This is a genomic window from Acidovorax sp. 22279 (assembly GCF_052045435.1).
Classification (GTDB): domain Bacteria; phylum Pseudomonadota; class Gammaproteobacteria; order Burkholderiales; family Burkholderiaceae_C; genus Acidovorax; species Acidovorax delafieldii.
This window is the reverse complement of the sequence record NZ_JBQEOV010000001.1, coordinates 238,926-351,674: the sequence shown is the minus strand read 5'-3', so window position 1 is coordinate 351,674 and position 112,749 is coordinate 238,926. Positions and strand designations below refer to the sequence as shown.

Below are 112,749 nucleotides of genomic sequence, written 5' to 3'. Positions count from 1 at the left end.
TGGATGCGCCGAGGAGCGCAGGGTTTGGCGGATCAGGGCTCGCGTGTGTTTGAGCGACGCGCAGCGGCGCGAGTTGAGCGAGACCCCGCCAAACCCGAGCACCGCAGGTTGCCCCGTAGCGAAGCGCAGGGGACGCAGACAGTGGGGTCGCCCTTTCTTTGGTTCCTTTCTTTCGGCGACGCGAAAGAAAGGGACTCGCATGCCGGGCGACTCCCGGCCTCCGCCCTCAACACCAGCATGCGGCCCAATCAGCACACCCCACCAAAACACTACAAAATCAATAGCTACCAGCGCATATCCCACTAGCGCCTGCGGCCATAAAGGCTCAAAAACCTCAAATCACCCCTTCAACCACCCCCGCAACCTCCCCACCCCTTCCTCCAATCTCCCCAGATCCTGACTCGCAAAACACCACCGCAACCACCCCGACGCCTCTCCCCCAAACGCGCTGCCGGGAGCCAACCCCAGCCCCGCCTCCCGTACCAACCGCTTGGCCAGCGGCAAACACTCGTCATGCCCGTCGATGTGGAAGAACGCATACATGCCCCCACGTGGCGTGGCCACCGACACCCCCGGCACCTCGGCCAGCAGCGGCACCAGCGTGTCGCGGCAGTTGCGTAGATGGTTCACCAGCGCGGGCGTTACCTCCTCCGTGCGCTGCAGCGCCACCGTGGCCCCGCGCTGCACAAACACCGGCGCGCACGAGGTGTTGAACTCGATCAGCTTGCCCACCGCCTGGGTGAGTGACGGCGGCAACACCAGCCACCCCAGGCGCCAGCCGGTCATCAAAAAGCTCTTGGAAAAGCTGTGCGTCACGATCAGCCGGTCCTCCGGTTCGGCCACGTCCAGAAAGCTGGGGGCCGCGCCATTGGCCGTGTCGCCCGCGTAGTACAGCCGCTCGTACACCTCGTCCGCCAGAATCCACGTGCCCGTGCGGCGGCAGTGCGCCAGGATGGTGGCTTGCTCCTCGCGCGTCAGCGTCCAGCCCGTGGGGTTGTTGGGGGCGTTGACGACCAGCAGGCGCGTGCCGGGTGTGATGGCGGCCAGCAGCGCATCCATGTCCAGGCGCCATGCGCCGTGCACGTCGGCCACCAGTGGCACAGTGCGCACCTGCGCCCCCAGAATGCGCGGCTGCGCCACCAGGTTGGGCCACACGGGCGTCACCAGCACCACTTCGTCGCCCGCGTCCACCAGGGTCTGCACGGCCACCATCAGGCCGTTCACACCGCCGGACGTCACTGCGATGCGGTCGAACCACGCATCGGTGTGCTGCTGCGGGTGCAGGCCGTGCATGTAGCCCGCAATCGCGTGGCGCAGTTCGGGCAGGCCCAGGTTGTGGGCATAAAAGGTCTCGCCCTTTTGCAGCGACGCAATGGCCGCGTCGCGGATGAAATCGGGCGTTACTTCGTCGCTCTCGCCGAACCAGAACTTCAGCACATCGCTGCGCCCCAGGCCTTCGTTGGCCACTTCGCGGATGCGCGACTCTTCGAGGCTTTGGACTACTTCTCGCATGCAATCTCCTTGAAATACACAGCCATCATCGCAGGCGTATAGTCGTTTTTTTGATTTTTTCACCACCTTGGCTGACCAACCAACGCTCATGACCTATCCCAACACCCAGCTCTTCATCGCAGGCCAGTGGCAAGACGCCGCTGAAGGCAAGACCCTTGCCGTGTTCAACCCCGCCACGGGCAAGGAAATCGGCCGCGTGGCCCATGCCACCAAGGTCGATCTGGACCGCGCGCTGGACGCCGCACAAAAGGGCTTTGAAGCCTGGCGTGACATGCCTGCCGCCGAGCGCGCCAAGACCATGCGCCGCGCAGCGGCCCTGATGCGGGAACGCGCCGAATCAATAGCCGCCATCATGGTCCAAGAGCAGGGCAAGCCCCTGGCTGAGGCCAAGGTTGAAACCATGGCGTCGGCCGACATCATCGAATGGTTTGCCGACGAATCGCTGCGTGTGTACGGCCGCATCGTGCCCTCGCGCAACCTCAAGGCCACGCAGATGGTGCTGAAGGACCCTGTGGGCCCCGTGGCGGCCTTCACGCCCTGGAACTTCCCCATCAACCAGGTGGTGCGCAAGCTGGCCGCCGCGCTGGGTGCCGGTTGCTCCATCTTGGTCAAGGCGCCTGAAGAAACCCCCGCCAGCCCGGCCGAGCTGATCCGCGCGTTTGCCGATGCCGGTGTGCCCGCAGGCACCGTGGGCCTGGTCTATGGCGACCCGGCTGAAATCTCCAGCTACCTGATCCCGCACCCCATCATCCGCAAGGTCACGTTCACCGGCTCCACGCCCGTGGGCAAGCAGCTGGCCGCGCTGGCGGGCAAGCACATGAAGCGCGTGACGATGGAGCTGGGCGGCCACGCCCCGGTCATCGTGGCCGAAGACGCCGACCTCGAACTCGCCATCAAGATCGGCAGCGGTGCCAAGTTCCGCAACGCAGGGCAGGTCTGCATCTCGCCCACGCGCTATCTGGTGCACGAAAGCATCCGTGCGGACTTTGTGGCCGCTTTCGCCAAATACGCCCAGGGCCTGAAGGTGGGCGATGGCCTCACGGCCGGCACGCAGATGGGCCCGTTGGCCAACCCGCGCCGCATTACCGCCATGGCCGACTTGTTGGCCGATGCGGTGCAGCAGGGCGCCAAGGTGCTGGCCGGTGGCGAGCGCATCGGCACCGAAGGCAACTTCTTCCAGCCCACCGTGCTGAACGACGTGCCCCTGTCGGCCCGTATCGTGAACGAAGAGCCCTTTGGCCCCGTGGCTGCCGTGCGTGGCTTCACCCAAATCGAAGACGCCATTGCCGAAGCCAACCGGCTGCCGTTTGGTCTGGCCGGTTATGCCTTCACTTCGTCGCTGAAGAACGCTCATTTGCTGGCGCAGCGCCTGGAAGTGGGCATGCTCTGGATCAACCAGGCCGCCGCACCTGCAGCCGAGCTGCCGTTTGGTGGCCTGAAGGATTCGGGCTACGGCTCCGAGGGTGGCCCCGAGGCCATCGAGGCGCACCTGAACACGCGCCTGGTGTCGATCATGAACGTGTAACCATCGCGCTCTTTGCTCCTTGGTCACAGGCCCCCGGTGCCATGGGCATCGGGGGCCTTTTTTTTTGCATTTGGAAGGCTGAACGTGGCGGCACAATGGTGGGCCGCTACAGAGCTACGGCCACCTCAGGTGGCTGTTACCCAGCATCCGCCATTTCAGGAGTGCACCGCCCATGCTGTCCCGACAATGCCTTGCCCTCATCGCTGCGCTGGCCTCCTGCGTGCCGCCTGCCTGGGCGGGCATGGACAAAGAAGGCTCCATCCAGCGGCCCGGACTGTTCTTTGCCTGGCTGTCGCCCGACGATGGTCCGGTGTGGGCTCATTTTGAGAACCCCGCGCACCTGCAGCAGCTGGCACGGCACTGCAATGCCGGCGCGCCGGTGTTTGCGCTGCAAGCAGGCACCCGCTACCAGTGCAAGGCCGAACTGCCGCCGAAGTCTGCCGGGCAGGAAGAATCCTACGCTGCAGGCATGACCGTGCAAGGTCCGGTGCCGCAGGCAGATACCCGGCAGTACCGGCTCTTCGCCCTCACGCCGCCGCGCACGCCGCAGTGGGTGGTAGGGAGCCCCGATGCCGAGCAGCTGGGCGCACTGCAGTCGTTCGTGCAGTCAGACGACCGCCGGTTTGGCGCGCTGCGCCGCCAGCTCCAATGGGGTGCGGCACGCACGGTTCAGCAGCCCCAGGGTGCACGCACTACCGTGGTGGTGCCTGGCAGGGTGGTGCGCGATCCGAATGCTTTTTACGAAGCCCAGCGGCACCATGTTTTTGTGCGTGGCAGTGGCGGCTATGCCTACATGGGCGAGGTGCCCGGAAAGCCTGACAGCTACGTGGACATCGACGGCAACGACCTGCCGGGGCTGGTGGTGTCGGAGGGGTGTGACGGCTGGTGCGTGTCGCTGTGGGGCGTGACGGGCGGGCTGCGGCAGGTGGGGCGGTTTGGCGGGCATTGAGAGGATGCCCTTTCAGACGGTGCTGTGGACCCTTCAGCGCTGTTGTGCCGGGTCGTACACGCAGCGAAAGCCGATGTACACCGCGTAGAAGTCCGCAGGCTTCCAGGCCTCGACCTCCGCGCGCATTTGCGACGCGGGATACCACCAGGACCCGCCCATCGTGCGCCGCTCGTCGCCGCGCGCATCGGCCGCCCATTCCCACACATTGGCGCCCATGTCGTGCAGGCCGTTCACTCCGGCCGCAGTGGCATTGACGGGCGCGGCGCGGGGCCAGGGGTCGGGGTCGCTGGTGTTGGCGCCCTGCGGGCTCTGGCCCGTCGTCCAGGGGTAGGTGGTGCCACGCACCCAGGGCGCGGGCGGTTGGCTGCGCAGCTCGGTAAAGCCGGCGGTGCGCCACTCGGCGGCGGTGGGCAGGCGGCCGCCCGCCCATTGGCAGTAGGCCTGGGCCTCGGCGTGGGTGAGGTGCACGGCGGGCAACTGGTCGGTGTCGGGCGGTGAGCCGTCGGGGCGCTGCCAGGTCCAGCCCGCGCGGCGCTGCCAGCCGCCCACGTATTCAAAACCGCCGCCTTCGCGCTCGGCACGGGTGGTGGTGCCGGTGGCCCGCACGTAGCGCGCAAACTGGGCGATGGTGACTTCGGTCTTGTCAATGCGCAGGCCGCCCAGGTCGTCCAGCACCACGGGCGCTGTGGTCTGGGCAGATGCGGCCAAGGCCCAGAACACCAGGATGGCGCTGGCTGCGTGGCGTGGTGTTGGCATGGTGCTGTGCTCCGCATTTCACAGCCAGGTAGTCATTGCCCGGCCGGTGTGGCGCAGAGTATCTGCCGCTGCAAAAGCCTGCGGGCGGGACCGGATTTGGACCGACCGAATGGCCTTGGGTGCGCCGGGTTGGGTGGTTGGCTCTGCGTCCGCAATAGGGCTATGCGCTGTATCCGGCAGGTCGCAGGCATAAAAAAACCCCGCACTCCAAAGAAGTGCGGGGTAATTGGCTGTGTGTCTGCCCTCCCACCAGTCAGGGCAGCAGCGTGTGGGGGGCCATCAGAAGTTGTGGCGCACGCCCACGGCGAAGGAGCTGAAGTCGTTACCCGGAGCCGACACGCCGTAGGTGGCGGCCTGGCTGTTGTTGATGCGGGTGTAGTACGTGTAGACCTTGGTGCGCTTGCTCAGGTTGTAGTTGTAGCCCAGCGTGTACTGGGTGGCGGCGCTGTTGGACACGTTGGAGTAGTTGCCGGCACGGCCCACGTTCACGTGGAACTCGGACACGCCCATGATGTAGGCGGCCGACAGGCGCAGGTTGGTGCGGTTGCCGCCGTTGGCGATGAACACGTTCTTGTCGCGTTGCACGTAGGCGCCCATCACGAAGGGACCGGTGGAGTACGAAGCGCGCACTGCGAACTGGTTCTGGTCGCCCAGCTTGGAGTAACCGGCGCCCAGGCCCAGCTTGCCGATTTCGTAGTTGGCAGCCAGGTCCATGCTGTTCTTGCCGCCGGTGCCGCTGGGCTGCTCGTGCTGGGCCCAGCCGGCTTCGAACGTTGCGCCGCCCAGGCTGGGGGTGCGGTAAGCGATCTTGTTGATGTCACGGGCGGGGTAGGCGTACAGGGCGTCAGCCGACGAGCCAGTGTCGTGGTTGTGGTTGCTGATGAAGTCGGCCGTGGCGTAGTACGACTCGGACGTGAAGTTGCCCAGGCGCACCATGCCGAAGCCGCCGGACAGGTTCACTTCGCTCTGGCGGGCAAAAATGCCGCGCGAGTCGGTAGCGCCGGAGCTGGAGTCAAAGCCGCTTTCCAGCTGGAAGCCAGCCATCAGGCCGCCGCCGAGGTCTTCCTGGCCCTTGAAGCCGAAGCGGGAGGAGTTGTTGAACAGGCCGGTCTTGGAGACATCGCCGTCTTTTTGGTGTTCAAAGCTGGTGTTGACCCGGCCGTACAGGGTGACGCTGCTCTGTGCAAAGGCAGCAGACGTACCCACCAGGGCCAGCGCGGCGAGGGCGCAGCGGTTCAATGTTTTCATTCGCGAGGTTCCTTAAATCAAATTTTGTTTGATGACAAATAATCACCGGCCAAAAACGCACAGGGGTGATGCCTTCGGGCCGCCGCTACAAGCAAGTTTGGTGCCTGTGGTGATGTGATCGTTGCACTTTGCAACGGAGGGGGATGCTAATGGCCGCCGGGATTGGCCGCCAGCGGGGTAAACACCTTTTTGTCATCCAGATGTCGTTGCGGCGCAACATGGTTCTGGTAAGGCATGCCAGAACCGACCCGGGGCGTAGCCCGGCACCCCCTCGAAGGTCGCGAATGCAGCGCAAGCCCTACGCGGGCTGCCGTCGGCGTGCCGCAGCGCCCGGGCTGCTGCCGCCGTGCAGGCGCTGCGGGGGCCGCGAGGATTGCAAGCGCTGCAGGGCGGCTGGTGGGGTTTGTGGAGTGGGCGACGACCCCTTGAGGGATCGTCAACGGGCCCCTAGAACCGGTAGGTCGAGGTCAGCGTGTAGGTGCGCGCCTGTCCGTAGAAACAATCCCCGCGTGCCAGGCACTGGGTGATGTGCACCTTGTCGGTCAGGTTGACCACGTTGAAGGCCACGCGCCAGTCGCCAGCGTCGTAGGCCAGCATGGCATCGGCCAGGGTGGCGGCAGGGGTGCTGATGGCGCTGGTGCCGCTCCATTGCGAGCCGGTGTAGCGCACGCCCGCGCCCACCACCCAGCCGCCACGTCCCTGCGCTGCAAAGCGGTGGCTCAGCCAGGCCGATGCGGTGTGCCGGGGCACGCTGGCCACGGGCTGGCCCTGGTCGCCTGCGTTGCTGCGGCTGATTTGGGCGTCGGTGAAGGCGTAGCCCACCGTGAAGTCCCACTGGCGCGCCAGGCTGGCCTGCACCTCTGCCTCGAAACCGTTGACCTTTACTTCGCCGATCTGCAGGCTGTTGAGCGGGTTGCCGGGGTCGGTGGTCTTGCGGTTCTTCTCGCGCAGGGTGTACACAGCGGCAAACGCACTGATGCCTTGGCCCGGTGGCTGCCACTTCACGCCGGCCTCCCACTGTTCACCGCGCTGGGGTTTGTAGGGGGTGCCGTACGCGTCGAGCCCACCCAGGGGCTGGAACGATTCGGAGTAGCCCACATACGGTGCCCAGCCACCGTCCATCTGGTACGTGACGCCAGCGCGTTTGGTCCAGGCCTTGTCGTCCACTGCAGCGGCAGGGCGGCCTTCGGTATCGGTCTGCGCACTGTCGTGGCGCAGGCCCAGCGTGGCCGTCCAGCGGCCCCATTGGATCTGGTCTTGCGCGTAGAACCCCAGCTGCTTTTGCACCACGCTGGGCTGGCGCACCAGCTGCGCCGCAGTGGGCGGTGTGAAGTTGTCGTACACCGGGTTGTACACGTCGATGGACGACGCCACCGCGCGCCAGGCCTGCTGGCCGGTGTGGTTGCGCTGCACGTCCAGGCCTGCGAGCACTGTGTGCGCGGTATTGCCCGCCTGCAGCTTGCCTTCGAGCTGCGTGTCGATGAGCAGCATGCGGCCGGTGTTGAGGTTCCACACCGCATCGCGCACCAGCGTGCGGTTGTCGCTGTTGAACACGGGGCGCGCAGGGCGGCCGGTCCCAGCGTTCGCGGTGAAGCTGGTGTAGATGGTGCGATAGTCCACCTCGCTCACGGTGCGGCGCAGGTTCTGGCGCACTGTCCAGTCGCTGTTCAGACGGTGGCTGAACAGGTAGCCCCAGGAGTTGTTGCTGGTGTCGTACGCGTCCCAGCCCGGCTCGCCGATGAAGGTGTTGCGCGGAATCTGTCCGTACTGGCTGGGCAGCTGCGTGCCTTGCCACGGGAAGAAGCCAATGAGCGAGCCGCTTTGGTCCTTCTGGTGCAGCGCCTGCAGCGTCAGCGACGTGTCGGCATTGGGCTTCCAGGTGAGCGATGGCGCAAACACCGCGCGGTTGTCGTCCACATGGTCCACCTGCGTACCGCTGTCGCGGCCCACGGCCACCAGGCGGTAGAGCCACTGGCCGTCCTGGTCGAGTGCGCCCGTCAGGTCGGCGGCGATCTGCTTGCGTGCGTTGTTGCCCAGCTGCACCTGCACCTCGCGCAGGGTGTCCGCCTGCGGGCGTTTGCTCGTCAGGTTGAGCACGCCGCCCACGCTGCCCTGGCCGTACAGCACGGAGGTGGGGCCGCGCAGAAACTCCACGCGTTCCAGCGTGTACGGGTCCGGCCGACTGGTGTTGTAGGTGCCGTAGGTGCGCAGCAGGCCGTCCTGGTACTGGCTCACCGTGCCGCCGCGTGCGGCAAAGCTGTCCACGCGGCTGTCGAAATAGTTGGACACCGCGCCCGCTGTGTATGCCGTCACCTGCCGCAGCGTCTGAACGCCCTGGGCTTCCATCTGGTCGCGGGTGATCACGCTGATGGCCTGCGGCGTTTCGATGAGTGGGGTGTCGGTCTTGGTGGCGCTCATGGCGCGCTTGGCCACAAAGCCGGTGACGGGTGCGGTGGGGTTCTCCTGCTCGGCGCCCGCACTCACGGTGACGGGGGCCAGGGCTTTCTCTGCAGCGGGCGCCGTGGGAGCGGTGGGGGCTGTGGGTGTGGCCTGCTGCGCATGGGCGGCGCCGCACAGGGCGAGCAGGGCCGCGTGCGCGATGGCGGTGCGGCAAACGGTGATGCCAGATTGCATGGTGCTGTTTCTCCGATGGTTGAAAAAAGGGGGCGGGCCCGAAGGCCAGGCACGGCGCGTGGCGCGCCTGGAGTGCCAGGAGCGCTTGGCTTTCGGGGCTGGCGATGGGACAGGCGCAGCCTTGGCGCTGGTCTTCAGAACGTGTAGTCCAGCGACACCTGAAGGCTGCGTGGCGTGCCGGGCACCACGGCGCCAAAACCGGCGGCGGTGGTGGTGCCGTCGATGTAGTAGCGGCGGTTGCCCGCGTTCTTCAGGTTGGCCTGCAGCCGCACGCCGCCTGCAAACTGGTAGCCCACGGCCAGGTCGGCCACGGTGAAGCCGGGCAGGCGCCACCTGTTGTCGTTGGCCGTGAACTTGTCGCCCTGGTGCACCAGGCCACCGCCCACCCACAGGCCGGGCAGCTGGGGCAGGCGGTACTGCGTCCACAGCGATGCGGTGCGGCGCGTGGCCCGCTCGACGCGGTTGCCCACGTTGGCACCGGCCGTGGTGTCGGCCAGCACCTTGGGGTCGTGGAAGCTGGCGTGGGCCGTCACCGTCCAGCCGGGCGTGATGCGGCCCTGCAGCTCCAGCTCGATGCCCTTGATCCGCTGGCGCGCGGTGAGCACCGAGTAGCCGGGGTGCGCCGGGTCGGTGGCGGGGGCGTTGGTCAGCTCCAGGTCAAACGCCGACACGGTGGTCATCAGGCGCTGGTCCAGCCATTCCTGCTTCCAGCCCACCTCCAGCTGCTTGCCCTCCGAGGGCGGGGCCGACTGCGCGCCCCACACCAGCGTGCCCGAGTTGGCCTGGAACGAGCGCGCATGGCTCGCGTAGAGCATGCTGCCCGGGCGGGGCTCCCAGCTGATCGCCGCGCTCGGCTGTGTCTTGCTCACGTCGGTGACGGGCGTGGTGTAGGCGTCTTTGAAGCGGTCGTGGCGCAGGCCCAGCAACAGGCCGAACTCGCCCAGCACCATCCGGTCTTGCACAAACACACCGGTGTTGCGGGCGTCGGAGGAGAGCTTGCCCACGCCGGTGGAGGCCACGGGTGGCAACAGGCCTGTAACGGGGTTGTAGAGGTCGATAGCGCCTAGGTTGCCCGTGGTGCGCGCGCCGTAGAAGCCCGCAATGGCGCGCCAGTCCAGGCCCGCCAGCACCGTGTGCTTGACCGCGCCGGTTTGCAGCTGCGCGCGCAGTTCAGCCAGTGCGGTGTCCGACGTGTAATTTTGTCCCGGCGCCATCCAGTAGGTGCGCGGCACGCGGCCGTTGGTCACCGGGCCCATGGGCGACACGATGTTCACGTTGCGAAAGGTTTCGTTGCGCGACAGGTGCACGCGGCCTTCCAGCTGGTCCGAAAAGCGGTGCTGCAGCTCGGTGGAATAAAAGCGCAGATGGCCGTCGGTTTTCAACCAGGGCTCGCCGTAGAACGCGCCCACCGGTAGCACGTCCGCGCTGCGTGGATTCTTGGGGTCGGGCACGGCCAAACCGGAGGTCGAAGTGCCGTCGATGCTTTGGGTCTCGGCCTGCGCGCGCCAGACGGTGTCGGGCGTGACCTGCCACTCCAGGCTGCCCGCAATGCCCTGTTTGCGCGGGGTGTTGCCATCCACAAAACTGCCGCCCCGGCTGGCGCCGCCGTCCAGGCGGTAGCGCAGCGTGCCGTCGGTGTTGAGCGGGCCGGTCAGGTCAAACTCGGCACTGCGCCAGCCGTGGCTGCCGGCGCCCATCTTCACGGTGCGCAGCGGATCGGCTTGGGGCCGCTTGCTCACGTAGTTGACGAGGCCGCCGGGCGCGACCTGGCCAAACTCCAGCGCGGCCGGGCCCTTGATGACTTCCACCCGCTCGATGTTGAACAGCGGTGGGTCCAGCAGGTGGATGAACTTGGCGCCGTCGCGCAGGAAGTTGTAGGTGTTGTTGGCCCACAGCCCCCGGATGGAGAACTGCGAGTACGAGCCGTAGTACTCGCTGCGCGACGACACGCCCGAGGCATGGCGCAGCACATCGCGCTCGGTGGTGGCCATCTGCTGCTCCAGCAACGCGTTGTCGATCACGCTGACCGAGCGCGGCGTCTCCAGCACCGACAGGCCCAGGCGCGAGCTGCTTTGCGCGCGCCGTGCGGGCGTGGCGGCTTCGCCTGCCGTGGAGTCGATGACATCGACCTGGCGCAAGGAGGGGGCGGCTGCTGGAGCGTCGGAGGGTATAGGTGCGGGTGCTGTGCTGTTCTGCGCGAACGCGGTGCCGCACACAGCCAGCAGTGCGGCGTGCGCCACCGCGGTGCGCAAGAGATTGGGGTGAATCATGGCGCTATCGAATTAATAGCTGTCGGCGCTTTTACGTAAAGCGCTACAGCCCATTTTTAGTGATATGAATGCCAGCCGCCCGAGCGTGCCAAGGCTGTACCACGCGCCGCGAGAGGGCGGTGGTTTGTGCGGCTAGCAAATCGGCGGTGGCGGCAGCCGGGGCTCAGTGGGCCTTGGGCGGCTCGGGCAGGGCGGGCGACGCCATGCCGTCGGCCAGCACAAAGGTGAGCGTGGTCACGTAGCTGGCTTCGCCGTACTTCTCGCCTTGCACTTCGCCGGGGGTCTTGTCGCTGTGCTTCACCTCGGCCACGTACTGGCCCTTCCAGGGGGTGACGAAGGTCACCGTGCCGTCTTCACCGGCCTCGGCCTCGCGCGTCCAGCCCGACGGGGCGGCCAGCTGCACCTTGGCCTTGGGCAGCGGCGCGCCTTTGTAGACCACCTTCAGCTCTCCGGGCTTGCCGGTGGGCACCAGGTCCAGCGGCGCGGTGGGTGCCACGGGCTTGGCCAGGCTGGCCACCCAGCGGGCCGAGGGGTGCCAGATCATGGCAGGCAGGTTGCGCTTGCTGCGGTCGATCAGCGGGTAGCTGGCGGCGGCGAACAGGGTGTCGGGCGTGCCCGTGGTGGTGTAGACAAAAGCGTCTTTGGCGAGCTGGCCTCCCACGCGCTGGGGGGCGGCACCCGCGCGTTGTTGTTCCAGTGCGGGCACACCCTTGAACTGGTCCAGCCGGCCGGGCGAGGTCTCGCGCAGGTTCTCGTTGAACTCGCCAAAGTGCAGGCGCGCCTGGCCGCCAGCGTTTTCGAGCCAGACCTGGTGGGCATGGACGGAGGGCACCGCTGTGAGGGCGGCGCAGGCCAGCAGGGCGGACAGCAGCGGGGCTTGGAGGCGTTGGTTCGAGGACATGGACGTTTTCCTTTCGGTGGTTTAGTGACAGCAAAAACAGCGGAGCGCAGTGCTCCACACCCCCGGCGCTACAGGGGAAAAATACTCATTTTTTGATAGCTGCCTGCGCTTGTTGGATAAGCGCTGGGTGGCTTTTCCGACCCTGAAATGGGTCTTGGCAGTGCCTGTGTGGCGCGGGTTGCCGCTTTAGAAGTCCACGCTCACGCTCAGCGACAAGGTGCGCGGCGCACCCACCACCAGGTAGCCCGAGCCGGGGTAGCCGCCGACTGAGGCCCAGTAGTTGCGGTTGGTCAGGTTGTCGATGCGGGCGCGCAGTGTGACGAGCTTGCCTTGCACTTCCGTCATATAGCGGGCACCCACGTCGAGCCGGTTCCAGCCGGGCACGCGCAGGGTGTTGGTGGCGTTGGCATAACTGGCGCCGGTGTGCACCCAGCGGCCGTCCACTGCCAGGCCCGGCACGCCGGGCACGTCCCATTCCGCCCCCAGGTTGGCTTGCAGCTTGGGCACACCGATGACGCGCTGGCCGTCGGTGGCGGCAGCGCCGGTGGTCTGCTGCTTGGCATCCAGCCAGGTCAGGCCGCCCAGCAGGCGCAGGCCCTTGGTGGCCTCGCCTTGCACGGCCAGCTCGATGCCCTGGTGGCGGTCCTTGCCGCTGGTGCTGAAGAGGTTGGCCGCGTTCAAAAACGCACGCGGCTTGGTGGTGGAGAACAGGGCCACGCTGCCGCCCACGCGGCCGACGTCAAACTTGATGCCCACTTCCTTTTGTTTGGAGACATACGGCGCCAGCATCTCGCCCCGGTTGGTCGCCGTGCTGGGCGCGGTCTGGCCCTGGCTCAGGCCTTCCACATAGTTGGCATACACCGACAGGCCCTTGTTGACCTTGTAGACAGCGGCCAGCAGCGGGCTGGTGCGGCTCTGGTCGTAGCGGTCGGTCTGCAGCGCGGTGCCGTAGTCGTAATTGGCGATCTCCATCTTCTGGTGGCGCAAGCCCACAGTGAACAGCAGGCGGTTGTCCATGAAAGCCATCGTGTCGCCGAGCGCAACGCTGGACAGGCGCGTGCTGCCGGTGCGCAGGGGATTGGCCAGGTCGCCGCCAAACAGGGTGTTGGCGCTGAAGCCCGGTAGGCTGGTGGCTATGGGGTTGTAAAGATTGGTGGCGTGCGTGTTGCGCCAATCCATGGCATAGGCGTTCTTCTTTTCGAAGTCGTAGTGCGACGCCACCGCCACCCATTCATGCCCCACGCTGCCGGTCTGCAGCTTGCCGCGCAGGCCCAGCTCGCCGGTGTTCACGCTGTCCTTGCGGGTGTTGTCAAAGCGGTAGGTGGTGGCGGCGCCGCTGGCGGCGTTGGTCACCGTGAGGTTGGCCAGTGAATTGGCTTCTTCGCCACGGCGCGCGCCCGCCGCAGCCCAGGCCGTGGTGCTGGGCGTCAGGTCCCACTCGCCACGCAGCGTGCCGAACACATCGCGTTCGTTGGAGTAGCTCCAGGGCTGGGCAAAGTTGGTCTGGTTGTCGGGCACGCTCGGCACCGTGGTCACAGCGCTGCCCAGCGTGACGTTGGTGCGGGTGTTCTTGAGCTTGTGGTCCTGCCAGCCGATGTCGCCCGACAGGCGCACATCGCGGCTGCGCCAGTCCAGGCCCACGGCCAGCAGGCCGAGCTGCAAGTCTTCGTGGTCCACCGCCGTACCGCCATTGCGGGCAGCAGCAGTCACGCGGATGCCAGTATTGCCATCCGGGCCGAAGCGGCGGGCAATGTCGGCCGCCACCTGCGTCTGGCCGCCGCTGGCCACGCCAAAGGTCACGCGGTTCAAGGGTTCGTTGGGCGCGCGCTTGGGCAGCAGGTTGATGCTGCCGCCCAGGCCGCCGCCGTTGGGGCTGGCGCCGTTCAAAAAGGCCGATGCACCGCGCAGCACCTCCACACGCTCGAACAGTTCGGTGGCGATGTATTGGCGCGGCAGCAGGCTGTACAGGCCGTTGTAGGCCGTGTCGTCCGAATCGAGGATGAACCCCCGGATGAAGAACGCCTCCTGAAAATTGCCAAAGCCACGTGCAACGCGCACCGTGGGGTCGTTCTGCAGCACATCGCCCACGCTGCGGGCATGGCGGTCCTGGATCAGTTCGTTGGTGTAGCTGGTGATGGAAAACGGCGTGTCCATCGCGTCCTTGGTGCCCAGGATGCCCGCACGGCCCCCACGGGCCACCTGGCCGCCGGGGTAGGCGGGCGACAGGCCTTGCGCCGATGCGTCGGCGCTGGCGTTGACCGTGACGGTGGACAGGGTTTTGCCGTCGGGCTCGGTGCCGCTGGCCGTCGCTTGCGCCCAAGCGGCAGGCGCGCCCAGTGTGAAGAGCAGGGCGGCGGCCAGTGCGGCTGAGGTCAGGGCAGGGCGGCGAGAGGAGTGGGGATTGCGCATGGCGTGCTGAAGGTGCGGGGAATGTTCAGAGTGGCGTGGCGTTGGTGCCCGTTTCGTCGGCATCGGTGTGGGGTTTGTCATGGGCGCGTTGTGCAGTGGCCTTTGGCGTGGTGCGCGGCCAGCAGGTCCAGCCCATCACCGCCACCGGAATGCCCAGACCCACCCACGACCACCAGTCGCCCCAGGTGTCGGACACCAGTGCTGTGATGAGGCCGGTGGTGGTCAGCACACCCATCACGAAGGGCCAGCCCCACAGCGACCAGAAAGGGCTCGCCTTCATGCGCGGCCCTCCGTGCTTGGCAGCGCGCCGCCAGTGCGTGCGGCAGCCGTTGGCGGCAGGCCGGTGTGGCCGTGCACGGTGGCGGCCGCCGTGGTGGTGCTGGTACTGGCGTTGCTGGCGCTGCCCGCCTGCGCACCTTTGCGCAGCCACAGGTACAACCCGCTGCCCAGCACCACGATGGTGGCAATGTCGAGCAGCGCCCAGAGGATCTTCATCGGCATGCCACCGTAGTCGCCAAAGTGCAGCGGCTGCGAAACCAGCAGCGCCGTCAGGTACCACGGCAGCTGGGGCGCTGCAGTGACCTGCGCCGTGCGCGCATCCACCAGCACGGGCTTGAGCAGGCGCGAGGTGAGCGGCTCGTTGCCGCGCAGGAAAAACGTGTTGTGGTGCGGGCTGGAAAACGCCGTGCCCGGGAACGCAATGAACGACAGCTTGGTGCCTGGCGCCTGGGCCTGCGCGGCCTCCAGCGCCTGCTGCAGCGGCCCGCGCTCGGCAGCGGGCACGATGGGCTGGCCTTCGTAGGGCTTGAGCAGCACCGACAACTGGTCGTACTGCCAGTACTTGATGAGCAGGTCGGCCCACGTGTTGATCATGCCCGTGCCACCCACCACGAAGGCCCACACCAGCGTGACGATGCCCAGCAGGTTGTGCAGGTCGAGCCACTTCACCCGCGTGGACCGATCCCGCCGCACCTCACCAAACGCCAGCTTGCGCATGAACGGCGCATACAACACCACGCCGGTGACGATGGCCACCAGCAGCAGCAAGCCCATGAAGCCCAGAAACAGCTTGCCCGGCAGCCCCGCGAACAGGTCCACATGCAGCTTGAACATCACGTACATGAAGCCTTCGTCAAACCGTGGCTGCGCCAGCACCTGGGCCGTGCGGGCATCCACCGCCACAGAGCGGAAGTCATCGGTGGGCGCCGGGGTGGGCGTGAGCGTGACGAACCAGACGTTGTCATCGTCCTCCGCATGCGACGCGAACTGCACCACACGATCCGGGTGCAGCGCTTTTGCCGTGGCCAACACCTGGTCCAGGCTGGCGCGCGGCGTGTTGGCGGGCATCGCAGGCGCCTCCACCTCGGTGCCCAGCAGGTGGCCAATTTCGTGGTGAAAGATCAGCGGCAGGCCGGTGATGCACAGCAGCAGCATGAAGACGGTGCACACCAGGCTGGACCACTTGTGGGTCCAGCTCCAGCGGCGCAGGGCGGTGGGGCTCAGCATGGGATGAGAACTTTGTTGAGCGATTTGCTACCGCAAGGGCTTTGAGTTTCAAAGCGCTGCGCACGCACGCACTGAAGAGCCAGACGCAAAGCGCCGGCCATGCCGGAAGGATCAGAGAGAAAGGAGTGTTTCAAGCCAGGCAACCCGAATGCATCTGATGACGGAGGGAGCTGGCTGCAGCCGAGAGAAAGGGCTTTGGCTTGCGGTAGCCAAATTTTATCCCGTAAATGCGAATGATTCCCGATCAGATGCTGTGATTTTGCGAATTTGACTTTCGCATGGCTACGGCATCCTTAAATTGATAAAAATAAATTGACGAAAATGATAAATTCATCAAAAATTGCGCCACGTCAATCAACAAGGTGATATGCATGAACCGCAACCGCATGACCGTCCGTAGAAAACTGAGTCTGGCCTTCGGCCTGATGGTGACCCTGATCCTGCTGGTGGCTGGGATTGCCATCTATGACATGACAAAGCAGAAGGACCTGTTCCACGACTACGTCACCGGCATCAATGCCCGCGCCCATCTGGCGAAAGACGTGCAGTCGGCTGTCAACCGCCGTGCCATTGCGGCGCGTAACCTGGTGATAGTCACCGCGGAATCAGAACGCGCGGCTGAGAAGCTCGCGGTGAGCAAAGCCCATGCTGATGTTCAGGACCGGTTGGCTCGACTGAAAGAAATGGCGGCGGCAGGCCATGTGCCAGCGCCCATCAAGACGCTTGTGGACGACATCGACAAGATCGAACACGCCTACAGCCCTGTGGCTTTGAAGATCGTGGATCTGGCGCTGAATGGCCAGCGGGATGAGGCCATCACCATGATCAACGAGAAATGCCGCCCTCTGCTGGCCGCGCTGGTCTCCAAGACCAACGAATACCAGGCTGTCACCGACGAGCGATCAGGCCAGCTCGTGCAGCAATCTGAGTCGGACATGGCCACGCAGCGCACCTACTTGGTTGCCCTAGCTTTGGTGGCAGCATTGGTGGCGTTGATCTCCGGCTACCTGATCACACGCAGCCTGTCCCGCGCACTGGGGGCCGAGCCCGATGTGCTCAGCGATGCAGCACGCCGCGTGGCGAACGGTGACTTGTCGAAAATGGATGGGGCCGACAGTGCCATCCAGGGAAGCGTGCTGGCTTCTCTGAGCGCGATGCAGCAGAACCTGGCGGACATCGTTGCCAAGGTGCGCGGTGCTTCGGATTCGATCGCCATGGGCACTTCGGAAATTGCACGTGGAAATATCGACCTGAGCCACCGTACCGAAGAGCAGGCCAGCGCCCTGCAGCAGACGGCCGCCACCATGGAGCAGTTCAGCACCACGGTCCTTAACAACGCAGAGAACGCCAAGGTGGCAGACCAGTTGGCCATGAACGCAACCACCGTGGCCACCCAGGGCGGCAAAGTGGTATCGCAGGTAGTGGACACCATGCGGGGTATCAACGACAGCTCACGCAGGATTTCCGACATCATCGGCGTGATTGACGGCATTGCCTTTCAAACGAACATCCTGGCGCTGAACGCTGCTGTTGAGGCCGCGCGAGCGGGTGAACAAGGGCGCGGGTTTGCCGTGGTGGCCACTGAGGTGCGCAACCTTGCGCAGCGCAGTGCCACGGCCGCCAAGGAGATCAAGGCATTGATCAGCGAAAGCGTGGAAAAGGTGGTTGCCGGTACCCAGCTGGTGGATCAGGCGGGCCAGACCATGGACGAGGTGGTGGGCGCCATCCAGCGTGTGACGGAGGTTGTGGGGCAGATCAGCGCTGCCATCTCTGAGCAGAGCTCCGGCGTGTCTCAGATCGGCCAAGCTGTGAATCAGATGGATCAGGTCACACAGCAGAACGCAGCGCTCGTTGAAGAAAGCGCGGCGGCCGCCCAGAGTCTGGACATGCAGGCCCAGCAGCTGACGCGGGCGGTGCAAATCTTCAAGCTCGAAGAGCGGTCGGGCACTGCCTCGGTCAGCCACGAGCGGCGGCCCAGTCTTGGCTATGCAGCCTGACCCGCTGCGCCCGTACTGGCCCAATCCGCCTCCAAGGCCCGAAAGTCGGCAATGACTGAAGAGTCCCCACGCCTCATCCAAGAGCTCTTCGCGCGGCAGTTTGACTATTTGCCGAAGGTGGAAAGCCCTGAGCAGCGCAAAGGCCCGCTGGGCATCGTGAACCTGTTTGCATTGGCATCCCACATGCTGACGGCCATGTCCGGCACACTGGCCATCGTTTCTGTAGACAGGTTCGGCGCGAACCGAGCGGGGTGCGATGCCGGTCTTAACGATCAGGTCCATCGACTGGTGGATCTCTCGGTGCAGACGTCCGCGTCATTGACACGGTTTATCGGCGTTGTGATGGTGGCGTTGCAAAGCGAACAAATCACAAGCCCAAGCGCTGCCGAAAGGGAGAGCATCCAGGAGGTGATGACCACCGGATACATCTACATCGAGTCTTTGAATGCAGTGTCGCTGGAAACAACCAACATGGCGCGCTGGCGCGGTGTGTGGGGACGCAACGTCGGTCGCCCCCTCCGGGCTGCGCAGTCGACGCAAACCAATGACCCGGAAGGCGACAAGGCCGGGCAATCGGTACGCACCCTGACTGCGCAGATCATGGAGCTGGGTCTGAGGGCCGAGCTCTATGACGGAACCTGGAGCATGAACTGAACGCCATCGACCCAATTGCACGCTTCGCTCAGTGCGTCCGTGCGATGCTGTTAACGCGACTTTAGATAGCGGTTAAAGACCTTTGGTTGGGCGTCAGCAGCGTCTTTGGTCCGGCTGTGGCAAGTTGCGGCGACCGGTCGATTGACTGAGACGCGTGCGCTTTTTTCCCTTGTCAGAAGTGCGAGCGCAGTGTGACCTGCACCGCACGCGGCGAGCCGGGCAGGATCAGGTTGTCGTTGCTGCCGTGGGCCGACACGTAGTACTTGCGGTTGGCCAGGTTCTTGATGTTCACGTCCACATCCCACTGGCCCAGCGTGTATTGCAGGGCGGCGTCCAGCGTGGTGTAACCGGGCAGGGTGACCAGGTTGGTCAGCGAGGTGAAGCGGGCGCCCACGTAGTTCACGCCGCCACCCACGCGCAGGCCGTGGCCCAGGTCCTTCATGGCCCACAGGAAGGCGGAATTGCGGGGCGTGAGCGCAGGCACCTTGCCCTGGGCGGCAATGGCGGTGGTGGGCAACTGGGTGGAGGTGGTGGTGGCCAGTGATTTCGTCATGCGGCCATCCAGCCAGGCGTAGCCGGCGCTTACATCCCAGCGGCCAGGCAGGCGGCCGTTGGCGGTCAGCTCCAGGCCGTTGGTGCGTTGCGTGCCCACGTTGATCTGGCGCGAGGGGTTGGTGGGGTCGGTGTTCTTGATGTTGGTGCGCTCCAGGTTGAAGAGCGCGCCGGTCACGTTCATGCGGCCATCGAGCAGGTCGAGCTTCATGCCGATTTCCTTGTTCTGCGTGATCTCGGGTTCGTTGGCGGTGTTGTTGGCGGCCAGCGCAAAAGTCTCTGCCGAAGGCTGGAACGACTTGCTGTACGACACGTAGTACGACACCGCGTCGCTGGGTTGCCAGACCAGGCCTGCGCGGGGGCTGAACTTCTTGTCGGTGCGCGACAACGCGGAGAGCTTGCGATCAAACTCGGTCTGCTGCTTGAACACGTCGTAGCGCGCACCCACCAGCGCCTTCCACTCCGGGGCCAGTGTGATCTGGTTTTGCCAGTACAGCGCCGCTGTGTCTTGGGTGGTGTGGCTGGGGATGGCGCTGTCGGCGGTGTAGCTGGCGGCAGGTATCACCGGCGCGGCTACGCCGGCGGGGTTGAAGATGGAGACACGGTCTGCTCCCCCCGACACGGACTCCGCGCGCTTATTCTGCTGGCCCAGTTCCATGCCCATCAGCCACTCCTGCTTCAGGCCCCCGAACTGGTTGCGCCAGGTCACGTCGGTCTGGTTGAACATGCCGCTTTCGTCGCGCAGGATGAACGAGCGTGTGCGGCCCACGGTCAGGTTCACCGGGTTGGTGGTGCCGCCGGGCAGGGTGTTGTAGCGGTCCAGCGTGTAGTCGTATGCGCGTGTCACATTGCGCACCGACCAGTCGTCGTTGAAGCGGTGGCTGAGAGTGGCCGCCAGCGATTGCATGGTGCTGGTGGTGGTGTCGTCTTGCGCGGCGTTGCTGGAGCCGTAGTAGGTGCTGGCGGGCACATTCACTGGACGGCCGTTGAGTGCGGGAATGCCGAAGTCCGTCAGGCGCTTGTCGCGGGCGTTGGTGTACTGCAGCAGCAGGTCGGTCTGCGCGGCGAGCTTGAGCGCGAGCGACGGCGCGAAGTTGTGGCGCTTGACGAACTGCTGGTCGCGGTAGCTGCCCGAGTCTTCGACGGCGGCGTTGATGCGGAAGGCCGCGGTGTCGCTGATGCCTACATTCACATCGGCCGTGGCGCGGCGAAAGGCGTAGCTGCCCAGGCCCAGAGAAGCCTCCCCCGAGGTCTCGCCAAACTTGGGTTTCTTGGTCACGCGGTTGATCAGGCCGCCCGAGGAGCCGCGCCCGTACAGCACGGCGGCGGGGCCCTTGAGCACCTCCACGCGCTCGATGTCGGCCAGGTCGCGGAAGTACAGCGCATCGTCGCGCACCCCATCCACAAACTGGTCGGCGATGGCGGTGAAGCCACGGATCACCACCTGGTCACGCTGGCCGTCGCCGTGGCTCATTGCCACGCCGGGTACGTTGCGCAGCACGTCTTCCATCGACCGCGCACCCTGGTCGCGCATGAGCTGCTCGGGCACCACGTTCACGGCTTGGGGCACATCGCGCAGCGGCGCGCTGCCCTTGGTGGCCGAGGAGCTGACGGCGGGCGAATAGCCGTCATCGCCACTGGTGGATTGGACGGTGACTTCGCCCAGCGTCTGGGTGGGCGCAGCGGGTGGTGTGGCCTGCGCCAGCGCAGTGCCGCAGAACGCGGCCAGGACGGCGGCGGCCAGCGGGTGCAGGGCCTGGGGGTGGCGAAAGGGGCGGCGGAAAGGTGCGTGCATGGTTTGTCCTTGGTGTGTGCGCAACGCGGTTGAAAACGGCTCCGCAGGCACCAGGCCTGGCGCGGGCCCATGGGGCCGGTGGCTGGGAGGGGCGCAGAGAGCGGGATGAAAAAATGCAAGGGTGAGAGGCGGATCAGAAAGTGCGACGAGCCAGCGGGGCCGTCGCATCCTTTCCGCTCACCGCCCCCCGGCCCAGGCGGCGAGGCCTGCCAGCAGGGCCAACCTCGCCAGCAGCGGTGTGCGCCGGGGCTGCCAGGTCACAGTGGCTGTCACGGCCACGGCAGCTGCTGACAGGGCCACGGCCCATGCGGTCACGCCGAGCGAGACAGGCACGCCATCGGCCGGGTGTGCGGCCAGCCACAGCGACAGCAGCAGCAACAGCCAACCCGCGCGGCGCAGTTGTTGCAGGCGGTGGGCTGCACCTTCGCGGCCTGTGGCGTCTTCATGGTGGCGGTCCATGCCCAGCGCCATCGCCGACCAAGCCGCAAAACACAGCAGAAATGCGGACATGGTGTTCAAGCCCCCGACGTTGAAACAGACACATCGGTGGCCGCAGGCAATGCGGCCGCCGGGGCAGTGCGCGGTGTTTTGGCCTCAGCGGCTTTGCCCTTGGGGGCACGGCCCGGGCGCAGCCGCCACGACAGCCAGCCCAGCACCAGCCCGGTGGTCAGGAACGCCAGGTCCATGCTGGCCCACACCCATTCGCCCGCCGGCAGCGTGACGCCCAGGTGGGTGTGGGTGGTCAGGGCGTTGATGACAGGCAGCAGCCCCCACACCAGCCCCGCGGCGCCCAGCGGCACCGACCAGCCCATGCGGCTGGGCCGCACCACGGCGCAGGCCAGCGCCCACAGCAGGGCCAGGCCCCAGGCGCTGAAGAACCAGGCCAGTTCCACATCGGCCCGGCCCTCAGCGTTCAGCGGGATCAGGCGGTTGGAGGCGATGTACACGCCGCAGGCCAGCGGCAGGCCTGCCAGCGTGGCAATGTTGATGGCTGCCACCAGGCGCTCGCCAAACGGCGCCTTGGTGGGTGCGACGCCCGCCCTGTTGTCTTTACTGGCGGCGATCCCTGTGCGGCTGGCCTGCGTCTGCGACTTGGCGCTGCGCTTGACCGACCACAGCACCATGCCGGTGGCGATCATCAGGCTGCCCAACACGCCAAAGCCAAACAGCGCGCAGCGCAGGCCGATGTCGGCAAACCGCGCCATGTGCAGGCCATACAGCACGCCATAGGTCTTGACGGCGGGGCCGGTGGCATCGGCCTGGTCCAGCCACTGGCCGGTGGTGGCGTCAAACAGCAGGCGCGGTGGTCGGTATTGCAGGCGGTCGCCTTCGTGGCGCGTCACCTCGACCACGGCGCGGCCCTTGGCGTCGCGGCGCGCCTGCAGGCTGCCGATGCGCCCGCCGTCCCAGCGGGTGCGCGCTTCGGTCAGGATCGACGGCAGTGCAATAGCGGGCAGGGGCTCTACCTTGTCGCCCGGTCTGCGCCGGGGGCGGCTTTCGGCTTTCTCGCCCTGCAGGTCGGCAAAGTACGTGTTGGAGTCCACGCCGTTCTCGCCCTTGTAAGCGGTGGCAATGCCTGCAGGCATGTAGAGCGTGTGGAAGATCATCAGTCCGCTGAAGGTGATCATCAGGTAGAACGGCAGCACCAGTACACCGCTGACGTTGTGTGCGTCCAGCCAGGCGCGCTGGCCGCCCTTGGTGGGGCGGAAGGTGAAGAAGTCCTTGAAAATGCGGCGGTGCGTGATCACCCCCGAGATCAGCGCAACAAACATCAGCATGGTGGCTACGCCCACCACCCAGCGGCCTTCGAGGGTCCAGCGCCCCTTCTGCGCGGTGCGCAGCTCGAAGTGGAAGCGGTAGAAGAAGTCGCCGCCCATGGTCTGGCGCGCGTCGATGGCCTCGCCGGTCTGCGGGTTCATGCGCAGCGTTTCGAAGCGGCCATTGCCCGTGTCGCGCCACAGGATGTTGACGGCAGGGTCGCGGTCGTCGGGCAGGTGCATGATCCACTGCGTGACGTTGGGCACCCGGCGCACCAGCGCGTCCAGGGCTTTTTGCGCTACCTGCGGATCGGTGGCATCCACCGGCTGCAGTCCATGCATCTCGGGGCGCATCCACAAGTTGAACTCGTTCTTGAAGAACGACAGCGTGCCGGTAAGGAAGATTGCAAATAGCAGCCAGCCCAGGATCAATCCGGCCCAGGTGTGCAGCCAAGCCATGGCCTGGCGGAATCCTTCGCGGTCGCTGGGCGCCTTGGGCTTCTTGGTTGAGCGTGCTGCTTCAGACGCAGTGCTGGCCACGGTGGCTGCAGGGGCACGTTCTGCCGGGGGACGGGAGGGGAGTGTGCTGCTGGTCATGCCGCTGCCTTCATCCAATGCGGTGCCGTGGCGCAGGCGCCCAGCACCAGTGCGGGCAGCAGCGTGCCACCCCAGGCGCCCCAGGCGGTGCGTGTGTAAAAAGCCCAGCCAGCGGCGGTGGCATACACCACCCACGAGAGCATGGTGGCCGTGAGCACAGCCTCCACGCGGGGCATGCATTGCGCTAGCAGGAGCGACAGCGCCGCCGAGAAGCCTGCCGCCAGTGCGTAGCCGCCCCCTATCGCCGCCACGGCGCGGGAGGTGATGGCCAGCCGGTAGCGTCCATTGACGCGGGTGGCCTTCATGGCAGGGCCCGGGGAGACCCGGGGGTGTATGTGGGCAAGGGCCCCGCAAGGCAGGGGCGGGTCGTACGGTGCGGCATCAGCAGAGAGCTCCAGACAGGTGTGTGGGTACAAAACGCACAAACGCTGGCTGCAACGGGCGGCTGGAGCCGGGCTGACTGGCTTGCTGGCGGGCTCGGGAATCAGGGTGTCACTGAACCCGGCCGCCGGTGGTAGGCTGACATTCTACTTTTGTTGAGAAGCATTCGCATTTGTGTTGCGGGAATTTTCTTCCGTTGATGTGCACTTGCAACAACCCGTGATCGCAGGGGGCATTGCTATCCGGGAGAAATATTTCCCAAGCTGCAGCGCGCAGGCACAAAAAAACGGGCCGAAGCCCGTTTTGATTTTTCTGCCCGCTTTCGTGGACCGATCTGGCGATCCGTGGCCTTACTCCACATCGCCCATCTGCGACTGCAGGTAGTTCTGCAGGCCCACCTTGCCCATCAGATCGATCTGGGTCTCGAGGAAGTCGATGTGCTCCTCGGTGTCGTCCAGGATCTTTTGCAGCAGGTCGCGCGATACATAGTCACGCACGCTTTCGCAGTGGGCAATCCCATCCTTGATGGTGGCTTGGGCACCTTGTTCGGCGCGCAGGTCGCAGGCCAGGATCTCTGGCACGTCTTCGCCGACCTGGATCTTGGCCAGGTCCTGCAGGTTGGGCAGGCCGTCCAGCGTGAAGATGCGGTCCATGAGCCAGTCGGCATGCTTCATCTCGCCGATGGATTCCGAATACTCCTTCTTCGCCAGCTTGTCGAAGCCCCAGTGCTTGAGCATGCGGTAGTGCAGGAAGTACTGGTTGATGGCGGTGAGTTCGTTCTTGAGCTGGGCCTGCAGATGGCCAATGACCTGTGCGTCACCTTTCATGGGGACTCCTTGTAATGTGTGGATTCGGCGCTGATTGTCGTGACCCGCATCCAGCAGCGCAAGGCAAGCCCCTGCTGTGGCGCGCGGGCTGCGTGTGATGCTGAGAGGCGTTCGCGTTCACATCCTGTGTGCCCCGTGGCGCCCCAGGGCTGTTACCGAGAGGTCGTACAGTGCGTTGTATAGTAATTGGCAATTGATTCGATGTAATCAATTAATTGGATTGATGGCTTGGAAATGCCTAAACTTCAGTCCTGTTCAGTCAACCAACCACAAAGGAAACAGCAATGTCCCTGATCAATACGCAAGTTCAGCCCTTCAAGACCACCGCTTTTGTCAACCGTGCCGGCAAGGGTGAATTCATCGAAGTGACCGAGCAGTCCCTCAAGGGCAAGTGGTCCGTGCTGATCTTCATGCCTGCAGCCTTCACCTTCAACTGCCCCACCGAAATCGAAGACGCTGCCGACAACTACGCTGAATTCCAAAAGGCCGGTGCCGAGGTTTACATCGTGACCACCGACACCCACTTCTCGCACAAGGTGTGGCACGAAACCTCCGACGCCGTGGGCAAGGCCAAGTTCCCCCTGGTCGGCGACCCAACGCACCAGCTGACCAACGCTTTCGGCGTGCACATTCCTGAAGAAGGTCTGGCACTGCGTGGCACGTTCGTGATCAACCCCGATGGCGTGATCAAGACCATGGAGATTCACTCCAACGAAATCGCCCGTGACGTGTCGGAAACCCTGCGCAAGCTCAAGGCTGCCCAGTTCACCGCCGCCAACCCTGGCCAAGTCTGCCCCGCCAAGTGGAAGGAAGGCGCCAAGACGCTGACGCCTTCGCTGGACCTGGTTGGCAAGATCTAATCCACGGCTCCTCCAAAGCCGGACAGCGTCATGGCGCCATCGCGCCATGCCGTCCGGCTTTTTTACGCCCGGACGTTGACAAGCAGGCTTGAACTGCAGCCTTTTTGGCGTCACCCTCCCAGACACCACAACTCGAATTTCAAAGGACACCACCATGCTCGACGAACAACTCAAGACCCAACTCGCCGCCTATCTCGAGCGCGTGCAGCAGCCGTTTGAGCTGGTGGCTTCCCTGGACGACAGCGAGACGGCGCGCGACATGCGTGAGCTGCTGACGACCATCCAATCCCTGCGCAGCGACAAGATCACCCTGCGCACCGACGGAAACGATGCACGCAAGCCATCCTTCAGCCTGCAGCGCGTGGGCGCCACCAACAGCCTGCGCTTTGCCGGCCTGCCCTTGGGCCATGAATTCACCTCGCTGGTGCTGGCACTGTTGTGGACGGGCGGCCACCCACCCAAGGTCGAGCAGGATGTGATCGACTCCATCAAGGCGCTGGATGGAGACTTCAACTTCGAGGTCTACATGAGCCTGACCTGCCACAACTGCCCGGACGTGGTGCAGGCGTTGTCGCTCATGGCCATCGTCAACCCCAAGGTCAAGACCACCGTGATCGAAGGCGGCGCCTTCCAGCAGGAAGTGAACGACCGCGAAATCATGGCCGTGCCCATGGTGTTCCTGAACGGCCAGGTGTTCGGCTCGGGCCGCATGACCATCGAAGAGATCGTCGCCAAGCTCGACACCGGCTCTGCCGCCCGCGAAGCCGCCAAGCTCAGCGCCAAGGATCCGTATGACGTGCTGATCGTCGGCGGTGGCCCCGCTGGCGCGGCAGCCGCCGTGTATGCCGCCCGCAAGGGCATCCGCACCGGTGTGGCGGCCGAGCGTTTTGGCGGCCAGGTCAATGACACGCTGGCGATTGAAAACTACATCTCGGTGCTCGAAACCGACGGCCCCAAGTTTGCCGCCGCACTCGAAGCCCACACCCGCGCCTATGGTGTGGACATCATGAACCTGCAGCGCGCCGACAAGCTCATCCCCGCCGCGCAGTCCGGTGGTTTGATCGAAGTGCAGCTGGCCAACGGCGGCTCGCTCAAGGCCAAGACGGTGATCCTGTCCACCGGCGCCCGCTGGCGCAACGTGAACGTGCCCGGCGAAGCCGAGTACAAGAACAAGGGCGTGGCCTACTGCCCGCACTGCGATGGCCCGCTGTTCAAGGGCAAGCGCGTGTCGGTGATCGGCGGCGGCAACAGTGGTGTCGAAGCCGCGATTGACCTTGCTGGCGTGGTGGCCCACGTCACGCTCATCGAGTTTGCCGACCAGCTCAAGGCCGACGCCGTACTGGTCAACAAGCTCAAGAGCCTGCCCAACGTGACCATCCACACCAATGCGCAGACGACCGAAATCACCGGTGCCGATGGCAAGGTCAATGGCCTTAAGTACAAGGACCGCGCGACCAACGTGGAGCACACCGTGGCGCTGGAGGGCGTGTTCGTGCAAATCGGCCTGGTGCCCAATACCGAATGGCTCAAGGGTACGGTGGAGCTGTCGCGCTTTGGCGAAATCATTGTCGATTCGCACGGTCGCACCAACATCCCCGGCGTGTTTGCGGCGGGCGATTGCACCACCGTGCCTTTCAAGCAGATCGTGATTGCAGCGGGCGATGGCTCCAAGGCAGCGCTGAGCGCCTTTGACCACCTGATCCGCATGCCCGTGGTGGCCGAAGGGGCCAAGGCGCAGGCAGCGCAGCCCGAGGCCGTTGCTGCTTGATGTCGTGCAGGGGATGGGGGCGGATGCTGCCCTCGTCCCTGCAGGCAGGGCGGCCCGCAGCGTGAATCCAGCTGCGGATTCAGGCCTGGGCCTTTTGCCACTCAACCACGCAAAGTCCTTCAACCCGGTCTGGGCGATCCGTTGTTTTTGTAGGGGTTCTACAAACCTCCCTAGAATCCGGCTGCCCATGCGCCGCTTGCTGTTGCTCTTCCTGTTGGTGTTCATGCCGTTCCAGGCCATCTGGGCGGCTGCTTCGCCTTATTGCGGGCATGAAACGGCGCCGCAAGCCTCGCACTTTGGCCACCATGCGCACGATCATGTGGCCGATGAATCCCCTGTCCATCCAGCCAAGACATCCAGTGCCACCCCGGCGGACATGGACTGTCACGCCTGCCATGGCGCGGGCAGCGGTCTCGCGCACAGTCCCGGTGACCATGCCATCGTGGTGACTGCAGCACGCCCGCTGGCCCAGGCGGCACCAGCTTGGCCTCCAGCCCCCCTTTCACGCCCCGAACGCCCCAACTGGCCCGTCCTCGCCTGAGCGGCGAGGCGGGGGCTCTGGGCTGTCCCGTTTCCATTTTGTTGATGGTGTTGAAGAGCTGCCTTTTGAGGCAGCGGCGACGCGCGCGCTGACGCCTGCGTGTGCTGCTGATCGGCTCTTCCTCCCATCGCGTCTCGCCGATTTCAACCTGTGGCCCCGGCCACTGCAGAGGAATCGGATGCAACCAACGAAACAACGACAACACACGTCCATTGCCGCGCTGGCGGTGATGGCACTGGGCTGGGCACTGCTGGGCAGTGCCGCACAGGCCCAGACCGCACACCCCGGCACAGCGCCGCTCACGCTCCAGGCCCTGTTCGACCAGGCCTGGCAGCGCCAGCCCGAAGCGCAGTCTGCAGCTTTGCGGCGCGAGGCTGCGCATGCCACACGCAGCGCCGCAGCGGCCTGGACGGCCGAGCCCATCGCGCTGGAGCTGTCCACCAAAACCGACCGCCCTGGCAGCAACCAGGGCAGCCGCGAAGCCGAAGTGGGTCTGGCCCTGCCGCTGTGGTTGCCGGGCGAGCGCGCCCGCAAGGCCGCGCTGGCCGACGCCGAAACGCAGGCTTTGGACAGCCGCCAGCGCGCCGCGCAGCTGCAACTGGCCGCCACCGTGCGCGAAGCGTGGTGGGCCGCGCAGCGTGCGCAGGCCGATCAGGCACTGGCGCAAGACCGGCTGCTGAACGCCCAGCGCCTGGCCGCCGACGTGGCGCGCCGCGTGCGTGCAGGCGACCTGTCGCGTGCCGACCAGGCCCAGGCCGACGGCGCCGTGGCCCAGGCCGAAGCCGCCATGGCCGAGGCCCAGGGCGCGCGGGACTCAGCGCAGGTCGCACTGGCCGCCTGGGGCGTGCAGGCCGCGCCCACCCTGGCGCTGGCGGACGGGGCAGAGTCCGAGCCCCCCGTGCCAGACCCCACGGCCGCCGCTGCCCAGCACCCAGCGGCGGCCGACTGGCAGGACCAGGCCGAGGTGGCCCGCCGCGCTGCCGACCTGGCTGCCGTGCAAACCCGCGCCAACCCCGAGCTGACCGTGGCCGCCACGCGCGGCCGCGAGCAGGCGGGCGATCGCTACCAGCAGACATTCACCGTGGGCCTGCGCATACCCCTGGGCGGGGGCGACCGTGCGCAGGCAAAGCAGGCTACAGCACGCGCCGATGCCATCGATGCCGAGGCGCGTGCTGCCGTGGAGCAGAGGCGCCTGGCCGCCGACATTGCCACTGCCGTGGCCCGCGTGAAGGCCACGCAGGCCCAGCGCGATGCGCTGGCACGGCACGCGGCGCTGGCGCAGGGCACACGCGGCTTTATCGACAAGGCCTTCCGCCTGGGCGAAGCCGACGGCCCCACACGCCTGCGTGTGGAGCTGGAGGCCGCCCAGGCCGAACGTCAGCTGGCCCGCGCCCGCATCGACGCGGCGGCCGCCATCTCCCACCTGCGCCAAGCCCTGGGCCTGCTGCCGCAATGAACTCCCTGTGAATCCCGACCAATTTTTAAGACAACCATGACACTCTCTTCCGCTTTTTCCACACTGGGCCTGGCCCTGCTGCTGGGCTTGCTACCGCCGACAGCGCTGGCCGGTGCTGGTCACGACCATGGCGAAGCCCCCGCCGCCGCAGCGGGCACAGCCCTGCCGCGCTTTGCTGCTACCTCCGACCTGTTTGAACTCGTGGGCGTGCTCGACGGGCAAAAAATCGCGCTCTATCTGGACCATGCGGGTGACAACAGCCCCGTGAAAGACGCCCGGCTGGAGCTGGACATTGCAGGCACCAGCGTGCCCGTCACCCGCGTGGCCGAGGGCGAGTTCCAGGCCACCCTGGCCGCGCCGCTGGCCGAGGGTGTGAGCCCCATCACCGCCACCGTGGCCGCAGGCACTGACACCGACCTGCTCGCAGGCGAGATCGACCTGCACCCCGCCGCCCACACCGATGCCGCACCGGCAGGGCTGGCCCGCCGCACTGTGCTGATTGCAGGCGCCGTGGCCGCCGTGCTGCTGTCGCTGGTCGCCGTGTGGGGACTGCGCCGGGGCCGTGCTGCCCGCATGGGCAACAACCAGCGCGTGGGAGGTGCCGCATGAAGCGCTTCCACCCCATGCCCTCTTTGCTAGCCCTGCTCATGGCTGCCGCGCTCAGCGCTCCCCTGCCTGCCCTGGCAGGCCCCGGCCACGACCATGGCGACGCGCCACCCACGCCCACCGGCAACGGCCCCAGCCGCCAGCCCGATGGCAGCGTGTTTCTGCCCAAGCCCGCGCAGCGCCAACTGGGCGTACGCACTGTGGTGGCAGCCACCGGGCAGCACGCCAAGGCTTTTGAACTGGCGGGCACTGTGGTGATGGACCCCAACGCAGGCGGCAAGGTGCAGGCCGTGCTGGCCGGGCGGCTGGAGGCCGGGCCCAAGGGCCTGCCGGGCGTGGGCCAGGTGGTGCGCAAGGGCGAGGTGCTGGCCTATGTGGTGCCCACGGCGGGCGCCATCGAGCGCTCCAACCAGCTGGCCCAGCAGGCCGAGCTGCGCGCTGCCCGCGACCTCGCCGCGCGGCGCGTGGCGCGCCTGACGGAGCTGGCAGACACCGTGCCGCGCAAGGACATCGAGGCCGCTGAGAGCGAGCTGCACAGCCTCACCCAGCGCCTTGGCGCCGTGGGCGCGGGCCTGGCCACACGCGATGCGCTGGTGGCCCCCGTTTCGGGCGTGATCGCTTCGGCCAATGCCGTGGCGGGCCAGGTGGTGGATGCGCGCGAACTGGTGTTCGAGGTGGTAGACCCATCGCGCCTGCGCATCGAGGCCCTGGCCTACGACCCGGCACAGGCCCAGAGCGTGGCCGGTGCCACGCTGGCCGTGGCCGGGCAGCGCGTGCCGCTGCGCTTTGTGGGCGCGGCGCGCAGCCTGCGTGATCAGGCGCAGCCGCTGCAGTTTGTGGGCGACTCGTCTGCGCTTGGCACCTTGGCCCTGGGCCAGCCGGTGCGCGTGTTCGTGCAGTCCACCGACAAGGTCGATGGCGTGCAAGTGCCCGCTGCCGCGCTGCTGCGCAGCCCGGCCAACCAGACCATCGTTTGGGTCAAGGAGTCGCCCGAGCGCTTTGTGCCCCGGGTGGTCACGGCGGTGCCGCTGGATGGCACCTCGGTGGCCGTGACCTCGGGCCTGCAGCCCGGCGACCGCGTGGCCACGCAGGGCGCCACGCTCATCAACCAGGTCCGCTAAGGAGTCACGATGTTCAAGTGGCTTCTCGAAAACAGCCTGGTCAACCGGCTGCTGGTGCTCATCGCCGCCGCCGTACTCATGGCCTACGGCGCCTTCACGCTCTCGCGCACGCCGGTGGACGTGTTCCCTGATCTCAACAAACCCACCGTCACCCTCATGACCGAGGCGGGCGGCATGGCCGCTGAAGAGGTGGAGCAGCTCATCACCTTCCCGCTGGAGACCACGATGAACGGCCTGCCCGGTGTGGAGAGCGTGCGCTCCACCTCCAGCGCGGGGCTGTCGTTCATCTACGTCACCTTTGACTGGAGTACCGACATCTACCGCGCGCGGCAGATGGTGTCCGAACGCCTGTCGTCCATGGAAGAAGGCCTGCCCAGCGGCATCACTCCGCGCATGGGGCCCATCAGCTCCATCATGGGCGAGATCATGCAGGTTGCCATCCCCATCGACGCGGCCAAGACCACGCCCATGGCCGTGCGCGAGTACGCCGACTGGGTGCTGCGCCCGCGCCTCATGGCCATCCCTGGCGTGGCGCAGGTGATCCCCATCGGTGGCGAGGTGCGCCAGTTCCAGGTGCTGCCCGACACGGCGCGCATGGCAGCGCTGGGCATCACGCACGACCAGCTCACGGGCGCGCTCAAGGGCTTTGCGGCCAATACCTCGGGCGGGTTTCTGGAGCTGGGCGGGCGCGAATACCTCATCCGCCACCTGGGCCGCACCTCGCGGCTCGAAGACCTGCAGAACCTGGCCCTCACCGCCAAAAACGGCCAGAGCGTGCTGCTGGGCCAGGTGGCAGATGCCACCTTTGCCGCCGCCACCAAGCGCGGCGACGCAGGCTTCGAAGGGCAGGGCGCCGTCATCCTCGGCATCCAGAAGCAGCCCACGGCCGACACCATCGGGCTCACGCGCAGCATTGAAGCCGCGCTGATGGACCTGAAAAATTCGCTGCCCGCAGGCATGGAGGCGCCGCGCGTCACCTTCCGTCAGGCAAGCTTCATCGAGGCATCGGTCACCACGCTGCAGGGCAAGCTCATGGGCGCCTCGGTGTTTGTGGCGGTGATTTTGTTCGTGTTCCTCGGCACGCTCAGGCCCACGGTGATTGCGCTCACGGCCATCCCGGTGTCCATCTTCATCACGGCGCTGGTGTTCAAGTATTTCGGCCTGTCGATCAACACCATGACGCTGGGCGGCCTGGCCATTGCCATTGGCGGCCTGGTGGACGACGCGGTGGTCGATGTGGAAAACGTGCTGCGCCGCCTGAAGATGGACCGCGCCAAACACCCCCACCACCGCCTGCACCCCATCGAGGTGGTCAAGCTCGCGTCCATGGAAGTGCGCTCGGGCATCCTGTATGCCACGGCCATCATCGTGCTGGTGTTCTTGCCGCTGTTTGCGCTGCCGGGCATCGAGGGGCGGCTGTTTGTGCCGCTGGGCATTGCGTTCATCGTGTCCACGCTGGCATCGCTGCTGGTGTCGGTCACGGTCACGCCGGTGTTAGCTTTCTACCTGCTGCCGCGCATGAAGAACCTGGACCATGGCGACACGCGCGTGGTGGCTTGGCTCAAGGCGCGCTACCGCAACGGGCTCTCGGCCGTGCTGGCACGCCCGCGCACGGCCCTGGCCGTGAGTGCGGTGGCGGTGGCGCTGTCGGCAGCGGCGGTGCCGTTCTTCCCCACCACCTTCCTGCCGCCGTTCAACGAAGGCACGCTGCTCGTCGGCATGCGGCTCAACCCCGGCGTCACCCTGGCCGAATCAAGCGCGCTGGCCCGCCAGGCCGAGGTGCTGGTGCGCCAGGTGCCCGAGGTCACGCACGTGGGCCGGCGCAGTGGCCGCGCCGAGCTCGATGAACATGCCGAAGGCGTGCACGTGAGCGAGCTGGATGTGGGCCTGCTGCCTGCGGCCGAGCTCAAGCGCAGCATGGCCGAGGTGCAGGCCGACATCCGCAGCCGCCTGGCGCACCTGCCCGCCGCCATCGCCATCGGCCAGCCCATCTCGCACCGCATCGACCACATGCTCTCGGGCGTGCGCTCGCAGATCGCCATCAAGCTCTTTGGCGACGACCTGGACACGCTGCGCGGCCAGGCCGAGGCCCTGCGCGCGCGGCTGGCGGGCATCCCCGGCCTGGCCGATCTTGAGGTGGAAAAACAGGTGCTGGCGCCGCAGATCACCGTGCGCGTGGACTACGCCGCCGCTGCACAAATGGGCGTGCCCGCACCCCAGGTGCTGGCCGCGCTGCAGACGCTGGTGGAGGGCGAGAAAGTGGCCCAGGTGGTGGAAGGCAGTCGCCGCTTTGCGCTGGTGGTGCGCCTGCCCGACAGCGCACGCTCCATCGACGGCCTGGCGCGCGTGCTCATCGACACGCCCCGCGGCCCCGTGCCCCTGTCACGCCTGGCCACCATCGAAGAGGGCGATGGCCCCAACCAGATCAGCCGCGACGATGGCAAGCGCCGCATCGTACTGTCGGCCAACGCGCAGGGCAGGGCGCTGTCCGACGTGGTGGCCGACATCCGCCAGGCCGTGGCCGACACGCGCCTGCCCGAGGGCTACTTCATCACCCTGGGTGGCCAGTTCCAGGCGCAGGAAGAAGCCAGCCGCCTGGTGGGCCTGCTCGCCGTGGTCTCGCTGGTGCTGATGTTCGTGGTGCTGTACACGCGCTACCGCTCGGCCACGCTCTCGGCCCTCATCATGGCCAACATCCCGCTGGCGCTGGTGGGTGCGGTGCTGGGGTTGTGGGTGTCGGGCCAGCCGCTGTCGGTGGCGGCGCTGATTGGCTTCATCACACTGGCGGGCATCTCGGTGCGTAACGGCATTTTGAAGGTGAGCCACTACCTCAACCTGATGCGCGTGGAAGGCGAGCGCTTTGACACCGCCATGATCGTGCGCGGCTCGCTAGAGCGCTTGAGCCCCGTGCTGATGACCGCCCTGGTCACCGCCTTTGCCCTGGCCCCGCTGCTGCTGGAGGCCGAGCGCCCCGGCACCGAAATCCTGCACCCGGTGGCGGTGGTGATCTTCAGCGGCCTCATCAGCTCCACGCTGCTCGACACCTTCCTCACCCCGGCCCTGTTCTGGCTGTTTGGCCGCAAAGACGCCGAACGCCTGCTGGACGACAAGAACGCCGAGGCGTTCTGAGCTTTTCTTGTTTTGTACTTGTTCTCTTTATTTGTTCGTTTGCTTTTTCATTCACCCTTTGAAAGGACTCCCATGAAAACCACCCGCCAACTTTTCGCCGCCCTGGCCCTCGCAGCTGTGGCCACCACCGCCGCTTACGCCGCTGGCGACCACGGCGCAGGCCACGACCACAAGCCCCAACACGGCGGCATCGTGGCCGAAGCCAACGACATGGACTACGAACTCGTCGCCAAGCCCGACACCATCACCCTGCACCTGCGCGACCACGGCAAACCCGCCAAAACCGAGGGCGTGAGCGCCAAGCTCACCCTGCTCAACGGCACCGAAAAATCCGAGGCTGTGCTTGTACCGGCAGGCGAGGGCAGGCTCGAAACCAAAGGTATCTTCAAGGTCGCAGCAGGCACCAAGGTGGTGGCGCTGGTGACGCTGCCGGGCAAGAAGGCGGCGAATGTGCGGTTTGCGGTGAAGTAAACAGTCGCGCAAGAGAGGGCGTCTTGAACAATGCGTCGCTGCGTCGGCCTTGCTGGCGCAGCGGCGTGTGTCCACCAATAAGCCCAGATAGTTGCTTGTAGCGTTGGTGGCGTGATCAACTAATTTTGAAGATAAATTAGGATATAGCGCTTGTCAATAAAGCGCTGAATGCTATCAAAATAATAGTTAGTGACGTGGTGAAAGACCCGAGGCACTCACCGGCACCCGTCGGCAGTCGAAGCTTCCGATAGTGACTTACCTGAGTTTTCCAACCGTTCCTGCCGCCGCGGTACTACAAATTGGCCTCCACCGCTTGCATATCGACGCTGCATACCCTAGATGGATTGCCACGGCGGCGCCACATGGAAAAGTAACCAGCACCGCGCCTACCAAGGCTTGAGTATTGACGCTTCCTGCAGCAAATGCCGCCAGGGCGTTGGGCACAAACCTTGACCCAATGACTGCGGCCCACAACACAGGCGGCCCGAGAACAAGCCACGCGGCAACCGTGCTTCCGCTGTTCATCCAAACAAGGAAGGCGGCATACAGCAACCAAACGAACCAGAAGGCGAGAGTCAGCGTGCCTGCCAAACCAAGCTCCAGAATCCCCCAAAGGCCCAGTAGAACCAGCGCGACGAAATGACCGACTATTGTTGTTTGCTTACTCATATGAGACTTAACTTTTGACACGAGGGGGAGGACCGAGACCGCCCTCCGCTACTGGAAGGGTGGGAACCAGCAGTTGTGCAGCGCGATCTGGACTTCGGCTTACGCCTGCGTCGCCGATGGCCAGCCCATCCGTGCGGCAGTACGCAGATTGGACTGAACGACCAGGCGATGAAACGGAGCAATGAGAAGAATGTAGAGACGACCCAAGCGATTGTTGCAATGGACGACGGTCGACAGAGTCAAGTGACGTTGGGCTCCCGGCGACGACTGACCAGAACACAGAACAGAAAGCCTGAAGTCCAGGTGCTTGTCCTCTTCTCCAAAAACAACTTCAGTGGGGCTCGTGCTGTAGACCTTGAAGATACTGAGTCGCTCCGCTCCGCTCTGTGCCTCCAGTGAGGCGAGATGCCTGGCTGTCTTGAGGCCGAACCCAGCCACCAGCGCGTCTCGAACGGCCATCAGGCCGCCGATCCAGGGTGCTTGGTGAGCGAACATGAACCTCGCCAACTGTTCGGGATTGGTCGACGCTCCGGGAGGCAGCTCGATCGAGTAAGCGTCGACAAGATGGGGCGATGCGTAGATGTTGGCAATCGCCGACTCTGACGGAAGCGGTACAGAGGTTACGTGATGGTGTTTGGTGGGCATGGTTGCGGTCAAGGTTTGATTTGGGGGCTCACGGCAAAAAGAAGAATGAGAGTTCAGGTGAGCCACCCGCGTCCCGCGGCAAACAACAACCCTGCAACCACGAGCAACGCCCACAGGGGCGATGCAGGTAAGGCCACGATGCCCAGAACGGCTACCACGAGCAGGTACAGCCCGATCAACCCCAAGGTTTCAAAATTCCCTGCTTGCGCAGCCCGCAATGCGAGGTGTCCGCATAAGACGAGCGCTGGGCCCAGGAGCGTGAACCAGAAGGCCAGACGACGCGTGTCATCCACTTTGAATGTGTCAAAAATTCCCTCGTGCAGCGCCGCCAGGAATGGCTGCTTGAACCTGACGAAACCCATCACGATGTGCAAAAAACCGAGGGCTATGAGAGCCCAGGCAGCAGCTGTCTTCCAGTTATTGATCATAAATCCATTCGATGAATAAAGTGAATTTATATCTATAAATTAGAAATATTTGTATTTTTAAGAATAGTAAATTTCGATTGTGGTGCGGGCACGACGCGCGTCTAGCGGTCAACGTCGGCAGGAACCCGCTGTATGCATAGGCATCACCGGTGCGCGCGTGCACCCGTAGCGGGCTTTGAACAGGCTGGGGTCCCATTGCCCGCAGCACCCTGCCACTTCACGCGCTCGGCCATCGCGATCTAACGCGCGTTCCGGCATTTCCCTGAAAAAACCCAGGCGCGCGCTGATGGGCGTGTTGTCGCGGTGCAAGACGGTGGTTTCAACCGGAAGATGTCCCTTTCAGGCCGCTGCAGAGGGAAATAGGCAAGACCTTCATGCAGCTCGCGCAGGTTCGCCACAAACCGAACCCGGGCCCGGCAGGGTTCAGTCGGCGCGACAGTCATATTCATGTCAGTGATGTGAAACATCACCAGCGTTCCATTGACTGATATTGCTCAAACACGAATGATCGGTCTCCAGGCGCTGGGTGCATCCGTACCGGCCCCGACTGACTGGCTATGACAATAGAAGGAGACGCCTCATGCATGAATGCCCCGTCACCGTGTTCCCGCAGCAGATTCGCTGGGAGACGGACGGCACCAGCCGCATTCCCTTTCAGGCCTATACCGATGAGGCGCTGTACCGCAAGGAACTGGACCGTTTGTTCTACAACGGGCACTGGTGTTATGTCGGCCTGGAGGCAGAGATTCCCAACGCGGGGGATTTCAAGCGCACGGTGATCGGCGAGCGTTCGGTGCTGCTGGTGCGCGACAAGGATGCTTCGATCCATGTGGTGGAAAACGTCTGCGCCCATCGGGGCATGGCGTTTTGCCGTGAGCGGCATGGCAACCGGGAGAGCCTGACCTGCCCGTACCACCAGTGGAACTACACCCTGTCGGGTGACTTGCAGGGTGTGCCGTTTCGGCGCGGCGTGAAGCAGGATGGCAAGGTCAATGGCGGCATGCCTGCGGACTTCAATCCGGCCGAGCATGGGCTGACCAAGCTCAAGGTGGCGACCCGTGGCGGCGTGGTGTTTGCGTCGTTTGACCACAGCGTGGAGCCGCTGGAGGAATTCTTGGGCCCCACCATCCTGGGCTACTTTGACCGGCTGTTCAATGGCCGCAAGCTCACCGTCCTGGGCTACAACCGCCAGCGCATTCCGGGCAACTGGAAGCTGATGCAAGAGAACATCAAGGACCCGTACCACCCCGGCCTGCTGCACACCTGGTTCGTTACCTTTGGGCTCTGGCGTGCAGACAACAAGTCCCAATTGCTGATGGATGCGCAACACCGCCACGCGGCCATGGTCTCGACCCGTGGCGCGGCGGGCAAGGCGGCGGATGTGACGCAGGTGTCCAGCTTCAAGGCGGGCATGGAGCTGAACGACCCGCGCTTTCTGGACATTGCGCAGGAGGATTGGTGGGCGGGCCCGGCCCCCGCAGCCAGCGGGGAGGGCGCTGCGGTGCCGAACGCACCGGCATCGGTGCCCACGGCGGTGATGATGACCGTGTTCCCCAGCGTGATCTTTCAGCAGCAGGTCAACAGCGTGTCCACGCGCCACATCCAGCCCGATGGCAAGGGCGCTTTCGATTTTGTCTGGACGCACTTTGGCTTTGAAGACGACAGCGAAGCAATGACGCAGCGCCGCCTGCGCCAGGCCAATCTGTTCGGCCCGGCGGGCTTTGTGTCGGCCGACGATGGGGAGGTGATCGAGTGGTCGCAAGAAGGCTTTGAGACCAAGCCTGCGCACCGCACGCTGGCCGAGCTGGGGGGGCGCGAGGTGGGCGACACGGACCACATGGTGACCGAGACGCTGATCCGGGGCATGTACGAATACTGGCGCAAGGTGATGGAGGCGGAGGCTTGACCATGGACTTCCAGACCTACTTCGAACTGAACCAGCTCTATGCCCGCTACGCCCGCGCACTCGACGCGGCGGACTGGGAGGCGTGGCCTGAGTTTTTCATCGACCACTGCGTGTACAAGCTGCAGCCGCGCGAGAACCACGAGCGCGGGTTTCCGCTGGCCACGCTGGCGTTTGACAGCAAGGGCATGTTGAAAGACCGCGTCTATGGCATCCGCGAGACGCTGTTCCACGACCCCTACTACCAGCGCCATGTGGTGGGTGTGCCGCTGGTGCACAAGGTGGATGCGGATGGCCGCATCCACTGCGAGGCCAACTATGCGGTGCTGCGCACGCGCCTGTCGAAGGAATCGACGGTGTTCAACGTGGGGCGCACGCTGGACGAGGTGGTGCCCACGCCCGAGGGGCTGAAGTTCGCGTCGCGCCTCGTCGTCTACGACAGCGAGATGATCCCCAACTCGCTGATCTACCCCATCTGAGGAGCCGCCATGACGACGAACTGGATTGACGCCGCCGGGCAGGACGATGTGCCGCAGGATGACGTGATTGGCCTGGCCGTGGCCGGGCGCGACATTGCGCTGTATGGCGTGGGCGGCGAGGTGTTTGCCACCGACAACATGTGCACCCACGGCCATGCGCGCCTGTGCGATGGGTTTCTGGAAGGGCACGAGATCGAGTGCCCGCTGCACCAAGGCAAGTTTGACGTGCGCAACGGCAAACCCACCTGCGCGCCCGTCACCGAGCCGCTGCGCAGCTACCCCGTGAAGATCGAGGGCGGCCGCGTGTGGCTGGCCCTGGAATGAGAAGCTGAGCGCAGCAACCCCTCTCAAGGAGACCCCCATGACTGCCGAGCGACCTGAGGTCGGAGCTGCTGCATTGCCGGATGGCAGTGCAGGCGCCCGTCCGATCCACACCATCGTGATCATTGGCGCGGGCCAAGCGGGCGGCTGGGCGGCGCAGACGCTGCGCAGCGAAGGCTTCACGGGCCGCCTGGTGCTGGTCGGTGAAGAGTTGCACCCGCCACACGAACGGCCACCGCTGTCCAAGGCCGTGCTGTCGGGCGCGGCCTTGCCCGCGACGACCTGGCTCATGAAGCCCGATGCCTTCAGCGCCCTGGGCGTTGAATGGCGGCCCGGAACGCAGGTGCAACGCATCGACCGCACCACCCGGCAAGTGCTGCTGGCGGATGGCGCAGCATTGCCCTACGACAAGCTGATTCTGTGCACGGGAGGGCGTGCGCGCCAACTCGATGTGCCAGGTGCCGACCGGGTGCAGCTGCACACGCTGCGCACCATTGAAGACGCGCAGGCGTTGGCGCCCACCTTGGCCCCCGGCCGCAGCGTGGTGGTGGTGGGCGGCGGCTGGATCGGCCTGGAAGTGACGGCCACGGCGCGCCAGCAGGGCGCGGACGTGGTGGTGGTGGAGACGCAAAGCCGCCTGTGCGAACGCACCGTGCCCGCCGAAATTTCCGACTATCTGCGGGCCTTGCACAGTGCGCAGGGCACGCGCGTGCTGCTGGGCACTGGCGTGCGGGGCTTTGCCCGTGCTGCAGATGGCCGCTCGGAGGTCTTGCTGGCCGATGGCAGCGCGCTGGCGTGCGACACCATCGTGCTGGGCATTGGCCTGGTGCCCAACGACGAGCTGGCGCGCGAGGCGGGCCTGGCCTGCGATGGCGGCGTGCGGGTTGATGCCCAGTGCCGCACGTCCGACCCCGACATCCTGGCTGCAGGCGATGTGGCCGTGGCACCCAACCCGTGGGCGGGGCGCAGCCTGCGGCTGGAATCGTGGCAGAACGCGCAGGAGCAGGGCATGGCTGCTGCGCGATCTGCCCTGGGCCAGGCAGTGGACTACCAGCCGCTGCCATGGTTCTGGTCTGACCAGTACGGCATGAACCTGCAGATCTACGGCATGCCCACGCCTGCGCACCGCGTGGTGCAGCGCGGCGATGCGGCCAGCGGCAGCTTTGTGCTGTTCTACCTGGCGGGCGATGTGGTGCAGGCCGCCGTAGGGGCCAACGCAGCGCGCGACCTGCGTTTTGCCCGCAGGCTGATCGAGCAGCGCAAGCCGGTGGATGCCGAGCGGCTGGCCGACCTGAACACGCCGATGGCAAAGCTGTGAACCCAACTGGATGCCGAGCAGCACCGGGGCCCGCACCCGCACCCAAGCCCACCTGAACCGACCACGACAACCCGCTAAGGAAACCACCGATGACCGCAACCACGTCAACCACTTACCTCTGGACCCCGCCCCCCGTCTATTCGCTGCCTGTGCGTGGCCGCAGCGAGCGCCTGCCCATCCACCGGCTGTTCTTTGTGGGCCGGAACTACCACGCACATGCGGTTGAGATGGGGCGCCCGGTGGACAAGGCGGTGGAAGTGCCGTTCTATTTCACCAAGGCACCGTCCACGCTGGTCGAGTCTGGCGCGACCGTGGCCTACCCACCCGGCACTCAGAACTACCACCACGAAATGGAACTGGTGCTGGCCATTGGTGCGCCCGGCTTTCGTGTGAGCGAGGCAGATGCGCCCCGCCTTGTCTATGGCTATGCCTGTGGCCTGGACATGACGCGCCGCGACCTGCAGCTGGTGGCGCGCGACAAGGGCCGGCCTTGGGACCTGGGCAAGGATGTGGAGCAGTCTTCCGTGGTCTCCGAGATCGTGCCCATGCCGCAGGTGGTGCTGGGCCAGGGCAACCTGGAGCTGTCGGTCAATGGCACCGTGCGCCAGAAGTCCGACCTGTCCAAGCTGATTTGGAATATCCCCGAGCTGATTGCCGACCTGTCCAAGTTCTACCACCTGCAGCCGGGTGACCTGATCTTCACCGGCACGCCCGAGGGCGTAGGCCCCGTGCTGGCAGGCGACCGCATTGAAGGCCACATTGAAGGCGTGGGCAGCATCGTGCTCCACGTTGGCCCGGCGGAATAAGAAAAAACCACATCCAGGAGGCAACCCCACCATGACCACCGACCTCACGCCTTCCCCCGTGCGGCTGCACGCCGTTGCGGGCAAGGGCCAGCCCGATCCGACGCCCGAGCTGGAGCAGCTGTACCGGGGCTTTGAGCAAGAGCTGCTGGTACCGCTCTGGACGCAGATTGGCGACCTGATGCCCCGCCAGCCCCAATCCAAGGCCGTGCCGCACTTGTGGCGCTGGGACCGCTTGAAGGCCCTGGCCGCACAGGCGGGCGCCATCGTGCCCGTGGGTCGTGGCGGGGAGCGTCGTGCGATTGCGCTGGCCAACCCGGCGCTGGGCGGGCGCCCCTTTGCCACGCCCACGCTGTGGGCCGCCATTCAGTACCTGATGCCTGGCGAAGACGCCCCCGAGCACCGGCACACGCAGCACGCGTTTCGTTTTGTGGTGGAAGGCGAGGGCGTCTGGACCGTGGTGAATGGCGATGCCGTGCGCATGTCGCGGGGCGACTTTTTGCCCCAGGCCGGCTGGAACTGGCATGCCCACCACAACGCTGCCACCGAGCCCATGGCCTGGATCGACGGCTTGGACATTCCGTTCTCGTACTACACCGAGAGCCAGTTCTTCGAAGTGGGGCGCGAGAAGCTCCCGCCCGCCGAGCGCACCACCGCCGAGCGTTCTTATTCCGAAAGGCTGTGGGGCCACCCGGGCCTGCGCCCGGTATCGATGGTGCAGGCGCAGCCCGCCACGCCCCTGCTGGCCTACCGCTGGGTGGATACCGACCGCGCGCTGGCCGATCAGCTGGTGCTGGAGGACGAAGGCCAGGCAGGCACGCTGAGCCCCGGGCATGCAGCAGTGCGCTTTACCAACCCCACCACCGGCGCCGATGTGCTGCCCACGATGCGGACCGAAATGCACCGCGTGCGCGCAGGCGGCGCAACGCGGGTGCACCGCGAGGTGGGGTCGTCGGTGTTCCAGGTGTTTGACGGCAGCGGCACCGTCACGGTGGGTGAACGCACCTGGCAGGTGGCGCGGGGCGACTTGTTTGTGGTGCCGTCGTGGCAACCGTTCTCGGCCCAGGCATCGGCCGCTGGCGCGCTGGACCTGTTCCGCTTCAGCGACGCGCCGATTTTTGAGGCGCTGTACAGCCACCGTGTGCAAGTCACTGTTTGATCCATCACTCACCAAGCCGGATTCGGCTTTCATAAAACCAAGGAGACACCCCCCATGCTGACCGCCATTCGTTCACAGATTTTTAAACCCGCTCTGGCGCTTTGCGCGCTGGCCCTTGTGGCCGCCGCGAGCGTGCCCAACGCCGTGGCGCAGACCTTTCCTGCCAAGCCCGTCCGCTCCGTCGCGCCGTATTCGCCCGGCAGTGGCCCTGACGCGGTGATGCGCATCCTCAGCGAGCGCCTGTCGCGCAACTGGGGGCAGCAACTTGTCATCGACAACAAGCCGGGTGCCAACGGTTTCATCGCCATCGGCGATGCCAAGCGCGCTGCGCCAGATGGCTACACGCTGCTGCAGGTGGACAACACGCACATGGCCCTGCAGCCGCATGTGTTCAAGCAACTGCCCTATGACCCGATCAAAGATTTCGAGCCCGTCGCTCCGGTGTATTTCACGAACTTCTTTGTGGTGGTGGCGGCCAACTCGCCCTGGAAGGATGTGGGCGATTTGATCAAGGCGGCCAAGGCGGCGCCGGGCGACATCACCTACGGCTCCTGGGGCATCGGCAGCGTGGCCCATGTGGGCGCGGCAAGTCTGGAGGCAGCAACGGGCACAAAGATGATGCATGTGCCGTACAAGGACATGGGCAGCGTCTACACCTCTGTGGCCACAGGCGACATCAAGTGGGCGTTTGGCACGGCGGCGACGGCCGGGCCCATGTACCAGGCCAAGAAGGTGAAGTTTCTGGCCCTGGCTGCGCCCCAGCGTCTGGCGGGCTTCACCGACATTCCGACCATGGGCGAAGCGGGCGGCCCGGCCGGGTTTGAAGTGAAGACCTGGGTGGGCCTGTTCGCGCCTGCTGGCACGCCGAAGGCCGCCATCGAGAAGATCAATGCCGACGTGGGCAAGGTGCTGGCCACTTCAGAGGTCAAGGAGCGCCTGGCGACCTTCGGGTTTGAGCCCTACATTGGCCTGCCCGCCGAACTCACCAAGGCCATCGAACGCGATTCGCGCACGTTTGGTGAAGTCGTCAAGCGCGCCAAGATTGCCCTGGACTGACCATGAAGCTCTATTCCTTCTTCCGCAGCGGAACCTCCTACCGCTTGCGCATCGCGCTCAACCTCAAGGGGCTGGCCTACGAACAGGTTGCGGTCGATTTGCGGCGCGAGGAACATCTGGGCGATGCCTTCAAGGCCATCAACCCGCAGCAGTTGGTGCCCGTGCTGGAGGCCGACGAGCGCCTGATGATCCAGTCGCCCGCCATCATCGAGTGGCTTGAAGAGCGCTATTCCAGCCCACCGCTGCTGCCCGGCGATGCAGGCGATCGTGCCCAGGTGCGCGCTCTGGCGGCCATCGTGGGCTGCGACATCCATCCCATCAACAACCGCCGCATTCTGGAGGCGCTGCGCCATCGCTTTGGTGCCGACGAGGCTGCCGTGAACGACTGGTGCGGCACCTGGATCAGCGCGGGCTTGGACGCCATCGAGGCGCTGTTGTTGAAGGACCCGCATCGCGGTGATTTCTGCTTTGGCAGCACCCCCACGCTGGCCGATGTGTACCTGGTGCCCCAGGTGGAGAGCGCGCGCCGCTTCAAGGTGGACTTGTCACGCTGGCCGCTAATCCAGGCAGTGGACGCTGCTTGCGGGCAACTGGAAGCGTTCCGCAAGGCGGCGCCCAGTGCGCAGCCAGATGCGGGCTGAGCTTGTCGAAGCCCCTCGCGGCGCTTCGACCGCGCTGAGTGAGCGGTTCAAGTGGATTCTGACGACTCCAAGAGCCTCATTCCGTTTCCAAATCATTCGTGTCTAGGCGCGAAGCCGCAGACAGTGCTGTGGCACGGCAAGGCGAAGCAACAACGATACGGATGATTTGGAGACGGAATCAGTCGCCCTGCATGTAAAAAGCCTCGGCATGGAGGTGCGCCGCCTCCAGGCCTTTGCCCAGCGCCAGCAGTGTGGTGGTCTCCACCATCGGCGGCGATCCGCACAGGTACGCCTGCCAGCCGCGCAGGCTTGCGTGGTCCTGCTCGATGGCCTGGGTCACCAGCCCGCGCCGCTGCGTGGCAGGGTCGGCGCCCGAGGCCACCACCACATGCATCTGCAGGGCAGGGTGCACGCTGCGCAGATGGTCCAGCCATGCCAGGCCATACAGCTCGCGCGGCGAGCGCAGGCCGAAGTACAGGTGAATGGGGTTGCGCATGCCCGCAGCCACCGCGCCGCGCACCACCGACAGCACCGACGCCAGCCCGGTGCCCCCAGCCACGCACAGCATGGGCCCCGTGTGCTGTTGGCGCAGATACGCCGCACCCAGCGGCCCGCTGACCTTGACCTTGTCCCCCACCTTCAGCTGCCCGGCGATGTAGCCGCTGACCCGGCCCTGGGGCATGAGCTGTATGTGGAACTCCAGCAGCGGCTCGCCGGGCAGGTTTGCCATGGAGTAGGGGCGCACATGCGTTGGCGTGAACCCCAGCTGCATGTACTGCCCCGGTGAAAACGCAATGGGTTTTGCCACCTTGAGCAGCAGGCGCCGGATGTCTGCCGCCAGCGGTTCGATGGCCACCACGGTGGCCTTGGCCACGCGCGCACGATGCACCACGGCCTCTTCGGGGGCGGGTACTTCGATGGTGCAGGGCTCGGTCACATAGGTCTGGCAAGCCAGCACGGCACCGTCCACGCCGTCCAGCGGGCGCTGCTGCTCGCGCCCGCCATCGAGCACCTCACCAGACAGCACCCGGCAGCGGCAGATTCCGCAGCGCCCAGAAAGGCACGAATACGACATCGGAACCTGCGCCGCGCGCAGGGCGTCGAGCAGGTTCACGCCGGGCTCGGCGCGGATCACGCGGTTAAGCGGCTGAACGAGGATGTCCATGGCGGGCTGCGTTCGATTTCATCCAGCCCATTGTGCCCACGAAAGCGCCTGCGAATCACTGGCTGCAATACCATCGCCACTTCATATCACCCGAGCTGATGGAGTGGCGATGGAGCTATCGGATATCGACCTGAACCTGCTGGTGCTGTTTCAGCAACTCATGGTCGAGCGGCGCGTTTCCAAGGTGGCCGACAACCTGGGGCTGACGCAGCCTGCCGTGAGCAACGCGCTGGCCAAGCTGCGGCGCATTTTTGGCGACGAGCTGTTCCTGCGCACCTCGGGCGGCATGGTGCCCACGCCTTTTGCCGAGCAATTGGGCGAGTCCGTGGGGTATGCGCTGGGCATGATCCACAGCGGGCTGAACCAGCGCACACAGTTCACGCCCGCAACGCTCAAGCGCACCATCACCATCGGCATGACAGACATTGGCGAGATCGTCTTCCTTCCCGCGCTGCTGGAGCGCCTGGGGCGGGAGGCGCCGGGCGTCACGCTGAACACCGTGCGCAACAACGCCGCCCATCTGCGCGAAGACATGGAGGCTGGCAAGGTGGACCTGGCCATCGGCCTGCTGCCGCAGCTGAAAGCCGGGTTCTTCCAGCGGCGCTTGTTCCGCCAGCGTTATGTGTGCCTGTTCCGCAAAGGCCACGCGCTGGACCGGCCCAAGCTGCTGTTGTCGGACTACAAGGCGGCAGAGCACCTGGTGATCGTGTCTGCGGGCACGGGGCACGGCAAGGTGGATGAGCTGATCCAGAAGGCTGGCATTGACCGCCTGGTGCGGCTGAGCGTGCCGCACTTTGTGAGCGTGGGCCACATCCTCCAAAGCACGGCGCTGGTGGCGACGGTGCCCGAGCGGCTGGCGCTCAAGCTGGTCGAGCCCTTTGGCCTGGTGGTGCGCACGCACCCCGTCAAACTGCCTGACGCGCCCATCAGCATGTTCTGGCACGCCAAGGTGCACCGCGAACCCGTCAATCAGTGGCTGCGCGGGATGGTGTTTGAGCTGTTTGGGGGCGACGGTACCGTTGGCGGTGGGTTACCGTGATCTGTGGGTTGAGCCAGCGGCGCACGCCAGGTTGCGCCGTTCGTTCTCTTAGAGGTTGCTATGTTATCTGTAGCTTGCTTTTCTTGTAAGTAAGGCGGTAGGCCCGGTTTTTATTCAACATTCTGATCGCCACTCCGAGGGGTTAGTGGTTGTCGGTTGGTGGCAGCGTTGTCACCCAACGCTGTTCAATACACCAGCCGCTCCGGCCGCACCTCCTGCAGGATGGTCGTCGCAATCTCTTCAATCGATTTGGTAGTGGTGGACAGCCACCGGATGCCCGCGCGGCGCATCATGGCTTCGGCCTCGGCCACTTCGGCGCGGCAGTTTTCGATGCTGGCGTATTTGGAGTTGGGGCGACGCTCGGCGCGGATCTCGGCCAAGCGGTCGGGGCTGATGGTCAGGCCAAAGATCTTGCTGCGAAACGGCACCAGGGCCGGGGGCAGCTGGCGGCGCTCGAAATCCTCGGGGATCAGGGGGTAGTTGGCGGCTTTCAGGCCACATTGCATGGCCAAGTACAGGCTGGTGGGGGTCTTGCCGCTGCGGCTCACGCCCACCAGGATCACATCGGCACCCGCCAGATCGCGGTTGCTCTGGCCGTCGTCATGGGCCAGGCTGAAGTTGATGGCTTCAATGCGGTCCGTGTACTCCTTGCTGCGGCTCACGTCGCTGAAGCGCCCCACGCGGTGGTGCGACTTGATGCCAAGCTCTTCCTCCAGCGGGTGCACAAAGGTGCCGAACATGTCCAGCAGCATGCCCTTGCAGCCCTCCTGGATGACCTTGAGCACGTCCATGTTGACCAGCGTGGTGAAAACGATGGGCTTTTTACCCTCGACCTCTGCGGTGTGGTTGATCTGGCGCACCGCCTGGTGCGCCTTGTCCACGGTGTCAATGAACGGCAGGCGCACATGGCGCGGCTTCATCTCGAACTGGGCCAGGATGGCGTTGCCGAAGGTTTCGGCGGTGATGCCGGTGCCGTCAGAGACAAAAAATACGGTGCGCGAGTGCATGGAGCCCCTTTTTTTGGATGCGGCTTGCGCCAGCCGGGTGGACACCACAAAGAAGTGGCAATTCCCCGTTTTGCGTCAGTCGCGTGAAAGCGTCAGCCCGTTGCCAGATGCGCGGGCCTACAATTGTCACAATTATCCAATTCTCACCATGCACACCGTCGGCCTACAACCACAACGACAAAGCTGCAGCCTGTGCATGGCCGCTCGCCCATCGCTCTCAGGGGGCAGGCGCGCAGACCCGGTTTCAACTTCTGGAGCTTTCCCATGTCTGCACTTTTCAGCCCGACCGCCCTGGTCGTACCGTTTGAAAACCTGAGAATGACCGATGTCGAGGCCGTTGGCGGTAAAAACGCCAGCCTCGGCGAGATGATCTCCCAGCTGCCGCAGGGCGTGCGTGTGCCCACGGGCTTTGCCACCACCGCCCACGCGTTCCGCGAGTTCCTGGCCTACGACGGCCTGGCCGACCGCATCAGTGCCAAGCTCAAAAGCCTGGATACCGAGGACGTGCGCGCCCTCGCACAGGTCGGTGCCGAGATTCGCGCCATGGTTGAGGCCCAGCCCTTCCCAGCCGACCTGCAAAAGGCCATTGCCGACGAATTTGCCAAGCTGAGCGCTGGTAACCCCGCCGCCTCATTTGCCGTGCGCTCGTCCGCCACGGCCGAGGACTTGCCCGACGCATCGTTTGCCGGCCAGCAGGAAACATTCCTGAACGTGGTGGGCATCGACGAAGTCATGCACAAGATGAAGGAAGTGTTTGCGTCGCTGTACAACGACCGCGCCATTTCCTACCGTGTGCACAAGGGCTTCGAGCACGATGTGGTGGCCCTGTCGGCCGGTGTGCAGCGCATGGTGCGCTCCGACCTGGGCGCCGCCGGCGTGATGTTCACCATCGATACCGAGTCCGGCTTTGAGGACGTCGTCTTCATCACCAGCAGCTACGGCCTGGGCGAGACGGTGGTGCAGGGCGCCGTGAACCCCGACGAGTTCTACGTGCACAAGCCCATGCTCCAGGCAGGCAAGAAGGCGTTGATCCGCCGCAACCTGGGCAGCAAGCTGATCCAGATGGTGTTCTCCACGCCTGAAGAAAAGGCCGCCAGCGGCAAGCTCGTCAAGACCATTGATGTGCCCACCGAGCAGCGCAACCGCTACTCGCTGACCGACGCCGATGTGGAGCAACTGGCCCGCTACGCGCTGGTGATCGAGCAGCACTACGGCCGCCCCATGGACATCGAGTGGGGCAAGGACGGCACCGACGGCCAGCTCTACATCCTGCAGGCACGGCCTGAAACCGTGAAGAGCCAGGCCAAGGGCCAGGCCGAGCTGCGCTACAAGCTCAAGGGCCAAGGCACCGTGCTGGCCGAGGGCCGCGCCATCGGCCAGAAGATTGGCACCGGCCCCGTGCGCCTGGTGCACAACATTTCCGAGATGGACAAGGTCCAGCCCGGCGATGTGCTGGTCACCGACATGACGGACCCCAACTGGGAGCCCGTGATGAAGCGCGCCAGCGCCATCGTCACCAACCGGGGAGGCCGCACGTGCCACGCCGCCATCATTGCGCGCGAGCTGGGCATTCCGGCCGTCGTGGGCTGTGGCGACGCGACCGAGCGTCTGAAGGATGGCACGCTGGTCACGGTGAGCTGCTCCGAGGGCGACACGGGCAAGATCTATGACGGCCTGCTCGAAACCGAAGTCACCGAAGTGCAGCGCGGCGCGATGCCCCCCATCAAGACCAAGATCATGATGAACGTGGGCAACCCCCAGCTGGCGTTTGATTTTGCCCAGCTGCCCAACGAAGGCGTTGGCCTGGCGCGGCTCGAGTTCATCATCAACAACAACATTGGTGTGCACCCCAAGGCGATCCTGGACTACCCCCAGATTGATGCCGACCTGAAGAAGGCCGTGGAATCCGTGGCCCGTGGCCATGCATCGCCCCGCGCGTTCTACGTGGACAAGGTCGCTGAAGGCGTGGCCACCATCGCCGCCGCCTTCTGGCCCAAGCCCGTCATCGTGCGCCTATCGGACTTCAAGTCCAACGAGTACCGCAAGCTGATCGGCGGCAGCCGCTACGAGCCCGAGGAAGAAAACCCGATGCTCGGCTTCCGTGGCGCCGCCCGCTATATCAGCCAAGACTTCGGCGAAGCCTTTGCCATGGAGTGCGAGGCGTTGAAGCGCGTGCGCTACGACATGGGCCTGACCAACGTGCAGGTGATGGTGCCCTTTGTGCGCACGCTGGGCCAGGCCGAACGCGTGACCAAGCTGCTGGCCAGCCATGGCCTGCAGCGCGGCAAGGACGACCTCAAGGTCATCATGATGTGCGAAGTGCCGAGCAACGCCATCCTGGCCGAGCGTTTCCTGGAGTTCTTCGACGGCTTCTCCATTGGCTCCAACGACCTGACCCAGCTCACGCTGGGCCTGGACCGCGACTCGGGCCTGGAGCTGCTTGCGCAGGACTTTGACGAACGCGACCCGGCTGTCGAGGCACTGATCCACCAGGCCATCAAGGCCTGCCTGGCCCAGGGCAAGTACATCGGCATCTGCGGTCAGGGCCCCAGCGACCACCCGGACTTTGCGCAGTGGCTGGCCAAGGAGGGCATCTCGTCGATTTCGCTCAACCCCGACAGCGTGATTGCCACCTGGCAGCAACTGGCAGGCTGACGCACCGACCGGGCTGCCATGTGCCAACTGCACCACCCGCCATCGCGTCCGTGATGCCGCGCCAGTGATGCCGTTGCAGCAGCCCGCTACCCGCCCCGCCGACGCCGAGATGGCGGGGCCGTTTCCCCCCGACTTGCACGACGTGCGACACCTGTGGCTCAAAGCAGGTTTGCTCCTGCTGTGGGCCCTGGTGTCTTTTGGTGCCACCTACTTCGCCCGCGACCTGCAGGTACTGGTGGTGGGGGGCTGGCCTCTGGGCTACTGGATTGCGGCGCAGGGCGCTGTGCTGGTGTTCATCGCCATCGTGGTCGCCTACGGCTGGGCCATGAACCACTTTGAGCGGCAGGACCAGCAGCAGCGCGAGGCGCTGGAGCTTTCCGCCCGTCCCGCAGAAGACCGCGCCCATGGCTGATCGCAAGCCAGGCAGCGCCGAGGCGGACCGCGCCTATTTGTGGCGGCTGCACCGCATCCTGGCGCTGTACGTGGCGGGGGTGCTGGGCTTTCTGGCACTGATGACCTGGGCTGAGCACCAGGGGCTGTCGCGCCACTGGATCGGCCCGATTTTTCTGTTCCTCACCGTCATGGTGTACGCCGGCATCGGCGTGTACGGCCGCACGACGGACCCTGAGGACTACTACGTGGCAGGGCGGCGCATTCCGCCCATGTACAACGGCATGGCGACGGCGGCCGACTGGATGAGTGCAGCCTCGTTCATCAGTCTGTCGGGCGCGCTGTACCTGCAGGGCTTTTCGGGCACGCCGGGGCAGGCCGGTGGCCTGGCCTATCTGCTGGGGTGGACGGGGGGCTTTTGCCTGGTGGCCATGCTCATTGCACCCCACCTGCGCGCCATGGGCCTGTACACCGTGCCCGACTTTTTTCACGTGCGTTTTGGCGGGCGTTGGCCGCGTGTCATCGCCGCACTGGCAGCCGTGTTGTGCTCGTTCACTTACGTGGTGGCGCAGATCTACGGCGTGGGGCTGATTGCGTCGCGCCTCACCGGCGTGCAGTTCGAGATCGGCATCATGCTGGGCCTGGGCGGGGTGCTGTTGTGCTCGTTCCTGGGCGGCATGCGGGCCATCACCTGGACGCAGGTGGCGCAGTATGTCGTGCTGCTGCTGGCGTTCATGATCCCGGTGTCGTGGCTGGCGTACAAGCAGCTGGGCAACCCGCTGGCGCCATTGGTATATGGCGCGCAGATCAGCAAGATTGCCGATCTGGAGGCACAGCTGCTCGACTCCCCGGCCGAACACCAGGTGGTGCAGGCTTACCTGCAGCGCGCCAAGGACTTCGAAGCGCGCCTGCAGGATGTGGAGGCGGCCCTGGAGCGTGAACGCGAAAAGGGCCGTGAGCGCATCCGGGCCCTGCGTGCGCAGAACGCTGATGTGGGCCTGATCGTCTCCGCCAGCCGCGAGCTGGCGGCGCTGCCCCGCGATGCGGCAGCTGCCCGCGAGCGCTGGACCCGCGAAATGCGCGAGAACTACGAGCGCGCGCGTCCTTTGGGCGGGCTGCCGCCCCACAGCCAGGCCTATGCCGGCGACCCCCACGGCACCCCCGAGGAGCAACGCGACTACGAGCTCACGCGCCGTAATTTTCTGGCGCTGATGTTCTGCCTGATGGTGGGCACCGCCGGGCTGCCCCACCTGCTGACCCGCTACTACACATCGCCCACGGTGTCTGCGGCCCGTGCGTCGGTGGGCTGGTCGCTGTTTTTCATTGCGCTGCTGTACCTCAGTGCGCCCGCGCTGGCGGTGCTGGTGAAGTTCGAGGTCATGCAGAACCTGGTGGGCAGCAGTTTTGAGGCCCTGCCCACCTGGATGGCGCAGTGGTCGCGGGTGGACAGCTCGCTGCTGTCGGTGGAAGACGTGAACGGCGATGGCCTGATCCAGTTTGGCGAGATCCGGCTGGGGGCTGACCTCATCATGCTGGCCACGCCCGAACTGGGCGGGCTGCCGTACGTGGTGTCGGGCCTGGTGGCGGCAGGGGGCCTGGCGGCGGCGCTGTCCACGGCCGACGGCTTGCTGCTCACCATCAGCAATGCGCTCGTGCGCGACCTGTATTTCCAGGACACGCGCCGCCAGGCGTCGCCCGAGCAGCGGGTGATCCTGACCAAGTTCACGCTGCTCGCCGTAGCCCTGTCGGCTGCGTTTGTGGCGGCGCTCAAGCCATCCGAAATCCTGCCCATGGTGTCGGCGTCTTTCTCGCTGGCGGCGTCGGCGTTTGTGCCGGTGATGGTGCTGGGAATCTTCTGGCGGGGCACCACGCGGCAAGGCGCGGTGGCGGGCATGCTGGGCGGGCTGACCATCACGGTGTACTACATGCTGTCGCATGTGCCCGCCATGCACGTGCTGCCGCGCTGGCTGCTGGCCGATGGGTTGTGGTTCGGCATCCAGCCCATCTCGGCCGGGGTGTTTGGTGTGCCCTGTGGCCTGCTCGTCACCTTGGTGGTCAGCTGGATCACCCGGCCTGCACCTCCGCTGCCACGCATTCGCTCGGAGATGTGAGGGGTTGGCGCCGCGCGGGGGTTATGTGTAAACCCCGATTTGCAGAGGTGCCAAAACATGGGATTCTGGTTCGCAGGTGATAGCCTTGCGGCGTCCCCCGCGACTGCTCACTACTAGGAGACTCATGGTTCTCGTCAAAACCCCCGCAGGCCAGGAAGCACTCAAGGACCGTCACGGCAGCCTGAGCTCGCGCCAGCGCTCGGCCTTCATTCTTTTTGACGGCAAGCGCACCACGGGGGAGATTTTGGCGGCCACGGCGGCCATGGGTATCACGCAGGACGATGTGCAGGCCATGATCGCCCAGGGGCTGTTGGCGCCGGTCGGGGGGCAGATGGCTGCTGCAGTCGTGGGCTCCGTTGCTGCCAGTGCATCCATCGCATCCGCCACGCTGGCAGAAGCTCCCGCCACCGATCTGGGCACGGTGGCGTCGCCCGTCGAAGGCTCGGGGCGTTCGCCCATGGAGCGCTACCAGGCGGCATATCCCATCGCCACGGAGCTGACGGCGGCGCTGGGCTTGCGCGGGTTTCGCTTGAACCTCGCGGTGGAGGGCGCAGGCAGTTTTGAAGACCTGGCGGCACTGGCCCCCAAAATCCGGGAGGCGGTGGGTGAGGCCAAGTTCGAGCGGCTGGACAAGGCACTGTTTGATTGAGGTCCCGGGGTTCTGGACTGGTCCTGGTGGATAGGAGCCTGAGGGCTCCACAGCCACAGCCCGTTTGCAAGATGCGCGGGCATGAAAAAAGCGGCCCGAGGGCCGCTTTTGTTTTGCCGATGTAGACCGGAAGGGGGCTGAGATCAGCGGCCCACCTTGAGCAGTTCCACGTCGAACTTGAGCGTGGCGTTCGGGGGGATCACGCCGCCCGCACCGCGCGCACCGTAGCCCAGGGCGGCGGGGATGATCAGCGTGCGCTGGCCGCCGATCTTCATGCCCTGTACGCCTTCGTCCCAGCCCTTGATGACCATGCCGGCGCCCAGTGCAAATTCAAAAGGGTCGTTGCGGTCGCGGCTGGAGTCGAACTTGGCACCTTGCTCACCGTTGTTGTACAGCCAGCCGGTGTAGTGCACCGACACGTTCTGGCCCTTGGTGGCTTCGGCGCCTTCGCCCACGGTGGTGTCTTCGTATTGCAGGCCGGATGCGGTGGTGGTCAGTGCCATGGGAGTTCCTTGTTTGCTATTAAAAATATAGCTTCAGGCGCATGTTTTGATTGCGCTTGAAGCTATTTTGACCCCTATTTTAACGAAAGCCCCGCGCGGAGGTCCGGCGGGGCTTTTCCCTGCGGGGCAGGGCGCGCAGGGGGAGGGAAGAGGGCTCAGGCCTTCTTGGCGCGGCCTGCGACCCAGCGTGTGGCAAAGGCCTGCACGTCCGACAGGCGCTTGAGCAGGTCAGCGCCCGAGGGGGTGACGGTGTAGCCGTCGCTGCCATGGTCCACAAAACCGGCTTCGCGCAGCTCTTTGATGCGGGTGTTGAGCGTGTTGGGGGTGATGCCACCCACGCTGTCCTGCAGCAGGCGGAACGTCTGGGGGTGGCCGTCCTTCAGGGCCCACAGCACGCGCAGCGCATAGCGGCATTCAAGTTTCTCGAAAAGCTGGTTGATGGAAGCATTTTCTTTGGAGCTCATGGACGCTTCTCCTCGCGCAAGTGTTGGATCTGGATTCAGTGCGGGTCGCCGTCAACCGGGCCCGCTGATGCGCTGAGACTATAGCGCGGAACCCATTTTGCTACAAGTTTAGTAGCTCAGAACGCACAGCACACATGCGCTAGTGGCGAAAAATACAATGTTGCGTATCAAACTGTTGCGACAGGGCCACGGTTTTTGGCCCCTGTCAGCTGCGCCCCAGCCCCGCCAGATGCGCGACCAGCAACTGGGCCGCGGGGGGCAGCCACTGGGCGCTGCGGTAGCAGATGGCAAAGCGCCGCTGGGCCCAGGGGTCGCTCAGCGGGACGATGCGCACCGGTGCCAACTGGGCAAACGGCTGGGCCACTTCGCGCGGCACCACGCTGATGGCGAGGTTGGCGCGCACCACCCGCAGGGCGGCGTCAAAGTTGGACACCAGCACGCGGTGGGCCAGCATTTTTCCCTCCACCGCAGCGGCCCGCGCCAGCAGCACCTGCACTGCACTGAGCGCGGGCATGCTGACGAATTCGTGCTCCAGTACGTCGGCAAACCGCACGCTCTGCAGCTGGGCCACGGGGTGCGACTCGTGTGCCACCACAGCCAGGTGGTCGCTGCGGTAGGCGCTGGTTTCCAGGCCCGACAGGTCGGCTGCGTCCCAGCAGATGCCGATGGACGCGCTGCCGTCGCGCACGCCTTGCACCACGTCCGGGCTCACGCGTTCCTCCAGGCTGATCTGGATGTTGCGGTGTGCCGGGTCTTGCAGAAAGGCCGCCACATCGTCGGCCAGCGACTCGGCCATGACCGAGGCCGTGACCAGCATGCGCACATGGCCCCGGGTGCCGGTGGCGTAGGCCGCCATGTCGCGCTCGATCTGCCCTACGCTGGCCAGCATCGTGCGGGCATGCTCCAGCAGCGTCTCGCCGGCAGGCGTTGGCACCACGCCCCGGCGCTTGCGCAGCAGCAGCGGTGTGCCCACCGTGTCTTCCAGCTGCGCCAGCCGCTTGCTGATGGCCGAGCCCACGATGGACTCCTGCTCGGCCACACGCGCAATGCTGCGCTGCTCGCACACGGCGGCAAAGAGGCGCAGGGTCTGCAAGTCCAGGTCGCGCATGGCAAACCTCCAGGGTTGTGATGTTCCATTTGGGAATGTTACGGCTTCCGAGATGTATTTTCTGATTCATTCGGGAATTTTTAGAATCTTGTCCAGACCCATCCGAAAGAGACATCCCGTGCACACCTCACCGATCCCATCCGACCCGCAGCCCCCGGTGGTCCGCGCCATCGTCCGCGAAGTTGGCCTGCGCGACGGCCTGCAAAGCATCGCCACGGTGGTGTCCACTGCGCACAAGATCGAATGGATCAACGCTGCCTACGCCGCCGGCCAGCGCGAGATCGAGGTGGGCTCCTTTGTGCCCGCCCGGCTGCTGCCCCAGCTGGCCGACACGGCTGAGGTCCTGGCCCACGCCAAAACGTTGCCCGGCCTGGTGGCCTCGGTGCTGGTGCCCAACATCAAAGGCGCCGAGCGCGCGCTGGAGCAGGGTGCCGACCTGATGATCGTTCCCCTGTCTGCCAGCCACGCCCACAGCCTGGCCAACCTGCGCAAGACCCCCGACGAGGTGGTGGCCGAGGTGGCGCGCATCCGCGCGCTGCGCGACGCGAGCGGCAGCCGCACATTGATCGAAGGTGGCGTGGGCACGGCCTTTGGCTGCACCCTGCAGGGCGAGGTGGCTGAGAGCGAAGTGCTGCGCCTGATGCAGGCCCTGCTGGATGCGGGCGCCGACCGCGTGAGCCTGGCCGACACCGTGGGCTATGCCGACCCGGCTGCGGTCGCCCGCCTGTTTGGCAAAGCGCGGGCGCTGGTGGGCGACCGCCTGGCCTGCGCGCACTTCCACGACACGCGCGGCATGGGCCTGGCCAACGTCTATGCCGCCTGGCAGGCAGGCATCACGCGCTTTGATGCCTGCCTGGCGGGCATCGGCGGCTGCCCGCACGCGCCGGGAGCCAGCGGCAATGTCACCACCGAAGACCTCGTGTTCATGCTGGAGCGCATGGGCATCGCTACCGGCATCGATGTGACTGCGCTGCTCGCGCTGCGCCAGCGCGTGGCCGGATGGTTGGCGGGCGAGACCCTGCATGGCACCCTCTGGCGGGCCGGGCTGCCGCAGAATGCCGCACCCGCCGTGCTGCGCGAAGCAGCAACGGCCTGAACCCCTTTCTGAACGCTCTGAACATGCACGACACATCCGCCCCTCTCTCGTCCCCCCGCCTGCCGCTGGAAGGCCTGCGCGTGGTGGAGTTCACCCACATGGTCATGGGCCCCACCTGCGGCATGGTGCTGGCCGACCTGGGGGCCGAGGTCATCAAGGTCGAGCCCGTGGACGGCGACCGCACGCGCCACCTGCTGGGCGCGGGCGCGGGCTTCTTCCCCATGTTCAACCGCAACAAGAAGAGCATTGCGATCGACCTGCGCAGCCCCGAGGGCCTGGCGGTGGCGCGCAAGCTGGCCGCATCGGCCGACGTGGTGGCGCAGAACTTCAAGCCCGGCGTGATGACGAAATACGGCCTGGACTATGCCGCGCTGAGCCAGGTCAACCCGCGCCTCATCTACGTCAACCACACCGGCTTCTTGCCCGGCCCCTACGAGCACCGCACGGCGCTGGACGAGGTGGTGCAGATGATGGGCGGCCTGGCCTACATGACCGGCCGCCCCGGCGACCCGCTGCGCGCAGGCAGCAGCGTGAACGACATCATGGGCGGCATGTTCGGCGCGATCGGTGCCATGGCGGCGCTGATGCAGCGCGGCATCACCGGGCGCGGGCAGGAGGTGGACTCGGCCCTGTTCGAGAACAACGTGTTCCTGGTCGGCCAGCACATGATGCAGTACGCCGTCACCGGCAAACCGGCGGCGCCCATGCCCGACCGCATCTCGTCCTGGGCCGTGTACGACGTGTTCAGCGTGAAGGACGGCGGGCAGATCTTTTTGGCCGCCGTGAGCGATGCGCAGTGGCAGACCTTCTGCGACGCCATGGGCTATGGCGACCTGAAGGCCGACACCGGCCTGGCCACCAACAACGACCGTGTGCGCGCCCGCCCCACGCTGATGCCGGTGCTGCGCGAGCGGCTGGCACAGCACACGGCCGACGAACTGGCCGCGATCTTCGAGCGCCACGGCCTGCCGTTTGCACCCATCCGCCGGCCCGAAGAACTGTTTGACGACCCGCACCTGCAAGCCACGGGGGGCCTTGCCGACATCACGCTGCCCGATGGCGAACGTGCCGGGCAGACCGCGCAGATCACGCTGATGCCGCTGCGCATGGACGGCCAGCGGCTCGATGTGCGCTGCGACCCGCCGCGCCTGGGCCAGCACACGGCGCAGCTGCTGCAGGGCCTGGGCTACACGGCCGATGAAGTGGCCGCGCTGCAAGCCACCGGGGCCATTGCCTGATTTTTCCTTGACGACCGGGGCAACCCACGCGGCGCAGACCGCAGGCCCCGGATTCCAACCCCACTACCGGAGACAACCGTGCCCCAGCCCACCCCTGCTTTTGACATGCACTGCATCGCGCCCGCCCGCCATGGCGTGCTCACGCGCCGCCAGGCCCTGGCCACCGGCGCGGCCGCGCTGGGCGCCGCCGCCTGGGGCCTGCCCCGCATGGCGCGTGCCCAGGGCGACGGCAAGCCGCTGCGCGTGATCCTGCCGCTGTCGGCGGGCTCGGGGGCCGACGGCGCCATCCGCGCCATCAGCACCAGCCTGGCCAAGGCGCTGGGCCAGCCCATCGTCATCGAGAACCTTCCGGGCGCGGGCGGCATCACCGGCACCACGCAGATCGTGCGTGCGCCCAAGGACGGCTCGGTGATCGGCGTGGTGTCCAACAACCACGTGGTCAACCCCAGCGTGTACAAGAACATTCCGTTCGACTCGCTGGCCGACATCACCCCCATCACCATCCTGGGCGCCACGCCGTTTGTGCTGGTCGCGCACCCTGCGGTGCCCGCCAAGACGGTGCAGGAGCTGATCGCGCTGGCCAAGTCCAAACCCGGCGTGCTCAACTACGGCTCGTCGGGCAACGGCACCATCCTGCACCTGGGTGCGGCCATGTTCGTGGACCAGGCCAAGCTCGACATCAAGCACATCCCCTACCGGGGCATGGGCCCGCTGATGAACGACATCCTGGGCGGGCAGGTGCAGCTGGGGGTGGTGGCAGTGGCACCGGCGGCTGCGCACATCAAGGCGGGCGCCTTGCGGGCCCTGGGTGTGACCACCGCCACCCGCGTGGCGGCACTGCCGGGCGTGCCCACCATTGCCGAGCAAGGCCTGCCGGGCTATGAGCTGGATGGGTGGATCGCCCCCGTGGCGCCTGCGGGCCTGCCCAAGGCCGAGCTGGCGCGGCTGTACAACGGCTTCAAGGCCGCCATGGAGATGCCCGAGGCCCGTGATGCGCTGATTGCGCAGGGCTACGAGATCAAGCTCACGCCGCCCGAGCCAGCCGCCGCCTTCTTCCGCAGCGAAGCAGCGCGCATGGCGCAGGTGGTGAAGAACGCTAACGTGAAAATAGACTGACGCAGTGCAGAGGGAGGCCGCCTGCGGCGTGTTTTTGCAGTGCGTCAAGCAGTTTTTGAGGGTTTTGGGGCGCTTGCGCTAGTGCAATATGCCTTGGCAGCTATTCTATTAATAGCATTCGCCTTGATGCCGAGGCCCTGCCTCGCAGGGCTGCGGTGCCACGGCAGAGCGGCGCGACGGGCAACTGCCTTGCGCCCCTGCATCAGGCGCGCGGCGCGGGCAGTGCAGGGTGGGCGTGGCGCAGGCGGAACACCTCCACGGCCTGCACCAGTTGCTGCGCCTGCCCGCTCAGGCTGCCTGCGGCGGCGGCGCTTTCTTCCACCAGGGCAGCGTTCTGCTGCGTCGCCTCGTCCATGCGCACGATGGCCTGCGTCACGCGCAGCATGTCGCTGGTCTGCGCGGCGCTGGCCTGGCTGATCTCTTCCATCAGTGCGCTCACGCCCTGGATGGACGACACCACCTCGGCCATGGTCGTGCCTGCATTGCGCGCCAGGTCCGAGCCGGCCTGCACACGCTCCACGCTGGTCTGGATGAGCTGCTTGATCTCGCGCGCGGCGCTGGCGCTGCGGGTGGCGAGGTTGCGCACCTCGCTGGCTACCACGGCAAAGCCCCGGCCCTGTTCACCCGCGCGTGCGGCCTCAACAGCCGCATTGAGCGCGAGGATGTTGGTCTGGAACGCGATGCCGTCGATGACGCCAATGATGTCGGCAATGCGGCGCGAGCTGTCCTGGATGCCCTGGACCACCTCCACCATCTGCGTGACCACGTCACCCCCCCGCTGCGCCACAGTGGCGCCGTTGCGCGCCAGCTCGTTCGCGCGCTGGGCGTTGGAGGCGTTCTGCTGCACCGTGGATTGCAGCTGCTGCATCGACGAGGTGGTTTCGTCCAGCGACGATGCCTGCTCTTCGGTGCGCATGCTCAGGTCGGCATTGCCCTGCGCAATTTCGGCGCTGGCGCTGGCCACCCCCTCGGCATTGCTGCGCACGCCAGAGACCACGTTTTCCAGGTTGTCCTGCATGGCGCACAAGGCCTCCAGCAGGCGCGCGGGCTCATCCTTGCCCTCCACCTCGATGCGGGTGGTGAGATCGCCCGCCGCCACCTTGTGCGCCACCGACACCGCCACTCCCAGGGGGCGCACCACCGAGCGGGTGAGCAGCCAGCCCGCGCAGGCGCCCAGCGCCGTGACCAGCGCGAGTGCCGCCAGGCTGCTGAACAGTGCGCGCCGGGCGTCCTGCGCAGCCTCCTGGGCGATGGCTGCACTGCTGGCGGCCACCTGCTGGCTCAGCTCGGTGAGCAGCTTGGCCGGGCCCTGGTCGATGTCGGCCACGTCCGCATCACCCGCCGAGGGCACAAAGCCCAGCGACTGGAACACCTCGAAGCCCTTGCGGTAGCCCTGCGCCATCTGGGCGTGGGCCTGGGTGAACTTTTGCAGCGCCGCCTTTTCCTGCGCGTCGGTCAGCTGGGGCTCCAGCGCCTTGGCCGCATCGGCCACCCGTTTTTCACTGGCCTGGAAGGCATTCCAGTGCAACTCGCGCTTGCGCGAGTCCTCGCCACGCAGCAGGGTGTTCTTCCACTCCAGCACTTGGGTCTTGAACTCGCTTTCCATGCGGCTCACGGCGCGCTCCTGCGCCACGCGCTGTTGCACCGTGGTGTCGTAGGTGCCGAGCGTTCGGTACAGGGCGGCAATGCCGAACAGCGCGGCCCCCAGCAGCAGGGCCAGCACCAGGCCCAGGGCCGTGGCCATGCGTGCGCCGATGGAGTAGTTGGACATTTTCATCAGAGGCTCCAAAGGTTCTGCAGCAGGCCGGTCGGCTGGTGCTCAGAGGCGCTTGCGGCGGGGGTGTTCAGACCTTCTCAGGCCTTCAGCTTGAGCAGGTACACCATCACGCGGGCGGTTGTGAGGTCCAGTTCCATGAACTCTGCCAAATCCTTGCCGGTGAGCCAAGAGGGTTCCCACCGGTTCTGCTTGAGCGTGCGCAGCCAGGATTCGTGGCGGGTGGCGGCCTCAACGGCGGCCAGCATCTCCGCCGTGCGTGCGGCGGACACGCCCTTGCCGGTGAACACGCCACGCCAGTTCGCCATCACGGCATCCAGCCCTTGTTCGCGGAACGACGGCAGGCCAAAGACGCTGCGGCGCGACGACACGCCCACGGCGCGCAGCTTGCCGCTGGCAATGGCATCGTTGAACTCGCTGTAGCCCGACAAACCCAGGGCCGCGTTGCCCGACAGCACGGCCTCGACCACCTCGGCACCGCCGGGGAAGGGCTTGTAGACCAGCCCCTCCGGGTTGGCCTTGGCGGCGCGGGCCAGCACGCCTGCGTAGATGTGGTCCACACCACCGGCCGAACCGCCGGCAATCGGCACGGCCTTGAGGTCGGCACGCAGCGCATCGGCGAGGTCCTTGGTGGTCTTGATGGGCGAGTTGGCCGCCACGGCCGCCACCAGATAGTCGCTGGTGAGCCGCGCCAGGGGCTGGATCTGTGTCATGTCCACTGCAGGCTTTTGCAGTGCCACGGCGCCCACCATCACCATGCCACCCATCAGCAGCGTGTTGGGGTCGTTGCTGTACTTTTCGGCGTATTTGGCCAGGCCGATGGTGCCGCCCTTGCCACCGATGTTTTCGTATTCCACCTGGTCCGCAGCGCCGGCTGCGACCATGGCTGCTCCGAGGGCTCGGCCTGTCTGGTCCCAGCCGCCACCGGCATTGGCAGGGATCACGATGCGCACGGTGCCCGCCAGCTTGGCAGGCTTGGCGGCTGCAGGGGCAGGACGGGCTGCTGGCGCAGCGCTCTGCGCCCAGGCGGAGGGGCCGAGCGCAGTCCAGGCCAGGGCGGTCGCAACGGATTGGGCAAGGGCACGGCGGCGGTCGATGGCTGCAGACATGGAAAGTCCTTTGACAAGAGGGAAGGCAGGAAGGGCGTCGGGAACCAGATCTCAGGCCGCTGCGGGAGCGCCCTGGCTGGGTTGCTTGCGCGTTGCCACGCCGAAGCAACGCAGTCAGCCTGTGGCGGCATGCGCAGGGAAGGGACCTGCGCACCACCTACGCTGCGCGCAATGGTCGCCAGCCAAGCTGTCAGTCTGCTGTCGCTGGCATCAGGGTAAACGCGGGGTTTATGGCCCCGTGCAGAGCGGTGCGCCGATCAGCGCACCATGAAAAACGCCCTGCGCCGCAGGTGCGGGGCAGGGCGTTGGAGCCAGTAGAGGCTGGGTCGCGAGGCTTACAGCGAGTCGATGAAGCTGCGCAGCTTGTCAGAGCGGCTGGGGTGCTTGAGCTTGCGCAGCGCCTTGGCTTCTATTTGGCGAATGCGCTCGCGGGTCACGTCGAACTGCTTGCCCACTTCTTCCAGCGTGTGGTCGCTGGTCATCTCGATACCGAAGCGCATGCGCAGCACCTTGGCTTCGCGGGGGGTCAGGCCATCGAGGATGTCCTTGACCACGTCGCGCAGGCCGGCCTGCATGGCGGCTTCGATAGGCGCGGTGTTGGCACCGTCCTCGATGAAGTCGCCCAGGTGGCTGTCGTCGTCGTCGCCGATCGGCGTTTCCATGGAGATCGGCTCCTTGGCGATCTTCATGATCTTGCGGATCTTGTCCTCGGGGATCTCCATCTTGGCCGCCAGGATGGACGCATCGGGCTCGAAACCAAACTCTTGTAAGTGCTGGCGGCTGATGCGGTTCATCTTGTTGATCGTCTCGATCATGTGCACCGGGATACGGATGGTGCGCGCCTGGTCGGCGATCGAGCGGGTGATGGCCTGGCGAATCCACCAGGTGGCATAGGTCGAGAACTTGTAGCCCCGGCGGTATTCGAACTTGTCCACCGCCTTCATCAGGCCGATGTTGCCTTCCTGGATCAGGTCGAGGAACTGGAGGCCACGGTTGGTGTACTTCTTGGCGATAGAGATCACGAGGCGCAGGTTGGCCTCGATCATTTCCTTCTTGGCATCGCGCGAGGTGGCTTCACCTTCGTTCATGCGCTTGTTGATGCCTTTGAGCTCGGCCAACGGCACGACCACACGCGACTGCAGGTCGATCAGCTTTTGCTGCAGGTCCTGGATGGGCGGGATGTTGCGCGCAATTACTGCCGACCAGGGCTTGCCGGCGGTGGCCTGCTTCTCGACCCACTGCAGGTTCAGCAGATTGGGCGGGAAGTCCTTGATGAAGGTCTCCTGGGGCATGCCGCACTTGTCCACGATGATGCGGCGCAGCTCACGTTCCTTCTTGCGCACGTCATCCACCTGGCCGCGCACCATGTCGCACAGCTTCTCGATGGTCTTGGCGGTGAAGCGGATGGTCATCAGCTCGGCCGACAAAGCAGCTTGTGCCTTGACATAGGCGGGCGTGCCGTAGCCTTCCTTGTCGTAGACCTTGTGCACTTTTTCGAACAGCTCGCGCAGCTTGTCGAAGCGCTCCAGCGCCTGCTTCTTGAGTTCTTCGAGTTTCTTGGTCAGCGCCTTGGAGCCGCCCTTGCCGTCGTCGTCATCGGCCTCGTCGAATTCGTCGAAGTCTTCTTCGGCCACATAGTCGTCGGCCTCGTTGGGGTTGGAGAAGCCGTCCACGATGGTCGAGATGACGACCTTGCCTTCGCGGATCTCCTCGCCCATGTTGAGGATCTCGGCGATGGTGGCGGGCGATGCGCTGATCGCCTCCATCATCGCCATCAGGCCGCCTTCGATCCGCTTGGCGATTTCGATTTCGCCTTCGCGGGTCAGCAGCTCCACGGTGCCCATTTCGCGCATGTACATGCGCACGGGGTCGGTGGTACGGCCGAATTCCGAGTCCACGGTGGACAGCGCGGCTTCGGCGGCTTCTTCGGCTTCTTCCTCGGTGGCGCCAGCGGGAGCGTTGTCCGTGATGATCAGCGCTTCGGCATCGGGCGTCTGCTCGTACACCGCCACGCCCAGGTCGTTCAGGGTGGTGATGACGGCTTCGAGGGTTTCGGCATCGACCAGCTTGTCGGGCAAGTGGTCGTTGATTTCAACGTGCGTGAGGTAGCCGCGGGTCTTGCCCAGCTTGATCAGGGCCTTCAGGCGCTGGCGGCGCTTTTGCATGTCCTCTTCGGACAGGACGGTTTCGTCCAGGCCGAATTCCTTCATCAAGGCGCGTTCTTTGGCCTTGCTGATCTTCATGCGCAGGGGCTTGACCTTCTCGACCGTGGCGGCTGCCTCGGGGGTCTCTTCGATCTCGCCTTCGAGGTCGGCTTCGATGTCCGACAGGTCGGTATCGTCCACGCTCTCATCGCCACCGGCGGCTGCCTTGGGCTTGCGGCCGCGCTTGGCGGGGGCTTTGGCTTCGGCGGCACCAGCAGCCTTGGCGGGGCGGCCAGGCTTTTTCTTGGGCGCTTCTTCGTCGTCGGCGGCTGCGGCGACGGCCTTGGCGCGGGCAGGTTTCTTCTTCAGCAACTCATCGGCAGCTTTGATCAGCTCGGCGGTACTTTTCACGGGCACAGTTTTCACTTTCTTGGCGACCGGGGCGGGCGCGGCGGCAGCGGCCTTTTTGGGGGCCGCCTTGGCCGGCGCTTTGGCCGCGGTTTTGGAGACAGCCTTTGCGGCGGTGCCTGAGGCAGACTTGGGCGACTTCGCGGACTTTTGAGCGGGCATGGAGCAACCTCAGAATCAAAAACGGACACAAAGAAAACGCAAGCGCCTCAGATCCCGGCGCGGGTGGCGACGCAAAGCAACAGGGGCTTTGCGCCTGGAGGGGACACCCTCAGCGGCAAGATGTCTGGGCGATCATTTGGTGTGCAGTCCTTGCGATAAGTGGGCCCATCAGCGCATAGGTGCGCGTTTGTCACGGTGGCCCGGCTCGGAGGTGCTGCTGTCGCTCTTGCCAATAACTAACCTTATATTATACCGCCCAGACCCTATTCAAGTGGTTTTTGGCGCTATTTGCTCCAGTTCCTTGCGCTTTTCGGCCAGCGCCCGGTAGCGCTCCAGGGCCGAGGGGTCTTGTGCCACCTGCAGCACCAGCACTTTTTGCTGCTCCTTGATGTCTTCGATCTGCATGCGGGTGAGCAGGTCGCGCAGCTCCAGTCGCAATTCGTGCAGTTCGCCCTCGGTCTGCGCATGCGAGCCGGTCATCACCTTGACGGCCAGCTCTTCGCACTCGTGATCGCGCAGGCTTTCGCGCAGCACGGCCCAGGCCAGGGGGCCATGTTCGTGGAACTGCGCCTCCAGCCACGCAAACAGTGGCCCATGGGGCGCAGGCTGGGCCGCCAGGGTGGTGTGGTCGTCGTGCGTCAGCTCTTCCAGAAACGCCATGTGCGACAGCAGCAGCCGCGCCGCGTGGTCCGCCCGGCCCATGGCCGGCGTGCGGGGCAAACGGGGCTGGGGCGGCCAGGGAGCGTCCTTGTCGCGTTTTTTCCAGCCCCCGCCGCTTTTCCAGTCGCCCCCTTTGCGGAACGGGGGCTTGCCGCCGCTGCCATAGCCACTTTGGCCTCCGTAGCCTCCCTGGTTGCCGTAACTGCCGTACCCCGGGTCGTAGGCAGTGCCTGTCGACTCGCTGTGGGGTTGCCAGCCATCGGTGTCGGGCGGGGCATCCCAACTGGGGGCGTCATCAGGGGCGGTACGGGGCGGGTGGCGCTGCGGGGGGGCATGGTGTGCAGCGCGCAGGCCGTCGCGGGCGGCGGCCTGGCCCCACAGGTCGGACAGGTCGCGGGCATTGAGCTGGGTCAGCTCGGCCAGCTCGCCCAGCAACTGGCGCTTGAGCACGCCGTCGGGCAGCGCCGTCCACAGCGGGCGTGCATTGCTGGCCATGTGGGCACGTCCTTCGGCGGTGGCCAGGTCGCAGCCCTCGCTGGCCGATTCGACCAGGAAGCGGCTCAGCGGCATCGCGTCGCTCACATGGCGCGCAAAGGCGTCGGTGCCATGGTCGCGGATGAAGCTGTCCGGGTCGTGCTCTGCGGGCAGGAACAGAAACTTGATGCTGCGCGTGTCGGTAGCGTGGGGCAGGGCGCCGTCCAGGGCCTTGCGCGCAGCGCGCCGTCCGGCGTTGTCGCCGTCAAAGCTGAACACCACCGCGTCGGTAAACCGCAGCAGCTTTTGCACATGCTCTGGCGTGCACGCCGTGCCCAGTGTGGCCACCGCGTTCGGAAAACCCAGCTGCGCCAGGGCCACCACGTCCATATAGCCCTCGGTGACCAGCGCGTAGCCCGCCTCCCGGATGGGCGTGCGGGCCTCGAACAGGCCGTACAGCTCGCGCCCCTTGTGAAATACCGGGGTTTCGGGGGAGTTGAGGTACTTGGGCTTGTCGTCCCCCAGCACCCGGCCACCAAAGCCGATGTACTCGCCCTTGACGTTGCGGATGGGGAACATCACCCGGTCGCGAAACCGGTCATAGCGCTTGCCACCGTCTTCGTCGTTGACGATGACCAGGCCGCTTTCCTCCAGCAGCGGGTCGTCGTAGCTTGGGAACACGCTGGCCAGGCTGCGCCAGCCTTCGGGCGCGTAGCCCAGGCCGTAGCGCTTGGCCACCGCGCCCGAGACGCCCCGGCCCTTGAAGTAGCCAATGGCGCGCTGCGACTCGCGCAGGTGGCGGCGGTAGGCGTCGGCGGCTTTCTCCAGCACCTCGTTCAGCGTGGCTTGTTTCTGTCGCGCGGCGGCGGCGCGTTCCTTTTCCTGCGGGGAGATGTCGTCATCGGGCACCTGCAGGCCCACGCTCTGGGCCAGGTCCTGGACGGCCTCGACAAACCCCATGCCCGCGTGGTCCATCAGAAAGCTAATGGCATTGCCGTTCTTGCCGCAGCCAAAGCAGTGATAGAACTGCTTGGCGGGGCTGACGCTGAAAGAGGGCGACTTCTCTCCGTGAAAGGGGCACAGCCCCATGAAATTGGCGCCACCTTTTTTCAGCTGGACGTAGCGCCCCACGATGTCCACCACGTCCACACGGGTGAGCAGTTCCTGAATGAAAGACTGAGGGATCGTCACGCGCCCTATTGTCCGCGTAAACTCTTTGTAACCAGTTATTGCTGGAAAGGCTTTTGGCATGGGGTTCGCGGCATGTGGGCGGGCGTTGGCGGGTAGGGCGCTGCACGGGTGGCGCGCCAGCCTGCCCGTGCTGCTGTTCGCGCTGGCGGGGCTCGCATGGCTGCCGGGGGCCTCGCAGGCCGCGACGGTCCTCAGGGTGCTGGCCTGGCCGGGTTATGCCGACCCGGACTTTGTCGCGGTGTTCGAGAAGCGCCATGGGGTCAAGGTGGAGATCACCATCGTGGCGTCGGACGACGTCTTGCGCGCCAAGATGGACAGCACCGACGGGCCGGGTTTTGACCTGGTGGCTGCCAACACGGCGGAAATTGCGCGGCTGATCCTCCATGACAAGCTCGCGCCGTTGCCGCTCGGCAACATCCGCAACACTGCTGGGCAGCTGCCCCGGTTTCGCCAGCTGCACACCATCTCGGGCATTGGCTGGCGGGGCGAGGTCTATGCCATGCCCTTCACCTACTCCGAGATGGGGCTGGTGTACGACCGCCAGCAGTTCAGCACGCCACCGCAGTCGATCGCCGTGCTGTGGGACCCACGCTGGCAGGGCAAGGTGCTGGCGTTTGACGGCAGCAGCCACGGTTTTTCGCTGGCCGCCATGCGCCGGGGCCTGCCGCCGTTTCGCATCGACCCCGCCCGTTTCAGCCCGCTGGCCAAGGACCTGGTGGCCCTGCGGCGCAATGTGCGGTCGTTCTACAGCCTGCCCGAGGAGTCGGTGGAGCTGTTTCGCAAGCACAAGGTGGCGGTAATGCACGCCAACTACGGCCAGCAGCAGCTCAAGCAGCTGCGCGATGCGGGGCTGGATGTGGGCTACGTGGTGCCCAAGGAGGGCGCGCTCGCCTGGCTGGATTGCTGGGCCATCACCCGCCGCTCCACCCAGGTGGCGCTGGCTGCTGAGTGGATCAACTACATGCTCGACCCGGCCGTGAGCCGCGAGTTCACGCGGCGCCAAGGGCTGGCCAACACCCTGGACGAGCCACCAGCGCTGGCGGGCGATGTGCCCGGGGGGACCATGGGCCCCATCGTGTGGCTGGAGCCGGTGGAAGACGAAGCCCTGCGCGCCCGCCTCTGGCAACGCATCGTGTCGGGCGACCGACCCAACCGGTTCTGACCGATGGCACGCGTGAAATGGAGCATCGCGCTGAGGCTGGGGGCCCTGCTGGCCTCGTTCAGTGTGTTCGCGGCCATTCTGGCGGGCTACTACACCTTTGACTCGAGCCGCGAACGCCTGCAGGGGCGGGCCGAGCGCTCGCTGCTGGCCACCACGCAGGTGCTGGCGCGCCACATGCAGGCGGGCTTTGGCACGGTGGCGCGCGACACGGCCTTTCTGGCCGACGCCGCTGCCGTCGAACAAGACCAGGGACGGCTGGCCGACCTGTTCAAGGCCAACCTGCAGGCCCATCCCGCCTATTTGCAGATCCGCTTCATCAGCGCCAGCGACTACGGGCTGGAGCTGGTGCGCATCGACCGCCAGGGCGACAAGCTGGTGCGCGTGCCCGATGACCAGCTGCAGGAGAAGTCGCACTTTCCGTTTGTGTTCGAGGCCCTCAGCCTGCCCGATGGGGAGGTGTATGTGTCCGAGTTCGGCATCAACCATGAAGACGCCGCACAGGAGGCGGCCGTGCCCGTGTTCAACATGGCGTCGCCTGTGGTGCAGGGGGGCCAGCTGCGGGGCGTGGTGGTGGTGCGGGTGGCGGCCGCGCCGTTCCTGCACAACTTCAACGCGGCGCTGCCGACCCCTTACGGGTTTTATCTGAGCAACCGCTGGGGTGACTTTCTGGTGCATCCGGATGCCACGCAGACCTTCGGCTTTGACCGGGGCCAGCGCATCCTGATCCAGGAGTCGTTCCCGCAGGTGGCCGCGCTGGTCGATGGCCGTGCCGAAGAGGCGGTACTCAGCCAGTCCGGCACCGACGACGAGGAGGCGCGTGTCTTTGCCTTTGTGCGCATGCCCTTTGGCAACGCGGACGAGGGGCGTTTCATGGTCGTAGGGCTCTCGCAGCCGCTGGCCGTGGTGCAGGGCGAGGTGCTGGACCTGGGCCGCAGCATCCTCAAGATCCTGCTGGTGCTCAGCGTGGTGGGTGTGGCCCTGGCGGCCGGGGTATCGCGCCTGGTGACCCAGCCGCTGCAGGCCATGGTGAAGGCGGCGCAGGCGTTTTCACGCGGGGAGGCCCACGGCGCGCTGCCGGTGCACCGGGGCGACGAGGTGGGCGAGCTGGCCCGCAGCTTCCAGGACATGGAGCAGCAGATCAGCCGCCAGCTGGCCGAGCTGAACCTGAGCCGAGACGCCATGGCCCACCTGGCGCACCACGACGCACTCACCGGCCTGCCCAACCGCCGCATGTTCGAGCAGCGCCTGGCCCAGGTGCTGGAGCTGTCGCGCCGCAGCGGCCGCAGCTGTGCACTGTTGTTCGTGGACCTGGATGAGTTCAAAGCCATCAACGACACGCGCGGGCATGCCGTGGGCGACCTGGTGCTGCAGGCGGTGGCACGCACCATCGTCGGCGCCGTGCGGCAGGTGGACACCGTGGCCCGGCTCGCCGGGGACGAGTTCACGGTGCTGTGCGAAAACGTGGATTCCGAAGAGGCTGCGCTGCAGATCGTGACCAAGCTGCAGCACGCGTTCGAGCCACCGCTGGACATCGACGGCGAGCCCCTGGCCGTGCGCGCCAGCATCGGCCTGAGCCTGTTTCCCCGCGACGCGCAAGATGCGCGCACACTCATGGCCAGCGCCGACGCGGCCATGTACCGCATCAAGCAGAGCCACAAGCGAAGGTTGTGAGGCTGCGCACCGCAGTCCACACCGCGCCTGCGCCGGCCCGTGTTGCTTTCGTGTCAGCCTGCGGCGCTAGGCTGTGTGTAGTTCACCTTCTTGCCCCGACCCATGACCTCCATCTTTGACCAGCACCTGCCCCGCAACGAAGCCAACTTTGCCGCCCTGTCGCCCCTGTCGTTCATCGAACGCACGGCCGAGGTCTACCCCGACCGCCTGGCCATCGTGCACGGCACGCTGCGCCAGACCTGGGCCCAGACCTACGCGCGCTGCCGCCAGCTGGCCAGCGCGCTGACCCAGGCCGGCATCGGCAAGAACGACACCGTGGCCGTGATGCTGCCCAACACGCCGCCGATGGTGGAGGCGCACTTTGGCGTGCCCATGGCGGGCGCGGTGCTCAACACCCTCAACACCCGGCTCGACCCGGAGGCCATCGCCTTCATGCTCGACCACGGCGAGGCCAAGGCCGTGATCGTGGACCCGGAGTTCACCGGCACCATGGCCAAGGCACTGGCCCTGCGCACGGGCACCACGCCCATCCGCGTGATCGAGGTGCAGGACGCGCTTTATGGCCCCGCCGTTCAAAGCCTGGGCGGCACCGACTACGAAGCCTTTGTGGCCAGCGGCGACGCGGCCTTTGCCTGGAGCCTGCCCGCCGATGAGTGGGATGCGATTGCGCTCAACTACACCAGCGGCACCACTGGCAACCCCAAGGGCGTGGTCTACCACCACCGGGGCGCCGCCACCAACGCCATCAGCAACGTGCTGGAGTGGGACATGCCCAAACACGCGGTGTACCTGTGGACGCTGCCCATGTTCCACTGCAACGGCTGGTGCTTTCCCTGGACCATTGCGGCGCGCGCGGGTGTCAACGTGTGCCTGCGCCGGGTGGACGCGCAAGCCATCTTCGACGCCATCCGCACGCACGGCGTCACGCATTACTGCGGTGCGCCCATCGTGCACGGGCTGCTGGTCAACGCGCCCGAGGCGATGAAGGCGGGTGTGCCATCCGGCGTCAAGGCCATGGTGGCAGGCGCGGCGCCCCCGGCGTCGATGATCGAAGGCATGGAAAAAATGGGGTTTGATCTGACCCATGTGTACGGCCTGACCGAGGTGTACGGCCCGGCCACCGTGTGCGCCAAACACGAGGCCTGGGATGCCCTGGACATCGGCGAGCGTGCCCGCCTCAACGCCCGCCAGGGCGTGCGCTACCACCTGGAGCGCGACGTGCGCGTGCTCGACCCCGAGACCATGTTGCCCGTGCCGCAGGACGGCGAAACCATGGGCGAGATCATGTTCAAGGGCAACATCGCCATGAAGGGCTACCTCAAGAACCCCAAGGCCACCGACGAGGCTTTTGCGGGCGGCTGGTTCCACAGCGGCGACCTGGCCGTGCAGTACCCCGACGGCTACATCAAGATCAAGGACCGCAGCAAGGACATCATCATCTCGGGCGGCGAGAACATCTCGTCCATCGAGGTGGAAGACGTGCTCTACCGCCACCCCGACGTGCTGGCCGCCGCCGTGGTGGCCAAGCCCGACCCCAAGTGGGGCGAGACGCCCTGCGCGTTTGTGGAGCTGAAGGCCGGTGCGCAGACCACGCCCGAGGACATCGTGGCGCATTGCAAGAAGCACCTGGCGGGCTTCAAGGTGCCGCGTGCCGTGGTGTTTGGCGAGCTGCCCAAGACCAGCACGGGCAAGATCCAGAAGTTCGAGCTGCGCAAGCAGGCCGGGTCGGCAGCGGCCATCAACGTCTGAGAAGGCGTGACGCGCCTCGTGGAGGGGGCGCGCGCGGTGGGTGGCTATTTGCTATGTAATTAATAGCTGCTGGTGCATATTTCACTAGCGCATCCGCCGCTTTTGGTTTGAAAACCGGGGCCAGGGGCTCCTGGGTGCCCCTGCGGCGCTGCCCGGGCTGGGTGTCAACGCCCGTCGTCCACCGCCTCCCGCCAGTCCCGCGCTGACATCCCCAGCTTTTGCGCAAACACGCGCGACAGCGCCGAGGGGTTGGCGTAGCCCAGTTCATGGGCGATGGACTTGAGCGACCGGCCCGCACGCAAATGCGCCTGCGCCAGCGTCAGCCGCCAGTGCGCCAGGTAGTCGGCTGGCGTGTCCCCCACCACGGCCTTGAAGCGGGCGGCAAACGCGCTGCGCGACATGCCCGCCTGCTGGGCCATCTGCGCCAGGCTCCACGGCTCGCCGGGTGCCTCGTGCAGGGCCGTGAGCGTGCGCGACAGTTGCGGGTCGGCCAGGCCCGTCAGCAGGCCGGGGGGCATCTGCGCCTGCTGCGGGTGGTCCAGCAGCCAGCGCAGCAACTGCAGCAGCACCACTTCAAACAGGCGGTCGGCCAGCACGCGGTGGCCGCAGCGCAGGCGGTCGGTTTCGGCAAACAGCAGGTCCAGCGACTGCTGCAGCCCGTCCACCGCGCCCAGCGGCAGCACCACCAGCGGGGGCAGGGCGCGGGCCAGCGGGTGGCTGGCGCCGCCGTCAAAGTCCAGCGCGGCGCAGGTGAAGTCCGAGCCCTCGGTGGGCGCGTTGTGAAAAAAGTGCTCCAGCGGCCGGGCATAGAACAGCAGGCTGGGCTCGCACACCTGAAGCCGCTCGGGCGGGCCGGCTTGGGGCTGGTGCGTGACCACCATCTCGCCCTGGCGCAGCACATGCAAAAAGCCCCGGCCCGGCGCCGCCGCAAAGTGCGTCACGCCGCACAGCGGCCCGTTGTGGAACAGGTGGGCCCGCACCCGAAACCGCTCCAGCAGCGGCGACAACCGGTCGAGCGGGGTGGAGGCCTGCGCGGGTGTAGGAACGCTTGGTGGCATGGTTTTGGATGATTTGGTATGAATAATGGATTTTATGTGCCAAATGGTGCACGCTTACGCCGGACACTGCAGGGGTGCCGAGAACAGGCACAAGTTCTCACCAACCCTTCATGACCTTCAAGGAACACACCATGTCCGCTACTTCTTCTTCCGTCGCCCGCGTCCCCCTCGTCGACCGCACCGCCGCCACCGGCACTGTGCGCGCCGTGCTCGACCAGGTCCACGGAGCCTTTGGCGCCACGCCCAACATGTTCCGCGCCGTGGCCAACTCGCCCGCTGCGCTGCAAAGCATGTGGGGTGCGTTTGGCGCCTTGGGCGGCGGCGTGATCGGCGCAGCTTTGGGCGAGCAGATCGCCGTGGCCGTGGCCAACCGCAATGCCTGCGACTACTGCCTGGCCGCCCACACCGCACTGGGCCGCAAGGCGGGCGTGAGTGGCGAGGCCCTGGCCGCCGCGCAGGCGGGCGAATCGGCCGACCCGCGCACGGCCGCCGTACTGCGCTTTGTGCTGCAACTGGTCAACGAACGCGGCCAAGTCGATGCGGCCGATGTGCAGGCCCTGCGCGACCAGGGCGTGAACGACGAGCAGATCGTCGAAATCGTGGCCCATGTGGCGCTCAACCTGTTCACCAACTACGTGAACGTGGCGCTGGCCGTGCCGGTGGACTTCCCCGGCGTCAAGCTGCGCCCGGCGCGTTGAACGAGGGGGCGGTGCGCGTCTGGCCGATGGGCTGGATGCGCGCCGCTTCTGTTGCTGCTGGCGCGGTCCTGTGGCGAAGCCATCGCAGGCAGTCCTTCGCGAAGACCCATGCGTGCATTTTTTGCACGCATCACCGGCTGCAAAGTCGTTTGTCAGCGCGGCAGGCCTGCTGCACCATGGCCGCTCCCTTGCCCACCCACCCGAAGGAAGCCGCCCCCATGACCCCCGCCCGCGACGAGCACGCCATCGACACCCTGCCACGCCTGGAGTCCCTGCTGGGCACGCTGAGCGATGCCTCCGTCCACAAAGAGCTGCCGTATGTGCACCCCGCCTACCGCGCCATGATCGCGGCGTCGCCCTTTGCCGTGCTGGCCACCACTGGCCCCGGCGGGCTGGACGCCTCGCCGCGTGGCGACCCCGCCGGCTTTGTGCAGCTGCTGGACGACAAAACCTTGCTGCTGCCCGAGCGCCGTGGCAACAACCGCGCCGACAGCCTGCGCAACATCGTGGCCGACCCGCGCGTGGCACTGCTGTTCCTCATCCCCGGCGTGGGCGAGACGCTGCGCGTCAACGGCAACGCGCGCATCAGCGTCGCGCCCGACCTGCTGGCGCGTTTCGTGGTCAACGGCCAGCCGCCAAAGTGCGTGATCGTGGTCGATGTGCAGGCGGTGTACTTCCAGTGCGCGCGCGCCATCCAGCGCTCGCGCCTGTGGCATGCCGTGCCGCCCGGCACCCCGCGCCCCGTGCCCACCCCGGGCGCCATCCTGGCGTCCATCACGCAGGGCGCATTTGACGGCGCTGCCTACGACCGCGAACTGCCTGCGCGCCAGCAGGCCACGCTGTATTGAACCGGCACCGCGATCCGTCGCCACAGCGTTGCCCCTGCTGCCAGCGCACAAAATGGCGGCTGGGCGCGCAGGGCTTGCGCTTCATGGATTCTCCGGCTGAACGCGCAGATGCGTGAGGAGCGTGGAGCTCCGTGGGGCGTGAAGCCCACTCACGCGCACGTTCATACCAAGTGAGGGGGAGACATGGATTCCGTGCTGTTAATCGTGGCCCTGGGCGCAGTGGCCGCGGGGTTTGTGCAGGGGCTGTCGGGCTTCGGCTTTGGCATGGTCGCCATGTCGTTCTGGGCCTGGACGCTGGAGCCCCGCTTGGCCGCGCTGCTGGCGGTGTGCGGCGCGCTCACCGGCCAGCTGGTGGCGGCGGCCACGGTGCGCCGGGGGTTTGACCGGGTGCGCCTGCTGCCCTTTGTGCTGGGTGGCCTGGTGGGCATCCCCATTGGCGTGGCCGTATTGCCCCGGCTGGACATGGACGCGTTCAAGGTCATCCTGGGCACGCTGCTGGTGCTGTGGTGCCCGGCGATGCTGATGGCCAAGCAGTTGCCCCGCATCACGCGCGGCGGGCGCGTGGCCGACGCGCTGGTGGGCATGGCGGGCGGTGTGATGGGCGGCCTGGGCGGCTTCACCGGCGTGCTGCCCACCCTGTGGTGCACCTTGCGCGGTCTGGACAAGGACGTGCAGCGCGCCATCATCCAGAACTTCAACCTGGCCATGCTACTGGTGACCTTCATCACCTACCTGGCCACCGGCCTGGTCACCCGCGAGGCACTGCCGCTGCTGGCCATTGTGGTGCCCGCCATGCTGGTGCCCGTGCTGCTGGGAGCGCGGCTGTACCACGGCATCAGCGATGCGCGGTTCCGGCAGATCGTGCTGGGCATGTTGACCTTGTCGGGCGTGGCGATGCTGGTGGCCAGCCTGCCCAAGGTGCTGGCGCGGCTCGCGTAGGGTTCCATTTGCGTGGGCCGCGCCCGGTGGCCATCCTGTTGTCGACTTGCCGCACATGCCCCGTTACATTGGGAGGGGCATGCACCAAAAAGATGACACCACGCGGCCACCGGACGCGGACGACCGTCTTGAGGCCGGGGCCCCGCGTCGCCGCTATCGCCTTGTCACGCCGCTGAGCCTGGCGATTGCGCTGGGCTGCATCGTTGCCGTGGCGGGCTTGTGGCTGGTCACGCTGCAGCGTGTGGCGTTCGAGCGCGAGCAGGCCGTGGCCTCCGCCATGCAGTCCAACGCCAACCTGGCCATCGCCTTCGAGCAGCAGGTGTTCCGCACCCTCAAGGCGGCCGAGCAGGTCGCCGCCTTTGTGCGCGAGCAGTACCTGCAGCAGGGCACCGACATCGACCTGCGCGACTGGGTGGAGCGGGGGGTGATCCGCGAGCCCATGTTCACCATCATCAGCGTGGTGAACGAGCAGGGCGACATCGTCAGCAGCAGCCAGGAGACCGGGGCCGTCAACTACAGCGACCGCGCCTTTTTCAAGGCGCTGCGTGCCAGCGATCGCGATGACCTGTTTGTGAGCGAGCCTGTGCTGGGCCGTGTGTCGGGGCAGTGGCGCATTCCGATGGCGCTGCGCATCGTGAGCGAGGGCGGCCGCTTTGGTGGTGTGGTGGTGATGTCGGTGGACCCGACGAACTTCACCGACTTTTACCGCCAGGCCGACCTGGGTGCACAGGGGCTGCTGGAGCTTACAGGGCTGGACGGCGTGGTGCGCGGCCGCAAGGCCGGGGGCAAGATCAGCTTCGGTGGCGATGCGCGGGGCCTGCCCTGGTTTCAGCTCCGCGCGCAAGACCCTGAAGGCGAACTGATCGATGAGTACGGCGCGGTGGACGGTGTGCCGCGCATCCTCAGCTACCGCAGCATGGCGGGCTACCCGTTGATGGTGACGGTGGGGTCGACCTCCGACGAGGTGCTGGCGCCGGTGATGCAGCGGCGCGTTGACTACCTCGCCCTGGCGGCGGGGGCCAGTGTGGCGCTGCTGTGTTTTGGCGCGCTGCTCATTGTGGTGCTGGCACGCCAGCGGGCCGTGGCCGATGCATTGGCGTCGAGCGAAGGCTTGTTCCGCGCCACCTTCCACCAGGCGGCCACTGGCATCGCCCACATCACGCCCGAAGGCCGCATCCTGCGTGCCAACGACAAGTTCTGCCGCATGCTGGGCTATTCGCTGGAGGAGCTGCGCCAGCGCGACCTGTTTGCGCTGAGCGACGAGGGCGAGCGTGAAGCCCTGCGCCGCTTTCTGGCGCGGCGCCTGGTGGCGCACTCGCCCGTGTTCTCCCCCGAGATGGAAAAGGCCTACCGGCGCAAGGACGGCGGCCTGTTGTGGGTGTACGAAGCGCTGGGCCTCGTCAAGGACGCCCAGGGTCATCCGGACTTTCTGGTGGTGGTGACGCAGGACATCAGCGCGCGCAAGGAGCTGGAGATGCGCCTGTCGCACGATGTGCTGCACGACGCGCTCACAGGCCTGTCCAACCGCGTGATGTTCCACGACCGCCTGGCGCGTGTGCTCGAAACGGCCCGGCGCCACGGGCGGCACGCCGCAGTGCTCTATGTGGACCTGGACGGGTTCAAGTCCGTCAACGACCAGTGGGGCCATGCAGCAGGCGACCTGCTGCTGCAGCAGGTGGCACGGCGGCTGGAAGACTGCGTGCGCGCCGAAGACACCGTGGCGCGCCTGGGCGGCGACGAGTTCGGCATCGTGCTGGCCACCATCGAGCGGGCAGACCACTGCGAGGTCGTGGCCAGCAAGGTGCTGTCTGCGATGGAGCAGCCTTTTGTGCTGGAGGGGGCTGTTGCGCACATCTCGGCCAGCGTGGGCGCGGCGCTCTACCCGCGCCATGGCACCGATGCCGATGCGCTGCTCGCCCAGGCCGATGCTGCGATGTATGCGGCCAAGCAGGCGGGCAAGAATCGCTTCAGCATCGACACCGCACTGAGCCCGCTGGCCGATGGCGGTGTCGCAGGTCCACCGGGCTGATGAGGAGCCAGCCATCGAGGGATGGCTCTGGCGTCTTGCTCCTCATTTGGGAGCATTGAGCGAATTATCTATAGGCGCTAGCGGCCTGTTTCATTCGAATCACCGCGTCATGATCGGAAAGTCACGCACCGGCTTGTCCAGCATGCCCATCAGCTGCCGCAGGGCCTGCGCATCGCCTTCCATGCGCAGCGCGCCAGAGGCGGCCAGCTCCTGCGGTGTGGCCTGGCCGTTCATCAGGCGCAGGAAGGAGGGTTTGGTGAGCAGCAGCGTGGCGTCTGCGGGCCAGGGTGGTGTGCCCGGGCGGTGGTGCAGCACCGCGTTCTCAATCCACAGACCATGGTTTTCTTCGGCGTCGGTAAAGCGCAGTGCCACCGCCAGGCGCACGCCGTCCGCGCGCGGGCCGTTGAGTGAGGCGGCCATTGCATCGAGGAACTGCGGGATAGGGGTCTGCATGAGCATGTCGGCCACCGCAGCGCGTGGGCCTGAAGCGTTGCGCTGTGCAGTGCCATGCCGCAGTTCCTGCGCGCCGGTCAGGTAGAAGTTGCGCCAGGGCGCGGATTCAGCGGCGTAGCCCATCTGCTCAAAGCTGCGCGCCATCAGGTCTTTGGCCGCTGCGTTGTTGCTGTCCGCCAGCAGCACATGGCGCAGCAGCTCGGCCGCCCAGCGGTAGTCGCCCGCGTCAAAGGCCTGGCGCGCTGCGGCCACCGCAGCGTCGGCGCCGCCTGCCAGGGCCACGTAGCGGCGCGCGGCCTCCACAGGCGGCAGCGGGTCGAGCGTGGCCGGGTGCGCGTCGAACCAGCCCAGGTAGAACTGCGCCACCGCGCGCACGTTGTGTTTGACGGTGCCGTAGTACCCGCGCGATGCCCACTGCGCCGCCAGCGTGGAGGGCAGTTGCACGGCCTCGGCGATCTCGCCGGGTGTCAGCCCGGCGTTGAGCAGGCGCACCGTCTGGTCGTGCAGGTAGCGGTAGGTGTCGCGCTGCGTGGTCAAGAAGGTGTCGATGCGCTCGCGGCCCCACACGGGCCAGCCGTGCTGCAGGAAGACCACATCTGCACGGCGTGCGTGCGCACTGGCGCTGTCGATGTAGCGCGACCACGCCAGCGCGTCGCGCACCTTGGCGCCGCGCAGGGTGTAGAGGTTGTGCAGTGTCTGCGAGACCAGTTCTGCCGCACCGAACGCGCGCAGGTCGGGCAGCTCGAACACCATCTCGGCCGGGGCTTCGGAGCCCGGCACGTTGTGGAACACGAAGCGCACGCCATCAATGTCGAGCGCCTGCGTGGGCTGGTCGATGAGCACGGTGGGCGGCAGGATGCCGATGCGCCCGACCGCCACGGCCATGCCCAGGCCGTTGTCCACCACGCCACGCGCATCGCGTGGCAACTGGCTGCCATACATGAAGCCCGCTCGGCGCGACATGGCGGGGCCGAGCAGCACGTTCTCACTGGTGGCCTCCTCCATGAAGCCCACGGGCGCCACGATGGGCACGCTGCGTGCCTTGGCGTCCTGCGCGGTCAGCACGCCCAATGCGCCGCCGAAGTGGTCCACATGGCTGTGCGTGAACACCAAGCCCGAGACCGGCTGCGCGCCCAGGTGCTGGCGCCCGAAGGCGAGGGCGGCGGCGGCTGTCTCCTGCGTGGTGAGCGGGTCCACCACGATCCAGCCCGTGCGGCCCTGGATGAGCGTGAGGTTGGCCAGGTCGAACCCGCGCAGCTGCCAGATGCCCTCACGCACCTGGTACAGGCCGGGCGTCTGGTTCAGGCGCGCATGGCGCCACAGGCTGGGGTGCACGGTGGCGGGGGCCTCGCCCTGCGCAAACTGCAGCGCATCAAAGTCCCACACCACCTGGCCCTGCGCGTTGCGCACCTGGCCTCTGGGCGTGGCGATCAGGCCCCGGCGCGCGTCCTCGAAGCTGGCGGGCGCGTTCACGTCCAGTGTGCCCAGGGACGCGGTCTGGCGCGCACGCGTGGCGGCGGTTGCGTCCTGCCGGACATCGGCCACCTGGGCCAGGGTTGCAGGTGCCAGGCCCAGCAGAAGTGGCAAGGCGAGTGCCGCGAGCGTTGGGAGGTTTCGCATGGAAGTTTGGAACCTTTTTGAGATGAAAAAGGCCTCAAGCGCACAATTTATATGCGCTGGCAGCTATCAAAATTGAAGTAATGCGTTGCCTGGTACGGACGGGTAAGGCCGCGCACGGGGGCGCGTTCACCCCTTCGCGCCATCACATCGGCTCCAGCCTGATGCGTTTCATCATCGCCTCGGTGAAGCCGATTTCCTTGCCGAAGGCCCGTGTGAAGGTCTCGCCGTCTTGCGGGTTGACCATGCCGCCTTGTTCTTCGAGCGCGGTCACCACAGCGGGCTGGCGCAAGGCGGCTTCGAACGCGGCGCGCACGCGGGACACGATGGCATCGGGCGTGCCGGTGGGCACGGAGACACCGCCCCACGAGGTCAGCTCCACCCCGGGCAGGCCTGCCTCGGCCAGCGTGGGCACACTGGGCAGCTTGGGATTGCGTGCGGGCCCGGTCACGGCCAGTGCGCGCAGCTTGCCGGCCACGATGTTCGAGTACGCCACGGCGGTGATGGGCGCGCCAAAGGTGACCTGCTGGCCCAGCACCGCGTTGACGATTTCCGATGCGCCCTTGTACGGTACATGTGTGGCCTGCGCCTGGCTGACGCTGAGCACCATCTCCACCCCCAGGTGCGAGGGCGTGCCGACACCGCCCGACGCGTAGTCCAGCTTGCCGGGCTGCGCACGCAGGCGCGCCAGCAGGTCGGCCAGGCTGCGGATGTCGCTTTGCGCGTTGACGATGACCACCGTGTCTGAACTCGTCAGGCCGATCACATGGCGAAAGTCCTTGAGGACGTCGTAGCCCGGTTGTTTGTACATGCGCATGCTGGCCGCCATGGGCGAGCCGGCGTAGACCCAGGTGTAGCCGTCGGGCGCCGCCTTGGCCGCCTGGCGCGCACCCAGGTTGCCGCCTGCGCCGCCCTTGTTTTCGATGACCACGGGCTGGCCCAGCTCCTTCGACACCGCTTCGGCCACGATGCGGGCCGTGGTGTCCGGGCCCGTGCCGGCGAGGTAGGGCACCACCCATTTGATGGGGCGAGCGGGCCACGGCTCGGCGGCCATGATGGATGTACTGGCCAGCAGTGGCAGCAGGCCTGCAGCGAGCAGTACGCGGCGGCGCAGGTGGGGGATGGGTTGATTGGTCATGTCTTGTCTCCGTGTCATTTTCTGTGAGTGTTGTTTTGGCGCGTTGTGGGCGGCGCAGCCGCTCAGGGGGATGCCATGAGTTCTTTCGCGATGGTGTTGCGCTGGATCTCGCTCGTGCCGGTGAGCACGCGGTACATGCGCAGCATGCGGAACAGGAACTCCACGCGCCGGCCCTGCACGATGCCCTCGCCGCCGTGGATCTGCACCGCGCGGTCGGCGATGCGAAAGGCTGCCTCCGAGCAGAACAGTTTGGCCATGGACGACTCGGCGCGCGGCTCGGCGCCCGCATCAATTGCGCGGGCCGTGGCCAGCATCAGCCCGCGCGCGGCAGCCCAGTCGGTCGCCATGTCGGCCAGCATGTGCTGGATGGCCTGGAACTGCCCGATGGCGCGGCCGAACTGGTGGCGCTGCTGCGCGTAGTCGCGCGCATCGCGCAGCGCCACCTGCGCCAGGCCCAGCATGGCCGGGCAGTGCAGCAGGCGGTTCACGCTGATGCGGCCCAGCGCCAACGCCAGGCCGCGCCCGGCCTCACCGATCAGGTTGGCGGCGGGTACGCGCGTGCCCTCCAGCACGATGTTGCCCGTGCTCGTCTGCCCCGCCATGGTCTTGTAGCCCGACTCCACGCGCACCCCGGGCGCATGCAGGTCCACAAAGAAGGCCGTGACCTCGCGCTTTTTCGGATCGGGGTCGTCATGTGTGGCGGTGGACGCCATCAGCACCGCGTAGTCGGCAAACGGCGAGCCCGAGATGAAGCGCTTGGCGCCCGTGATGACGTAGTCGTCGCCCTCGCGCACGGCGCGCGTCTGCACGTTGCCAGCGTCCGATCCGGCCTCGGCCTCGGTCAGTGCGAAGCAGATGGCCATTTCGGCCCGGGCCACCGGCAGGATGAACTGCTGCATCTGGTGCGGCGTAGCCATGCGCGCCAGCGCGCCCACGCGTGGCGGGCCACTCAGCTCGCCAAACACATGGGGGGCGAACGGCGAGCCGCTGGCGTAGATGGCTTCCTTGACCAGCACATGGTCCAGCGTGGACAGGCCCAGGCCGCCCATCTTCTGTGGCAGCGTCATGCCGTAAAAGCCCAGCGCGTGCGAGCGCTTCCACACCTGCTGCAGCAAGGCCTTGTCGGGCGCGTGCTCGTGGTCGATGCCATGCTCGCGCGCCAGCGCGGCCAGCTCGCCATACAGAAACTCGTTGATGCGAGCAATCAGCTCGGCCGCCTGTGGCGAGCCCTCAAAAGGCATGCCGGGAAACAGCGGCGCGGGGAGGGGGGATGTGATGTCGTTGTTCATGTCAGGATTCCTTGTCGTTGGCTGTGACAGCGGGCTCTGGAAACTGGCGCAGGCCCAGGCGAGAGACGCCGAGCAAGGGCCGCCCCGCAGCGATGGCGTCGTCCCCCTTCCCGCAGCGCGAAGCGCCAGGAGAGAAGGGGGAAGCGGCAAAGCCGCTCAGGGGGATGCCCTCTAATTCACCATCCGCCCACGCCCTTCCCAGTACGGGGCCTGCACGGCACGGCGCATCACCTTGCCGTTGGGGTTCTTGGGCAGGGTGGTGACGAACTCGATGCGCCGTGGCCGCTTGAACCCGCCCAGGTGCTGGGCGCAGAACGCGTCGATCGCAGCGGTGGTGTCGGCGCCGGCCGCGCGGCCGGGCTTGAGCACCACGTGCGCGGCCACGGCCTCGCCCCACTTGTCATCGGGCACGGCAAATACGCAGGCATCGGCAATGGCGTCGTGCTGGTACAGCACGGCCTCGACCTCCGACGGGTACACGTTGAACCCGCCGCTGATCACCATGTCCTTCTTGCGGTCCACGATGTAGACATAGCCCTCGTCATCCATGCGGGCCAGGTCGCCCGTGTGATACGCGCCGTCCTTGAGCACCTCGGCCGTCAGCTCGGGGGCGCGCCAGTAGCCCGCAAAGATGTCATCGCCACGCACCACGATCTCGCCGATCTCGCCGGTGGCCACGGGCTGGCCGTCGTCGCCCAGGATCTGCACATCACATTCCAGAAACGGGCGTCCGCACGACGCCAGGCGCTCTGGCCGCGCAGCGCGGGCAAACAGATGGTCCTCCACCGACAGGCCACACACGCCCGAGGTCGTCTCGCCCGCGCCGTAGCCTTGCTGCAGGATGGGCCCGAACACATCCATGGCCTGCAGGATGCGCGCAGGCGCCATGGGGGCGGCGCCGTAGCCCAGGCGCAGCAGGTCGGGCAGGGGGCGGTACTGGCCCTCCAGCTCGGTCAGCAGCATGTTGATCATGGTGGGCACCATGAAGGTGTGGGTCACGCGGTCGGCCCGCATGTCGGCGATGAAGCGCGGGGGCTCGAAGCCGTTGAACAGGCGGATGGTGACCCCCTGGCACAGCGCCGGCACCATCTGCATGCCCGATGCGTGGGTGATCGGGCCCACCAGTCCCAGGATGTGGCCGGGCTGCTGGCCGTCCGAACGCGTGAGGAACTTGCGCAGCTGCGCAAGGCGGTTGCCGAAGGTCTGCATGGCCGCCTTGAGCACGCCGGACGAGCCCGAGGTGTAGTGCAGCACGGCGACTTCGTCCTCGCACACGACCACCGGGGTGAATGTGTCGCTGGCCTGGGCCAGTGCCGCTTCATACCCTGCGGGGCCCGCATCGTCGGTCAGCAGCAGCCGGGGCATGGCGCCGGGCATGCATTGCTCCACATGCGGGCGGATGGTCTCGGCACGCTCGGCGGTGGTCACGATCAGCGCCGCACCGCTGTTGGCGGCAATGGCGCCGACCTCGGTGGGCGAGAGCCGGGCGTTGAACGGCGCCTTGATGAGCCCGGCCTTGTAGCAGGCGATCTCGATCTCGACGACCTCGACACAGTTGGGCAGGTAGATGCCCACGCGGTCACCGCGCTGCAGGCCCAGGCCGAGCAAGGCGTTGGCCAGGCGGTTGGTGCGCTGCTCCAGATCGGCATAAGTGATGCTGCGTGCGGGGCTCTTGACCGCCATGCGGCGGGCATGGGCACGGGCGCTGCGCGCCACGAGGGCGCCGACGTTGGCGACCACGCGCGGGGAAATGGGGGGCGAGGTGGTAATGGCTGTCTCCTGAAACACTGGCCCCGTCGAGCGCGGGGCATGGGGTCACTGTTCCAGAAGACGGGGTATCAGGGAAATACCGATTGCTGATGGGCAGGCATCACTGAAATTGATGCCCGTGCCGTAGCGTGCCTTCCGCACACGCTGCGTGCGCGGCCGCGACAGTGTTATGCCGCCTTCGCCCGGGTGGCGGGCTTTTTGGCGGCGGATCTGGCGGGCTTGGCGGCGTTGAGTGCCACTGCCGCGCGGATGAGCGACTTGAACGCCTCTGCATCCACCACATCGCCCTCGTGGATGTCGATGGCGCGCCGCGCATTGCCGTCCAGGCTGGCGTTGAACAGCCGCGCCGGGTCCGGCAGCGAGGCTCCCTTCAAAAAGGTGAGCTTCACTGCGGCCTTGTAGCTCTCGCCGGTGCAGAGGATGCCGCCCAGCGACCATACGGGCGTTCCCATCCACTTCCACTCTTCCACCACGCCGGGGGCGGCCTCATGGATGAGCGCACGCATGCGTGCCAGCACCGGGCCGCGCCAGTCGGCCAGGTCTGCGATGCGCTGATCGATGAGGGTGGAGGCGGGTTGGGACGATGAAATGGTTTTGGATGCCATGGCGGTGTCTCCTGAAGCGGAATCGTTAGAGCCTTTATGGGAATGTGATCAGTCGGCAGCCAGGGGCTTGCCCGCCGCCCGCAGCACCTGCGTGATGAAGCGGGCCTTCTCCTCGCGGTAGCGGTCCATCCCCTCGGGTGCGAATCGCTGCTTGAGCCGGTTGTACTCTGCCACCAGGGCGGGGTCGGCGCGCAAGGCATCGCGAAAGTGCAGAAAGCATTCGAACGGCGAGCCGCAGGCCACCACCTGCAGTGCAACGTCCATCGTGGCGCCGGGCCACAGCAGCATGCACAGATCGGGCGCGCGCAGTGTGTCGGCCTTGGCGCTGCAGCCTGCGGCTTCGAGCGCTGCCACGCCCGGTGCATGGTCTTGCGGCGGCACCAGCACGCAGATATCGAGGTCACCCTTGGAGACTGCGCCGGGAATGGACGAGGCGCCGATGTGTTCGATGCGCGCCTGCGGCACGATTGCAGCCACCTGGGCAGCCACCGCGGCAAACGTGGCTGCGGCGTCGTCCTGGTACTGCGCGGATTCGAGCAAGGTCACTGCGGTCACTCGGGTCACACTGCGGCCTCCCACCTGCCCGATGCCACCAGCTTCTGCACCACGGCCTCCAGCGCGTCCATCACCACCTGCATCACCCCGTCCACCTCGCGGTCCGCAGCGGTGGCCAGGGTGTAGCTGCGCGTCATCTCCGGGTTGACCACGCGGGCCACCATCCAGTCGGTGCCAGAGGCAGGGGCATCCCCCAGCGCGCAGGCAGGGGTGAAGGTGAAGCCGCCCCCGCACGCATACAGAGAGCGGATCACCCGCGCGGAGTCGTGTTCGTGGGCGATGTTCAGGGCCACACCGCGCGCGGCGGCGGCTTCTTCAACCCGCTGGCGGATGGTGTAGCGGCGCGACTGCAGGACCAGGGGCTGTGCGGCCGCATCGGCAAAGTCGATGGTGGGGCGCATGGTGGGGCTGGCGGCGCGCGCTGCCGTGGCACGCGTGCTGGCCCGGCGCACAGCAGGCGCTTGGGCCGTGGCCGCTGCGTCAGGCGCTGGCCGCAGCAGCGCACGCACCGTGCCGCCGGGGTCGTGCCCGCAAAAGTACATGGCCTCGCGCACCAGGGGCCGGCAGTGCAGGCCCTCCACCTGCGCAGCGTCGACCAGTACGCCGATGTCCGCACGCCGGTCCAGCATGGCTTTCCTGACCATGAGGCTGAGGTCGTCGAGCACGAACACCCGAATGCGCGGGTGCGTGTCCTTCAGGTGCGCCAGCAACGGGCCCATGAGCAGCGATGACAGCAGAAACGGCACGGCAATCGTGACCGATCCCTCCGGCCCCTGCGGCAGGCGCTGGATGCGCTCCCGCATGGCCGAGGCGTCGCTCAGAAGCCGCCGGGCGTCCTGGTAGAGCTGCACGCCAGCCTGCGTGGGCGTGACGCCCGCGTGCGAGCGTTCCAGCAGCTGCGCGCCCAGCTCGGACTCCAGCTTCTTGATCTGGGCAGTGAGGGCGGGCTGCGCAATGTAGAGGCTGCCCGCCGCCCGCGAGAGGCTGCCGGCCTCGACGACGGCGATGAAGTAGCGCAGGCTTCGGAGATCCATGGGGCAAGACTGTAGCGGGGTCCGTCCTTGGCGCGCGCCATGCCCGCCCAGGCGGCCGCGCACTCGGCGCGCAGCCCCGTGTTAGGCCGCGCAGGGCTGGCTCTTAGTCGCCCATCACCACGCCCTCGCGGCGTGGATCGGCCCCGCCCATCCACAGCTTCTTGCCATGCGCCTGGCCGCGTGTGATGGCTTGCAGGCCGCTGGTCATGTTCATCTCGCGCACCTCGGCACCCCGGGCGCGCAGGGCCTCGACAGTGGCGGGTGGGAAGCGTTTTTCTTCCAGCAGCGTAGGGCCGTTCATCGAGCCGAAGTTGGGCAGGTTGATGGCCTGCTGGGGCATCAGGCCCCAGTTGAGCACGCCGTAGAGCGTCTTGGCGGTGTAGTGGATGATGGCCGCGCCGCCGGGGCTGCCGCCGCTCATCAGCAGCTCGCCCGTGGCCTTGTCGAAAACGAGGGTGGGCGACATGGACGAGCGGGGGCGTTTGCCGGGTTGCACGCGGTTGGCTATCGGCTGGCCTTGGGCGTCGGTGGGGGCAAAGCTGAAGTCGGTGAGTTCGTTGTTGAGCAGGAAGCCTTTCACCATCTGCCGCGCACCAAACTGGTCTTCGATGGTGGTGGTCATGGCGACCGCGTTGCCGAAGGCATCGACGATGCTGATGTGGCTGGTGCCGTATTCAGGCTGGTCGGGCATGGCTCCGTGGTTGATGCGGATGACGGCCGGGTTTCCGGGCGCTGCGATCTTCATGCTCTGCGTGCCGATGAGCTTGGCGCGTTCGGCCAGGTAGGCGGGGGCCAGCATGCGGTCCCAACTGTCGCCGGGCGGCTGCACAAAGTCGGGGTCGGCCACATACAGCGCGCGGTCGGCAAAGGCCAGGCGAGCGGCTTCGGTGTACAGGTGCAGCCAGTCGGCCGATGGGATGCCGTCTTGCAGGGGCTTGGCGGCGGCGTCGGTGTTTTTCAGGATGCCCAGGATCTGCCCGATGGCGATGGCCCCGGAGCTGGGTGGTGGAAAGCCGCACACGCGGTAGTCCTTGCTGGCCACCTGGTAGTCGTGGCACAGCGCCTCGCGCTTCTTGGGCTGGTAGCCCGCCAGGTCGGCCAGGCTGAGCTTGCCGGGGTTGGTGGGGTGCTTTTGCACCTTGTCCACGATGGCCTGGGCGACCTCGCCTTCGTGCAGGGCCTTGCTGCCTTCAGCGGCAATCTTACGAAGCACGGCGGCCAGCTCGGGGTTGCGCAAGTTCACACCCACATCGCGCGCGTCGCCATCGGCCTTGTAGAAGTAGGCGGCGGCCACGGGGTCCTTCTTGAGGTGGGCGTCGGCCTTGACCAGCGTGTTGAGCCGAGCGCTGACCTTGAAGCCGCCTTCGGCCAGCGTGATGGCGGGCTGGAACAGCGTGGCCCAGGGCAGCTTGCCGTGCTGCTTGTGCGCCAGCTCCAGCATGCGAACGGTGCCGGGCACACCCACCGAGCGGCCGCCCACCACACCGTCGTAGAACGGCACGGGCTTGCCGTCGGCACCCAGGAAGAGTTTTTCATCGGCGGCAGCGGGCGCGGTTTCGCGGCCATCGTAGGCCTCCACCAGCTTGCCGTTGCTGTGCAGCAGGAAGGCGCCGCCGCCGATGCCGCTGGACTGGGGCTCCACCAGCGTCAGCACCATCTGCACGGCAATGGCCGCATCGACGGCCGAGCCGCCGGCTTTGAGGATCTGGTAACCCGCATCGGTGGCCAGCGGGTTGGCAGCAGCCACGGCAAACTTCTCCGTGGCCCAGCCCGGTTTTTCGGTGTAGCCGGACGAACCCTCGGGCTGGGCGGGCACGGTGTAGGCGAACTGGGATGGCGCACCGGCGCAACCTGTCAGGGCCATCAGGGTGGCGAGGGCGGCAGGGGCCAGCAGGTTGCGACTGAACGGGCGGCGCAGGTGCGACGTGGCAGGCAGGGCAGTGGGTGTCATGCGGGTCTCCTGTGGGTGCAAGCAGCGAAGCGGCCATGGTAAGGGGCCTTGCCACAGCTTGCGAGGGCGTGCGGGAGGCTGCCTCTGGGGTTTGCGCACCGATTGAAGGTGTTTTGCGGCGGTGGCGCTAGTGCAATATGCCTGAGCAGCTATCAAAAGGATAGTTGTTACCGACCGTCAGCGGCGGTTCACAGGCCATCCCGGGGCCCTGGCGGGGCGCAACGACAGGGGGGCTCGCCTGCCCGGTGGGTCGGGTCACGCCTTCCCAGGTTGCCTCAGGCCGCCTCAGGCCGCCTGGGGCCCCGCGCGGCCGTCTTCCACCACAAACCGGGCGAGCGTGGAGGCGCCGCTGTCAGCGCGCAGCGGGTCGTCCACCACACGCAGCGTGGTGGACCAGCGCGTGGGGGTGATGTCGGCCAGGCCATAGCCGCGCTGGTCGCAGCGTGCCAGCAGCACATGCGGGTTGTGGCGAACGATGGCGTCCACCTTGGCCTGCGTGGTGCCCGACCGCGAACTGATGGACGTGCCACAGAACTCGCTGGCCACCACGGCCGAGTCGGCGCGAGCGGCATCGGCATGCACGCGGCAGACGTAGTTCTGGTGGATGTCTCCGCCCAGCAGCACCGTGTTGCGCGGCGTGTGCCGGGCCACCGATTGCAGCAGGCGCTGGCGTGCGGCGGGGTAGCCGTCCCAGGCGTCGGTGGGCACCGTGCCAGAGGGGTAGTGGCGCGGCGAGAACAGCGTCTGCTGTGCGATCACGCTCCAGCGTGTGGCCTGAGCGCTGGCTGTGTCAGCGGCCAGGCCCGCATCCAGCCAGCGCTCTTGCGTGCTGCCCAGCAGGCTGCGCTGTGGCTGGGCCAGCTCTGCGCAGTCGGCGGGGCGCACGGCGGGTGCGCTGCTGGCCTCGGGCGTGCGGCAGGCCTGCCAGCTGCGGTATTGGCGGCTGTCGAGCAGGTGCACGTGCGCCAGCCGGCCCCAGCGCAGGCGGCGGTAAATCTGCAGTGCATCCCAGCGGGTGTCGAGTACGGGGCGCTGTAGGCTGGCCGCGCGCAGCGGCATGTTCTCGTAAAACGCCTGCCACGCCGCGCTGCGCTGGGCAAGAAAGGCGGCGCTGCCCGGGCCTTCGCCCCGGCCCGCATCGGCGGCGTAGTCGTTTTGCACCTCGTGGTCGTCCCAGGTCACGGCCCACGGGCAGGTGGCATGGGCCAGCTGCAGGGCCGGGTCGCTTTTGTGCAGGGCGTAGCGGTCGCGGTAGTCGGCCAGCGTGGTGGCTTGGCGCAGGCTGTGGGTGCGCGCCAGGTCGGTGGTGGTTTTGGGTGTGGCGTATTCGTAGATGTAGTCGCCCAGGAACAGCACCAGGTCCGGCTGGTCAGCGGCCAGATGGCGCCACGCCGCGTAGTGCCCATGCTCCCAGCGCTGGCACGAGGCAAACGCCACCCGCAGCGCCCCGGGCATGTCGCCCGCCGCAGGCGCGGTGCGCGTGCGGCCCGTGGCGCTCACCGCGTCGCCCAGCATGAAGCGGTAGTGGTACCAGCGTGCGGGTTGCAGGCCTTGCAGCTCCACATGCACGCTGTGGCCCAGCGCGGGCAGCGCAGTGGCCTCGCCCTTTTGCACGATCTGGGCAAACCCAGCGTCGTGCGCCACCTCCCACCGCACGGTGTGGGTGCTCAGCATCTGCGCTGGATCGACGAGCAAGAGCCGCGTCCAGAGCACCACGCCATCAGGCGCCGGGTCACCACTGGCGACGCCGAGGGCAAAGGGGTTGTTTTGCAGCGCGGGCGGATTGCTCCAGGCCCAGCGGGGGAGGGTGGCGACGGAGGCAGCCAGGACTGCGTTGCGCAGGAACTGCCGTCTTTGCTCGGATGTCAATTCAGCTGCCCTTTGCGTCGGGCGCCGTGCTCAGAAACTGACGCAACCCAGACCAGTGGCCGCCGCACAAGGGCCGCCCCGCGGCGCTGGTGGCGTCCCCCTCTGGGGGGATGGCGCCGAAGGCGACACAGGGGGGAGGTGGTCACGCCGCCATCACCCGGTTCTTGCCCGAGCGCTTGGCCAGATACATCGCCTGGTCGGCCCGCACGATGGCGTCGGTGGCGCTCTCGCTTTCGACCAACTGGGCCACGCCCGCGCTGAAGGTGATGAGCACCTTTTCGGTGCCTTGCAGGAAGAAGCGCGTGGTCAGTTCGCGCTGCAAGCGGGTCATGGCCGCCACGCCGGCTTCGACGGTGGTGTCGGGCAGCACGATCACGAACTCTTCGCCGCCGTACCGTGCCAGCAAGTCCTGCGGCCGCATGACCTCGCGCGTGACCTGCGCCAGGTGCACCAGGGCAGCGTCGCCCCCCGCGTGGCCCAGCCGGTCATTGATGGTCTTGAAGTTGTCCACGTCCAGAAGCGCCAGGCATAGGGACGAGCCCAGGCGGCGGGCGCGGGCGATCTCGCGTTCCACAGCCTCGTCCAGGCCCTTGCGGTTGAGGCTGCCCGTCAGCGGGTCGTGGCGGGCCTGGGCGCTGGCGCGGTCCAGTTCTTCCTGCAGTTTGGCGACCTCGGCGCGCTTGGCCTCGGTGCGCTCGCGCAGGTCCTGCAGCTCATCGTGGGTCACGCGGCTGTCGAGCGCCATGGCGCGGGTGGCGCTCATCACCTCCTGGAGCACCGGGGCGATCTCCTGCAGCGTGCTGGCCTTGCCGATCAGGTCCGCGCAGCGCTCCATGGTGCCCTGGTAGCTGGTGCTGGATGCGGTGATGCGCGCCAGCCGCTCGATGAAGGTGGCCAGCATTTCCTTCATCTGCTCTTGCGCCTCCAGCGACCGCGCCTTGGCTTCGGTCTGCTTGAAGATCACGTCCTTGAGCCGGCGCTGCACATCGTCCAGCCGCCGCAGCGTCAGGGGCGGGGTCGAGGCACTCATCAGTGCCTCGGCCTGGCCCTGCAGCCAGCGGTCGTCCACGCTGAGCACGGCGATGTTCTCGAAGATCATGTGCAGCAGCTCGAGCAGGCTCGCGCGGATGGAGGCTTGTTCTTCGGTGGCGAACGACAGGCGGTAGCTGAAGTTGCCCAGCATGAGCTGCGCGGTGGTCACCAGGGGCGTTGGTTCGCGCAGAAAAGTGATGAGCTGCTGCGCCATGTCGATGACGCGGGGATCGTCGTCACCCAGGGCGGGCAGGGTGTTGTCGATGAGGCGGGCCAGGGCTTCGGCAAACTCGGCGGGCAGTTCGCCCAGTGCGGTGGGCGCATCGGCCACCTCGATGGGTTTGGAGGCAGTGGCCGGGTGCAGACCCAGGTTGGCGTAACCCACCATCACGCTCTGCAGCGATGTCCAGTCCTTGGTGATGATGGCGCGTTCGAACTGGCCCAGCAGGCGTTTTTGCGCAGGTGTCTGGCCGGGCAGCACACGCTGGATGCTGCTCAGCGGTCCCTCGGGGAAAGGCTGCGGGCTGCGGATGCCCGCTATTTCATCGTAGATCGCGAGGTAGTTGTCTGGCGTGGGGGCCAGTCGGCGAGCGGCCAGTTGTTTGAGCGTCTCGCGCGCGATCTCGGAAGGTGGTCGGTCGGCCATGGGCGGGCACCAGTGTCAGGAGGCTGGAATGCACAAGTGTGACACAGGCAAGGCGCCGTGCGTGCTGGTACACCGGCCACACGGGTATGCCAGCCAGGAACATGGGGAGGACCCCTTGCGAGATCTGCCCACACATTCCAAAGGGGGCGGCTGGCCGTCAGTTCACCATGACCAGCTTGCCCATCACCCCGCGCGAGCCCATGTGGGCGTAGGCGGCGGGCAGCTCGGCCATGGGCATGGTGCGGTCGATCACGGGCTTGATCTTGCCCTGGGCATACCACTGTGCCAGCTCGCCCATCATGGCGGCGTTGGCCTTGGGTTCGCGCTTGGCAAAGTCGCCCCAGAACACGCCGACGATGGACGCGCCCTTGAGCAGCGCCAGATTGAACGGCAGGGCCGGGATGGGGCCGGACGCAAACCCGACCACCAGATAGCGGCCGCGCCAGGCGATGGAGCGGAACGCGGGCTCGGCAAAGTCGCCGCCCACGGGGTCATAGATCACGTCGGGGCCCTTGCCGTCCGTGAGGGTCTTGACGGCCTCGCGCAGGTTGTCCTTGCTGTAGTTGATGGTCGCGTCGGCTCCGATGGACGTGCACAGCGCGCACTTTTCGTCACTGGATGCGGCGGCAATCACACGTGCGCCCATGGCCTTGGCGATCTGGATGGCGGCCGTGCCCACGCCCCCGGCAGCGCCCAGCACCAGTACGGTCTCGCCCGCCTTGAGCTGTGCGCGGTCCACCAGCGCATGGTGCGACGTGGCGTAGATCATGATGAAAGCGGCTGCATCGACATGCGAAAAGCCGTCTGGCAACGGCATGCACAGGGCTGCGGGGGCAATGGTGTGGGTGCCAAAGCCGCCGGTGCCCGACAGGCAGGCCACGTTCTGGCCGACCTTGAGGTGCGTGACGCCTTCGCCTACGGCAGCCACCACGCCCGCGTATTCCGAGCCGGGCACAAAGGGCAGCGGCGGCTTCATCTGGTACTTGTTCTGCACGATCAGCAGGTCGGGGAAGTTCAGGCTGGCGGCCTTGATCTCGATGAGCACCTCGCCCGCCTTGGGGGTGGGGGTGGGCAGCTCCGTCCAGGCAAGTGCCTCGACGCCGGTGGGGTTGGTGCAAAGCCAGGCATGCATGGGGAAGTCTCCTGTCGGTCGGTCTTGTCAATGATGGCCCGCATGATAGGTGGGGCGCTGGCGTGCCGGATGTCCCACGAGCGACGGGCTGCGGCGACGGCTTCTCTGGCGCCCTCGGGCGCAGCAATGGCCTGCCCACCTACAATCCGTTGCAACCCCTACCCAGACCATGAAGATCCTGATTTCCAATGACGACGGCTTCCAGGCCCCCGGCATCGTCGCGCTGCATGATGCGCTCAAGACCCTCGACGGGGTCGAGGTGGAGGTCGTTGCGCCAGAACATAACAACAGTGCCAAGTCCAACGCGCTGACACTGCATTCGCCGCTGTATGTGCACAAGGCGGCGAATGGCTTTCGCTATGTGAACGGCACCCCGGCAGACTGCGTGCACATCGCGCTGACTGGCTTGCTGGGCTACCGGCCCGACCTGGTGGTATCGGGCATCAACAATGGCGCCAACATGGGCGACGACACCATCTATTCCGGCACGGTGGGTGCGGCCATGGAGGGATATCTCTTTGGCGTTCCGGCCATCGCTTTTTCGCAGGTGGACAAGGGCTGGGCCGAGCTGGAGGCCGCCGCGGCCAAGGCGCGTGAACTGGTGGCGCAGATGCGTGCGCAGCAACTGGTCAACGAAACCCCCTGGCTGCTCAATGTGAACATCCCCAACATGCCGCTGGAGGCCTTGCGCCCGGTCAAGCTGTGCCGCCTGGGGCGCCGCCATGCGGCGGAACGAGTCATCGTGCAGGAAAGCCCCCGGGGCGAAGCCATGTACTGGATCGGCGGTGCTGGTGCTGCCAAGGACGATGCAGAAGGCACGGACTTTCATGCCACGGCCCAGGGCCATGTGTCCATCACGCCCCTCAAGGTGGATCTGACCGATCACGACAACCTCGGTTACTGGGCGCAGACCGCCGCCCGTTTGGCGGCGGGGGCGGCTGCCGCCCCCGGGGCGTGATGCAGCGCCGCCCGGGGTTTCCGGCCAGGCTGCCGGTGTCCGGTAACGCCGCTATGGGCAAGCCGGCGGTAGCGCCGTCTTCCCCCGCACAGCGGAAGCCGGTGGTGGCCGCGGCACCTGCCGGAGTGGGGCTGGATTCGTCGGCCGTCCGGGCGCGGATGGTGCAAAAACTGGCGGCGGGCGGCATCACGTTGGCCCCCGTGCTGCAGGCCATGGGTGCTGTGGAGCGCCACCGGTTTGTGGACAGTGCCCTGGTCAACCAGGCCTACGAAGACACCAGCCTGCCGATAGGCTTGGGCCAGACCATCTCCAAGCCCAGCGTGGTGGCTCGCATGTGTGAGCTGCTGCTGGGCGCAGAGAGCGCCCGCCATGGCGGGCTGGGGCGTGTGCTGGAAATTGGGACGGGCTGCGGCTACCAGGCTGCGGTGCTGAGCCTGCTGGCCCGCGAGGTGTACACGCTGGAGCGCCTGCGTGGCCTGCACGACAAGGCACGCGACAACTTGCGGCCGTTCCGCCTGGCCAACGTGCACCTGCTGTTTGGCGACGGCATGCTCGGCTATGCCAAAGGTGCTCCGTACGCGGCCATCATTGCCGCAGCCGGGGGCGATGCCGTGCCCCTGGCCTGGTGTGATCAATTGGCCGTGGGAGGGCGTCTGGTGGCACCCATGGCACTGACGGGCGGGCAGCAAATGTTGCTGGTGATCGACAAAACCCCGCACGGATTGAAACAAAACGTGCTCGAACCCGTGCATTTTGTCCCCCTAAAATCGGGGATTGCGTAAAGGGAATTGCTTATGTTCGTATCGCGTGGTCTTGTGGTGGGTTTTACCGTGGCAATGGCGGGGCTGGTGCTCTCCGGCTGTGGCACCCGCATGAACAAGGCTCCTGTGGAAGATCGGGGCACCTCTTCGTCGTCTTCTGCCCCAGCGCCCGCAGCACAGCCGGGCGTGGTGGTGGGTACCCCCATCAAGCCTCTGCCTGGTGCAGAGAACGCCGGCAAGCCGGGTTACTACACGGTCAAGCCTGGGGATACCCTGATTCGCATCGGCCTGGAGTCTGGGCAAAGCTGGAAAGACATCGCTCGCTGGAACAATCTGGAAAACGCCAACCTGATCGAAGTTGGTCAGGTGCTGCGCGTGCTTCCTCCGTCCGCTACCCCGGCGGTGGTGGCCTCTGAGAGCGGGGTGGTGACACGCCCGGTCACATCATCCTCCGTCGCTCCAGCCAGCACGCCGGCTGCGGCTCCTGCATCGGCCGCCAGCGGCGCCAAGCCTGCTGCCTCTGCTGCGTCGGGCACGGTGGTGGCGGTGGCGCCAGCCACGCCGGCACCTGCGGCAGCGCCAGCGGGCGAGGATGAGTTGGCGTTCATCTGGCCTGCATCGGGTTCGCTGATTGCCGGGTTTGACGAGGCACGCAACAAGGGCTTCGACATTGCCGGCAAGGCGGGTGACCCGGTACTGGCGGCGGCGGATGGCCGTGTGGTCTATGCCGGAGCCGGTCTGCGCGGCTATGGCAACCTGGTCATCCTGAAGCACAACAACACGTTCCTCACCGCTTACGCACACAACCAGACCCTGTTGGTCAAAGAAGACCAGGCGGTACGCAAGGGCCAGAAGATCGCCGAGATGGGCAACACCGACGCAGACCGCGTCAAGTTGCACTTTGAAATCCGCCGGCAGGGCAAGCCTGTCGATCCCACACGCTATCTGCCATCCCGTTGAGTCCGATGGCGGATCACTCGCCGGGCGGTGGTCCCGAAGCGTCTGAGGTGACGACAGCGCAGGAGGGCGATTCCCTCCTGCTGGCCGATGAATCGGAAGCCCTGGCCGACGCGGACAGCGAGCTGCGCTCGCTACAGATGGGCCCAGGCCAGCACGCCGAGCGGCTGGATCGTGCGCTGGTGGAGCGGGTTCCCGAGTTCTCCCGCAGCTATCTTCAGCAATTGCTGGCCCAGGGGCTGGTCAGCCTCAATGGCAAGCCTGCTCTCAAGGCAGCCGCGCGGGTCAAGGCCGGTGACTTGGTGGTGCTGGAGATGCGGCCCACCCTCCAAAGCCAGGCCTTCCGGCCTGAGCCCATGGCGATTGATGTGGTGTACGAAGACGAGCACTTGCTGGTGGTGAACAAGCCCGCAGGCTTGGTTGTGCACCCTGCGCCAGGCAACTGGAGCGGCACCCTGCTCAACGGCCTGCTGGCCCGCGACGACAAGGCACTGCGGGTGCCACGGGCTGGTATCGTTCACCGCCTGGACAAGGACACCAGCGGTCTCATGGTGGTCGCCCGGGACCGTGCGACCATGGACGCCCTGGTGGCGCTGATTGCCGAGCGCAAGGTCAAGCGCCAGTACGTGGCCATGGCGCATGGTGCCTGGACGGGGGGGGCGACCCGCTCGGTGGATGCCCCCATCGGGCGGGACCCTCGCAATCGCCTGCGCATGGCGGTGGTGGACTTGGCGGTACACCCTGGCAAAACCGCCCGCACGGATTTCCTGTGTCTGGAGGGAAGCGAGCGTGGTTGCTGGGTGCAGTGCACCTTGCACACCGGGCGCACGCACCAGATTCGCGTGCACATGGCGTCTCTGCGCCATCCTTTGGTGGGCGATGCCTTGTACGGTGGCGCGCCGGTCGGGGCCTTGCAACGCCAGGCCCTGCACGCCTACCGGTTGGCTTTTGCGCATCCGGTGACGGGGGACCCTATGGAGTTCCGTGCCCCTGTACCCGACGATATTCGCCGGGCGCTGTCGGAATGGGGCCTGGGCTACAATGCGCCCTGAACGGCCGTGACGGCCCTAGCCCGCAGCCGGAATCCCGCCGGGCTCTACCAACGCACCAGCGCCATTGCGCGGTGCACCAATGATTGCCCCTGCTGTTGATGTGACACCCGTTGCAACGCGTGGCACTTTTCCAGGAATCGCTGAACCATGAACACGGTGGATGCCAAAAGGGTCCTCGAAACTGCGTTGATCTGCGCGCAGCAGCCCGTGCCTGTGCGCGAGTTGCGGGTGCTGTTCAATGACGCGCTGGGGTCCGACACCCTCAAGGTGCTGTTGCAGGAACTGCAGCTTGATTGGGCGCAGCGTGGGGTGGAGCTGGTACAGGTGGCGACGGGATGGCGCTTCCAGAGCCGTCCTGAAATGCGTGAATACCTGGACCGTCTGCATCCCGAAAAACCGCCCCGCTACACCCGGGCCACCATGGAAACCCTGGCCATCATTGCCTACCGGCAACCGGTCACGCGCGGGGATATCGAGGACATTCGAGGTGTGACGGTCAACAGCCTGATCATCAAACAATTGGAAGATCGGGGTTGGGTGGAGGTCATTGGCCACCGCGAAACGGTGGGGCGCCCGGCGTTGTTCGCCACGACCCGCCAGTTTCTAGACGATATGGGCTTGCAGTCTCTGGACCAACTGCCGGTGCTCGATGACCCGACAGGCAATGCGAATGTGCTGGAAGCCATGGCAGCCGCCGCCCAGGGAGCCATCGGGGGTGAGCCTGATCTGCTGGCGGTTTTGCCGCACGAAGCCGGTGGGAAAGAGCCGGTGGAGTCTGTGACTGATATGGGTGATAAGCGACCCGTGGATGATTTTTTTCAGAATGTGGAGACTGATCTCCGCGACGACCATGTTGATACCCCGGGTGGTATCCAGGGAAATACTTGATGAACGACTCGACCTCCGAAAATCCGGCCGAAGTGCCTGGGTTGAATGCCGTTGATACGGTACCTGCTGCCAAAAAGCCGGCTGCCAAGCGGGCTCCTCGCAAAAAGGCGGAAGCTGTCCTTGCCGAGGAAGCGGTGCCTGAAGCCGTGGTGGCGATGCAGGTCGGTACTTCGGTGCCTGTGTCGGAAGCTGCAGCGCCAGAGGTGCCTGTGGCCCAGGTGCAGGCGGTCGCCATGGACTCGATATCTCCTGAGGCGGTCGTATCGGCGGCCGATGGCGAGGGCAATACTCCGCAGGCAGGGAGGCCTCCTCGTGGCGAATCTCGTGAACGGCCTCAGCGTCCTGATGGGGTAGGGCGCGACAAGCGCAGAGCTGCCCCTGTCGTTGAGGGCTATCAGTTTGAGGATGTCGTGTCCGGTCGTTTCGACGAAGAAGATGCCTCCGCAGACGCGGTGCCGCAGAAGCGGGTGCTGCTGCCGCAGGTCGAGACACCTAAACTACACAAGGTGCTGGCCCAGGCGGGTCTGGGATCACGGCTGGAGATGGAGCAATTGATCCTGGAGGGGCGGATCTCGGTCAACAACGAACCTGCTCACATCGGACAGCGCATTCAGTTTGGCGATCAGGTCAAGGTCAACGGCAAGCCGATCCGCTATCGCATCGACCCCCCTCCGGCGCGCGTAATCGCATATCACAAACCTGTGGGCGAGGTCGTGACCCATGACGATCCCCAGAATCGACCCACCGTCTTTCGCAAGCTGCCCCGGCTCTTGCAGGGCAAGTGGCAGTCGGTAGGACGCCTGGACCTGAACACGGAGGGTCTCTTGCTGTTCACCAGCTCGGGCGAGCTGGCGAACAAACTGATGCATCCACGCTTTGGGTTGGAGCGTGAGTACGCCGTTCGGGTGCTGGGTGCTCTGAGCAACGAGGAAAAACAAAAACTGCTGGACGGCGTGCGCCTGGATGACGGCATGGCATCGTTTGGCTCTATCGAGGACGGTGGTGGAGAGGGTTCCAACTGCTGGTACCGGGTCACCATCTCCGAAGGCCGCAACCGCGAAGTACGCCGCATGCTCGAATCGGTGGGTCATGCGGTCAGCCGCCTGATCCGCATCCGCTACGGTGCCATGGTGCTGCCGCGCGGCCTCAAGCGCGGAGCCTGGCTGGAACTGGATGAGAGTGATATCCGCGCACTGGTTCAGGCCGCAGGTGCGGGGCGCCCCGAGCCTGTTGAGGGACGTCCTGAAGGGGCTGGTGCTGGCGGGCGCAATGGCAAGCCGCGCAACCGTGGCCGTGGTGGACCACGCGGTGATGGCTCGCGTCGGGACATGTCGCAGCCGGCCGTCCCTGGTAGTCCCCGTGGCCAGAAGCCGCGCCGCGATGGTGGCCAGGGTCCTGCCCGTGGCAACAACGCTGCAGGGGGCGATCGCCAGCGCGGGGGCTCGGCGCAGCCCGACCCGATGAAGACGTCGGTGGGCTACATCGGCATGGACAGCCTCTCGCGCCACCGCCAGGACAAGCGACGTCCCGGTGGCGGCGGTCCCCGGCGTGGAGGCGGTGGGCGCTGAGTGCTCCTGCCTTCACGCTCCCCGGTTAGAATCGAGGGCTTTGTCCGGTGGACAAACGAATCACAGCAACAACCATTCAGGAATCAACATGGCAATCGAACGCACTCTCTCCATCATCAAACCCGACGCAGTGGCCAAGAACGTCATCGGTCAGATCTACGCTCGCTTTGAAGCTGCCGGCCTCAAGGTCGTGGCAGCCCGCATGGCCCACCTGTCGCGCCTGGAAGCCGAGCAGTTCTATGCAGTGCACAAAGAGCGTCCTTTCTTCAAGGACCTGGTGGACTTCATGATCTCCGGCCCCGTGATGATCCAGGCCCTGGAAGGCGAGAACGCCATCCTCAAGAACCGCGAACTCATGGGCGCAACCGACCCCAAGAAGGCAGAAGCTGGCACCATCCGCGCCGACTTCGCTGACAGCATCGACGCTAACGCTGTGCACGGCTCCGACGCCGCTGAAACCGCACAGGCCGAAGTGGCATTCTTCTTCCCCGGCCTGAACATCTACTCGCGCTGAGATGGTGATGCTCCCCATGCCCGCACCCACCTTGGTGGGAGTCCCGTGTCATGGGGGTGGCTATGCCTGGTCTCCAGTGGGTTTGGCACCATGAGCACGAATCTGCTGGAATTCGACCTCGACGGTCTGGCGGCGTTTTGCGAGCGGCTGGGGGAAAAGCGCTTCCGCGCCACCCAGCTGTTTCGTTGGATTCATCAGCGCGGTGCCAGCGATTTCGACGCCATGAGCGACTTGGCCAAGGCCTTGCGTGACAAGCTCAAGGGCTGCGCGCAGGTCGAGTCACTGCCCGTTATTTCAGAGCATGTGTCCTCGGACGGCACTGTGAAGTGGCTGTTTGATGTGGGTGATGGCAACGCGGTGGAAGCCGTGTTCATCCCGGAGGATGATCGTGGAACCCTCTGTGTGTCATCGCAGGCGGGCTGCGCTGTCGGTTGCCGCTTCTGTTCTACAGGCCATCAGGGTTTCAGTCGCAATCTGACGACGGGTGAGATCGTCGCCCAGCTGTGGTTTGCAGAGCACTCCCTGCGCAAGCGCTTGCAGACTGAAGACCGTGTGATCTCGAATGTGGTCATGATGGGCATGGGGGAGCCGCTGCAAAACTATTCGGCATTAGTACCTGCGCTCAAAGTAATGCTGGACGATCACGGGTATGGCCTGTCGCGCCGCCGCGTGACGGTGTCTACATCGGGCGTCGTGCCCATGATGGACCGCCTTGCGCAAGACTGTCCCGTGGCATTGGCGGTGTCGCTGCACGCACCCAATGACCCACTGCGCGACAACCTGGTTCCCCTCAATCGCAAGTATCCGATCGAGGAGTTGCTGGACGCTTGCAACCGCTATTTGGCGCATGCACCCCGTGACTTCATCACGTTCGAATACTGCATGCTTGATGGTGTTAATGATCAGACGGAGCATGCGCGCCAACTGATCGAGTTGGTCAAGCGCAGTGGTATTCGCTGCAAGTTCAATCTGATTCCTTTTAATCCGTTTCCCGCATCAGGGCTGTTGCGGTCCCCGCAAAATCAGGTGCAGGCCTTTGCCAAGATACTCAGTGACGCGGGCATTATCACCACGGTGCGCAAGACGCGCGGTGATGACATTGACGCGGCGTGCGGTCAATTGGCTGGGGATGTCAAAGATCGTACCCGGGCCGCAGAACGCATGGCAAAGCAGCGCACAATCGTGCTCAAACCGGTGACTTGATCAGGCAGTTGGCAAACTTCAAGGAGGCTCTACATGGCGGGAATGGTTGGACGCTGGCAGCATATTGGCCGCTGGACACTCACGGCATGCAGTGCGGTGGTTTGCATATGGGCGCTCCAGGGGTGTGCAACAAACGCATCGTCTGCAGTCAGTGACGCCGATGCGGGCTTGGTGACTCCGTCCGATGAGCCTGAGTCGCGGCGCCGCGCTCGCATCCGGCTGGAGTTGGCCTCCAACTATTTTGAACTGGGGCAAACGGCGGTCGCACTGGATGAAGTCAAGCAGTCGCTGGCTGCAGATCCTTCTTATGCCGATGCTTTCAATCTTCGTGGCCTGATTTACATGCGCCTGAGTGACTATGCACAGGCCGAAGACAGTTTCCGCCGTGCCTTGTCGCTAAGGGCAAATGACTCCAACGTACTGCACAACTATGGCTGGCTAATGTGCCAGCAGCAAAAGTACGTGGAGGCCGACCAATATTTTGTCCGAGCCATTGCCAACCCCGCCTATACAGCGCGTGGCAAAACGTGGATGGCCCGTGGCCTGTGCCAGTCAGGTGCGGGACAGTTTCCCGAAGCGGAACAGTCTTTCTTGAAGGCCTATGAATTCGATGCTGCGAATCCGGTGGTCGGTTATCACCTCGCAGCGCTCTTGCTGCGGCGCAACGAGTTGTCGCGCGCGCAGTTTTACATTCGACGGCTCAACAACAGCGATTTCGCCAACTCTGAATCGTTGTGGCTGGGCATCAAGGTGGAGCGGGCTTTGGGCGACACCGTGGCAATGAGGCAACTGGCTGCTCAGTTGCGCAAGCGCTTCCCGGATTCCAGGGAGCTGGGTGCATACGAACGTGGGGCTTTCAATGAGTGAGGTGGTGGAGAGCGGAGTGACGGCGGGCGGCTTGCTCAAGGAGGCCCGGCAGGCGGCAGGCATGCACATCGCAGCCCTGGCGGTTGCGTTGAAGGTACCCGTCAGCAAGTTGGAAGCCCTGGAGGCAGATAACTACGCAGTGCTGCCTGACACCGTATTTGTGCGCGCGCTGGCTTCGAGTGTTTGCCGTACCCTCAAAATTGACCCAGCGCCCATTTTGTCTTTGCTTCCCCAAAGTCAGAGTCCTCGTCTGTCGGTGGACAGCGCTGGTATCAATGCACCTGTGAAAGGTAGTGCCGGCAAATCTTCGTCGTCCTCTTCGGCGTCATTCGCGGGTTCAGGTTCTGGCTCGCGTTCGGTGGTGTTGGTCGTTCTTGCATTGTTGGTGGGAGCTGTGGTTTTGTTCTTTGTCCCCCGGCATTCCACGCCAGGGGATTCTTCCGATCCAGTGCCCGTTGCGGTGCCGGATGCTTTGCCGGCCAATGCCTCCGAGCCTGCACCTGCAGTGGTGCCACCAACGGTGGAGCGCCCCGCCGATGCATCTATTTCTGCATCGCCCGCCGCTGCTTCGGCGGCTTCGGTGCCCGTGTCTGCTGCGCCAACTGCCGCTGTACCTCCAGCGCCTGCTGGCGCTGGAGGTGGCGTGTCTGTGGGCGCTGTTTCGGCCGCTGATGGCGCGGCAGATGCTCCCTCCGGTCCCCTGGTGCTGCGTGCGCGCAGTGCGTCATGGGTGCAAGTTCGGGATGCCAATGGTGCACTGGCGTTGCAACGCAATCTGGCGGCGGGAGAGTCGGTATCGGTGTCGGCACCCACGCCCATGGCAGTGATTGTCGGTCGCGCGGACGCGACGGAAGTGATTGTTCGAGGAAAGCCGTTTGATCTGACGGCAGTCGCCCGTGAAAACGTGGCGCGTTTCGAGGTGAAATAGTGGAAAACTCCCCGATTGATTTTGGGCCGGTGGCGATTGCTTCGCCCTTACCTAGACGTTCACGCCAAGCGAAAGTTGTCTGGGGTTCGCGTGTGGTGACCGTGGGGGGGGATGCTCCCGTGCGCGTGCAGTCCATGACCAACACCGACACCGTCGATGCCATTGGGACCGCGATTCAGGTCAAGGAGCTCGCTCAGGCGGGGTCGGAGTTTGTCCGCATCACCGTTAATACGCCAGAAGCTGCTGCAGCGGTACCGTACATCCGAGAGCAACTGGATCGCATGGGTGAGAACGTTCCCTTGGTGGGCGATTTTCACTACAACGGACACCGCCTGCTCACCGAGTTTCCGGACTGCGCCCAGGCTTTGTCCAAGTACCGAATCAACCCTGGCAATGTGGGCAAAGGTGACAAGCGCGATAAGCAATTTGGTCAAATGATCGAGGCTGCCATGCGCTGGAACAAGGCTGTGCGCATCGGTGTCAACTGGGGCAGTCTCGATCAGGAGTTGCTGGCTGAGCTGATGGATACGAACAGCCGCCGCAGCAATCCATGGGAGGCTCGTCAGGTCATGTACGAGGCCCTCATCACATCGGCCATTGAATCTGCGCGTCGTGCAGAGGCCATGGGGATGGACGGCAACCAGATCATCTTGTCGTGCAAAGTCAGCGGAGTGCAGGATCTGATTTCGGTGTACCGCGAGTTGGCACGCCGTTGCGACTACGCTTTGCACCTGGGTCTCACCGAAGCCGGTATGGGTACCAAGGGAACGGTTGCTTCGGCGGCCGCATTGTCTGTGCTGCTGCAAGAGGGTATTGGCGACACGATTCGTGTGTCGTTGACACCCCAGCCCGGCGAGGCGCGTACCCAAGAGGTGGTTGTGGCATCCGAAATCTTGCAGGCCTTGGGCATGCGGGTTTTTGTGCCCAGCGTTACCGCTTGCCCGGGATGTGGCCGTACCACCAGCACCACCTTTCAGGACCTGGCCAAGCAAATCGACGATTTCCTGCGTGCGCAAATGCCTGTGTGGCGCGTGCGTTATCCGGGTGTGGAATCACTACGGGTTGCAGTTATGGGCTGCATCGTCAATGGCCCGGGTGAAAGCAAGCACGCAGACATTGGAATCAGTCTGCCGGGGACGGGTGAGGCGCCTGCCGCCCCTGTCTTCATTGATGGCGAGAAGGCAATGACCCTGCGCGGTGACGATATCGCCAATGAATTCCATCGCATCGTCGAGCAGTACATCGAAAAGCGTTTTGGCGCCGGGGTGTCTGCTGCTTGACCGGTAGTGCTGCAGCCACCCGCACCGTAAAGCCTCGGGAGGTGGTCTGTCCAGCTTATGTAAATTTCCGCTAGACCTAGAAAAGAAGCGCTGTGAGTAACGAAAAAAGCAGTCCCTCGTCCAAACCAGAGAAGCTGGTTGCGGTGAAGGGCATGAACGACATCCTGCCTCCGGAATCTGCCCGTTGGGAGTGGCTGGAGGCCAAGGTGCGCGACCTGATGGCGCGCTACGCCTATCGCAATATCCGCACACCCATTGTCGAACCCACACCGTTGTTTGTACGTGGATTGGGCGAGGTCACCGACATTGTCGAGAAAGAGATGTACTCGTTTGAGGACCGTCTCAATGGGGAGCAGCTGACGCTTCGCCCCGAAGCGACAGCTGGTGTGGTGCGTGCGGTTGCAGAGCACTCCATGTTGTACGACGGCGGTAAGCGCCTGTACTACATGGGCCCCATGTTTCGTCATGAGCGTCCCCAACGCGGACGCTACCGCCAGTTTCACCAGATCGGCGCCGAGGCACTGGGATTTCCGGGGGCCGAGGTCGATGCCGAGTTGATTCTTCTGGCAAGTGCCCTGTGGCGCGACCTTGGCCTGCAGAACGTGCGTCTCGAACTCAACAGTTTGGGTCAGCCGGACGAGCGCAAGGCTCACCGGGCTGCATTGATCGCGTATCTGGAACAGCACGTCGATGCTCTTGACGAGGAGGCGCGTCGGCGGCTGCACAGCAACCCTCTGCGCATCCTCGACACCAAGAATCCCGCGATGCAGTCGCTGGTGGAAGCGGCGCCTCGTTTGATTGACTTTCTGGGTCAGGAGTCTTTGGCGCATTTCAATGCCGTCAAGGCCATTCTTGATGCCAATGGGATAGCTTGGACTGTCAATCCTCGCCTGGTGCGTGGCATGGACTACTACAACCTCACTGTGTTCGAGTTTGTGACGGATCAGTTGGGTTCGCAGGGCACGATCTGCGGTGGGGGGCGCTACGACTACTTGATCGAACAAATCGGTGGCAAGGCCGCACCGGCGGTGGGTTGGGCGTTGGGGGTCGAAAGGGTACTGGAGTTGCTCAAGGAGCAGCAAAGTGCCACCCCTTTGCTGGTTCCGGACGTCTATGCCATTGTCCCTTCGGCGGCCGCGTTACCTCGGGCTGTGGCTACTGTCGAGCAATTGCGCCAACATGGTGTTCGTGTCCAGATGCACGCGGCCCCTTCGCTGGAGGGCATGGGCAGTATGAAATCGCAATTCAAGAAGGCTGATGCCAGTGGTGCAATGCACGCGCTGGTGTTTGGCGATGATGAGCTGTCTCGTGGCATGGTGACTGTCAAAGCCTTGCGTGATGGCGCAGGTGAGCAAACCGAGCGCCCGCTGGACTTGGTCGCGCAATGGTCGGCCACCCTACAATCCACCCGCTAACCCAATCACTTTCCATGGCAAATCATCTCGACCTTGAAGAACAAGAGCAGCTAGACCAGCTCAAGCATTTTTGGAACACCTGGGGCACGTTGATCAGCTCCGTGGTCATTGTCGTTGCAGGTGCAGCGGCTGCTTGGAACGGTTACCAGTACTGGCAAACCCGGCAGGCCACGCAGGCGGCTGCGTTGTTTGATGCTGTGGATGTGGCTGCGCGGTCTGCCGATAACGTCCGCATGGAACAAGCTTTTGCCGATCTGAAGTCTAAATATGCAGGGACTGTCCAAGCTGGGCAGGCAGGCTTGACCCTCGCCAAGGCCATGCAGGGCACTGGTAATGTCGAAGGCGCCAAAGAGGCGCTTATGTGGGTTGCAGAACAATCGTCTGACGAGGGCCTCAAGGCCTTGGCCAAGTTGCGATTGGCTGGTGTGCTCATGGATCAAAAGAACTATGACGAAGCACTCAAGCAACTATCCAGCAGTTTCGCGCCGGAATTCTCCTCTGTTGTGGCGGACCGCAAGGGTGACGTCCTGATGCTCCAGGACAAGCGTCAGGACGCGATTGCTGAGTACACCAAGGCATATAAGGGGTTCGAAGACAGTGTCGAGTACCGCCGTCTGGTGGAAATCAAGCTGAACGCGCTGGGTGTCTCGCTGCAAGGTGTGAATGTGGCTTCTGCTGTCTCTTCAACCGCAACACCTGCGGAGTCCAAATAACCATGTCGTCGCCTATCAACGCAAGGTCAGGGCACCAATTGTTTGTGCGCGGTCTGGTGGTAGCACTAGTGGCTGCCACGTTAGCCGGTTGTTCTTTGTGGAGCGCCGACAAGTCTAAGCCTGTGCCTGCCGACCTCGGAGCCAATGTGGCCGTTCTGGGCGTGCGGCAAGCATGGATTGCGCGCGTTGGCAATGTGGCTGGATTGCCATTGGAGGTCCATGTTGCTGGCAATGTGGTGACCGTCGCGTCAGCTGATGGTGCGGTGGCAGCCCTGGATGCGCGTACGGGGGGGGATATCTGGCGAGCAGCGCTGGCTGAGCCTCTGTCAGCAGCTGTGGGTAGCGATGGCAAGTTCGCGGCGGTGGTATCGCGTAACAATGCACTGATCGTTATTGATGGGGGGCGTGAGCGCTGGCGTGAGACGCTCGCAGCTCAGGTATTCACACCACCTCTGGTTGCAGGCGGTCGTGTTTTCGTGTTGTCGGCAGATCGATCCGTGTCTGCCTATGATTTGTCGACAGGTCGTCGTCTCTGGTCCCAGCAGCGCCCCGGGGAGCCTTTGATATTGCGCCAGGCTGGTGTCTTGACCGCTGTGGGTGACACGCTGGTGGTGGGGTTGTCAGGCCGTTTGGTCGGATTGAATCCTGATAATGGCAGTGTGCGATGGGAGACCCCCATTGCCAGCGCACGGGGCACCAATGATGTGGAGCGCCTTGTCGAGTTGGTGGGGCGCACCAGCCGTGTGGGAGAAACAGTGTGCGCTCGATCCTTTCAAGCTGCTGTGGGTTGTGTGAACACGGCAAGGGGAACGACCATCTGGACGCAGCCTGCTAGCGGAGCAGAAGGCGTTCACGGCGATGCAGAGGCCATTTTTGGTTCTGAGAGCAATGGCACTCTTGTTGCGTGGCGCCGCGCGGATGGTTCACGCTTGTGGGGTATCGATCGACTTAAGTACCGCAAACTCACGGCGCCGCTGCTTCTAGGGCGTTCGGTAGTCGTCGGTGACGACTCGGGTTTGGTGCATTTGCTGTCCCGTACAGATGGTTCACCCCTGAACAGGCTGGCGACAGATGGGTCTGCCATCGCTGCTGCCCCAGTCGTGGCTGCAGATACCCTGGTGGTTGTTACCCGCAATGGCGGCATTTACGGATTCCGTCCAGATTGATCGGTCTTATTCAATGAAGCCAGTTATCGCCCTCGTGGGGCGTCCGAATGTCGGCAAGTCCACGCTCTTCAACCGTCTGACCAAGTCGCGCGACGCTATCGTCGCTGACTTTGCAGGGCTCACGCGTGACCGGCACTACGGTAACGGCAAGCAAGGAAAACACGAGTACATCGTCATTGATACCGGTGGCTTCGAACCCGACGCTTCCAGCGGTATCTACCGCGAGATGGCCAAACAAACTCAGCAGGCGGTCGCCGAGGCGGACGTGGTGATTTTTGTGGTGGATGCCCGTGCAGGTGTCTCCGCGCAAGACCACGACATTGCCAATTACTTGCGTCGCTTGGGCAAGCCTTGCGTGCTCGTCGCCAACAAAGCGGAGGGCATGCTCCAGGGCGTCCAACTAGCGGAGTTCTATGAGCTGGGGCTGGGCGAGGTTTATCCTGTGTCTGCGGCGCACGGGCAGGGCATACGCAGTTTGGTTGACATTGCGCTGGAGCCGCTCAATCTGCCTGAGCCTGACGATTCGGATACGGCGTTGGACAAGGGCGTAATCAAGCTTGCCGTGGCGGGGCGCCCCAACGTGGGTAAGTCCACCCTGATCAACACGTGGCTTGGCGAAGAGCGACTGGTGGCATTTGATATGCCCGGTACGACCCGCGATGCCATCACTGTGCCTTTTGAGCGCAATGGTCAGCGCTTTGAGCTGGTGGATACTGCAGGACTGCGCCGCAAGGGGAAGGTGTTTGAGGCTATCGAAAAATTCTCGGTAGTGAAAACGCTCCAAGCCATCGAGTCCGCAAATGTGGTGCTGTTATTGCTCGATGCCACCCAGGGGGTAACGGACCAGGATGCCCATATCGCGGGCTATATTCTGGAGAGTGGCCGCGCTGTGGTTCTGGCGGTGAACAAATGGGATGCCGTGGATGACTACCAACGGCAGCTCTTGGAGCGCTCCATTGAGACGCGGCTAGCGTTTTTGAAGTTTGCTTCGTTGCACTTCATTTCTGCGAAGAAGCGTCAGGGGCTTGGCCCTCTATGGACATCTATTGCCCAGGCCCACCGGGCGGCCACCTGCAAGATGTCCACGCCAGTGCTCACCCGACTGTTGCTGGAGGCAGTTCAGTTCCAAAGCCCCAAGAGGGCGGGGATGTTCCGCCCCAAAATGCGGTATGCGCACCAAGGCGGCATGAATCCGCCCGTGATCGTGATCCATGGTAACTCGCTGGAGCACGTGACTGATGCTTACAAGCGATTCTTGGAAGGGCGCTTCCGCAAGGAGTTTGATCTTGTGGGGACCCCTTTGCGCATTGAGATGAAAACCTCGCACAATCCTTTTGCGGACAAAGACGAGGCTTGACGACAAAGGCTCCTCAGTCGAGGGGCCATGTGTGTTAAAGCCAGAGCGTGCGTCTGGCTGTGGTAAGGTGCTGGTTTACAACAACACTTGAACACGGAGAATATCGTGAGCAATAAAGGCCAGCTTTTGCAAGACCCCTTCCTTAACGCATTGCGTCGGGAGCATGTTCCAGTGTCCATCTATTTGGTCAACGGGATCAAGCTGCAGGGGCAAATCGAGTCTTTCGACCAGTATGTGGTGTTGCTGCGCAATACTGTGACGCAGATGGTTTACAAACACGCGATTTCTACGATCGTTCCAGGTCGGGCGGTCAATTTCTCTACCTCAGAAACCCCTGATGCTGACAGCAGCAACTCTTGAGTTGTTGTCTGGTAGCGGGGCTCGCTCTCTCAGCGAGGTAGAGCAGGGAGAGGGTGGTTGGCTTTGAGTTCGGCTTCCGCATCCTCGTCCGCTATGACGCCGGTGTTGCTGGTGGGCGTTGATTTTGGTCTCCCCCACTTCGATGCTGAGTTGGAAGAGTTGGGACTGCTCGCCCAGACGGCGGGTTTACGGCCTGTTGCTCGCATTACGTGCAAGCGGAAAGCGCCGGACGCAGCACTCTTTATTGGCTCTGGCAAAGCGGATGAAATTCGCACCTTGGCCCAGATGCATGGGGCATTGGAGGTGCTGTTTGACCAATCACTCAGCCCCGCGCAGCAGCGTAATCTGGAACGTCATATCGAGCTTCCCGTTAATGACCGCACGTTGTTGATTCTGGAGATCTTTGCGCAACGTGCGCGAAGCCACGAAGGCAAGCTTCAGGTTGAGCTCGCCAAGCTGCAGTATGTGAGTACACGGCTGGTGCGGCGCTGGTCTCACCTGGAGCGCCAGACTGGCGGTATCGGTGCCCGGGGCGGTCCGGGTGAAAAGCAGATCGAGCTGGATCGACGGATGATTGGTGACGCGATCAAGCGCACCAGAGAGCGCTTGATCAAGGTCAAGCGTCAGCGCTCCACGCAGCGGCGCCAGCGCGAGAGGCGCGATACCTTCAATATTTCGCTTGTTGGGTACACCAACGCGGGTAAGTCCACGCTTTTTAATGCTTTGGTGAAAGCGCGAGCGTATGCAGCGGATCAACTTTTTGCCACGCTAGACACTACAACACGCCAGTTGTATCTGGCAGATGCGGCGCGATCTGTTTCTCTGTCCGATACGGTGGGCTTTATCCGGGATCTCCCGCACGGATTGGTGGATGCCTTTCAGGCTACGCTGCAAGAGGCTGTCGATGCAGATCTGCTGCTTCATGTGGTGGATGCTTCCAACCCGGATTTCCCGGAGCAGATGGCGCAGGTGGAGCGGGTGTTGCTGGAAATTGGTGCCTCGGATATCCCGCAGATACTGGTGTTCAACAAGCTTGACGCATTGCCCGAAGAGCGACGCCCCTCCCTGCTGGTAGACCAATACGAAGTGGGGGGGCAGTCGCTTTCCCGTCTGTTCGTAAGTGCTCGATCTGGAGAAGGTCTTGATGATCTGCGCCGCGCTTTGGCCGATAGGTTGCTGGCTACGCGTGAGGATATGACCCCAGCAGACGCCCTTGAATTGCCGGATGTGTTGCCCTGATTGGGCACAATGCATGATCGAATGACGCCATCAGAGAACCAGAGATTTTGCGCATGAATTTTCATACTCGCACCCTACGCTGGGCTTCATTGCCGGACCGTATTCGGGGCATGTTCAATCTGAACGATCCACGCTGGGGTCGCGGGGATGATAAGTCGGAGGACGGTAACGTGCGCCCTGAGGATCGACCTGCAGCGCCACCCGCAGGTCAGAGGGGTGGGGATCAGCGGCCAAGCAATGGCCAGCAGCCGCCTGATCTCGACGAGCTCTGGCGTGACCTTAATCGCAAGCTTGGCAGTCTGTTCGGGGGAAAGAATGGTTCTGGCCGTGGCCCGGGAGGAGGGGCTGGCGGTGGCTTTCAACCTGATATGAAAAGCGCCGGTGTGGGTGTTGGTTTGATTGCTGGCATTGCGTTCGTGATCTGGATGGGCACAGGTTTTTTCATAGTGCAAGAAGGTCAGCAAGCCGTCATTACGCAATTCGGCAAGTACAAAAGCACCGTGGGTGCAGGTTTTAATTGGCGCTTGCCTTACCCAATTGAGCGTCATGAGCTGGTTTTTGTGACACAAATTCGCTCCGCTGATGTGGGGAGGGACACGGTCATCAAAAGCACGGGCTTGAGAGAGTCCGCGATGCTTACCGAAGACGAAAACATCGTGGAGATCAAGTTTGCCGTTCAGTATCGCCTGAGCGATGCCAGGGCATGGCTTTTCGAAAGCAAGAATCCCTCAGATGCCGTGGTTCAAGCAGCTGAGACCGCCGTTCGCGAGGTGGTGGGCAAGATGCGCATGGACACGGCATTGGCTGAAGAGCGGGATCAGATTGCGCCTCGCGTTCGCGCGCTCATGCAGACCATATTGGACCGTTACAAAGTTGGCGTCGAAGTTGTTGGCATCAATTTGCAGCAGGGCGGTGTGCGGCCGCCTGAGCAGGTGCAGTCCTCCTTTGATGATGTCCTCAAAGCTGGACAGGAGCGCGAGCGTGCCAAAAACGAGGCACAGGCTTACGCGAATGATGTGATTCCACGCGCTGTGGGCTCTGCCTCTCGTCTGAACGAGGAGGCTGCTGCGTACAAGGCGAGGATCGTTGCGCAGGCTCAAGGTGACTCGCAACGGTTTGCTTCTATTTTGGCGGAGTACCAGAAGGCTCCGCAGGTAACCCGTGATCGTATGTATCTGGACACGATGCAGCAGATTTATGGCAGCGTGACCAAGGTGCTGGTGGAGTCGCGTCAAAGCTCCAATTTGCTGTACCTGCCGCTCGACAAAATTATGCAAGGCGTAGCAAGCGGGTCCGGAGCGCTGGATGCCCCTGCGGCCACCAGCGTGCCTCCAGCGGTGTCACCAGCAACACCCGCACCAACCTTTTCGAATGACGCTCGCGCGCGCGACACCAGCCGCACCCGTGAACGTGAATCCCGCTAGGAGTAGTTCGTGAACAGAGTCGGTTTTATTGCATCTACCCTTCTGGTGGTGCTTGCTCTCATGAGCTCCATGCTTTTTGTTGTGGACCAGCGGCAGTTTGGAGTGTTGTATGCACTGGGTCAGATCAAAGAAGTGATCACGGAGCCTGGCCTCAATTTCAAGCTGCCTCCTCCATTTCAGAACGTCACCTACATAGACAAGCGTTTGCTGACCTTGGACAGCACGGACACCGAGCCCATGTTGACTGCTGAAAAGCAGCGTGTCGTTATCGACTGGTATGTGCGCTGGCGCATCTCCGAGCCCACTGAGTACATTCGCAACGTTGGGCTGGATGAGACGGCGGGCGCCATGCAGCTCAATCGGGTTGTTCGCAATGCTTTCCAGGAGGAAATCAACAAGCGCACGGTGAAAGAGCTGCTCTCACTCAAACGCGAAGCGCTGATGGCTGATGTCAAGCGCGAAGTCTTGGAGACAGTTCGTGGTTCCAAGCCCTGGGGGGTTGATGTGGTGGATGTGCGTATTACCCGTGTTGATTACGTGGAAGCCATCACTGAATCTGTGTACCGGCGCATGGAAGCGGAGCGAAAGCGCGTGGCCAATGAGTTGCGCTCTACAGGTGCTGCAGAAGGCGAAAAGATTCGTGCAGACGCAGATCGTCAGCGCGAGATCACAATCGCCAATGCCTATCGGGATGCTCAAAAGCTGAAAGGTGAGGGCGACGCGGAAGCGGCCCGCATCTACGCCGAAGCGTTTGGCAAAGATCCTCAATTTGCCCAGTTTTATCGCAGTCTCGAGGCGTACAAGGGCAGTTTCAATAAGAAAAGCGATGTGATGGTGCTGGACCCATCGTCCTCTGACTTCTTCAAGGTCTTTCGCGGCTCAGCGTCTGCATCGGCGCCTGTTGCTCCACGCAAGTAAACAAGTGGCGCTGGTTGTGAGAGGTGAATGATGTGGGACAGTCTTTGGACGGCATTTGCCTTGGTCCTGGTAATTGAGGGTTTTTTGCCTTTTTTGTCCCCCCAGGTCTGGAAACGTACGGTTGCGCAGATCGCTCAATTGCAGGATGGCCAAATACGCTTTTTCGCATTGTTGGCCCTTGCTGCGGGTCTTCTGATGCTTTGTTTCTGAACGCTGTCACACCCCTCGACTAGGAGATTCCTTGGGGAGTCTCGCCCGGTCCCGGTAGAATCACGGTTTTAACAGCCTCCCCTTTTCTCCATGTCTGCTTGGGTCCTTCCGGATCACATTGCCGATGTCTTGCCGTCTGAAGCGCGGCACATCGAAGAATTGCGTCGCGGGCTGCTTGATACAGCCCGTTGTTATGGTTATGAGTTGGTGATGCCCCCGCTGTTGGAGCATCTGGAATCTCTCCTAACGGGCACTGGCGAAGCGCTGGATCTGCAAACCTTTAAACTGGTGGACCAGCTATCTGGTCGTTCCATGGGGCTGCGAGCTGATACAACTCCGCAGGTTGCTCGCATTGATGCGCATTTGCTCAATCGCAAAGGTGTGACACGTCTTTGCTACTGTGGTCCTGTGTTGCACACGCGTCCTGACCGCCCGCATGCCACCCGCGAGCCTCTTCAGTTTGGTGCCGAAATCTATGGGCATACCGGGCTGGAGGCCGACCTTGAGGCTTTGCAGTTAGCTCGGGAGTGTTTGCGAGTTGCCAATGTACGCGACACAACCATTGATCTTGCGGACGTGCGCATCGTCCGCAGCCTGTTGGCTGGTGTGAGCGTGAGCCCGCAACTGCTCAGCGGCATTCATTCTGCTTTGGCGGCCAAGGATGCGGGAGAGTTGACAGTCTTGACGCGTGGCTTTCCTGAGGATTCTCGGCAAGGCCTTCTCGCTCTTGTCCGGTTATATGGAGACTCTGCTGTTCTGGCTGAGGCTGAAAATGCGCTGAAGCGCATTCCTGGTGTGTCTCAAGTGCTATCAAATTTGAAGTGGTTGGCGTCGCGTCTTGAAGGAGCCTCTGTCACTTTCGACTTGGCTGATTTGCGTGGATATGCCTACTACAGCGGTGCGCGCTTCGCGATCTATGCGCCCGGTGCCAGCGATGCCTTGGTGCGCGGCGGCCGGTACGACGAGGTGGGGGCAGTGTTTGGCCGAAATCGTCCTGCGGCGGGATTCAGTTTGGACATCAAGCAGGTGGTTGGCGTGGTGCCACCCCGTGCGCTGAAAGCCGCCATTCGTGCTCCCTGGGGCGAGGCTGCGGATGTGAATGCAGCGATTGGAGAGCTTCGGTCCGCTGGGGAAACAGTGGTGTGTGTTTTGCCAGGGCACGAGAGTGAGGTGGATGAGTTCCACTGTGATCGTGAACTGGTTCAGGTTGCGGGCCGTTGGGTCGTGCAGGCTGTTTGAGCAATTGTCATTTGAATTGGGTTTGAGATGAAAGCAACCAAAGGTCGCAACGTAGTGGTGGTCGGTACCCAGTGGGGCGACGAAGGCAAGGGCAAGTTGGTCGATTGGCTGACGGAGAGCGCTCAAGGGGTCGTGCGTTTCCAAGGGGGGCACAACGCTGGCCACACACTGGTGATCAATGGGGTGAAGACGGCGCTGCATTTGATCCCGAGCGGCATCATGCGCCCTGGGGTCAAGTGCTACATCGGCAATGGCGTGGTGCTTTCTGCAGCGAAGTTGTTTGAGGAAATTGAGGGGCTTGAGAAAGCCGGTGTCGAGGTTCGTTCGCGGCTGCGCATCAGTGAGGCTTGCCCTCTGATCCTGCCTTTCCACGCGGCAAT

Annotated in this window: 94 protein-coding genes (1 of these 94 cut by a window edge); 57 read left to right on the top strand and 37 right to left on the bottom strand. The window is 65.1% G+C overall.

The annotated features are described in order from the left end of the window. Positions 1–339: 339 nt before the first annotated feature. A complete protein-coding gene (locus ACTJKQ_RS01520; protein ID WP_440595780.1) occupies positions 340–1,512 on the bottom strand; it encodes a pyridoxal phosphate-dependent aminotransferase in 1,173 nt (390 codons plus the stop codon). 88 nt (positions 1,513–1,600) lie between these two features. Here ACTJKQ_RS01520 and ACTJKQ_RS01515 point away from each other — a divergent pair, with 88 nt between their 5' ends. Next, positions 1,601–3,037 (top strand): NAD-dependent succinate-semialdehyde dehydrogenase, encoded by a 1,437-nt coding sequence (locus tag ACTJKQ_RS01515; protein WP_108497260.1) that lies wholly within the window; start codon positions 1,601–1,603, stop codon positions 3,035–3,037. A gap of 172 nt (positions 3,038–3,209) precedes the next feature. Beyond that, on the top strand, positions 3,210–3,986 hold the full coding sequence (locus ACTJKQ_RS01510; RefSeq protein ID WP_440595779.1) for a hypothetical protein: 777 nt from the start codon (positions 3,210–3,212) through the stop codon (positions 3,984–3,986). A 33-nt stretch (positions 3,987–4,019) separates the two neighbouring features. Here ACTJKQ_RS01510 and ACTJKQ_RS01505 read toward each other — a convergent pair whose 3' ends face one another. The 8 genes from ACTJKQ_RS01505 to ACTJKQ_RS01470 all read right to left on the bottom strand — a co-directional run bounded on the left by ACTJKQ_RS01505 (position 4,020) and on the right by ACTJKQ_RS01470 (position 15,710). Next, a complete protein-coding gene (locus ACTJKQ_RS01505) occupies positions 4,020–4,742 on the bottom strand; it encodes a formylglycine-generating enzyme family protein (RefSeq protein ID WP_440595778.1) in 723 nt (240 codons plus the stop codon). A 279-nt stretch (positions 4,743–5,021) separates the two neighbouring features. Further along, positions 5,022–5,990, bottom strand: a complete 969-nt coding sequence (locus ACTJKQ_RS01500) for a porin (protein WP_108497263.1) — start codon at positions 5,988–5,990, stop codon at positions 5,022–5,024. A gap of 447 nt (positions 5,991–6,437) precedes the next feature. After that, positions 6,438–8,624 (bottom strand): TonB-dependent siderophore receptor, encoded by a 2,187-nt coding sequence (locus ACTJKQ_RS01495; RefSeq protein WP_440595777.1) that lies wholly within the window; start codon positions 8,622–8,624, stop codon positions 6,438–6,440. A gap of 134 nt (positions 8,625–8,758) precedes the next feature. Next, a complete protein-coding gene (locus tag ACTJKQ_RS01490) occupies positions 8,759–10,894 on the bottom strand; it encodes a TonB-dependent siderophore receptor (RefSeq protein WP_440595776.1) in 2,136 nt (711 codons plus the stop codon). 163 nt (positions 10,895–11,057) lie between these two features. Next, positions 11,058–11,795: a TonB-dependent receptor gene (locus tag ACTJKQ_RS01485; RefSeq protein WP_440595775.1), complete on the bottom strand. Its 738-nt coding sequence runs from the start codon at positions 11,793–11,795 to the stop codon at positions 11,058–11,060. A 186-nt stretch (positions 11,796–11,981) separates the two neighbouring features. Beyond that, positions 11,982–14,204: a TonB-dependent receptor gene (locus tag ACTJKQ_RS01480; RefSeq protein ID WP_440595774.1), complete on the bottom strand. Its 2,223-nt coding sequence runs from the start codon at positions 14,202–14,204 to the stop codon at positions 11,982–11,984. Positions 14,205–14,229: 25 nt separating this feature from the next. After that, entirely contained in the window at positions 14,230–14,484 is a 255-nt protein-coding gene (locus ACTJKQ_RS01475; protein ID WP_440595773.1) for a hypothetical protein, read from the bottom strand. Next, positions 14,481–15,710: a PepSY-associated TM helix domain-containing protein gene (locus tag ACTJKQ_RS01470; protein ID WP_440595772.1), complete on the bottom strand. Its 1,230-nt coding sequence runs from the start codon at positions 15,708–15,710 to the stop codon at positions 14,481–14,483. Before ACTJKQ_RS01470 ends, ACTJKQ_RS01475 begins: the two co-directional genes overlap by 4 nt. Before the next feature lie 371 nt (positions 15,711–16,081). Between ACTJKQ_RS01470 and ACTJKQ_RS01465 the strand changes: the two genes are divergently transcribed. Then, positions 16,082–17,707, top strand: coding sequence for a methyl-accepting chemotaxis protein (locus tag ACTJKQ_RS01465; protein WP_440595771.1), 1,626 nt, complete (start codon positions 16,082–16,084; stop codon positions 17,705–17,707). Between the two features lie 51 nt (positions 17,708–17,758). Continuing rightward, positions 17,759–18,361 carry a hypothetical protein gene (locus ACTJKQ_RS01460; protein WP_440595770.1) on the top strand — a complete coding sequence of 201 codons (603 nt, stop codon included), beginning with the start codon at positions 17,759–17,761 and terminating at the stop codon, positions 18,359–18,361. Positions 18,362–18,533: 172 nt separating this feature from the next. On the opposite strand, the gene ACTJKQ_RS01455 is transcribed toward ACTJKQ_RS01460, so the two are convergent. The 5 genes from ACTJKQ_RS01455 to bfr form a co-directional block, all read right to left on the bottom strand. Continuing rightward, positions 18,534–20,708 (bottom strand): TonB-dependent receptor, encoded by a 2,175-nt coding sequence (locus ACTJKQ_RS01455; RefSeq protein WP_440595769.1) that lies wholly within the window; start codon positions 20,706–20,708, stop codon positions 18,534–18,536. A 177-nt stretch (positions 20,709–20,885) separates the two neighbouring features. Beyond that, positions 20,886–21,218, bottom strand: a complete 333-nt coding sequence (locus ACTJKQ_RS01450; RefSeq protein ID WP_440595768.1) for a DUF3325 domain-containing protein — start codon at positions 21,216–21,218, stop codon at positions 20,886–20,888. 5 nt (positions 21,219–21,223) lie between these two features. Next, positions 21,224–23,062, bottom strand: coding sequence for a PepSY-associated TM helix domain-containing protein (locus ACTJKQ_RS01445; protein WP_440595767.1), 1,839 nt, complete (start codon positions 23,060–23,062; stop codon positions 21,224–21,226). Continuing rightward, a complete protein-coding gene (locus tag ACTJKQ_RS01440; RefSeq protein ID WP_056061811.1) occupies positions 23,059–23,367 on the bottom strand; it encodes a hypothetical protein in 309 nt (102 codons plus the stop codon). The genes ACTJKQ_RS01445 and ACTJKQ_RS01440 overlap by 4 nt, the downstream gene beginning before the upstream one ends. A 426-nt stretch (positions 23,368–23,793) precedes the next feature. Next, positions 23,794–24,270, bottom strand: a complete 477-nt coding sequence (gene bfr, locus ACTJKQ_RS01435) for a bacterioferritin (RefSeq protein WP_440595766.1) — start codon at positions 24,268–24,270, stop codon at positions 23,794–23,796. 284 nt (positions 24,271–24,554) lie between these two features. Here bfr and ahpC point away from each other — a divergent pair, with 284 nt between their 5' ends. From ahpC to ACTJKQ_RS01395, 8 genes are all read left to right on the top strand, one after another. After that, positions 24,555–25,130 (top strand): alkyl hydroperoxide reductase subunit C, encoded by a 576-nt coding sequence (gene ahpC / locus ACTJKQ_RS01430; RefSeq protein ID WP_121943337.1) that lies wholly within the window; start codon positions 24,555–24,557, stop codon positions 25,128–25,130. Between the two features lie 154 nt (positions 25,131–25,284). Continuing rightward, entirely contained in the window at positions 25,285–26,898 is a 1,614-nt protein-coding gene (gene ahpF / locus ACTJKQ_RS01425) for an alkyl hydroperoxide reductase subunit F (protein ID WP_440595765.1), read from the top strand. A 187-nt stretch (positions 26,899–27,085) separates the two neighbouring features. Further along, complete coding sequence (locus ACTJKQ_RS01420; RefSeq protein WP_440595764.1) at positions 27,086–27,439, top strand: hypothetical protein; 354 nt, start codon at positions 27,086–27,088, stop codon at positions 27,437–27,439. A gap of 178 nt (positions 27,440–27,617) precedes the next feature. Then, positions 27,618–28,895, top strand: coding sequence for a TolC family protein (locus ACTJKQ_RS01415; protein ID WP_440595763.1), 1,278 nt, complete (start codon positions 27,618–27,620; stop codon positions 28,893–28,895). Positions 28,896–28,931: 36 nt separating this feature from the next. Then, on the top strand, positions 28,932–29,504 hold the full coding sequence (locus tag ACTJKQ_RS01410) for a hypothetical protein (protein WP_436075498.1): 573 nt from the start codon (positions 28,932–28,934) through the stop codon (positions 29,502–29,504). Continuing rightward, on the top strand, positions 29,501–30,622 hold the full coding sequence (locus ACTJKQ_RS01405; RefSeq protein WP_436075497.1) for an efflux RND transporter periplasmic adaptor subunit: 1,122 nt from the start codon (positions 29,501–29,503) through the stop codon (positions 30,620–30,622). The genes ACTJKQ_RS01410 and ACTJKQ_RS01405 overlap by 4 nt, the downstream gene beginning before the upstream one ends. Positions 30,623–30,631: 9 nt before the next feature. Beyond that, on the top strand, positions 30,632–33,751 hold the full coding sequence (locus ACTJKQ_RS01400) for an efflux RND transporter permease subunit (protein WP_440595762.1): 3,120 nt from the start codon (positions 30,632–30,634) through the stop codon (positions 33,749–33,751). A gap of 72 nt (positions 33,752–33,823) precedes the next feature. Next, positions 33,824–34,222 (top strand): hypothetical protein, encoded by a 399-nt coding sequence (locus ACTJKQ_RS01395; protein ID WP_440595761.1) that lies wholly within the window; start codon positions 33,824–33,826, stop codon positions 34,220–34,222. A 768-nt stretch (positions 34,223–34,990) separates the two neighbouring features. Here ACTJKQ_RS01395 and ACTJKQ_RS01390 read toward each other — a convergent pair. Beyond that, positions 34,991–35,536, bottom strand: coding sequence for a DUF2867 domain-containing protein (locus tag ACTJKQ_RS01390; RefSeq protein ID WP_440595760.1), 546 nt, complete (start codon positions 35,534–35,536; stop codon positions 34,991–34,993). A gap of 53 nt (positions 35,537–35,589) precedes the next feature. Beyond that, the gene (locus tag ACTJKQ_RS01385; protein WP_440595759.1) at positions 35,590–35,964 is read right to left on the bottom strand and encodes a DUF6463 family protein; all 375 of its coding nucleotides are present in this window, start codon (positions 35,962–35,964) and stop codon (positions 35,590–35,592) included. A gap of 580 nt (positions 35,965–36,544) precedes the next feature. On the opposite strand from ACTJKQ_RS01385, the gene ACTJKQ_RS01380 reads away from it, so the two are divergent. The 8 genes from ACTJKQ_RS01380 (at position 36,545) to maiA (ending at position 43,644) form a co-directional block, all read left to right on the top strand. Then, on the top strand, positions 36,545–37,870 hold the full coding sequence (locus tag ACTJKQ_RS01380; RefSeq protein ID WP_440595758.1) for an aromatic ring-hydroxylating dioxygenase subunit alpha: 1,326 nt from the start codon (positions 36,545–36,547) through the stop codon (positions 37,868–37,870). Positions 37,871–37,872: 2 nt separating this feature from the next. Beyond that, complete coding sequence (locus ACTJKQ_RS01375) at positions 37,873–38,346, top strand: aromatic-ring-hydroxylating dioxygenase subunit beta (protein ID WP_338799174.1); 474 nt, start codon at positions 37,873–37,875, stop codon at positions 38,344–38,346. A 9-nt stretch (positions 38,347–38,355) separates the two neighbouring features. After that, complete coding sequence (locus tag ACTJKQ_RS01370) at positions 38,356–38,670, top strand: non-heme iron oxygenase ferredoxin subunit (RefSeq protein WP_440595757.1); 315 nt, start codon at positions 38,356–38,358, stop codon at positions 38,668–38,670. 37 nt (positions 38,671–38,707) lie between these two features. After that, on the top strand, positions 38,708–39,985 hold the full coding sequence (locus tag ACTJKQ_RS01365) for an NAD(P)/FAD-dependent oxidoreductase (RefSeq protein ID WP_440595756.1): 1,278 nt from the start codon (positions 38,708–38,710) through the stop codon (positions 39,983–39,985). A gap of 89 nt (positions 39,986–40,074) precedes the next feature. Continuing rightward, positions 40,075–40,791 (top strand): fumarylacetoacetate hydrolase family protein, encoded by a 717-nt coding sequence (locus ACTJKQ_RS01360; protein ID WP_440595755.1) that lies wholly within the window; start codon positions 40,075–40,077, stop codon positions 40,789–40,791. Positions 40,792–40,822: 31 nt separating this feature from the next. Further along, on the top strand, positions 40,823–41,947 hold the full coding sequence (locus ACTJKQ_RS01355) for a cupin domain-containing protein (RefSeq protein WP_440595754.1): 1,125 nt from the start codon (positions 40,823–40,825) through the stop codon (positions 41,945–41,947). A gap of 54 nt (positions 41,948–42,001) precedes the next feature. Next, complete coding sequence (locus ACTJKQ_RS01350; RefSeq protein ID WP_440595753.1) at positions 42,002–43,003, top strand: Bug family tripartite tricarboxylate transporter substrate binding protein; 1,002 nt, start codon at positions 42,002–42,004, stop codon at positions 43,001–43,003. 2 nt (positions 43,004–43,005) lie between these two features. Next, the gene (gene maiA, locus ACTJKQ_RS01345; protein ID WP_440595752.1) at positions 43,006–43,644 is read left to right on the top strand and encodes a maleylacetoacetate isomerase; all 639 of its coding nucleotides are present in this window, start codon (positions 43,006–43,008) and stop codon (positions 43,642–43,644) included. Positions 43,645–43,822: 178 nt separating this feature from the next. On the opposite strand, the gene ACTJKQ_RS01340 is transcribed toward maiA, so the two are convergent. After that, positions 43,823–44,809, bottom strand: coding sequence for a 2Fe-2S iron-sulfur cluster-binding protein (locus ACTJKQ_RS01340; RefSeq protein ID WP_440595751.1), 987 nt, complete (start codon positions 44,807–44,809; stop codon positions 43,823–43,825). Between the two features lie 109 nt (positions 44,810–44,918). On the opposite strand from ACTJKQ_RS01340, the gene ACTJKQ_RS01335 reads away from it, so the two are divergent. Beyond that, on the top strand, positions 44,919–45,848 hold the full coding sequence (locus ACTJKQ_RS01335; RefSeq protein ID WP_440595750.1) for a LysR family transcriptional regulator: 930 nt from the start codon (positions 44,919–44,921) through the stop codon (positions 45,846–45,848). 185 nt (positions 45,849–46,033) lie between these two features. Here the strand turns inward: ACTJKQ_RS01335 and ppsR are convergent, their stop codons facing one another. Continuing rightward, a complete protein-coding gene (gene ppsR / locus ACTJKQ_RS01330) occupies positions 46,034–46,855 on the bottom strand; it encodes a posphoenolpyruvate synthetase regulatory kinase/phosphorylase PpsR (protein WP_056061884.1) in 822 nt (273 codons plus the stop codon). 264 nt (positions 46,856–47,119) lie between these two features. Between ppsR and ppsA the strand changes: the two genes are divergently transcribed. The 4 genes from ppsA (at position 47,120) to ACTJKQ_RS01310 (ending at position 52,660) form a co-directional block, all read left to right on the top strand. Next, positions 47,120–49,510 (top strand): phosphoenolpyruvate synthase, encoded by a 2,391-nt coding sequence (gene ppsA, locus ACTJKQ_RS01325; protein ID WP_440595749.1) that lies wholly within the window; start codon positions 47,120–47,122, stop codon positions 49,508–49,510. Between the two features lie 67 nt (positions 49,511–49,577). Next, on the top strand, positions 49,578–49,922 hold the full coding sequence (locus ACTJKQ_RS01320; RefSeq protein ID WP_440595748.1) for a DUF4212 domain-containing protein: 345 nt from the start codon (positions 49,578–49,580) through the stop codon (positions 49,920–49,922). After that, positions 49,915–52,011 (top strand): VC_2705 family sodium/solute symporter, encoded by a 2,097-nt coding sequence (locus ACTJKQ_RS01315; protein ID WP_440595747.1) that lies wholly within the window; start codon positions 49,915–49,917, stop codon positions 52,009–52,011. Before ACTJKQ_RS01320 ends, ACTJKQ_RS01315 begins: the two co-directional genes overlap by 8 nt. A gap of 124 nt (positions 52,012–52,135) precedes the next feature. Next, entirely contained in the window at positions 52,136–52,660 is a 525-nt protein-coding gene (locus tag ACTJKQ_RS01310; protein WP_440595746.1) for a hypothetical protein, read from the top strand. Between the two features lie 143 nt (positions 52,661–52,803). Here ACTJKQ_RS01310 and ACTJKQ_RS01305 read toward each other — a convergent pair whose 3' ends face one another. The 3 genes from ACTJKQ_RS01305 to ACTJKQ_RS01295 form a co-directional block, all read right to left on the bottom strand. Then, positions 52,804–53,163 carry an FKBP-type peptidyl-prolyl cis-trans isomerase gene (locus tag ACTJKQ_RS01305; protein WP_056061897.1) on the bottom strand — a complete coding sequence of 120 codons (360 nt, stop codon included), beginning with the start codon at positions 53,161–53,163 and terminating at the stop codon, positions 52,804–52,806. A 155-nt stretch (positions 53,164–53,318) separates the two neighbouring features. Then, positions 53,319–53,627 (bottom strand): winged helix-turn-helix transcriptional regulator, encoded by a 309-nt coding sequence (locus ACTJKQ_RS01300; protein ID WP_015013381.1) that lies wholly within the window; start codon positions 53,625–53,627, stop codon positions 53,319–53,321. Between the two features lie 205 nt (positions 53,628–53,832). After that, positions 53,833–54,735 carry a LysR family transcriptional regulator gene (locus ACTJKQ_RS01295; RefSeq protein WP_099729820.1) on the bottom strand — a complete coding sequence of 301 codons (903 nt, stop codon included), beginning with the start codon at positions 54,733–54,735 and terminating at the stop codon, positions 53,833–53,835. A gap of 118 nt (positions 54,736–54,853) precedes the next feature. Here ACTJKQ_RS01295 and ACTJKQ_RS01290 point away from each other — a divergent pair, with 118 nt between their 5' ends. From ACTJKQ_RS01290 to ACTJKQ_RS01280, 3 genes are all read left to right on the top strand, one after another. Beyond that, positions 54,854–55,831, top strand: a complete 978-nt coding sequence (locus ACTJKQ_RS01290; protein WP_440595745.1) for a hydroxymethylglutaryl-CoA lyase — start codon at positions 54,854–54,856, stop codon at positions 55,829–55,831. Between the two features lie 23 nt (positions 55,832–55,854). Next, positions 55,855–57,069 (top strand): CaiB/BaiF CoA transferase family protein, encoded by a 1,215-nt coding sequence (locus ACTJKQ_RS01285; protein ID WP_440595744.1) that lies wholly within the window; start codon positions 55,855–55,857, stop codon positions 57,067–57,069. 105 nt (positions 57,070–57,174) lie between these two features. Further along, complete coding sequence (locus ACTJKQ_RS01280; protein WP_440595929.1) at positions 57,175–58,185, top strand: tripartite tricarboxylate transporter substrate binding protein; 1,011 nt, start codon at positions 57,175–57,177, stop codon at positions 58,183–58,185. A 202-nt stretch (positions 58,186–58,387) separates the two neighbouring features. On the opposite strand, the gene ACTJKQ_RS01275 is transcribed toward ACTJKQ_RS01280, so the two are convergent. The 4 genes from ACTJKQ_RS01275 to dnaG all read right to left on the bottom strand — a co-directional run bounded on the left by ACTJKQ_RS01275 (position 58,388) and on the right by dnaG (position 66,107). Further along, entirely contained in the window at positions 58,388–59,962 is a 1,575-nt protein-coding gene (locus tag ACTJKQ_RS01275) for a methyl-accepting chemotaxis protein (protein WP_440595743.1), read from the bottom strand. Positions 59,963–60,039: 77 nt separating this feature from the next. Further along, on the bottom strand, positions 60,040–61,068 hold the full coding sequence (locus ACTJKQ_RS01270; RefSeq protein WP_288853479.1) for a Bug family tripartite tricarboxylate transporter substrate binding protein: 1,029 nt from the start codon (positions 61,066–61,068) through the stop codon (positions 60,040–60,042). Positions 61,069–61,403: 335 nt separating this feature from the next. After that, on the bottom strand, positions 61,404–63,782 hold the full coding sequence (gene rpoD / locus ACTJKQ_RS01265; protein WP_056061911.1) for an RNA polymerase sigma factor RpoD: 2,379 nt from the start codon (positions 63,780–63,782) through the stop codon (positions 61,404–61,406). A gap of 267 nt (positions 63,783–64,049) precedes the next feature. Next, positions 64,050–66,107: a DNA primase gene (dnaG, locus tag ACTJKQ_RS01260; protein ID WP_121943316.1), complete on the bottom strand. Its 2,058-nt coding sequence runs from the start codon at positions 66,105–66,107 to the stop codon at positions 64,050–64,052. 58 nt (positions 66,108–66,165) lie between these two features. Here dnaG and ACTJKQ_RS01255 point away from each other — a divergent pair, with 58 nt between their 5' ends. From ACTJKQ_RS01255 to ACTJKQ_RS01245, 3 genes are all read left to right on the top strand, one after another. After that, on the top strand, positions 66,166–67,269 hold the full coding sequence (locus ACTJKQ_RS01255) for an ABC transporter substrate-binding protein (protein ID WP_369816963.1): 1,104 nt from the start codon (positions 66,166–66,168) through the stop codon (positions 67,267–67,269). Positions 67,270–67,272: 3 nt separating this feature from the next. Beyond that, complete coding sequence (locus ACTJKQ_RS01250; protein WP_440595742.1) at positions 67,273–68,940, top strand: diguanylate cyclase domain-containing protein; 1,668 nt, start codon at positions 67,273–67,275, stop codon at positions 68,938–68,940. A gap of 102 nt (positions 68,941–69,042) precedes the next feature. Next, positions 69,043–70,689 (top strand): acyl-CoA synthetase, encoded by a 1,647-nt coding sequence (locus ACTJKQ_RS01245; RefSeq protein WP_440595741.1) that lies wholly within the window; start codon positions 69,043–69,045, stop codon positions 70,687–70,689. Positions 70,690–70,853: 164 nt separating this feature from the next. On the opposite strand, the gene ACTJKQ_RS01240 is transcribed toward ACTJKQ_RS01245, so the two are convergent. Then, positions 70,854–71,747, bottom strand: a complete 894-nt coding sequence (locus ACTJKQ_RS01240) for an AraC family transcriptional regulator (RefSeq protein ID WP_440595740.1) — start codon at positions 71,745–71,747, stop codon at positions 70,854–70,856. Positions 71,748–71,878: 131 nt separating this feature from the next. On the opposite strand from ACTJKQ_RS01240, the gene ACTJKQ_RS01235 reads away from it, so the two are divergent. From ACTJKQ_RS01235 to ACTJKQ_RS01220, 4 genes are all read left to right on the top strand, one after another. Further along, entirely contained in the window at positions 71,879–72,445 is a 567-nt protein-coding gene (locus ACTJKQ_RS01235) for a carboxymuconolactone decarboxylase family protein (RefSeq protein ID WP_056640097.1), read from the top strand. A 218-nt stretch (positions 72,446–72,663) separates the two neighbouring features. After that, positions 72,664–73,293 carry a pyridoxamine 5'-phosphate oxidase family protein gene (locus ACTJKQ_RS01230; protein WP_440595739.1) on the top strand — a complete coding sequence of 210 codons (630 nt, stop codon included), beginning with the start codon at positions 72,664–72,666 and terminating at the stop codon, positions 73,291–73,293. Positions 73,294–73,476: 183 nt separating this feature from the next. Continuing rightward, complete coding sequence (locus tag ACTJKQ_RS01225; RefSeq protein WP_056743307.1) at positions 73,477–74,232, top strand: sulfite exporter TauE/SafE family protein; 756 nt, start codon at positions 73,477–73,479, stop codon at positions 74,230–74,232. A 79-nt stretch (positions 74,233–74,311) separates the two neighbouring features. Next, positions 74,312–76,261: a diguanylate cyclase domain-containing protein gene (locus tag ACTJKQ_RS01220; RefSeq protein ID WP_440595738.1), complete on the top strand. Its 1,950-nt coding sequence runs from the start codon at positions 74,312–74,314 to the stop codon at positions 76,259–76,261. Between the two features lie 99 nt (positions 76,262–76,360). On the opposite strand, the gene ACTJKQ_RS01215 is transcribed toward ACTJKQ_RS01220, so the two are convergent. From ACTJKQ_RS01215 to ACTJKQ_RS01165, 11 genes are all read right to left on the bottom strand, one after another. Then, positions 76,361–78,334, bottom strand: a complete 1,974-nt coding sequence (locus tag ACTJKQ_RS01215) for an alkyl/aryl-sulfatase (protein WP_440595737.1) — start codon at positions 78,332–78,334, stop codon at positions 76,361–76,363. Positions 78,335–78,476: 142 nt separating this feature from the next. Further along, positions 78,477–79,469, bottom strand: a complete 993-nt coding sequence (locus ACTJKQ_RS01210; RefSeq protein WP_440595736.1) for a tripartite tricarboxylate transporter substrate binding protein — start codon at positions 79,467–79,469, stop codon at positions 78,477–78,479. A gap of 62 nt (positions 79,470–79,531) precedes the next feature. Further along, entirely contained in the window at positions 79,532–80,758 is a 1,227-nt protein-coding gene (locus ACTJKQ_RS01205) for an acyl-CoA dehydrogenase family protein (RefSeq protein ID WP_440595735.1), read from the bottom strand. Positions 80,759–80,929: 171 nt separating this feature from the next. Beyond that, positions 80,930–82,498, bottom strand: coding sequence for an AMP-binding protein (locus ACTJKQ_RS01200; RefSeq protein WP_440595734.1), 1,569 nt, complete (start codon positions 82,496–82,498; stop codon positions 80,930–80,932). A 197-nt stretch (positions 82,499–82,695) separates the two neighbouring features. Then, on the bottom strand, positions 82,696–83,133 hold the full coding sequence (locus ACTJKQ_RS01195) for a DUF1801 domain-containing protein (RefSeq protein WP_121943308.1): 438 nt from the start codon (positions 83,131–83,133) through the stop codon (positions 82,696–82,698). A 48-nt stretch (positions 83,134–83,181) separates the two neighbouring features. Then, positions 83,182–83,697, bottom strand: a complete 516-nt coding sequence (locus ACTJKQ_RS01190) for a GrpB family protein (RefSeq protein ID WP_288853285.1) — start codon at positions 83,695–83,697, stop codon at positions 83,182–83,184. Continuing rightward, positions 83,694–84,722: a LysR family transcriptional regulator gene (locus ACTJKQ_RS01185; protein WP_440595733.1), complete on the bottom strand. Its 1,029-nt coding sequence runs from the start codon at positions 84,720–84,722 to the stop codon at positions 83,694–83,696. The genes ACTJKQ_RS01190 and ACTJKQ_RS01185 overlap by 4 nt, the downstream gene beginning before the upstream one ends. A gap of 103 nt (positions 84,723–84,825) precedes the next feature. After that, complete coding sequence (locus ACTJKQ_RS01180) at positions 84,826–86,673, bottom strand: gamma-glutamyltransferase family protein (protein ID WP_288853287.1); 1,848 nt, start codon at positions 86,671–86,673, stop codon at positions 84,826–84,828. Positions 86,674–86,958: 285 nt separating this feature from the next. Beyond that, complete coding sequence (locus tag ACTJKQ_RS01175; protein WP_440595732.1) at positions 86,959–88,542, bottom strand: alkaline phosphatase D family protein; 1,584 nt, start codon at positions 88,540–88,542, stop codon at positions 86,959–86,961. A 142-nt stretch (positions 88,543–88,684) separates the two neighbouring features. Then, entirely contained in the window at positions 88,685–90,220 is a 1,536-nt protein-coding gene (locus ACTJKQ_RS01170) for a GGDEF domain-containing protein (protein WP_056061952.1), read from the bottom strand. Between the two features lie 157 nt (positions 90,221–90,377). Then, complete coding sequence (locus tag ACTJKQ_RS01165) at positions 90,378–91,352, bottom strand: NADPH:quinone oxidoreductase family protein (RefSeq protein ID WP_440595731.1); 975 nt, start codon at positions 91,350–91,352, stop codon at positions 90,378–90,380. Between the two features lie 169 nt (positions 91,353–91,521). On the opposite strand from ACTJKQ_RS01165, the gene surE reads away from it, so the two are divergent. The 22 genes from surE to ACTJKQ_RS01055 all read left to right on the top strand — a co-directional run. After that, positions 91,522–92,310, top strand: coding sequence for a 5'/3'-nucleotidase SurE (gene surE / locus ACTJKQ_RS01160; RefSeq protein ID WP_056061958.1), 789 nt, complete (start codon positions 91,522–91,524; stop codon positions 92,308–92,310). Continuing rightward, positions 92,310–93,092 carry a protein-L-isoaspartate(D-aspartate) O-methyltransferase gene (locus ACTJKQ_RS01155; RefSeq protein ID WP_056061963.1) on the top strand — a complete coding sequence of 261 codons (783 nt, stop codon included), beginning with the start codon at positions 92,310–92,312 and terminating at the stop codon, positions 93,090–93,092. Before surE ends, ACTJKQ_RS01155 begins: the two co-directional genes overlap by 1 nt. A 12-nt stretch (positions 93,093–93,104) precedes the next feature. Beyond that, the gene (locus ACTJKQ_RS01150) at positions 93,105–94,031 is read left to right on the top strand and encodes a peptidoglycan DD-metalloendopeptidase family protein (RefSeq protein WP_440595730.1); all 927 of its coding nucleotides are present in this window, start codon (positions 93,105–93,107) and stop codon (positions 94,029–94,031) included. 5 nt (positions 94,032–94,036) lie between these two features. Beyond that, positions 94,037–95,080 carry an RluA family pseudouridine synthase gene (locus ACTJKQ_RS01145; RefSeq protein WP_440595729.1) on the top strand — a complete coding sequence of 348 codons (1,044 nt, stop codon included), beginning with the start codon at positions 94,037–94,039 and terminating at the stop codon, positions 95,078–95,080. Positions 95,081–95,227: 147 nt separating this feature from the next. Further along, a complete protein-coding gene (gene scpB / locus ACTJKQ_RS01140; RefSeq protein ID WP_440595728.1) occupies positions 95,228–95,968 on the top strand; it encodes an SMC-Scp complex subunit ScpB in 741 nt (246 codons plus the stop codon). After that, positions 95,968–97,536, top strand: coding sequence for a pseudouridine synthase (locus ACTJKQ_RS01135; RefSeq protein ID WP_440595727.1), 1,569 nt, complete (start codon positions 95,968–95,970; stop codon positions 97,534–97,536). Before scpB ends, ACTJKQ_RS01135 begins: the two co-directional genes overlap by 1 nt. A gap of 88 nt (positions 97,537–97,624) precedes the next feature. Then, the gene (gene ndk / locus ACTJKQ_RS01130) at positions 97,625–98,050 is read left to right on the top strand and encodes a nucleoside-diphosphate kinase (protein WP_008905954.1); all 426 of its coding nucleotides are present in this window, start codon (positions 97,625–97,627) and stop codon (positions 98,048–98,050) included. Between the two features lie 90 nt (positions 98,051–98,140). Beyond that, positions 98,141–99,253, top strand: a complete 1,113-nt coding sequence (gene rlmN, locus ACTJKQ_RS01125) for a 23S rRNA (adenine(2503)-C(2))-methyltransferase RlmN (protein WP_099729838.1) — start codon at positions 98,141–98,143, stop codon at positions 99,251–99,253. Positions 99,254–99,286: 33 nt separating this feature from the next. Next, positions 99,287–100,120, top strand: coding sequence for a type IV pilus biogenesis/stability protein PilW (pilW, locus tag ACTJKQ_RS01120; protein WP_056061981.1), 834 nt, complete (start codon positions 99,287–99,289; stop codon positions 100,118–100,120). Beyond that, a complete protein-coding gene (locus tag ACTJKQ_RS01115) occupies positions 100,113–101,048 on the top strand; it encodes a helix-turn-helix domain-containing protein (protein WP_440595726.1) in 936 nt (311 codons plus the stop codon). The genes pilW and ACTJKQ_RS01115 overlap by 8 nt, the downstream gene beginning before the upstream one ends. Further along, a complete protein-coding gene (ispG, locus tag ACTJKQ_RS01110) occupies positions 101,048–102,328 on the top strand; it encodes a flavodoxin-dependent (E)-4-hydroxy-3-methylbut-2-enyl-diphosphate synthase (protein ID WP_056061984.1) in 1,281 nt (426 codons plus the stop codon). The genes ACTJKQ_RS01115 and ispG overlap by 1 nt, the downstream gene beginning before the upstream one ends. A gap of 152 nt (positions 102,329–102,480) precedes the next feature. Then, on the top strand, positions 102,481–103,743 hold the full coding sequence (hisS, locus tag ACTJKQ_RS01105; protein ID WP_056061987.1) for a histidine--tRNA ligase: 1,263 nt from the start codon (positions 102,481–102,483) through the stop codon (positions 103,741–103,743). Positions 103,744–103,757: 14 nt separating this feature from the next. Further along, positions 103,758–104,456, top strand: coding sequence for a YfgM family protein (locus ACTJKQ_RS01100; protein WP_056743271.1), 699 nt, complete (start codon positions 103,758–103,760; stop codon positions 104,454–104,456). 2 nt (positions 104,457–104,458) lie between these two features. Beyond that, positions 104,459–105,622 carry an outer membrane protein assembly factor BamB gene (gene bamB / locus ACTJKQ_RS01095; protein ID WP_440595725.1) on the top strand — a complete coding sequence of 388 codons (1,164 nt, stop codon included), beginning with the start codon at positions 104,459–104,461 and terminating at the stop codon, positions 105,620–105,622. Between the two features lie 13 nt (positions 105,623–105,635). Continuing rightward, positions 105,636–106,979 (top strand): ribosome biogenesis GTPase Der, encoded by a 1,344-nt coding sequence (der, locus tag ACTJKQ_RS01090; protein ID WP_056062205.1) that lies wholly within the window; start codon positions 105,636–105,638, stop codon positions 106,977–106,979. Positions 106,980–107,084: 105 nt separating this feature from the next. Beyond that, on the top strand, positions 107,085–107,339 hold the full coding sequence (hfq, locus tag ACTJKQ_RS01085) for an RNA chaperone Hfq (protein ID WP_015013419.1): 255 nt from the start codon (positions 107,085–107,087) through the stop codon (positions 107,337–107,339). A 93-nt stretch (positions 107,340–107,432) separates the two neighbouring features. Further along, positions 107,433–108,578, top strand: a complete 1,146-nt coding sequence (hflX, locus tag ACTJKQ_RS01080; RefSeq protein ID WP_192418921.1) for a GTPase HflX — start codon at positions 107,433–107,435, stop codon at positions 108,576–108,578. A 53-nt stretch (positions 108,579–108,631) separates the two neighbouring features. Continuing rightward, a complete protein-coding gene (gene hflK, locus ACTJKQ_RS01075) occupies positions 108,632–110,002 on the top strand; it encodes an FtsH protease activity modulator HflK (RefSeq protein WP_440595724.1) in 1,371 nt (456 codons plus the stop codon). A gap of 9 nt (positions 110,003–110,011) precedes the next feature. After that, the gene (gene hflC, locus ACTJKQ_RS01070; RefSeq protein ID WP_056061999.1) at positions 110,012–110,920 is read left to right on the top strand and encodes a protease modulator HflC; all 909 of its coding nucleotides are present in this window, start codon (positions 110,012–110,014) and stop codon (positions 110,918–110,920) included. Between the two features lie 27 nt (positions 110,921–110,947). Continuing rightward, the gene (locus tag ACTJKQ_RS01065; protein WP_056062002.1) at positions 110,948–111,130 is read left to right on the top strand and encodes a DUF2065 domain-containing protein; all 183 of its coding nucleotides are present in this window, start codon (positions 110,948–110,950) and stop codon (positions 111,128–111,130) included. A gap of 90 nt (positions 111,131–111,220) precedes the next feature. Beyond that, complete coding sequence (locus ACTJKQ_RS01060) at positions 111,221–112,369, top strand: ATP phosphoribosyltransferase regulatory subunit (RefSeq protein ID WP_440595723.1); 1,149 nt, start codon at positions 111,221–111,223, stop codon at positions 112,367–112,369. Between the two features lie 27 nt (positions 112,370–112,396). Continuing rightward, positions 112,397–112,749, top strand: the 5' portion of a protein-coding gene (locus ACTJKQ_RS01055) for an adenylosuccinate synthase (RefSeq protein ID WP_440595722.1). It continues 1,024 nt past the right edge of the window; only the first 353 of its 1,377 coding nucleotides appear in the window; the start codon lies at positions 112,397–112,399; its stop codon lies beyond the right edge, outside the window.

Excerpts from the sequence above, each read along its gene's own strand:
- ACTJKQ_RS01520 (WP_440595780.1), bottom strand. The coding sequence starts at position 1,512 with ATGCGAGAAGTAGTCCAAAGCCTCGAAGAGTCGCGCATCCGCGAAGTG.
- ACTJKQ_RS01515 (WP_108497260.1), top strand. The coding sequence starts at position 1,601 with ATGACCTATCCCAACACCCAGCTCTTCATCGCAGGCCAGTGGCAAGAC.
- ACTJKQ_RS01510 (WP_440595779.1), top strand. The coding sequence starts at position 3,210 with ATGCTGTCCCGACAATGCCTTGCCCTCATCGCTGCGCTGGCCTCCTGC.
- ACTJKQ_RS01505 (WP_440595778.1), bottom strand. The coding sequence starts at position 4,742 with ATGCCAACACCACGCCACGCAGCCAGCGCCATCCTGGTGTTCTGGGCC.
- ACTJKQ_RS01500 (WP_108497263.1), bottom strand. The coding sequence starts at position 5,990 with ATGAAAACATTGAACCGCTGCGCCCTCGCCGCGCTGGCCCTGGTGGGT.
- ACTJKQ_RS01495 (WP_440595777.1), bottom strand. The coding sequence starts at position 8,624 with ATGCAATCTGGCATCACCGTTTGCCGCACCGCCATCGCGCACGCGGCC.
- ACTJKQ_RS01490 (WP_440595776.1), bottom strand. The coding sequence starts at position 10,894 with ATGATTCACCCCAATCTCTTGCGCACCGCGGTGGCGCACGCCGCACTG.
- ACTJKQ_RS01485 (WP_440595775.1), bottom strand. The coding sequence starts at position 11,795 with ATGTCCTCGAACCAACGCCTCCAAGCCCCGCTGCTGTCCGCCCTGCTG.
- ACTJKQ_RS01480 (WP_440595774.1), bottom strand. The coding sequence starts at position 14,204 with ATGCGCAATCCCCACTCCTCTCGCCGCCCTGCCCTGACCTCAGCCGCA.
- ACTJKQ_RS01475 (WP_440595773.1), bottom strand. The coding sequence starts at position 14,484 with ATGAAGGCGAGCCCTTTCTGGTCGCTGTGGGGCTGGCCCTTCGTGATG.
- ACTJKQ_RS01470 (WP_440595772.1), bottom strand. The coding sequence starts at position 15,710 with ATGCTGAGCCCCACCGCCCTGCGCCGCTGGAGCTGGACCCACAAGTGG.
- ACTJKQ_RS01465 (WP_440595771.1), top strand. The coding sequence starts at position 16,082 with ATGAACCGCAACCGCATGACCGTCCGTAGAAAACTGAGTCTGGCCTTC.
- ACTJKQ_RS01460 (WP_440595770.1), top strand. The coding sequence starts at position 17,759 with ATGACTGAAGAGTCCCCACGCCTCATCCAAGAGCTCTTCGCGCGGCAG.
- ACTJKQ_RS01455 (WP_440595769.1), bottom strand. The coding sequence starts at position 20,708 with ATGCACGCACCTTTCCGCCGCCCCTTTCGCCACCCCCAGGCCCTGCAC.
- ACTJKQ_RS01450 (WP_440595768.1), bottom strand. The coding sequence starts at position 21,218 with ATGTCCGCATTTCTGCTGTGTTTTGCGGCTTGGTCGGCGATGGCGCTG.
- ACTJKQ_RS01445 (WP_440595767.1), bottom strand. The coding sequence starts at position 23,062 with ATGACCAGCAGCACACTCCCCTCCCGTCCCCCGGCAGAACGTGCCCCT.
- ACTJKQ_RS01440 (WP_056061811.1), bottom strand. The coding sequence starts at position 23,367 with ATGAAGGCCACCCGCGTCAATGGACGCTACCGGCTGGCCATCACCTCC.
- bfr (WP_440595766.1), bottom strand. The coding sequence starts at position 24,270 with ATGAAAGGTGACGCACAGGTCATTGGCCATCTGCAGGCCCAGCTCAAG.
- ahpC (WP_121943337.1), top strand. The coding sequence starts at position 24,555 with ATGTCCCTGATCAATACGCAAGTTCAGCCCTTCAAGACCACCGCTTTT.
- ahpF (WP_440595765.1), top strand. The coding sequence starts at position 25,285 with ATGCTCGACGAACAACTCAAGACCCAACTCGCCGCCTATCTCGAGCGC.
- ACTJKQ_RS01420 (WP_440595764.1), top strand. The coding sequence starts at position 27,086 with ATGCGCCGCTTGCTGTTGCTCTTCCTGTTGGTGTTCATGCCGTTCCAG.
- ACTJKQ_RS01415 (WP_440595763.1), top strand. The coding sequence starts at position 27,618 with ATGCAACCAACGAAACAACGACAACACACGTCCATTGCCGCGCTGGCG.
- ACTJKQ_RS01410 (WP_436075498.1), top strand. The coding sequence starts at position 28,932 with ATGACACTCTCTTCCGCTTTTTCCACACTGGGCCTGGCCCTGCTGCTG.
- ACTJKQ_RS01405 (WP_436075497.1), top strand. The coding sequence starts at position 29,501 with ATGAAGCGCTTCCACCCCATGCCCTCTTTGCTAGCCCTGCTCATGGCT.
- ACTJKQ_RS01400 (WP_440595762.1), top strand. The coding sequence starts at position 30,632 with ATGTTCAAGTGGCTTCTCGAAAACAGCCTGGTCAACCGGCTGCTGGTG.
- ACTJKQ_RS01395 (WP_440595761.1), top strand. The coding sequence starts at position 33,824 with ATGAAAACCACCCGCCAACTTTTCGCCGCCCTGGCCCTCGCAGCTGTG.
- ACTJKQ_RS01390 (WP_440595760.1), bottom strand. The coding sequence starts at position 35,536 with ATGCCCACCAAACACCATCACGTAACCTCTGTACCGCTTCCGTCAGAG.
- ACTJKQ_RS01385 (WP_440595759.1), bottom strand. The coding sequence starts at position 35,964 with ATGATCAATAACTGGAAGACAGCTGCTGCCTGGGCTCTCATAGCCCTC.
- ACTJKQ_RS01380 (WP_440595758.1), top strand. The coding sequence starts at position 36,545 with ATGCATGAATGCCCCGTCACCGTGTTCCCGCAGCAGATTCGCTGGGAG.
- ACTJKQ_RS01375 (WP_338799174.1), top strand. The coding sequence starts at position 37,873 with ATGGACTTCCAGACCTACTTCGAACTGAACCAGCTCTATGCCCGCTAC.
- ACTJKQ_RS01370 (WP_440595757.1), top strand. The coding sequence starts at position 38,356 with ATGACGACGAACTGGATTGACGCCGCCGGGCAGGACGATGTGCCGCAG.
- ACTJKQ_RS01365 (WP_440595756.1), top strand. The coding sequence starts at position 38,708 with ATGACTGCCGAGCGACCTGAGGTCGGAGCTGCTGCATTGCCGGATGGC.
- ACTJKQ_RS01360 (WP_440595755.1), top strand. The coding sequence starts at position 40,075 with ATGACCGCAACCACGTCAACCACTTACCTCTGGACCCCGCCCCCCGTC.
- ACTJKQ_RS01355 (WP_440595754.1), top strand. The coding sequence starts at position 40,823 with ATGACCACCGACCTCACGCCTTCCCCCGTGCGGCTGCACGCCGTTGCG.
- ACTJKQ_RS01350 (WP_440595753.1), top strand. The coding sequence starts at position 42,002 with ATGCTGACCGCCATTCGTTCACAGATTTTTAAACCCGCTCTGGCGCTT.
- maiA (WP_440595752.1), top strand. The coding sequence starts at position 43,006 with ATGAAGCTCTATTCCTTCTTCCGCAGCGGAACCTCCTACCGCTTGCGC.
- ACTJKQ_RS01340 (WP_440595751.1), bottom strand. The coding sequence starts at position 44,809 with ATGGACATCCTCGTTCAGCCGCTTAACCGCGTGATCCGCGCCGAGCCC.
- ACTJKQ_RS01335 (WP_440595750.1), top strand. The coding sequence starts at position 44,919 with ATGGAGCTATCGGATATCGACCTGAACCTGCTGGTGCTGTTTCAGCAA.
- ppsR (WP_056061884.1), bottom strand. The coding sequence starts at position 46,855 with ATGCACTCGCGCACCGTATTTTTTGTCTCTGACGGCACCGGCATCACC.
- ppsA (WP_440595749.1), top strand. The coding sequence starts at position 47,120 with ATGTCTGCACTTTTCAGCCCGACCGCCCTGGTCGTACCGTTTGAAAAC.
- ACTJKQ_RS01320 (WP_440595748.1), top strand. The coding sequence starts at position 49,578 with ATGCCGTTGCAGCAGCCCGCTACCCGCCCCGCCGACGCCGAGATGGCG.
- ACTJKQ_RS01315 (WP_440595747.1), top strand. The coding sequence starts at position 49,915 with ATGGCTGATCGCAAGCCAGGCAGCGCCGAGGCGGACCGCGCCTATTTG.
- ACTJKQ_RS01310 (WP_440595746.1), top strand. The coding sequence starts at position 52,136 with ATGGTTCTCGTCAAAACCCCCGCAGGCCAGGAAGCACTCAAGGACCGT.
- ACTJKQ_RS01305 (WP_056061897.1), bottom strand. The coding sequence starts at position 53,163 with ATGGCACTGACCACCACCGCATCCGGCCTGCAATACGAAGACACCACC.
- ACTJKQ_RS01300 (WP_015013381.1), bottom strand. The coding sequence starts at position 53,627 with ATGAGCTCCAAAGAAAATGCTTCCATCAACCAGCTTTTCGAGAAACTT.
- ACTJKQ_RS01295 (WP_099729820.1), bottom strand. The coding sequence starts at position 54,735 with ATGCGCGACCTGGACTTGCAGACCCTGCGCCTCTTTGCCGCCGTGTGC.
- ACTJKQ_RS01285 (WP_440595744.1), top strand. The coding sequence starts at position 55,855 with ATGCACGACACATCCGCCCCTCTCTCGTCCCCCCGCCTGCCGCTGGAA.
- ACTJKQ_RS01280 (WP_440595929.1), top strand. The coding sequence starts at position 57,175 with ATGCACTGCATCGCGCCCGCCCGCCATGGCGTGCTCACGCGCCGCCAG.
- ACTJKQ_RS01275 (WP_440595743.1), bottom strand. The coding sequence starts at position 59,962 with ATGAAAATGTCCAACTACTCCATCGGCGCACGCATGGCCACGGCCCTG.
- ACTJKQ_RS01270 (WP_288853479.1), bottom strand. The coding sequence starts at position 61,068 with ATGTCTGCAGCCATCGACCGCCGCCGTGCCCTTGCCCAATCCGTTGCG.
- rpoD (WP_056061911.1), bottom strand. The coding sequence starts at position 63,782 with ATGCCCGCTCAAAAGTCCGCGAAGTCGCCCAAGTCTGCCTCAGGCACC.
- ACTJKQ_RS01255 (WP_369816963.1), top strand. The coding sequence starts at position 66,166 with ATGGGGTTCGCGGCATGTGGGCGGGCGTTGGCGGGTAGGGCGCTGCAC.
- ACTJKQ_RS01250 (WP_440595742.1), top strand. The coding sequence starts at position 67,273 with ATGGCACGCGTGAAATGGAGCATCGCGCTGAGGCTGGGGGCCCTGCTG.
- ACTJKQ_RS01245 (WP_440595741.1), top strand. The coding sequence starts at position 69,043 with ATGACCTCCATCTTTGACCAGCACCTGCCCCGCAACGAAGCCAACTTT.
- ACTJKQ_RS01240 (WP_440595740.1), bottom strand. The coding sequence starts at position 71,747 with ATGCCACCAAGCGTTCCTACACCCGCGCAGGCCTCCACCCCGCTCGAC.
- ACTJKQ_RS01235 (WP_056640097.1), top strand. The coding sequence starts at position 71,879 with ATGTCCGCTACTTCTTCTTCCGTCGCCCGCGTCCCCCTCGTCGACCGC.
- ACTJKQ_RS01230 (WP_440595739.1), top strand. The coding sequence starts at position 72,664 with ATGACCCCCGCCCGCGACGAGCACGCCATCGACACCCTGCCACGCCTG.
- ACTJKQ_RS01225 (WP_056743307.1), top strand. The coding sequence starts at position 73,477 with ATGGATTCCGTGCTGTTAATCGTGGCCCTGGGCGCAGTGGCCGCGGGG.
- ACTJKQ_RS01220 (WP_440595738.1), top strand. The coding sequence starts at position 74,312 with ATGCACCAAAAAGATGACACCACGCGGCCACCGGACGCGGACGACCGT.
- ACTJKQ_RS01215 (WP_440595737.1), bottom strand. The coding sequence starts at position 78,334 with ATGCGAAACCTCCCAACGCTCGCGGCACTCGCCTTGCCACTTCTGCTG.
- ACTJKQ_RS01210 (WP_440595736.1), bottom strand. The coding sequence starts at position 79,469 with ATGACCAATCAACCCATCCCCCACCTGCGCCGCCGCGTACTGCTCGCT.
- ACTJKQ_RS01205 (WP_440595735.1), bottom strand. The coding sequence starts at position 80,758 with ATGAACAACGACATCACATCCCCCCTCCCCGCGCCGCTGTTTCCCGGC.
- ACTJKQ_RS01195 (WP_121943308.1), bottom strand. The coding sequence starts at position 83,133 with ATGGCATCCAAAACCATTTCATCGTCCCAACCCGCCTCCACCCTCATC.
- ACTJKQ_RS01185 (WP_440595733.1), bottom strand. The coding sequence starts at position 84,722 with ATGGATCTCCGAAGCCTGCGCTACTTCATCGCCGTCGTCGAGGCCGGC.
- ACTJKQ_RS01180 (WP_288853287.1), bottom strand. The coding sequence starts at position 86,673 with ATGACACCCACTGCCCTGCCTGCCACGTCGCACCTGCGCCGCCCGTTC.
- ACTJKQ_RS01170 (WP_056061952.1), bottom strand. The coding sequence starts at position 90,220 with ATGGCCGACCGACCACCTTCCGAGATCGCGCGCGAGACGCTCAAACAA.
- ACTJKQ_RS01165 (WP_440595731.1), bottom strand. The coding sequence starts at position 91,352 with ATGCATGCCTGGCTTTGCACCAACCCCACCGGCGTCGAGGCACTTGCC.
- surE (WP_056061958.1), top strand. The coding sequence starts at position 91,522 with ATGAAGATCCTGATTTCCAATGACGACGGCTTCCAGGCCCCCGGCATC.
- ACTJKQ_RS01155 (WP_056061963.1), top strand. The coding sequence starts at position 92,310 with ATGCAGCGCCGCCCGGGGTTTCCGGCCAGGCTGCCGGTGTCCGGTAAC.
- ACTJKQ_RS01150 (WP_440595730.1), top strand. The coding sequence starts at position 93,105 with ATGTTCGTATCGCGTGGTCTTGTGGTGGGTTTTACCGTGGCAATGGCG.
- ACTJKQ_RS01145 (WP_440595729.1), top strand. The coding sequence starts at position 94,037 with ATGGCGGATCACTCGCCGGGCGGTGGTCCCGAAGCGTCTGAGGTGACG.
- scpB (WP_440595728.1), top strand. The coding sequence starts at position 95,228 with ATGAACACGGTGGATGCCAAAAGGGTCCTCGAAACTGCGTTGATCTGC.
- ACTJKQ_RS01135 (WP_440595727.1), top strand. The coding sequence starts at position 95,968 with ATGAACGACTCGACCTCCGAAAATCCGGCCGAAGTGCCTGGGTTGAAT.
- ndk (WP_008905954.1), top strand. The coding sequence starts at position 97,625 with ATGGCAATCGAACGCACTCTCTCCATCATCAAACCCGACGCAGTGGCC.
- rlmN (WP_099729838.1), top strand. The coding sequence starts at position 98,141 with ATGAGCACGAATCTGCTGGAATTCGACCTCGACGGTCTGGCGGCGTTT.
- pilW (WP_056061981.1), top strand. The coding sequence starts at position 99,287 with ATGGCGGGAATGGTTGGACGCTGGCAGCATATTGGCCGCTGGACACTC.
- ACTJKQ_RS01115 (WP_440595726.1), top strand. The coding sequence starts at position 100,113 with ATGAGTGAGGTGGTGGAGAGCGGAGTGACGGCGGGCGGCTTGCTCAAG.
- hisS (WP_056061987.1), top strand. The coding sequence starts at position 102,481 with ATGAACGACATCCTGCCTCCGGAATCTGCCCGTTGGGAGTGGCTGGAG.
- ACTJKQ_RS01100 (WP_056743271.1), top strand. The coding sequence starts at position 103,758 with ATGGCAAATCATCTCGACCTTGAAGAACAAGAGCAGCTAGACCAGCTC.
- bamB (WP_440595725.1), top strand. The coding sequence starts at position 104,459 with ATGTCGTCGCCTATCAACGCAAGGTCAGGGCACCAATTGTTTGTGCGC.
- der (WP_056062205.1), top strand. The coding sequence starts at position 105,636 with ATGAAGCCAGTTATCGCCCTCGTGGGGCGTCCGAATGTCGGCAAGTCC.
- hflX (WP_192418921.1), top strand. The coding sequence starts at position 107,433 with ATGACGCCGGTGTTGCTGGTGGGCGTTGATTTTGGTCTCCCCCACTTC.
- hflK (WP_440595724.1), top strand. The coding sequence starts at position 108,632 with ATGAATTTTCATACTCGCACCCTACGCTGGGCTTCATTGCCGGACCGT.
- ACTJKQ_RS01065 (WP_056062002.1), top strand. The coding sequence starts at position 110,948 with ATGATGTGGGACAGTCTTTGGACGGCATTTGCCTTGGTCCTGGTAATT.
- ACTJKQ_RS01060 (WP_440595723.1), top strand. The coding sequence starts at position 111,221 with ATGTCTGCTTGGGTCCTTCCGGATCACATTGCCGATGTCTTGCCGTCT.